The sequence below is a fragment of the Motilibacter peucedani genome (genome assembly GCF_003634695.1).
GTDB lineage: Bacteria > Actinomycetota > Actinomycetes > Motilibacterales > Motilibacteraceae > Motilibacter > Motilibacter peucedani.
On record NZ_RBWV01000010.1, the window covers coordinates 515,435 to 629,671 of the forward strand.

At 74.1% G+C, this 114,237-nt stretch carries 109 protein-coding genes, 3 rRNA genes and 1 riboswitch (2 of these 113 only partly in view); of the genes, 93 read left to right on the forward strand and 19 right to left on the reverse strand.

What is annotated here, in order from left to right; translation table 11 throughout:
- The 17 genes from CLV35_RS07230 to CLV35_RS07310 all read left to right on the forward strand — a co-directional run.
- Positions 1-210: the 3' portion of an aspartate carbamoyltransferase catalytic subunit gene (locus tag CLV35_RS07230; protein ID WP_121192766.1), read on the forward strand. 735 nt of this gene lie to the left of the window's left edge; only the last 210 of its 945 coding nucleotides appear in the window; its start codon lies off the left edge, out of view; it ends in the stop codon at positions 208-210.
- The gene (locus tag CLV35_RS07235) at positions 207-1,499 is read left to right on the forward strand and encodes a dihydroorotase (RefSeq protein WP_121192767.1); all 1,293 of its coding nucleotides are present in this window, start codon (positions 207-209) and stop codon (positions 1,497-1,499) included. Before CLV35_RS07230 ends, CLV35_RS07235 begins: the two co-directional genes overlap by 4 nt.
- Positions 1,496-2,038 carry a PH-like domain-containing protein gene (locus CLV35_RS07240; RefSeq protein WP_121192768.1) on the forward strand — a complete coding sequence of 181 codons (543 nt, stop codon included), beginning with the start codon at positions 1,496-1,498 and terminating at the stop codon, positions 2,036-2,038. The genes CLV35_RS07235 and CLV35_RS07240 overlap by 4 nt, the downstream gene beginning before the upstream one ends.
- Positions 2,038-3,165 carry a glutamine-hydrolyzing carbamoyl-phosphate synthase small subunit gene (gene carA, locus CLV35_RS07245; RefSeq protein WP_121192769.1) on the forward strand — a complete coding sequence of 376 codons (1,128 nt, stop codon included), beginning with the start codon at positions 2,038-2,040 and terminating at the stop codon, positions 3,163-3,165. The genes CLV35_RS07240 and carA overlap by 1 nt, the downstream gene beginning before the upstream one ends.
- On the forward strand, positions 3,166-6,462 hold the full coding sequence (gene carB / locus CLV35_RS07250; RefSeq protein ID WP_121192770.1) for a carbamoyl-phosphate synthase large subunit: 3,297 nt from the start codon (positions 3,166-3,168) through the stop codon (positions 6,460-6,462). It begins immediately after the preceding gene.
- A 4-nt stretch (positions 6,463-6,466) separates the two neighbouring features.
- Positions 6,467-7,336 carry a dihydroorotate dehydrogenase electron transfer subunit gene (locus CLV35_RS07255; protein WP_121192771.1) on the forward strand — a complete coding sequence of 290 codons (870 nt, stop codon included), beginning with the start codon at positions 6,467-6,469 and terminating at the stop codon, positions 7,334-7,336.
- Positions 7,336-8,283, forward strand: coding sequence for a dihydroorotate dehydrogenase (locus CLV35_RS07260; RefSeq protein ID WP_121192772.1), 948 nt, complete (start codon positions 7,336-7,338; stop codon positions 8,281-8,283). Before CLV35_RS07255 ends, CLV35_RS07260 begins: the two co-directional genes overlap by 1 nt.
- Entirely contained in the window at positions 8,280-8,969 is a 690-nt protein-coding gene (gene pyrF / locus CLV35_RS07265) for an orotidine-5'-phosphate decarboxylase (protein WP_121192773.1), read from the forward strand. The genes CLV35_RS07260 and pyrF overlap by 4 nt, the downstream gene beginning before the upstream one ends.
- 183 nt (positions 8,970-9,152) lie before the next feature.
- Positions 9,153-9,476 carry an integration host factor, actinobacterial type gene (mihF, locus tag CLV35_RS07270; RefSeq protein ID WP_121192774.1) on the forward strand — a complete coding sequence of 108 codons (324 nt, stop codon included), beginning with the start codon at positions 9,153-9,155 and terminating at the stop codon, positions 9,474-9,476.
- Positions 9,473-10,036, forward strand: a complete 564-nt coding sequence (gmk, locus tag CLV35_RS07275) for a guanylate kinase (protein WP_121192775.1) — start codon at positions 9,473-9,475, stop codon at positions 10,034-10,036. The genes mihF and gmk overlap by 4 nt, the downstream gene beginning before the upstream one ends.
- 28 nt (positions 10,037-10,064) lie before the next feature.
- Positions 10,065-10,331, forward strand: a complete 267-nt coding sequence (gene rpoZ, locus CLV35_RS07280) for a DNA-directed RNA polymerase subunit omega (RefSeq protein WP_121192776.1) — start codon at positions 10,065-10,067, stop codon at positions 10,329-10,331.
- Positions 10,332-10,366: 35 nt separating this feature from the next.
- Entirely contained in the window at positions 10,367-11,581 is a 1,215-nt protein-coding gene (gene coaBC / locus CLV35_RS07285; RefSeq protein WP_121192777.1) for a bifunctional phosphopantothenoylcysteine decarboxylase/phosphopantothenate--cysteine ligase CoaBC, read from the forward strand.
- Positions 11,582-11,666: 85 nt separating this feature from the next.
- Positions 11,667-12,866 carry a methionine adenosyltransferase gene (gene metK / locus CLV35_RS07290; protein ID WP_121192778.1) on the forward strand — a complete coding sequence of 400 codons (1,200 nt, stop codon included), beginning with the start codon at positions 11,667-11,669 and terminating at the stop codon, positions 12,864-12,866.
- 58 nt (positions 12,867-12,924) lie between these two features.
- Entirely contained in the window at positions 12,925-15,093 is a 2,169-nt protein-coding gene (locus CLV35_RS07295; protein ID WP_121192779.1) for a primosomal protein N', read from the forward strand.
- Positions 15,094-15,197: 104 nt separating this feature from the next.
- The gene (gene def / locus CLV35_RS07300; RefSeq protein ID WP_121192780.1) at positions 15,198-15,740 is read left to right on the forward strand and encodes a peptide deformylase; all 543 of its coding nucleotides are present in this window, start codon (positions 15,198-15,200) and stop codon (positions 15,738-15,740) included.
- Between the two features lie 11 nt (positions 15,741-15,751).
- A complete protein-coding gene (gene fmt / locus CLV35_RS07305) occupies positions 15,752-16,678 on the forward strand; it encodes a methionyl-tRNA formyltransferase (RefSeq protein WP_121192781.1) in 927 nt (308 codons plus the stop codon).
- Positions 16,675-18,102, forward strand: coding sequence for an RsmB/NOP family class I SAM-dependent RNA methyltransferase (locus CLV35_RS07310; protein WP_231121572.1), 1,428 nt, complete (start codon positions 16,675-16,677; stop codon positions 18,100-18,102). Before fmt ends, CLV35_RS07310 begins: the two co-directional genes overlap by 4 nt.
- On the opposite strand, the gene CLV35_RS19975 is transcribed toward CLV35_RS07310, so the two are convergent.
- Together CLV35_RS19975 and CLV35_RS07320 are read right to left on the reverse strand one after the other, a co-directional pair.
- On the reverse strand, positions 18,103-19,449 hold the full coding sequence (locus tag CLV35_RS19975) for a calcium-binding protein (protein ID WP_183061861.1): 1,347 nt from the start codon (positions 19,447-19,449) through the stop codon (positions 18,103-18,105).
- Between the two features lie 44 nt (positions 19,450-19,493).
- Positions 19,494-20,435: a hypothetical protein gene (locus tag CLV35_RS07320; RefSeq protein ID WP_121192783.1), complete on the reverse strand. Its 942-nt coding sequence runs from the start codon at positions 20,433-20,435 to the stop codon at positions 19,494-19,496.
- Between the two features lie 103 nt (positions 20,436-20,538).
- On the opposite strand from CLV35_RS07320, the gene rpe reads away from it, so the two are divergent.
- Positions 20,539-21,216 carry a ribulose-phosphate 3-epimerase gene (gene rpe, locus CLV35_RS07325; protein WP_121192784.1) on the forward strand — a complete coding sequence of 226 codons (678 nt, stop codon included), beginning with the start codon at positions 20,539-20,541 and terminating at the stop codon, positions 21,214-21,216.
- On the opposite strand, the gene CLV35_RS07330 is transcribed toward rpe, so the two are convergent.
- A complete protein-coding gene (locus tag CLV35_RS07330; RefSeq protein ID WP_231121573.1) occupies positions 21,200-22,057 on the reverse strand; it encodes an EamA family transporter in 858 nt (285 codons plus the stop codon). The genes rpe and CLV35_RS07330 overlap by 17 nt on opposite strands.
- 138 nt (positions 22,058-22,195) lie before the next feature.
- On the opposite strand from CLV35_RS07330, the gene CLV35_RS07335 reads away from it, so the two are divergent.
- Together CLV35_RS07335 and CLV35_RS07340 are read left to right on the forward strand one after the other, a co-directional pair.
- Positions 22,196-22,807 (forward strand): helix-turn-helix domain-containing protein, encoded by a 612-nt coding sequence (locus CLV35_RS07335; RefSeq protein ID WP_231121574.1) that lies wholly within the window; start codon positions 22,196-22,198, stop codon positions 22,805-22,807.
- On the forward strand, positions 22,804-23,721 hold the full coding sequence (locus CLV35_RS07340; RefSeq protein WP_121192787.1) for an ATP-grasp domain-containing protein: 918 nt from the start codon (positions 22,804-22,806) through the stop codon (positions 23,719-23,721). Before CLV35_RS07335 ends, CLV35_RS07340 begins: the two co-directional genes overlap by 4 nt.
- A gap of 29 nt (positions 23,722-23,750) precedes the next feature.
- On the opposite strand, the gene prmC is transcribed toward CLV35_RS07340, so the two are convergent.
- Positions 23,751-24,515, reverse strand: a complete 765-nt coding sequence (prmC, locus tag CLV35_RS07345; RefSeq protein ID WP_121192788.1) for a peptide chain release factor N(5)-glutamine methyltransferase — start codon at positions 24,513-24,515, stop codon at positions 23,751-23,753.
- Positions 24,516-24,709: 194 nt separating this feature from the next.
- Here prmC and CLV35_RS07350 point away from each other — a divergent pair, with 194 nt between their 5' ends.
- The 11 genes from CLV35_RS07350 (at position 24,710) to CLV35_RS07400 (ending at position 31,639) form a co-directional block, all read left to right on the forward strand.
- Positions 24,710-24,964 (forward strand): PspC domain-containing protein, encoded by a 255-nt coding sequence (locus CLV35_RS07350; protein WP_121192789.1) that lies wholly within the window; start codon positions 24,710-24,712, stop codon positions 24,962-24,964.
- A 51-nt stretch (positions 24,965-25,015) separates the two neighbouring features.
- Positions 25,016-25,146, forward strand: a riboswitch (FMN riboswitch).
- A gap of 156 nt (positions 25,147-25,302) precedes the next feature.
- Positions 25,303-26,421, forward strand: a complete 1,119-nt coding sequence (ribD, locus tag CLV35_RS07355; RefSeq protein ID WP_121192790.1) for a bifunctional diaminohydroxyphosphoribosylaminopyrimidine deaminase/5-amino-6-(5-phosphoribosylamino)uracil reductase RibD — start codon at positions 25,303-25,305, stop codon at positions 26,419-26,421.
- Positions 26,406-27,014, forward strand: a complete 609-nt coding sequence (locus CLV35_RS07360; RefSeq protein ID WP_121192791.1) for a riboflavin synthase — start codon at positions 26,406-26,408, stop codon at positions 27,012-27,014. Before ribD ends, CLV35_RS07360 begins: the two co-directional genes overlap by 16 nt.
- Positions 27,011-28,279: a bifunctional 3,4-dihydroxy-2-butanone-4-phosphate synthase/GTP cyclohydrolase II gene (locus CLV35_RS07365; protein WP_121192792.1), complete on the forward strand. Its 1,269-nt coding sequence runs from the start codon at positions 27,011-27,013 to the stop codon at positions 28,277-28,279. Before CLV35_RS07360 ends, CLV35_RS07365 begins: the two co-directional genes overlap by 4 nt.
- Positions 28,276-28,758 carry a 6,7-dimethyl-8-ribityllumazine synthase gene (gene ribH, locus CLV35_RS07370; RefSeq protein WP_121192793.1) on the forward strand — a complete coding sequence of 161 codons (483 nt, stop codon included), beginning with the start codon at positions 28,276-28,278 and terminating at the stop codon, positions 28,756-28,758. The genes CLV35_RS07365 and ribH overlap by 4 nt, the downstream gene beginning before the upstream one ends.
- Positions 28,755-29,018, forward strand: a complete 264-nt coding sequence (locus CLV35_RS07375; RefSeq protein ID WP_121192794.1) for a phosphoribosyl-ATP diphosphatase — start codon at positions 28,755-28,757, stop codon at positions 29,016-29,018. The genes ribH and CLV35_RS07375 overlap by 4 nt, the downstream gene beginning before the upstream one ends.
- A gap of 67 nt (positions 29,019-29,085) precedes the next feature.
- Positions 29,086-29,526, forward strand: coding sequence for an SRPBCC family protein (locus tag CLV35_RS07380; protein ID WP_121192795.1), 441 nt, complete (start codon positions 29,086-29,088; stop codon positions 29,524-29,526).
- Positions 29,523-29,999: a MarR family winged helix-turn-helix transcriptional regulator gene (locus CLV35_RS07385; protein WP_121192796.1), complete on the forward strand. Its 477-nt coding sequence runs from the start codon at positions 29,523-29,525 to the stop codon at positions 29,997-29,999. The genes CLV35_RS07380 and CLV35_RS07385 overlap by 4 nt, the downstream gene beginning before the upstream one ends.
- A 5-nt stretch (positions 30,000-30,004) precedes the next feature.
- A complete protein-coding gene (hisG, locus tag CLV35_RS07390) occupies positions 30,005-30,850 on the forward strand; it encodes an ATP phosphoribosyltransferase (RefSeq protein WP_121192797.1) in 846 nt (281 codons plus the stop codon).
- Between the two features lie 29 nt (positions 30,851-30,879).
- Positions 30,880-31,326 (forward strand): PH domain-containing protein, encoded by a 447-nt coding sequence (locus tag CLV35_RS07395; protein WP_121192798.1) that lies wholly within the window; start codon positions 30,880-30,882, stop codon positions 31,324-31,326.
- A 19-nt stretch (positions 31,327-31,345) separates the two neighbouring features.
- Positions 31,346-31,639 (forward strand): hypothetical protein, encoded by a 294-nt coding sequence (locus tag CLV35_RS07400; RefSeq protein WP_147431905.1) that lies wholly within the window; start codon positions 31,346-31,348, stop codon positions 31,637-31,639.
- Here CLV35_RS07400 and CLV35_RS07405 read toward each other — a convergent pair.
- Positions 31,625-32,239 carry a uridine kinase family protein gene (locus tag CLV35_RS07405; RefSeq protein WP_231121576.1) on the reverse strand — a complete coding sequence of 205 codons (615 nt, stop codon included), beginning with the start codon at positions 32,237-32,239 and terminating at the stop codon, positions 31,625-31,627. The genes CLV35_RS07400 and CLV35_RS07405 overlap by 15 nt on opposite strands.
- A gap of 37 nt (positions 32,240-32,276) precedes the next feature.
- Here CLV35_RS07405 and CLV35_RS07410 point away from each other — a divergent pair, with 37 nt between their 5' ends.
- Genes CLV35_RS07410 through CLV35_RS07425 form a run of 4 tightly spaced genes read left to right on the forward strand, consistent with a single transcriptional unit; the run spans position 32,277 to position 37,278 of the window.
- On the forward strand, positions 32,277-34,778 hold the full coding sequence (locus tag CLV35_RS07410; RefSeq protein ID WP_121192801.1) for a glycoside hydrolase family 2 protein: 2,502 nt from the start codon (positions 32,277-32,279) through the stop codon (positions 34,776-34,778).
- A gap of 5 nt (positions 34,779-34,783) precedes the next feature.
- Positions 34,784-35,758 (forward strand): glycoside hydrolase family 88 protein, encoded by a 975-nt coding sequence (locus CLV35_RS07415; protein ID WP_231121578.1) that lies wholly within the window; start codon positions 34,784-34,786, stop codon positions 35,756-35,758.
- A complete protein-coding gene (locus CLV35_RS07420; RefSeq protein WP_121192802.1) occupies positions 35,755-36,456 on the forward strand; it encodes an SseB family protein in 702 nt (233 codons plus the stop codon). Before CLV35_RS07415 ends, CLV35_RS07420 begins: the two co-directional genes overlap by 4 nt.
- 30 nt (positions 36,457-36,486) lie before the next feature.
- Entirely contained in the window at positions 36,487-37,278 is a 792-nt protein-coding gene (locus CLV35_RS07425; protein WP_121192803.1) for an MBL fold metallo-hydrolase, read from the forward strand.
- A gap of 3 nt (positions 37,279-37,281) precedes the next feature.
- On the opposite strand, the gene CLV35_RS07430 is transcribed toward CLV35_RS07425, so the two are convergent.
- Entirely contained in the window at positions 37,282-37,926 is a 645-nt protein-coding gene (locus CLV35_RS07430) for a nucleoside/nucleotide kinase family protein (protein ID WP_121192804.1), read from the reverse strand.
- A gap of 51 nt (positions 37,927-37,977) precedes the next feature.
- Between CLV35_RS07430 and CLV35_RS07435 the strand changes: the two genes are divergently transcribed.
- Positions 37,978-38,364, forward strand: a complete 387-nt coding sequence (locus CLV35_RS07435; RefSeq protein ID WP_121192805.1) for a tautomerase family protein — start codon at positions 37,978-37,980, stop codon at positions 38,362-38,364.
- Positions 38,365-38,389: 25 nt separating this feature from the next.
- Here CLV35_RS07435 and CLV35_RS07440 read toward each other — a convergent pair whose 3' ends face one another.
- On the reverse strand, positions 38,390-38,782 hold the full coding sequence (locus tag CLV35_RS07440) for a DUF1844 domain-containing protein (protein ID WP_121192806.1): 393 nt from the start codon (positions 38,780-38,782) through the stop codon (positions 38,390-38,392).
- A gap of 344 nt (positions 38,783-39,126) precedes the next feature.
- On the opposite strand from CLV35_RS07440, the gene infC reads away from it, so the two are divergent.
- The 4 genes from infC (at position 39,127) to CLV35_RS07460 (ending at position 41,478) form a co-directional block, all read left to right on the forward strand.
- Positions 39,127-39,837, forward strand: a complete 711-nt coding sequence (gene infC / locus CLV35_RS07445; RefSeq protein WP_121193006.1) for a translation initiation factor IF-3 — start codon at positions 39,127-39,129, stop codon at positions 39,835-39,837.
- 132 nt (positions 39,838-39,969) lie between these two features.
- A complete protein-coding gene (gene rpmI / locus CLV35_RS07450) occupies positions 39,970-40,164 on the forward strand; it encodes a 50S ribosomal protein L35 (protein ID WP_121192807.1) in 195 nt (64 codons plus the stop codon).
- Between the two features lie 53 nt (positions 40,165-40,217).
- Entirely contained in the window at positions 40,218-40,598 is a 381-nt protein-coding gene (gene rplT / locus CLV35_RS07455; protein ID WP_121192808.1) for a 50S ribosomal protein L20, read from the forward strand.
- A 55-nt stretch (positions 40,599-40,653) separates the two neighbouring features.
- Positions 40,654-41,478, forward strand: coding sequence for a TrmH family RNA methyltransferase (locus CLV35_RS07460; protein WP_183061862.1), 825 nt, complete (start codon positions 40,654-40,656; stop codon positions 41,476-41,478).
- 13 nt (positions 41,479-41,491) lie between these two features.
- On the opposite strand, the gene CLV35_RS07465 is transcribed toward CLV35_RS07460, so the two are convergent.
- Positions 41,492-42,097 carry a TetR/AcrR family transcriptional regulator gene (locus CLV35_RS07465; RefSeq protein WP_121192809.1) on the reverse strand — a complete coding sequence of 202 codons (606 nt, stop codon included), beginning with the start codon at positions 42,095-42,097 and terminating at the stop codon, positions 41,492-41,494.
- A 132-nt stretch (positions 42,098-42,229) separates the two neighbouring features.
- Between CLV35_RS07465 and CLV35_RS07470 the strand changes: the two genes are divergently transcribed.
- Complete coding sequence (locus tag CLV35_RS07470) at positions 42,230-43,258, forward strand: aldo/keto reductase (protein WP_121192810.1); 1,029 nt, start codon at positions 42,230-42,232, stop codon at positions 43,256-43,258.
- Positions 43,259-43,380: 122 nt separating this feature from the next.
- Here CLV35_RS07470 and CLV35_RS07475 read toward each other — a convergent pair whose 3' ends face one another.
- A complete protein-coding gene (locus CLV35_RS07475) occupies positions 43,381-44,430 on the reverse strand; it encodes a right-handed parallel beta-helix repeat-containing protein (RefSeq protein WP_183061863.1) in 1,050 nt (349 codons plus the stop codon).
- Between the two features lie 368 nt (positions 44,431-44,798).
- On the opposite strand from CLV35_RS07475, the gene CLV35_RS07480 reads away from it, so the two are divergent.
- Positions 44,799-45,440, forward strand: coding sequence for a fasciclin domain-containing protein (locus CLV35_RS07480; protein WP_121192812.1), 642 nt, complete (start codon positions 44,799-44,801; stop codon positions 45,438-45,440).
- A gap of 78 nt (positions 45,441-45,518) precedes the next feature.
- On the opposite strand, the gene CLV35_RS19980 is transcribed toward CLV35_RS07480, so the two are convergent.
- Positions 45,519-48,788 (reverse strand): NPCBM/NEW2 domain-containing protein, encoded by a 3,270-nt coding sequence (locus CLV35_RS19980; RefSeq protein ID WP_183061864.1) that lies wholly within the window; start codon positions 48,786-48,788, stop codon positions 45,519-45,521.
- A 205-nt stretch (positions 48,789-48,993) separates the two neighbouring features.
- Between CLV35_RS19980 and CLV35_RS07505 the strand changes: the two genes are divergently transcribed.
- Positions 48,994-50,862 carry an ABC transporter ATP-binding protein gene (locus CLV35_RS07505; protein ID WP_121192816.1) on the forward strand — a complete coding sequence of 623 codons (1,869 nt, stop codon included), beginning with the start codon at positions 48,994-48,996 and terminating at the stop codon, positions 50,860-50,862.
- 3 nt (positions 50,863-50,865) lie between these two features.
- Here CLV35_RS07505 and CLV35_RS07510 read toward each other — a convergent pair whose 3' ends face one another.
- Positions 50,866-51,525 carry a cyclase family protein gene (locus CLV35_RS07510; RefSeq protein ID WP_121192817.1) on the reverse strand — a complete coding sequence of 220 codons (660 nt, stop codon included), beginning with the start codon at positions 51,523-51,525 and terminating at the stop codon, positions 50,866-50,868.
- Positions 51,526-51,615: 90 nt separating this feature from the next.
- Between CLV35_RS07510 and CLV35_RS07515 the strand changes: the two genes are divergently transcribed.
- The 3 genes from CLV35_RS07515 to pheT are packed head-to-tail and all read left to right on the forward strand — an operon-like array spanning position 51,616 to position 56,310.
- Positions 51,616-52,677, forward strand: a complete 1,062-nt coding sequence (locus CLV35_RS07515) for a sensor histidine kinase (RefSeq protein ID WP_231121580.1) — start codon at positions 51,616-51,618, stop codon at positions 52,675-52,677.
- Between the two features lie 38 nt (positions 52,678-52,715).
- Complete coding sequence (pheS, locus tag CLV35_RS07520; protein ID WP_121192819.1) at positions 52,716-53,825, forward strand: phenylalanine--tRNA ligase subunit alpha; 1,110 nt, start codon at positions 52,716-52,718, stop codon at positions 53,823-53,825.
- A 1-nt stretch (position 53,826) separates the two neighbouring features.
- A complete protein-coding gene (gene pheT / locus CLV35_RS07525; protein ID WP_121192820.1) occupies positions 53,827-56,310 on the forward strand; it encodes a phenylalanine--tRNA ligase subunit beta in 2,484 nt (827 codons plus the stop codon).
- Here pheT and CLV35_RS07530 read toward each other — a convergent pair.
- Together CLV35_RS07530 and CLV35_RS07535 are read right to left on the reverse strand one after the other, a co-directional pair.
- On the reverse strand, positions 56,307-56,615 hold the full coding sequence (locus CLV35_RS07530; RefSeq protein ID WP_121192821.1) for a DUF202 domain-containing protein: 309 nt from the start codon (positions 56,613-56,615) through the stop codon (positions 56,307-56,309). The genes pheT and CLV35_RS07530 overlap by 4 nt on opposite strands.
- Complete coding sequence (locus CLV35_RS07535) at positions 56,612-56,968, reverse strand: YidH family protein (RefSeq protein ID WP_231121581.1); 357 nt, start codon at positions 56,966-56,968, stop codon at positions 56,612-56,614. The genes CLV35_RS07530 and CLV35_RS07535 overlap by 4 nt, the downstream gene beginning before the upstream one ends.
- Positions 56,969-57,077: 109 nt before the next feature.
- Here CLV35_RS07535 and CLV35_RS07540 point away from each other — a divergent pair, with 109 nt between their 5' ends.
- The 18 genes from CLV35_RS07540 (at position 57,078) to CLV35_RS07625 (ending at position 77,231) form a co-directional block, all read left to right on the forward strand.
- Positions 57,078-57,560 carry a hypothetical protein gene (locus tag CLV35_RS07540; protein ID WP_183061879.1) on the forward strand — a complete coding sequence of 161 codons (483 nt, stop codon included), beginning with the start codon at positions 57,078-57,080 and terminating at the stop codon, positions 57,558-57,560.
- A gap of 40 nt (positions 57,561-57,600) precedes the next feature.
- On the forward strand, positions 57,601-58,641 hold the full coding sequence (argC, locus tag CLV35_RS07545) for an N-acetyl-gamma-glutamyl-phosphate reductase (protein ID WP_121193008.1): 1,041 nt from the start codon (positions 57,601-57,603) through the stop codon (positions 58,639-58,641).
- Positions 58,638-59,789 carry a bifunctional glutamate N-acetyltransferase/amino-acid acetyltransferase ArgJ gene (argJ, locus tag CLV35_RS07550; protein WP_121192824.1) on the forward strand — a complete coding sequence of 384 codons (1,152 nt, stop codon included), beginning with the start codon at positions 58,638-58,640 and terminating at the stop codon, positions 59,787-59,789. The genes argC and argJ overlap by 4 nt, the downstream gene beginning before the upstream one ends.
- Positions 59,786-60,667, forward strand: a complete 882-nt coding sequence (gene argB / locus CLV35_RS07555) for an acetylglutamate kinase (protein ID WP_121192825.1) — start codon at positions 59,786-59,788, stop codon at positions 60,665-60,667. The genes argJ and argB overlap by 4 nt, the downstream gene beginning before the upstream one ends.
- A complete protein-coding gene (locus CLV35_RS07560) occupies positions 60,664-61,866 on the forward strand; it encodes an acetylornithine transaminase (protein WP_121192826.1) in 1,203 nt (400 codons plus the stop codon). Before argB ends, CLV35_RS07560 begins: the two co-directional genes overlap by 4 nt.
- Positions 61,866-62,789, forward strand: a complete 924-nt coding sequence (gene argF, locus CLV35_RS07565) for an ornithine carbamoyltransferase (protein WP_121192827.1) — start codon at positions 61,866-61,868, stop codon at positions 62,787-62,789. Before CLV35_RS07560 ends, argF begins: the two co-directional genes overlap by 1 nt.
- Positions 62,786-63,310, forward strand: a complete 525-nt coding sequence (locus tag CLV35_RS07570; protein ID WP_231121582.1) for an arginine repressor — start codon at positions 62,786-62,788, stop codon at positions 63,308-63,310. The genes argF and CLV35_RS07570 overlap by 4 nt, the downstream gene beginning before the upstream one ends.
- Positions 63,311-63,379: 69 nt before the next feature.
- A complete protein-coding gene (locus tag CLV35_RS07575; protein WP_121192828.1) occupies positions 63,380-64,591 on the forward strand; it encodes an argininosuccinate synthase in 1,212 nt (403 codons plus the stop codon).
- A complete protein-coding gene (gene argH / locus CLV35_RS07580) occupies positions 64,588-66,018 on the forward strand; it encodes an argininosuccinate lyase (RefSeq protein ID WP_121192829.1) in 1,431 nt (476 codons plus the stop codon). Before CLV35_RS07575 ends, argH begins: the two co-directional genes overlap by 4 nt.
- A complete protein-coding gene (locus CLV35_RS07585) occupies positions 66,000-66,638 on the forward strand; it encodes a DNA-3-methyladenine glycosylase (RefSeq protein ID WP_121192830.1) in 639 nt (212 codons plus the stop codon). The genes argH and CLV35_RS07585 overlap by 19 nt, the downstream gene beginning before the upstream one ends.
- Positions 66,635-67,897 (forward strand): tyrosine--tRNA ligase, encoded by a 1,263-nt coding sequence (gene tyrS, locus CLV35_RS07590; protein WP_121192831.1) that lies wholly within the window; start codon positions 66,635-66,637, stop codon positions 67,895-67,897. The genes CLV35_RS07585 and tyrS overlap by 4 nt, the downstream gene beginning before the upstream one ends.
- Positions 67,898-68,428: 531 nt before the next feature.
- Positions 68,429-69,945 (forward strand): 16S ribosomal RNA (locus CLV35_RS07595).
- Between the two features lie 409 nt (positions 69,946-70,354).
- Positions 70,355-73,461: ribosomal RNA gene (locus CLV35_RS07600) — 23S ribosomal RNA — on the forward strand.
- 160 nt (positions 73,462-73,621) lie between these two features.
- Positions 73,622-73,738: ribosomal RNA gene (gene rrf / locus CLV35_RS07605) — 5S ribosomal RNA — on the forward strand.
- The 16S, 23S and 5S rRNA genes sit together here, the layout of an rRNA operon.
- Before the next feature lie 321 nt (positions 73,739-74,059).
- On the forward strand, positions 74,060-75,067 hold the full coding sequence (locus CLV35_RS07610; protein WP_121192832.1) for a hypothetical protein: 1,008 nt from the start codon (positions 74,060-74,062) through the stop codon (positions 75,065-75,067).
- 419 nt (positions 75,068-75,486) lie between these two features.
- Positions 75,487-75,675 carry a hypothetical protein gene (locus CLV35_RS20415; protein ID WP_231121583.1) on the forward strand — a complete coding sequence of 63 codons (189 nt, stop codon included), beginning with the start codon at positions 75,487-75,489 and terminating at the stop codon, positions 75,673-75,675.
- 75 nt (positions 75,676-75,750) lie between these two features.
- Positions 75,751-76,206, forward strand: coding sequence for a tetratricopeptide repeat protein (locus CLV35_RS07620; RefSeq protein WP_121192834.1), 456 nt, complete (start codon positions 75,751-75,753; stop codon positions 76,204-76,206).
- Positions 76,203-77,231: an HAD-IIA family hydrolase gene (locus tag CLV35_RS07625; RefSeq protein WP_121192835.1), complete on the forward strand. Its 1,029-nt coding sequence runs from the start codon at positions 76,203-76,205 to the stop codon at positions 77,229-77,231. Before CLV35_RS07620 ends, CLV35_RS07625 begins: the two co-directional genes overlap by 4 nt.
- On the opposite strand, the gene CLV35_RS07630 is transcribed toward CLV35_RS07625, so the two are convergent.
- Positions 77,188-78,468 (reverse strand): MFS transporter, encoded by a 1,281-nt coding sequence (locus CLV35_RS07630; RefSeq protein WP_121192836.1) that lies wholly within the window; start codon positions 78,466-78,468, stop codon positions 77,188-77,190. The genes CLV35_RS07625 and CLV35_RS07630 overlap by 44 nt on opposite strands.
- 328 nt (positions 78,469-78,796) lie before the next feature.
- Between CLV35_RS07630 and CLV35_RS07635 the strand changes: the two genes are divergently transcribed.
- From CLV35_RS07635 to CLV35_RS07700, 14 genes are all read left to right on the forward strand, one after another.
- Positions 78,797-79,027: a hypothetical protein gene (locus CLV35_RS07635; protein ID WP_121192837.1), complete on the forward strand. Its 231-nt coding sequence runs from the start codon at positions 78,797-78,799 to the stop codon at positions 79,025-79,027.
- Complete coding sequence (locus CLV35_RS07640; RefSeq protein ID WP_269203891.1) at positions 79,024-79,851, forward strand: TlyA family RNA methyltransferase; 828 nt, start codon at positions 79,024-79,026, stop codon at positions 79,849-79,851. Before CLV35_RS07635 ends, CLV35_RS07640 begins: the two co-directional genes overlap by 4 nt.
- Positions 79,848-80,768, forward strand: coding sequence for an NAD kinase (locus tag CLV35_RS07645; protein ID WP_121192838.1), 921 nt, complete (start codon positions 79,848-79,850; stop codon positions 80,766-80,768). Before CLV35_RS07640 ends, CLV35_RS07645 begins: the two co-directional genes overlap by 4 nt.
- 9 nt (positions 80,769-80,777) lie before the next feature.
- Positions 80,778-82,523, forward strand: coding sequence for a DNA repair protein RecN (gene recN, locus CLV35_RS07650; protein WP_121192839.1), 1,746 nt, complete (start codon positions 80,778-80,780; stop codon positions 82,521-82,523).
- Between the two features lie 40 nt (positions 82,524-82,563).
- Complete coding sequence (gene steA / locus CLV35_RS07655) at positions 82,564-83,751, forward strand: putative cytokinetic ring protein SteA (protein WP_121192840.1); 1,188 nt, start codon at positions 82,564-82,566, stop codon at positions 83,749-83,751.
- Positions 83,752-84,729: a copper transporter gene (locus CLV35_RS07660; RefSeq protein ID WP_121192841.1), complete on the forward strand. Its 978-nt coding sequence runs from the start codon at positions 83,752-83,754 to the stop codon at positions 84,727-84,729. It abuts the gene before it with no gap.
- Positions 84,726-85,541, forward strand: coding sequence for a hypothetical protein (locus tag CLV35_RS07665; RefSeq protein WP_121192842.1), 816 nt, complete (start codon positions 84,726-84,728; stop codon positions 85,539-85,541). Before CLV35_RS07660 ends, CLV35_RS07665 begins: the two co-directional genes overlap by 4 nt.
- The gene (gene murJ, locus CLV35_RS07670) at positions 85,538-87,154 is read left to right on the forward strand and encodes a murein biosynthesis integral membrane protein MurJ (protein ID WP_121192843.1); all 1,617 of its coding nucleotides are present in this window, start codon (positions 85,538-85,540) and stop codon (positions 87,152-87,154) included. Before CLV35_RS07665 ends, murJ begins: the two co-directional genes overlap by 4 nt.
- Complete coding sequence (locus CLV35_RS07675) at positions 87,151-88,251, forward strand: glycosyltransferase family 4 protein (protein WP_121192844.1); 1,101 nt, start codon at positions 87,151-87,153, stop codon at positions 88,249-88,251. The genes murJ and CLV35_RS07675 overlap by 4 nt, the downstream gene beginning before the upstream one ends.
- A gap of 59 nt (positions 88,252-88,310) precedes the next feature.
- Complete coding sequence (locus CLV35_RS07680) at positions 88,311-90,011, forward strand: CTP synthase (RefSeq protein ID WP_121192845.1); 1,701 nt, start codon at positions 88,311-88,313, stop codon at positions 90,009-90,011.
- A 3-nt stretch (positions 90,012-90,014) separates the two neighbouring features.
- Positions 90,015-90,671: an NUDIX domain-containing protein gene (locus tag CLV35_RS07685; RefSeq protein ID WP_121192846.1), complete on the forward strand. Its 657-nt coding sequence runs from the start codon at positions 90,015-90,017 to the stop codon at positions 90,669-90,671.
- Positions 90,672-90,696: 25 nt separating this feature from the next.
- Positions 90,697-91,656 carry a site-specific tyrosine recombinase XerD gene (gene xerD, locus CLV35_RS07690; RefSeq protein ID WP_231121606.1) on the forward strand — a complete coding sequence of 320 codons (960 nt, stop codon included), beginning with the start codon at positions 90,697-90,699 and terminating at the stop codon, positions 91,654-91,656.
- A gap of 169 nt (positions 91,657-91,825) precedes the next feature.
- Entirely contained in the window at positions 91,826-94,006 is a 2,181-nt protein-coding gene (locus CLV35_RS07695; RefSeq protein WP_121192847.1) for an MMPL family transporter, read from the forward strand.
- Positions 94,007-94,022: 16 nt separating this feature from the next.
- Positions 94,023-94,856 (forward strand): aldo/keto reductase, encoded by an 834-nt coding sequence (locus CLV35_RS07700; RefSeq protein WP_121192848.1) that lies wholly within the window; start codon positions 94,023-94,025, stop codon positions 94,854-94,856.
- Positions 94,857-94,879: 23 nt separating this feature from the next.
- Here the strand turns inward: CLV35_RS07700 and CLV35_RS07705 are convergent, their stop codons facing one another.
- Positions 94,880-95,626 (reverse strand): SDR family NAD(P)-dependent oxidoreductase, encoded by a 747-nt coding sequence (locus tag CLV35_RS07705; protein ID WP_121192849.1) that lies wholly within the window; start codon positions 95,624-95,626, stop codon positions 94,880-94,882.
- Positions 95,627-95,695: 69 nt separating this feature from the next.
- Here CLV35_RS07705 and CLV35_RS07710 point away from each other — a divergent pair, with 69 nt between their 5' ends.
- Positions 95,696-96,589 (forward strand): LysR family transcriptional regulator, encoded by an 894-nt coding sequence (locus tag CLV35_RS07710; protein ID WP_121192850.1) that lies wholly within the window; start codon positions 95,696-95,698, stop codon positions 96,587-96,589.
- A 63-nt stretch (positions 96,590-96,652) separates the two neighbouring features.
- Here the strand turns inward: CLV35_RS07710 and CLV35_RS20420 are convergent, their stop codons facing one another.
- The gene (locus CLV35_RS20420) at positions 96,653-96,991 is read right to left on the reverse strand and encodes a hypothetical protein (protein WP_147431906.1); all 339 of its coding nucleotides are present in this window, start codon (positions 96,989-96,991) and stop codon (positions 96,653-96,655) included.
- Positions 96,992-97,622: 631 nt separating this feature from the next.
- Here CLV35_RS20420 and CLV35_RS07720 point away from each other — a divergent pair.
- Positions 97,623-98,126, forward strand: coding sequence for an AAA family ATPase (locus CLV35_RS07720; protein WP_231121584.1), 504 nt, complete (start codon positions 97,623-97,625; stop codon positions 98,124-98,126).
- Between the two features lie 147 nt (positions 98,127-98,273).
- The gene (locus CLV35_RS07725; RefSeq protein ID WP_121192852.1) at positions 98,274-99,731 is read left to right on the forward strand and encodes an outer membrane protein assembly factor BamB family protein; all 1,458 of its coding nucleotides are present in this window, start codon (positions 98,274-98,276) and stop codon (positions 99,729-99,731) included.
- A 115-nt stretch (positions 99,732-99,846) separates the two neighbouring features.
- On the opposite strand, the gene CLV35_RS07730 is transcribed toward CLV35_RS07725, so the two are convergent.
- Entirely contained in the window at positions 99,847-101,028 is a 1,182-nt protein-coding gene (locus tag CLV35_RS07730) for an epoxide hydrolase family protein (protein WP_121192853.1), read from the reverse strand.
- A gap of 117 nt (positions 101,029-101,145) precedes the next feature.
- Between CLV35_RS07730 and CLV35_RS07735 the strand changes: the two genes are divergently transcribed.
- Positions 101,146-101,712 carry a TetR/AcrR family transcriptional regulator gene (locus CLV35_RS07735; RefSeq protein WP_121193013.1) on the forward strand — a complete coding sequence of 189 codons (567 nt, stop codon included), beginning with the start codon at positions 101,146-101,148 and terminating at the stop codon, positions 101,710-101,712.
- A gap of 50 nt (positions 101,713-101,762) precedes the next feature.
- Here CLV35_RS07735 and CLV35_RS07740 read toward each other — a convergent pair whose 3' ends face one another.
- Together CLV35_RS07740 and CLV35_RS07745 are read right to left on the reverse strand one after the other, a co-directional pair.
- Positions 101,763-102,392, reverse strand: a complete 630-nt coding sequence (locus CLV35_RS07740; RefSeq protein ID WP_121192854.1) for a LysE family transporter — start codon at positions 102,390-102,392, stop codon at positions 101,763-101,765.
- A gap of 149 nt (positions 102,393-102,541) precedes the next feature.
- Positions 102,542-103,186, reverse strand: a complete 645-nt coding sequence (locus CLV35_RS07745) for a LysE family translocator (protein WP_121192855.1) — start codon at positions 103,184-103,186, stop codon at positions 102,542-102,544.
- A 143-nt stretch (positions 103,187-103,329) separates the two neighbouring features.
- Here CLV35_RS07745 and CLV35_RS07750 point away from each other — a divergent pair, with 143 nt between their 5' ends.
- From CLV35_RS07750 to der, 11 genes are all read left to right on the forward strand, one after another.
- Positions 103,330-104,226 (forward strand): aminoglycoside phosphotransferase family protein, encoded by an 897-nt coding sequence (locus tag CLV35_RS07750; RefSeq protein WP_183061865.1) that lies wholly within the window; start codon positions 103,330-103,332, stop codon positions 104,224-104,226.
- A gap of 84 nt (positions 104,227-104,310) precedes the next feature.
- Positions 104,311-105,780, forward strand: coding sequence for a glucoamylase family protein (locus CLV35_RS07755; protein WP_231121585.1), 1,470 nt, complete (start codon positions 104,311-104,313; stop codon positions 105,778-105,780).
- 42 nt (positions 105,781-105,822) lie between these two features.
- Entirely contained in the window at positions 105,823-107,442 is a 1,620-nt protein-coding gene (locus CLV35_RS07760) for an ATP-binding SpoIIE family protein phosphatase (protein WP_121192858.1), read from the forward strand.
- A 167-nt stretch (positions 107,443-107,609) separates the two neighbouring features.
- Positions 107,610-108,491 carry a ParA family protein gene (locus CLV35_RS07765; RefSeq protein WP_407938196.1) on the forward strand — a complete coding sequence of 294 codons (882 nt, stop codon included), beginning with the start codon at positions 107,610-107,612 and terminating at the stop codon, positions 108,489-108,491.
- Complete coding sequence (locus CLV35_RS07770) at positions 108,476-109,309, forward strand: segregation and condensation protein A (RefSeq protein ID WP_121192859.1); 834 nt, start codon at positions 108,476-108,478, stop codon at positions 109,307-109,309. The genes CLV35_RS07765 and CLV35_RS07770 overlap by 16 nt, the downstream gene beginning before the upstream one ends.
- Positions 109,306-109,914, forward strand: coding sequence for an SMC-Scp complex subunit ScpB (scpB, locus tag CLV35_RS07775; protein WP_121192860.1), 609 nt, complete (start codon positions 109,306-109,308; stop codon positions 109,912-109,914). The genes CLV35_RS07770 and scpB overlap by 4 nt, the downstream gene beginning before the upstream one ends.
- Positions 109,915-109,937: 23 nt before the next feature.
- Positions 109,938-110,807 (forward strand): pseudouridine synthase, encoded by an 870-nt coding sequence (locus CLV35_RS07780; RefSeq protein ID WP_231121586.1) that lies wholly within the window; start codon positions 109,938-109,940, stop codon positions 110,805-110,807.
- A 31-nt stretch (positions 110,808-110,838) separates the two neighbouring features.
- Complete coding sequence (gene aroH, locus CLV35_RS07785; RefSeq protein WP_121192861.1) at positions 110,839-111,201, forward strand: chorismate mutase; 363 nt, start codon at positions 110,839-110,841, stop codon at positions 111,199-111,201.
- Positions 111,198-112,292 (forward strand): prephenate dehydrogenase, encoded by a 1,095-nt coding sequence (locus CLV35_RS07790; protein WP_231121587.1) that lies wholly within the window; start codon positions 111,198-111,200, stop codon positions 112,290-112,292. Before aroH ends, CLV35_RS07790 begins: the two co-directional genes overlap by 4 nt.
- 143 nt (positions 112,293-112,435) lie before the next feature.
- Positions 112,436-113,155 (forward strand): (d)CMP kinase, encoded by a 720-nt coding sequence (cmk, locus tag CLV35_RS07795; protein WP_121192862.1) that lies wholly within the window; start codon positions 112,436-112,438, stop codon positions 113,153-113,155.
- Positions 113,152-114,237, forward strand: partial view of a ribosome biogenesis GTPase Der gene (der, locus tag CLV35_RS07800; RefSeq protein WP_121192863.1) — the 5' portion only. It continues 438 nt past the right edge of the window; only the first 1,086 of its 1,524 coding nucleotides appear in the window; its start codon is at positions 113,152-113,154; the stop codon falls past the right edge of the window. Before cmk ends, der begins: the two co-directional genes overlap by 4 nt.

Consider the following 114,237-nt stretch of genomic DNA (forward strand, 5'->3'; position numbering starts at 1 on the left):
GACGCGGCCCGCGCCGCCGTCCTCCAGGACGGCGCGATCGTCATGCACCCGGGGCCCATGAACCGCGGCGTCGAGATCACCGCCGAGGTCGCCGACTCGGCCCGCTCGACCATCGTCGAGCAGGTCGCCAACGGCGTGAGCGTGCGGATGGCCGTCCTCTACCTCCTGCTCGGAGGAGCCCTGCAGACCGGGAGCGACCCGCGCGCATGACCACCTACGTCCTGACCTCCGCACGCCCCTACGGCGGCGATCCCCGCGACGTCGTGCTCCGCGACGGCGTGGTCGCCGGGATCACCGCACCGGGCGCGGCCGACACCGCCGGCGCGACCGTCGTGGCCGCCGCCGGGCTGATGCTGCTGCCGGGCCTGGTCGACCTGCACACCCACCTGCGCGAGCCGGGCCGCGAGGACGCGGAGACGGTCGAGACCGGCACCCGCGCGGCCGCGCTGGGCGGCTTCACCGCGGTGCACGCGATGGCCAACACCTCGCCGGTCGCCGACACCGCCGGCGTCGTCGAGCAGGTCTGGCGCCTGGGCACCGAGGCCGGGTGGTGCGACGTCGCGCCGGTCGGCGCGGTCACGGTCGGCCTGCAAGGCGAGCGCCTCGCCGAGCTCGGGGCGATGGCGGAGTCCGCGGCACGCGTACGCGTCTTCTCCGACGACGGGCACTGCGTCTCAGACGCGGTCCTCATGCGCCGGGCGCTCGAGTACGTCAAGGCGTTCGACGGCGTGATCGCCCAGCACGCGCAGGAGCCGCGACTCACCGAGGGCGCGCAGATGAACGAAGGCGCGCTCTCCGGCGTGCTCGGCCTGAAGGGCTGGCCCTCGGTCGCCGAGGAGGCGGTCATCGCCCGCGACATCCTGCTCAACGCCCACGTCGGCAGCCGGCTGCACGTCTGCCACGTCTCGACCCGCGGCTCGGTCGAGATCCTGCGGCTGGCCAAGGAGCGCGGGCTCGACGTCACCGCTGAGGTCACTCCCCACCACCTGCTGCTCGACGAGCAGCTGGCCAGCACCTACGACCCGGTCTACAAGGTGAACCCGCCGCTGCGCAGCGCCGAGGACGTGCAGGCGCTGCGCGAGGGCGTGGCCGACGGCACGATCGACGCGATCGCCACCGACCACGCGCCGCACGCCACCGAGGACAAGGAGGGCGAGTGGGCCTACGCCTCGCCCGGCATGCTCGGCCTCGAGACCGCGCTCTCGGTCGCGCAGCTGGCCCTGGTCGACACCGGCCTGCTCGACTGGGCGGGGCTCGCCGACCGGCTCTCGACCCGCCCGGCGCAGATCGGCCGGCTCGAGGGCCACGGCCGGCCGGTCGCGGTGGGCGAGCCCGCCAACCTGGTGCTCGTCGACCCGGCGGCGCGGCGCACTGTCGACCCAGCCGCCCTCGCCAGCAAGAGCCGCAACACGCCCTACGCCGGGCGCGAGCTCCCCGGACGCGTCGTCGCGACGTTCCTGCGGGGCCGGGCCACCGTCCTCGACGGGGTCCTCGCATGACCGGGCTCGCCGCGCACTCCGCGCCGCTGACGCGGCTGGGCGACCGGCTGCTGCTCACCGGCGCGATCCTCGCCTTCCTCGCGGTCGCCTACCTGCTCATGTGGCGCGGGTGGAAGAAGCGCGGCGGACGCCAGCGCGACGTACCCGCCCTGCCGGCCGTCCCGGAGGCCGTCTCGCGCGGCACCGTACGCGCGCGGGCCGAGGGGACCTACGTCGTCACGACCACCGCGGGCGACTGGCTCGACCGCATCGTCGTCCACGGCCTCGGCGTGCGCAGCCTGGCCCACCTCGTCGTCACCGACGCCGGCGTGCTGTTCTCCCGCGTCGGCGCTCCCGACGTGTTCATCCCCACCGCAACCCTGCGCGGTGCCCGCCTCGAGCGCGGCATGGCCGGCAAGTTCGTCGAAGAAGGAGGCCTCGTCGTGGTGACCTGGCAGCACGGGCAGCGCGATCTCGACACCGGCTTCCGGCCGCGGGCCGCGGCCGACCGCGAGGCGATCGTCGACGCCGTGCGCGCGCTGGCGGGGGTGGCGAGCTGATGGCCCGCACCCCTGCGCTGCTGGTGCTCGAGGACGGCCGCGCCTTCGCCGGCGAGTCGTTCGGCGCCGAGGGCGAGACCTTCGGCGAGGCGGTGTTCTCCACCGGCATGACCGGCTACCAGGAGACCCTGACCGACCCGTCCTACCACCGCCAGGTCGTCGTCATGACGGCCCCGCACGTCGGCAACACCGGCGTCAACGACGAGGACCCCGAGTCCGACCGCATCTGGGTGGCGGGCTACGTCGTCCGCGACCCCGCACGCCGCTCGTCGAGCTGGCGGGCGCAGCGCTCGCTGCCCGACGCTCTGCGCGAGCAGGGCGTCGTCGGCATCAGCGGCATCGACACCCGCGCGCTCACCCGCCACCTGCGCGAGCGCGGCGCCATGCGGGTGGGCATCTCCAGCGTCGAGCGCGACCCGCAGGCGCTGCTCGAACGGGTGCTCGCGAGCCCGCAGATGGTGGGCGCCGACCTCGCCCACGAGGTCACGACCCGCCAGCCCTACGTCGTGCCGGCGGTGGGGGAGGCGCGCCTGCGCGTCGCCTGCCTCGACCTCGGGCTCAAGCGGGCCACGCCGCACCAGATGGCCCGCCGCGGCATCGAGACCCACGTGCTGCCTGCCACAACGACGATCGAGGACGTCCTCGCGCTCGCGCCCGACGGCCTCTTCGTGAGCAACGGCCCGGGCGACCCCGCGACCACCAACGGCCCGGTCGCGCTCGTGCAGGGCGCGCTCGAGCGCGAGCTGCCGACCTTCGGCATCTGCTTCGGCAACCAGATCCTGGGCCGCGCGCTCGGGCTCGGCACCTACAAGCTGCGCTACGGCCACCGCGGCATCAACCAGCCGGTCAAGGACTTCGCGACCGGCCGGGTCGAGGTCACGGCCCACAACCACGGGTTCGCGGTCGACGCCCCGTCCGACGGCTCGCCGGTCACCACCCCGTACGGCGTGGCGCGCGTGAGCCACGTCGACCTCAACGACGACGTCGTCGAGGGCCTGGCGTGCGACGACGTGCCGGCGTTCAGCGTGCAGTACCACCCCGAGGCCGCGGGCGGGCCGCACGACGCCGCGTACCTCTTCGACCGCTTCACGGACCTCATGACGAGCCACCAGAAGGGACGCCGCTAGATGCCGCGCCGCGAAGACATCCAGAGCGTCCTGGTCATCGGCTCGGGCCCGATCGTCATCGGGCAGGCCGCCGAGTTCGACTACTCCGGCACGCAGGCCTGCCGGGTGCTGCGCTCGGAGGGCCTGCGGGTCATCCTCGTCAACAGCAACCCCGCGACGATCATGACCGACCCCGAGATCGCCGACGCGACCTACGTCGAGCCGATCACGCCGGAGTTCGTCACCAAGGTCATCGCCAAGGAGCGCCCCGACGCGCTGCTCCCGACGCTCGGCGGACAGACCGCCCTCAACACCGCGATGTCGCTGCACTTCGCCGGCGTGCTCGAGGAGTACGGCGTCGAGCTGATCGGTGCCAACGTCGAGGCGATCCAGAAGGGCGAGGACCGCCAGCGGTTCAAGGAGGTCCTCGACGAGATCGGCGCGGGCTACGCCAAGTCGCGCATCGCGCACTCGATGGACGAGTGCCTCGAGGCGGCCGAGGAGCTCGGCTACCCGTGCGTCGTGCGCCCGTCGTTCACGATGGGCGGCGCGGGCTCTGGCATGGCCTACAGCCCCGAGGACCTGCGCCGCATCGCCGGGAGCGGGCTGCACCTCTCGCCGACCAGCGAGGTGCTCCTCGAGGAGTCGATCCTCGGCTGGAAGGAGTACGAGCTCGAGCTCATGCGCGACCGCAAGGACAACGTGGTCGTCGTCTGCTCGATCGAGAACCTCGACCCGATGGGCGTCCACACCGGCGACTCCATCACCGTCGCTCCGGCGATGACGCTGACCGACCGCGAGTACCAGGTGCTGCGCGACATCTCGCTCGCCATCATCCGCGGCGTCGGGGTCGACACGGGCGGCTGCAACATCCAGTTCGCGGTCAACCCGGCCGACGGCCGCGTCGTCGTCATCGAGATGAATCCGCGCGTCTCGCGCTCGTCGGCTCTGGCCTCCAAGGCCACCGGCTTCCCCATCGCCAAGATCGCCGCGCGCCTGGCCGTCGGCTACACCCTCGACGAGATCCCCAACGACATCACGCGGGTCACGCCGGCGAGCTTCGAGCCGACGCTCGACTACGTCGTGGTCAAGGCACCTCGCTTCGCCTTCGAGAAGTTCCCCCACGCCGACTCGACGCTGACCACCCACATGAAGTCGGTCGGCGAGGCGATGGCCATCGGCCGCAGCTTCCCCGAGGCGCTGCAGAAGGCCTTGCGCTCGCTGGAGAAGAAGGGCTCGCAGTTCTCGTGGGCCGGCGATCGCGGCGACGCCGCCGAGCTGCTCGAGCTGGCGAGCCGCCCGCACGACGGACGGCTCCAGCTGGTGCAGCGCGCGATGTGGGCCGGCGCGAGCGTCGAGGAGGCCTTCGAGGCGACGAAGATCGACCCGTGGTTCCTCGACCAGGTCGCGCTGCTCAACGAGATCGCCGCCGAGGTCGCCGAGGCGCCCGAGCTGACGCCCGAGCTGCTCACGCTCGCCAAGCGCCACGGCTTCAGCGACCTGCAGCTCGGTGAGCTGCGGCGCATGCCGGAGGCGGTCGTGCGAGGTGTGCGCCACGCGCTCGGCATCCGGCCGGTCTACAAGACCGTCGACACCTGTGCCGCCGAGTTCAAGGCAACCACTCCGTACCACTACTCGTCCTACGACGAGGAGGACGAGGTCGCGCCGCGCGAGACGCCGGCCGTGCTCATCCTCGGCAGCGGGCCCAACCGCATCGGGCAGGGCATCGAGTTCGACTACTCCTGCGTGCACGCGTCCTTTGCGCTGCGGGAGGCCGGGTTCGAGACCGTCATGGTCAACTGCAACCCCGAGACGGTCTCCACCGACTACGACACCAGCAACCGGCTCTACTTCGAGCCGCTGACGCTCGAGGACGTGCTCGAGGTCGTCGAGGCCGAGCGGCGCGCCGGGCCCATCGCCGGCGTCGTGGTGCAGCTGGGCGGCCAGACGCCGCTCGGTCTCGCCCGCGCGCTCGAGGAGGCCGGGGTGCCGATCGTCGGCACGTCGCCCAGTGCCATCCACCTCGCCGAGGACCGCGGCGCCTTCGGCCGCGTGCTGGCCGAGGCGGGGCTGCCTGCGCCGAAGCACGGCACGGCCACCGACTACGAGGGCGCCGCCGCCATCGCGGCCGACATCGCCTACCCGGTGCTGGTGCGCCCGTCCTACGTGCTCGGCGGTCGGGGCATGCAGATCGTGCACGACGCCGAGGAGCTGCGCGAGTGGTTCTCCGCCGTAGCGGGCGCCGTGACGCCTGAGCACCCGGTCCTCGTCGACCGGTTCCTCGACGACGCCGTGGAGATCGACGTCGACGCGCTCTACGACGGCACCGAGCTCTACCTCGCCGGCGTCATGGAGCACATCGAGGAGGCCGGCATCCACTCCGGCGACTCGGCCTGCGTCCTGCCGCCGGTCACCCTGGGGCGCGAGGAGATCGAGCGCGTACGCCGTTCGACCGAGGCCATCGCCCGCGGAGTGGGCGTACGTGGTCTGCTCAACGTGCAGTTCGCCCTCGCGGCAGACGTCCTCTACGTGCTCGAGGCCAACCCCCGCGCATCGCGCACCGCGCCGTTCGTGTCGAAGGCGACGGCCGTGCCGCTCGCCAAGGCCGCCGCGCGGGTCATGCTCGGGGCGACCGTCGCCGAGCTGCGCGCCGAGGGGATGCTGCCGGCCCGCGGCGACGGGGGAGACCTGCCGCTCGGTGCGCCGATCTCGGTCAAGGAGGCCGTGCTGCCGTTCAGCCGCTTCCGCACCGTCGAGGGCGTCCACGTCGACGCCGTCCTCGGGCCGGAGATGCGCTCGACCGGCGAGGTCATGGGCATCGACTCGACCTTCGGCATCGCCTTCGCCAAGTCGCAGGCGGCCGCGTTCGGGGGGCTGCCGACGAAGGGCCGCATCTTCATCAGCATCGCCAACCGCGACAAGCGGGCCATGGTCTTCCCGGCCAAGCGGCTGGCCGACCTCGGCTTCGAGCTGCTCGCCACCGAGGGCACCGCCTCGGTGCTCGCCCGCAACGGCGTCTCCGCCACGGTGGTCCGCAAGTTCTCCGCCGGGCGCGGCGACGACGGCGAGCCGACCATTGTCGACCGGATCCTCGCCGGCGAGGTCGACATGGTGGTCAACACGCCCACGGGGCGGGCCGCCCGGGCCGACGGCTACGAGATCCGCACCGCGGCCACGGCCATGGACCGCCCGATCATCACGACGGTGCAGGAGCTGGGGGCAGCCGTCCAGGGCATCGAGGCGTTCCGCTCCGGCACCATCGGCGTCGCCTCGCTGCAGGAGCACGCCGCCGTCATCACCGCGATCCGGGGGGAGTGAGCGAGTGGCTCCCAGTGGTCCGATCCAGGTGCGCGGCGAGGTGCTGTCGGTGCGCCGCGTCGGCGCCTACTTCCACGTGACGCTGCTGGCGCAGGGCGTCGCCGAGCGCGTGCGCCCGGGCCACTTCGTCGCACTGGCAGTCGGCGGCGAGAGCTCCAGCATGCTGCTGCGCCGCTCGTTCTCGATCTACCGGGCGCAGGAGCGGGGCGTCTACGGCGGCACGGTGGAGATCGTGCTGGCTGCGCACGGTCCGGGCACCTCGTGGCTGGCCGGCTGCCGGCCGCACGACCCGGTCGACGTCGTCGGGCCGCTCGGCACGCCCTTCGCGCTGCCGAAGGACCCTGCGAGCTGCACGCTGGTCGGCGGCGGCTACGGCAGCGCCCCGCTGTTCTCGCTCGCCGACGCCCTGCGGGCGCGCGGGTGCCGCGTCGACGTGGTGCTCGGCGCCGGCTCCGAGGACCGGCTCTTCGGCGTGCTCGACGCCAAGCGCATCTCCCAGTCGGTCACCGTCACGACCGACGACGGCTCGCTGGGCCACCGCGGCCGGGTCACCGACGTGCTGCCCGCCGTCTTCGCCCGCGCCGACACCGACGTCGTCTACGCGTGCGGCCCGATGGCCATGCTGCGCGCGTTGTCGGAGGTGGCGGCGGCGCACGGTGTCGCCGCGCAGGTCGCGGTCGAGGAGGCCATGGCCTGCGGCATCGGGGTCTGCATGACCTGCGTGCTGCCGGTCGTCGGCGACGACGGGGTCACCCGCATGGTGCGCTCGTGCACCGAGGGCCCGGTCTTCCGCGGCGAGTCCGTGCGTTGGGCCGACGTCGGCACCGTCCCGCCCGACTGCCTCGGCGCCCCGCTGCCTGCAGGAGGGCACTGATGGTCGACCTGCGTACCTCTCTCGGCTCAGCGGTCCTTCCGAACCCGCTGGCGACCGCCTCGGGCTGCGCCGCCAACGGCCGCGAGCTCTCGCGCTTCTTCCCGCTCTCCGAGCTCGGTGCGGTGGTCACCAAGAGCGTCATGCTCGCGCCGCGCTCGGGGCGGGCGACGCCGCGGATGGCCGAGACGCCCAGCGGCATGCTCAACTCCATCGGCCTGCAGGGCCCTGGCGTCGACGCCTTCGTCGAGCACGACCTGCCGTGGCTGCAGGCCCAGGGGGCGCGCACGATCGTCTCCATCGCCGGCGGCTCGATCGACGAGTACGCCGTGGTGGCCGACCGCGTCAACGGCGCCCCTCCCGGGTCGGTGGCCGCTGTCGAGGTCAACATCTCGTGCCCCAACGTCGAGGACCGCGGGCTGGTGTTCGCCTGCGACCCGATGGCCGCCGCGGCCGCGGTGCAGGCCGCGCGCCGGGCGCTCGACCCCGCGATCCCGGTGCTGGCCAAGCTCTCGCCCGACGTCACCGACATCGTCACCATCGCGCGAGCCTGCGTGGGCGCCGGCGCCGACGGCCTGACGATGATCAACACGGTGCTCGGCATGGTCATCGACACCGGCACGCTGCGCCCGGCGCTGGCCGGGGTGACCGGCGGGCTGTCGGGGCCGGCGATCCGGCCGGTCGCGGTGCGCTGCATCTGGCAGGTGCACGCCGCCCTCCCCGACGTCCCGATCCTGGGGGTCGGGGGAGTGCGCACCGGGCTCGACGCGCTCCAGCTCGTGCTGGCCGGCGCGTCGGCCGTCTCGGTCGGCACCGTCGTCTTCAACGACCCGTCGGCGCCCGTGCGCGTCCTGCGCGAGCTGCACGACGCCCTGGAGGAGCGCGGGTTCGAGCGCTTCGTCGACGCCGTGGGCTACGCCCACCGGTCCTTCGAGCAGGAGTACGCGTGAGCGCCCCGATCGCCGTCGCCCTCGACGCTCCCGACCTCGGGACGACCCTGCGCTGGGCCCGCGCCGTCGGGCCGCACGTGCGCTGCCTGAAGGTCGGGCTCGAGACCTACCTGCGCGACGGCGCCGCCTCGGTGTCTGCGGTCCGGGAGGCTGCGCCCGGGGTCGAGCTGTTCCTCGACCTCAAGCTCCACGACATCCCCAACACCGTCGCGGGCGCGACCCGCTCGGTGGCCGGGCTCGCGCCGGAATACCTCACCGTGCACGCCGCCGGCGGCGCGGCGATGGTGAGGGCGGCCGTCGAGGCTCTGCCCGCCGGGCGGGTCACCGCGGTGACGGTGCTGACCTCGCTCGCGGAGTCCGACCTCGCCCAGGTCGGCCTGGCCGGTCCTCCGCTCGACGCGGTGCGCCGGCTCGCGGTCCTGGCGGTCGGGGCGGGCGCCGGCGCGCTGGTGTGCTCGCCGCGCGAGGTCGCGGCCGTGCGGGCAGAGGTCGGGCCCGAGGTCGTCCTGGTCACGCCGGGCGTCCGGCCGGCCGGGTCCGCGGCCGGCGACCAGGCCCGGGTGGCCACCCCGGAGCAGGCGCTCGCCGACGGCGCCGACCTGCTCGTCGTCGGGCGGCCGGTCACCGGTGCCCCCGACCCGGGGGAGGCGGCGCGGGCGCTCGCCGCCGCGTACCCCGGCCGCTGACCCGCGAGCGTCGCACGACGTCGTGGTCCCCGGTGCGCGCCCTGGGGCGACGGGGGTCCACGACGTCGTGGGGACGCCCGCGTTGCCTGCCGCCGGGGCGACTCGCTAGGTTGCGCGGGTAGGAGTTCGGCCGGTGCCCCGCGCCCCGGTACGTCAAGCAACAGGCGACCCCGAGGTGACCGCGTGCCCCTTCCCCCACTGACACCCGAGCAGCGTTCGGCGGCTCTGGAGAAGGCCGCAGCGGCCCGCCGGGAGCGCGCGGAGGTCAAGAGCCGGCTCAAGCACTCCGGCGCCCAGCTCGGCGACGTCATCAAGCAGGGCCAGACCGACGACGTCGTCGGCAAGATGAAGGTGTCCGCGCTGCTCGAGTCGATGCCCGGCGTCGGCAAGGTGCGCGCCAAGCAGATCATGGAGCGGCTGGGCATCGCCGAGACGCGGCGCGTGCGCGGGCTCGGCGCCAACCAGGCCGCCGCGCTCGAGCGCGAGTTCCCGGCCCGAGAGGCGTGAGCGCGGACCCGGCTCCGGCCTCCCGCCGCCTGGTCGTGCTCTCCGGCCCCTCGGGCGTCGGCAAGACCACGGTCGTCAAGGCCCTGCGCGAGCAGCACCCCGAGATCTGGGTGTCGGTCTCGGCGACCACGCGCTTCCCCCGCCCGGGCGAGGTCGACGGGGTCCACTACTCCTTCGTGACCGACGCGGAGTTCGACCGGCTGGTGGCCGACGACGCCCTGCTCGAGTGGGCCGAGTTCGCCGGCAACCGCTACGGCACCCCTCGCGGCCCGGTCGAGCAGCGGCTGGCCGGCGGCGTGCCGGTCGTCCTCGAGATCGACCTGCAGGGCGCCCGCCAGGTGCGCTCGCGCGTGCCCGAGGCGCTGCTCGTCTTCGTGGCCCCGCCCAGCTGGGAGGAGCTGGTCAGCCGGCTCTCCGGCCGCGGCACCGAGTCGCCCGAGGTGGTCAAGCGCCGCCTCGACCTCGCCCGCGTGGAGCTGGCCGCGGAGGACGAGTTCGACACCACGCTGGTCAACACGAGCGTCGATGAGGTCTGCGACCGGCTGGTAGCCTTGCTGTGACTGCACCGATCTGAGAGCGAGCGTCCGCGTGCCTGGTACTTCCGCGACTCCCGAAGGCATCACCAACCCGCCCATCGACGAGCTGCTCGAGGCCACCGACAGCAAGTACAGCCTGGTCATCTACGGTGCCAAGCGCGCCCGCCAGATCAACGCCTACTACTCCCAGCTGGGCGAGGGCCTGCTCGAGTACGTCGGTCCCCTGGTCGAGACCCACGTCCACGAGAAGCCGCTCTCGATCGCGCTGCGCGAGATCAACTCCGGCCTGCTGACGGCCGAGCCGATCGACCAGCCCTAGCGCCCGCGGCCCAGCGACACCAGCTGCCCCCTCCGATGTCCCGGATCGTCCTCGGCGTCGGTGGGGGCATCGCTGCCTACAAGGCCTGCGAGCTCCTGCGCCGGCTGCGCGAGGCCGGCCACGCCGTGCGCGTGGTGCCCACCGCCGCGGCCCTGCAGTTCGTCGGCGCTCCCACCTGGGAGGCGCTCTCGGGCGAGCCCGTCGCCACCGAGGTGTGGTCCGAGGTGCCCGAGGTGCTGCACGTGCGCCTGGGGCGCGAGGCCGACCTGGTCGTCGTGGCGCCCGCCACCGCCGACCTGCTCGCCCGGGCCGCCGCCGGCAGGGCCGACGACCTGCTGACCAGCACCCTGCTGACCGCCCGCTGCCCGGTCGTCATGGCGCCCGCCATGCACACCGAGATGTGGGAGCACCCTGCGACCCGGGCCAACGTCGCCACGCTGCGCTCGCGCGGCGTCCTCGTGCTCGACCCCGGCGTCGGGCGGCTCACCGGCGCCGACTCCGGGCCGGGCCGGCTGCCCGAGCCCGAGCAGCTGGCCGAGGCGTGCCGCGTGGTGCTCGCCCGCGGCGGGCTCGCGCACGACCTCGCCGGCCGCCACGTGGTCGTCTCCGCGGGCGGCACCCGCGAGCCGCTCGACCCCGTGCGCTTCCTCGGCAACCGCTCCTCGGGCCGCCAGGGCGTCGCGCTCGCGGCCACCGCGCTCGCTCGCGGCGCCCGGGTCACCCTGGTCGGCGCCTCGCTCGCGGTGCCCGCCCCCGCCGGTGCCCGGCTCGTCCGGGTGACGACCGCCGAGCAGCTCGGCGAGGCGGTCCTCGAGGCCGCCGCCGACGCGGACGCGGTCGTCATGGCCGCCGCCGTCGCCGACTTCCGGCCGGTCTCGACCCAGGGGGCCAAGATCAAGAAGTCCGGCACCGGCGCCCCCGAGCTGGTGCTCGAGCAGACGGTCGACGTCCTGGCCCAGCTCGTGGCGGTGCGGCCGGCCGAGCAGGTGGTCGTCGGGTTCGCGGCCGAGACCGGCGACGAGACCGGCGACGCGCTCGCCCACGGCCGGGCCAAGCTCGCGCGCAAGGGCTGCGACCTGCTCGTCGTCAACGAGGTCGGGCCGGCCGGCCACCCCAGCGGCTTCGAGGGCGCCGACAACGCCGCGGTCGTGCTCGCCGCCGACGGGGCCGAGGTCGTGGTGCCGCTCGGGCCGAAGGAGGCCCTCGCCGACGTCGTGTGGGACCTCGTGGTGGCGCGGCTGCGCCGCTAGGCCCCCGCTAGACTCGTCGCGGCCGTTCACCGGCCGCGCCGACGCGCCCTGCGCCCGGTGTCCTCGTCAGCCGCAAGGAGCGCGTGTGTCCCGTCGCCTGTTCACGTCCGAGTCGGTCACCGAGGGGCATCCCGACAAGATCGCCGACCGCATCAGCGACTCGATCCTCGACGCGCTGCTCCGGGACGACCCGGGCAGCCGCGTGGCCGTCGAGACGCTGATCACCACGGGCCAGGTCCACGTCGCGGGCGAGGTCACCACGGCCACCTACGCCGACATCCCGGGCATCGTCCGCGACGCCGTCCTGGACATCGGCTACGACTCCTCGGCCAAGGGCTTCGACGGCCGGTCCTGCGGGGTCTCGGTCTCGATCGGCGCCCAGTCGCCCGACATCGCCCAGGGCGTCGACACCGCCTACGAGTCGCGGGTCGAGGGCGACGAGGACCCGCTCGACCGCCAGGGCGCGGGCGACCAGGGCCTGATGTTCGGCTACGCCAACGACGACACCCCCGAGCTGCTCCCGCTGCCGATCGCGCTGGCCCACCGCCTCGCCCAGCAGCTGACGCTGGTGCGCAAGGAGGGCCTGCTGCCCTACCTGCGCCCGGACGGCAAGACCCAGGTCACCATCGAGTACGACGGCGACCGCGCGGTCCGCCTCGACACCGTCGTCGTCTCCAGCCAGCACGCCGGCGACATCGACCTGGTCGGCCTGCTCGCCCCCGACATCGAGAAGCACGTCATCGCGCCGGTGCTCGCCACCGCGCCCGCGAGCCTCGACACCAGCGGCCACCGCACGCTGGTCAACCCGACCGGCAAGTTCGAGATCGGCGGCCCCATGGGCGACGCCGGGCTCACCGGTCGCAAGATCATCGTCGACACCTACGGCGGCTTCGCCCGCCACGGCGGCGGCGCGTTCTCGGGCAAGGACCCGTCCAAGGTCGACCGCTCGGCCGCCTACGCGATGCGCTGGGTCGCCAAGAACGTCGTGGCCGCCGGCCTCGCCACGCGCTGCGAGGTCCAGGTCGCCTACGCGATCGGCAAGGCCGAGCCGGTCGGGCTGTTCGTCGAGACGTTCGGCACCGGCGTCGTCGCCGACGAGCAGATCCAGGACGCGGTCACCTCCGTCTTCGACCTGCGCCCGGCCGCGATCATCCGCGACCTCGACCTGCTGCGCCCGATCTACGCGCAGACCTCGGCCTACGGCCACTTCGGCCGCGAGCTGCCGGACTTCACCTGGGAGCGCACCGACCGGGCCGACGCCCTGCGCTCCGCCGCCGGCGCCTGACGCCCGGCCTGTGGACGACGGCACGCCCGTCGTCGGTCGCGGCTGGTAGACCGGGGGCGTGAGCACCGCCCCCGGTCCGGCCGGCACCGCAGCGCACGAGGGCGACCCGCACCAGCAGCTCGCGCTCGTGCGCGAGGAGGTCCGGCGCGCCCGCCCTGCGCCGCCCGACCCGGTGGCGGCCGAGGCGCCGGTCGCCCGGGTCGTCGTCGACGTCTCGCTCGCCCACCTCGACCGGCCCTTCGACTACCTCGTGCCGCAGAGCCTGGCGGCCTCGGCGGTGCCCGGGGCCCGGGTGCGCGTCCGGTTCGCCGGGCGCGACCTCGACGGCTTCGTCGTGGAGCGCCTGGACTCCTCCGAGCACGGCGGGCGCATGGAGCGGCTGCGCCGGGTGGTCTCGCCGGAGCCGGTGCTGACCCCCGAGGTCCTGCGGCTGGCCCGCGCGGTCGCCGACCGCTACGCCGGCACGCTGGCCGACGTGCTGCGCCTGGCCGTGCCTCCGCGCCACGCCGGCGCGGAGGCCGAGGTCGCGGTGTCCGGGAGCGGGCCGCTCGCCGAGCCGGAGGCCTCCCGCTGGGCGCGCTACGCCGGCGGTGCCGAGCTCCACGCCGCGCTGCTCGCCGGCACGTCCCCGCCGCCGCGCGTCGTCTGGTCGGCGCTGCCCGGCCCGGCGTGGGCCGACGAGGCGGCCGAGCTGGTGCTCGCCTGCCTCTCGGGCGGGCGCGGCGCCCTGCTCGTGGCCCCGGACCAGCGCGACGTCGACCGGCTCGACGCCGCGCTCACCGCACGGCTCGGCGCCGGGCGGCACGTCGCGCTCACCGCCGGGCTCGGCCCCGCCGAGCGCTACCGGCGCTTCCTGGCCGTCTCGCGCCGCGACGTGCGCGTCGTGCTCGGCACCCGTGCCGCGGTGTTCGCGCCGGTGGCCGACCTGGGGCTGGTCCTCGTCTGGGACGACGGCGACGACAGCCTGGCCGAGCAGCGCTCGCCCTACCCGCACGCGCGCGAGGTGTGCCTGCTGCGGGCCAGCACCGCCGCGGGCCCGCACCCGCCCGCGCTGGTGCTCGGCGGCTGGGCCGTCTCGGCCGAGGGCGCGCTGCTCGTGCAGCGCGGCTGGGCGCGCCCCGTGCGGGCCGAGCGCGCCGTGGTCCGGGAGCACGCGCCGCGCGTCAGCACGCCCGCCGGCTCCCGCGACGGCGACGACCCGCTGGCGGTGGCGGCCCGCCTGCCGACCGCGGCGTGGCGGGTCGCGCGCGAGGGGCTGGAGCGGGGGCCGGTGCTGGTGCAGGTGCCCCGCGTCGGCTACGTGCCCGCGCTGGCCTGCGCGCGCTGCCGCACGCCGGCCCGGTGCACCTCCGACGAGGGCCCGCTCGCGCTGCCTGCTGCCGCACCGGCGGGTGCCGCAGGGGAGCCGGGGGGCGCCGAGCCGGCTGCGGCCCCGCGGTGCCGGTGGTGCGGCCGGGGTGCGCTGGGCTGGACCTGCCGCGCCTGCGGCGACCGGCGCCTGCGCGCGGTCACGGTCGGGGCCGAGCGCACCGCCGAGGAGCTGGGCCGCGCCTTCCCGCGGGCCCGCGTCGTGCAGAGCTCGGGCGAGCGCACCCGGCGCAGCGTGCCGGCCCGCCCGGCCCTTGTCGTCGCGACGCCCGGCGCCGAGCCGGTGGCCGAGGGCGGCTACGCGGCGGCGCTGCTGCTCGACGCCGCGCTGCTGCTCTCGCGCCCCGCGCTGCGCGCCCAGGAGGAGACCTACCGGCGCTGGACCGGTGCTGCGGCGCTGGTCCGTCCCGCCACCGAGGGCGGCGCGGTGGTCGTCGTGGCCGACCCGGCGCTGCCGGTCGTGCAGGCGCTGGTGCGCTGGGACCCCTTCGGCGCCGCCGACGCCGAGCTCGCCGACCGCGGGCCCCTGGCCCTGCCGCCGACCGCGCGCGTGGCGGTCCTGTCCGGCCCGCCGGCGGCGGTCACCGACGCGCTGGCCGAGCTGCGGCGGCTGCTCGCGGACGCGGGGGCGCTCGACGGCGTACGCACCGGTGCCGTCCTCGACGTGCCCGCACCTGCTGCGCCGGCCTCGGCGCCGTCTGCAGCGCCGGCCGAGCCGCGGGCGCAGGCGATGGTGCGCGCCGCGCGCCCGCAGGCCGCCGCGCTCTCGCGCGCGCTGGCCGCCGTGCAGGCGGTGCGCTCGGCGCGCCGCGACCTCGTGCCCGTGCGCGTCCAGGTCGACCCGGTCGACCTGGCCTAGCCCGGCGCCCGGCGCACGCGTCAGGGGGCGGCTCGTCGCGCCGCCTAGGATGGAGCGGACGCCCGGTGGGGGCGCCGCAGCCTGCAGCGAGGAGTCCCAGCCCCGTGGCCATCCAGCCCATCCGCCTGTTCGGGGACCCGGTGCTGCGCACGGCCGCCGAGCCGGTGCAGGTCTTCGACAAGGAGCTGCGCACCCTGGTCAAGGACCTCGCCGAGACCATGCTGGACGCGCCGGGAGCGGGGCTGGCGGCGCCGCAGATCGGGGTGTCGCTGCGGGTCTTCACCTACCACGTCGACGGCGTGCTGGGCCACCTCGTCAACCCGGTGCTCGACCTGTCCGACGAGCAGCAGGACGGCGACGAGGGCTGCCTGTCGCTGCCCGGGCTCACCTTCGACTGCCGTCGCGCGCTGCGCGTGGTCGCCAAGGGGCAGAACGAGTTCGGCGACCCCGTCGTCGTCGAGGGCAGCGACCTGCTGGCGCGCTGCGTGCAGCACGAGACCGACCACCTCGACGGCGTTCTGTTCGTCGACCGGCTCGACCGCGAGCAGCGCAAGCTCGCGCTGCGCGCCATCCGCGAGGCCGAGTGGGCGGGTGCGGCGCCGGTGGTCAAGGCCAGCCCGCACGCCACCTTCGGCGCGGCGCGCTAGCGGCGGGGCGCATGCGACTCGTCTTCGCCGGCACCCCCGAGGTGGCCGTGCCCTCGCTGGACGCCCTGCTGGCCAGCCGGCACGAGGTCGTCGCCGTCGTCACCCGCCCCGACGCGCCCGCCGGCCGCGGTCGCAAGCTCGCGCCGAGCCCGGTCGCGGACCGCGCCGCCGAGGCCGGCATCGAGACGCTGAAGCCGGCCAAGGTGCGTGACGAGGAGTTCCTCGACCGGCTGCGCGCGCTCGAGCCGGACGCCTGCCCGGTCGTCGCCTACGGCGCCCTCGTGCCGCCCGTGGCGCTCGGCGTCCCCCGCGTCGGCTGGGTCAACCTGCACTTCAGCCTGCTGCCGGCCTGGCGCGGCGCCGCACCGGTCCAGCACTCGCTGCTCGCCGGCGACGACGTGACCGGAGCCAGCACCTTCCTGCTCGAGGCCGGCCTCGACACCGGTCCCGTGTTCGGCACCCTCACCGAGACGGTGCGCCCGACCGACACCAGCGGCGACCTGCTCGGCCGGCTCTCGACCGCGGGCGCCGGCCTGCTCGTCGCGACGCTCGACGCCATCGAGGACGGCACCGCGGTCGCCGTGCCCCAGGCCGACGAGGGCGTCAGCCTGGCGCCGAAGCTCGAGGTCGACGACGCCCGGGTGCGCTGGCAGGAGCCGGCCTTCGCCGTCGACCGCCGCGTGCGGGCGTGCACACCTGCGCCGGGCGCGTGGAGCACGCTGCGCGGCGAACGCGTACGCCTCGGCCCGGTCCGCCCGCTGCCCGACGCCCCCGCGCTGTCCCCGGGGGAGCTGGCGGTCGACCGCTCCGGAGCCCGCGTGGGCACCGCCACGGTGCCCGTCGCGCTCGGCGAGGTGCGCCCCGCCGGCAAGCGGGCGATGGCGGCCGCCGACTGGCTGCGCGGGCTGCGGCCCGCCGCGGGCGAGCGGTTCGAGTGACCGGCGCCCCGGCCGGCCCGCGCCGGGGAGCGGCGGGCGGCCGCAGGCGTACCTCCTCGTCGGTGGACCCGGCCCGGCTGGCCGCCTACGACGTCCTGCGCGCGGTCGGCGAGCGCGACGCCTACGCCAACCTGGTGCTGCCGGGGCTGCTGCGCGAGCGGGGCATCACCGGCCGCGACGCGGCGCTGGCGACCGAGCTCGCCTACGGCAGCCTGCGCGGCACCGGCACCTACGACGCGGTGGTCGCGGCCTGCGTCGACCGCCCGCTGGGCCGGATCGACCCGCCCGTGCTCGACGCGCTGCGCCTGGGCGCCCACCAGCTGCTCGGCACCCGCGTGCCCACGCACGCCGCGGTGTCGACCAGCGTCGAGCTCGTCCGGGCCGGGGGTGCCGGCAGCGCCGCGGGCTTCGTCAACGCGGTGCTGCGCAAGGTCGGCCGCCGCGACCTGCTCGCCTGGGTCGACGCGCTCGCGCCGGCGGCGAGCGCCGACCCGCTCGACCGGCTGGCCCTGCTGCACGCCCACCCGCGCTGGGTCGTCGAGGCGTTCCGCGACGCGCTCGGCGGCGACCTCGAGGCGACGGAGCGGGCGCTCGCCGCCGACAACGTCGCGCCGCACGTGACGCTGGCGGTCCGCCCCGGCCGGGCGACCCGCGACGACCTCGACCCCGACCTCGCCGACGGGCGCTGGTCGCCGTGGGCCGCCGTGCTCGGCTCCGGCGACCCGGGCGCGGTGCCCGCGGTGCGCTCCGGCGCCGCCGGCGTGCAGGACGAGGGCAGCCAGCTGGTCGCGCTGGCGCTCGCGGGCGCGCCGCTCGACGGGCCCGACGCGCGCTGGCTCGACGGCTGCGCCGGACCGGGGGGCAAGGCGGCGCTGCTGACGGGGCTGGCCGCCGGGCGCGGCGCGCGCGTGCTGGCGGTCGAGCGCGCGCCTCACCGTGCCCGCCTGGTGGCGCAGACGGCGGGCGCGCCCTTCGGCGACCGGCCGGGTGCCGCGGTCGTCGCAGCCGACTCGACGAGCCGGCCGTGGGCCGCGGGGACGTTCGACCGGGCCCTGGTCGACGTCCCGTGCAGCGGGCTCGGCGCCCTGCGCCGCCGACCCGAGTCGCGGTGGCGCCGCACTCCCGACGACGTCGCCGGGCTCGCCGACCTGCAGCGCGCGCTGCTGGGCGCGGCGCTCGACGCCGTACGCAGTGGTGGCGTCGTCGCCTACGCCACCTGCAGCCCGCACCCCGCAGAGACCCGTGCGGTCGTCGCCGACGTCCTCACCGGCAGGGACGACGTCGAGCGGCTCGACGCCCGGGCGGTCCTCGACCAGGTCGCCGTGCGCCCGCTGCCGAGCCTCGGCGACGGCCCCGACGTGCAGCTGTGGCCGCACCTCCACGGCACCGACGCGATGTTCGTCAGCCTGCTGCGCAAGCGCTGACTACGCCACGCGCGTGAAGGTGCCGACCGGCAGCACCTCCCCGCCGCCGCGGGCGAGCACGACCGGCACCGGACCCGGGTCGCCCGGCGGCACCGTCAGCAGCGCCGTCGTGCCGTCGAACGACCACTCCGCAGCCACGCCGCCGACCAGGAGCTGGGTGTCGCTCTCGACGAAGAGCCAGTCGAAGTCGGGGGAGTGGGACACCACGACGGCGTCTCCCGCCGCCCCCTGCGCGGGCGCGAGCGAGAGCTGCGGGTCGCACGCCGTGGTGCCCGGCTCCGGCGGGAGCAGCTCGACCAGGGAGCGGTCGAACGACGGGCCGGCAGCATCGAGCACCGCGGTCATGGTCGCTGCGACCGCCTGCTCGTAGCAGCCCGCGGGCGCCCAGGTGCTGCCGAGGCCGGCTCCCCAGTCGGCCGCCGCCTGCGTCCACGCAGCGTCGTCGCCCGTCTTCAGCGCGGTGCAGACGTCGGCCGCGGCGAACCAGAACGCCTGGTGCTCAGGGCTCAGCCCCTCGTTGTCCATCCGCGGGGCGACGTCGGCCCGGGCGCTCGCGCACCCGCCCTCGAGCGTCGCGTAGGCGCCGGCGGGCTGGGTCGGGGCCGACGGGGAGGCCGGCCCGACCGGCACCCAGCGCACGCCCTTGCGCACCGCGCCGGTCGGCACCGGGTCGGGCACCGGCGGCGGGGTCTCGATGTCGGTGGGAGCCGGCGGCGCCGGCGGCGCCGGCGGAGCTGTCGGCGGCGGGGTCGGGCGCGGGGAGGGCTTCGGCGTGGGACGCACGGGCGGGTGCGGCCGCCGGACCGGGAGCACCGTGTCGCCGCGGCCGCGCAGCACCACATCGCGGCCGGGCCGCCCGTCGAGCACGTCGGAGCCGGGACCGCCGTCGAGCCGGTCGTTGCCCGACCCGCCGAGCAGCCGGTCACGTCCCGGCCCGCCCAGCAGGCGGTCGCCGCCGGAGCCGCCGCGGAGCAGGTCGTCGCCCCCGAGCCCGCGCAGCGTGTCACGGCCGGGGCCGCCGTCGAGGACGTCGCGCCGGGCGGAGCCGACCAGCACGTCGTCGCCCGCTCCGCCGTAGGCGTGGCCGCTGACGCAGACGAGGTCGTTGCCGCCCCGGGCGTCCACGACGGAGCCGGCGCCCCGCGCCACGATGACGTCGCGGTGCGGCGTCCCCGACACGTGCGCGCCTCGGTGCACGGCGACGATCGTCGCGCGGACGCCCTGGCAGCGCGCGGTCGCCGCTGCAGCAGCGAGCGGTGGGGTGGCAAGTGGCGTGCCGAGGACTGCACCGAGCAGCAGGGCGGTGGCGCGCCGCCGCGTACGTCGTGCAGCGTACGGTCCGGTCATGGCTCCCGCTCCTCTCCAGTGGTGTCAAGTGGGCTGTCGTGGACTCAGCGCGGCGGGCCGACGAACTCGAGCCGTACGCTGCTGCTCTCGGGCAGCACGACGAGGGGCCGGGTGCCGGGGTGCCAGCCGTCGGGCAGCAGGAACCACGTGCCGCCCGAGTGCTGGAGCAGGTGCGCGCCGGAGTAGCGGAACCGGTAGGCCGAGCCCTCGTCGCCGATGCGCTGCGCGTGCAGCGTCGCCCACTCGAGGTGCAGGTCGTCCTTGCTGTAGACGACGGCAGCCGGCAGCGAGCCGACGCTGCGCTCGACCTCGTCGGCGCGACCCCGCCCCACGACTCCGGCGAACTCGGTGACCTCCCAGAACAGCGCCGCCGTGACCAGCACGCCCACGACCACCCCGCGCAGGGACGCCACCCAGGCCGGTCGCGTCGCCGCGTGGCCGTCGAGCCGGTCGAGCAGCTCGAGCAGGCGCAGCGCGTACTCCGTCACGACGACGCCGGCGCCGATGCCCAGCGGCACAACGAGCCAGCGCGCGTCCGGCAGCGGCCACACGGCGAGCGCCGCGAGCAGCGGCAGGACCAGCCAGGCAGCTGCAGCCAGCCGGCGAGCCACCTGCCGCACCGCCGGGCGCCCGGCGGGGACTGCGACCCGGCGCAGCACGGCCGCGTGCACCACCAGCCCGGCCAGCACCACGGCCGAGCCGGCGAGCACGGGGACGTAGAGCGAGTCGACGCTGCGCAGCACGTAGTCGCGAGTGCTCATCGCGAACACGCTCTCGTCGAGCCCCATCGCCTCGGCCTGCTGGGCCGAGCGCGCCCAGCCGAAGTAGAAGAGCAGGCCGGTGGCGACCGTGACCGGCGGGCCGACCAGGCCGAGGGCGCGCAGCGCGGGCGCGACGCCGGGGCCCTCGGGCTCGGTCGGCGCAGGCGCAGGAGCAGCGGGCGTGCGCGACCGGGGTACGCGACCGGCGACCGGACCGGGCGACATGGCGCCTCCTCCGCGGGCCCCGACGAGACGGGCCCTGTGGTGCAGAGCAGCGAGCAGCCCGCGTGATACACCGCCCGGACAGGTGCTCCGTAGACTCCGCCGCGTGACGATCCGGATCTCGCCCAGCGTCCTGAACGCCGACCTGTCCGACCTGCGCGGCGAGGTCGCCCGCATCGCCGACGCGGCCGACTGGGTGCACGTCGACGTCATGGACGGTCACTTCGTGCCCAACCTGACGCTGGGCCTGCCGGTCGTCGAGCGGCTGGCCGCCGCCAGCGCCCTTCCCCTCGACTGCCACCTGATGGTCGAGGACCCCGACCGGTGGGCGCCGGGCTACGCGGAGGCCGGCGCCCGCTCGGTCACCTTCCACGCCGAGGCGGTGGGGGCGCCCGTACGCCTGGCGCGCGAGCTGCGGCGGCTGGGCGCCCGTGCGGGGCTGGCGCTCAACCCGGCGACGCCGGTGGAGCCCTACGCCGACCTGCTGCCGGAGTTCGACATGGTGCTGCTGATGACCGTGGAGCCCGGCTTCGGCGGCCAGCCGTTCCTCGACGGCGTCCTGCCCAAGCTGCGCCGGACGCGTGCCCTCGTCGAGGCGTCCGGGGCCGACGTCTGGCTGCAGGTGGACGGCGGCGTGCGCGCGTCGACGATCGAGCGGTGCGTCGAGGCCGGGGCCGACATGATCGTCGCGGGCTCCGCGGTCTACGGCGCCGACGACCCGGCGGAGGCGGTGCGTGCCCTGCGGCGGGCCGCCGAGCAGGTGCAGGTCACGCCAGGGCGATGAGCGCGACGGCGCCGACGGCGGCGCCGAGCCCCAGCAGCTGGGTGCCGGCCAGCCGCTCGCGCAGCACCGACTGGGCGAGCAGCACCGTGCTGACCGGGTAGAGCGAGGCGAGCACGCCCGTGATGGCGAGCAGGCCGCGCTGGGTGGCGAGCAGGTAGAGCGCGTTGGCGCCCATGTCGGCGACGCCCGCGAGCACGACCAGCGGAGTGCTCGAGCGCGGCAGGACCAGGCTGCGCCGCGCCAGCAGCGCGCCCGCCGCCACCACCACGACCGAGGTGGAGCGCGCCCCGACCAGCGGCCAGAGCCCGCTGTCGGACGAGGTCTCGTGCAGCAGCACGAAGAACACGCCGAACGCGGCGCCGGCGAGCACGGCCGGCAGCAGGTCCGACTCGCGCAGGGCGCGCACGCTGGGCACGCCGTCCTCGGCGGAGATCAGCGCGACGGCGACCAGCGCGACGACGATGCCCACGAGCGCGGCCACGGTCACCGACTCGCCCTGCACCAGTCCCACCAGCACCGGCACCGCGGCCGCGGTGACGGCCGTGACCGGCGCGACCATGCTCATGACACCGCTGGCGAGCGCCCGGTAGAACAGCAGCAGTCCGCCGGAGCCGGCGAGCCCCGCGGCCGCGCCCCAGGCCAGGTCGGTGCCCGTGGGGGAGCCGTCGAGCACCGGCAGCAGGGCGAGCAGCGCCAGCAGGCCGGCGAACTGCGAGACGACGACGACGGCGACGGTAGTGGCGCGGCGGGTGGCGAGCCCGCCGCAGAAGTCGGCTGTCCCGTAGACGAGCGCCGAGGCGAGCGCGAGGAAGACGGCCACGGGATACCTCTCGGAGTTCATCCGCGCTGCGGAGTCGCGGTGCACTACGGTGTACCAGCAGTGCAGTGCACTGGGATGTATAGCACTGCAGTGCACCGTGCGGCCAATCCATTGCACCCGACGCGACAGACGACGCGACAGACGCTCAGGAGGAGCCCCGTGCCCGACGCCGACGCGGTCGCCGCCGCCGTGGCCCGCAACGTACGCCGCCTGCGCCAGGAGCGCGGGTGGACGCTCGACGCGCTGGCCTCCCGCGCCGGGCTGAGCAAGGGGATGCTCGTGCAGGTGGAGCAGACCCGCACCAACCCCAGCCTCGGCACGCTGTGCCGGCTCGCCGACGCGATCGGCGTCAGCCTGGCCCGCCTGGTCGAGCTCGACGAGGCTCCGGTCGTGCGGGTCGTCGCCGCCGACCAGGCCGCCGTCCTGTGGAGGTCCGAGAACGGCTCGGCGCGGCTGCTGGTGGGCAGCGACCGCAGCTCGCACCTCGAGCTGTGGGACTGGGTGCTCGGCCCCGGCGAGGTGCACCGCAGCGAGGAGCACGCGCCCGGCACCCAGGAGCTCCTGCACGTCGCCGCGGGCGTGCTCACCCTCGACGTCGACGGCCACGACCACCGGGTCGAGACCGACGGCGCCGCGGTCTTCCAGGCCGACCGCCCGCACGCCTACCGCAACGACGGCACCGTCCCGCTGCGCCTGACCATGATGGTCGCCCAGCCGGAGAGCGACCTCGACCCCGCGGTGTTCGAGCCCGCCGCCCGGCTCGCGCCGTGAGCAGCCCCGCGCCGCGCCGGCTCGCGGTCGTCGCGCACCCGGTCGACGCCTACTCGCCCCGCCGTCTCGCGCAGGCGGCGCGCGAGCAGGGGCACGAGGTGGCGCTGGTCGACGCCCGCCGGGTCTCCGCCTCGGCGGCGCGCACGCTGCTGCTCGACGGCTGGCCGGTCGAGGCCGACGGGGCCGTGCACATCCTGAGCACCGACTTCCCCAACGCGCTCGACGTGCTCGAACGCTGCCGGGCGACCCTGCCCGTGCTCAACCCGCGCGACGCGTGCCTGCGCAGCGCCGACAAGCACGCCACCTACCTCGCGCTGCTCGCCGCCGGTGTGCCGACGCCGGCGACCACGCGCTGCACCACCGACGCGGAGCTGCTGGCTGCCGCCGAGCGCCACGGCTGGCCGGCGGTCGTCAAGCGGCCCGACGGCTCGGGAGGCGAGCAGGTACGCCTGGCGCGCGACCCCGCGCAGCTGCGAGCCTGCGCCGCCGAGCTGCGCCGCGGTGGCGGTCCGCTGCTCGTGCAGCGGTTCGTGGCCCGCTCGTCCGGCACCGACCTGCGCCTGGTCGTCGTGGGCGGTGCGGTCGTCGCTGCGGGACGGCGGGTGGCGCTGCCCGGCGAGTTCCGCTCGAACCTCGCCCAGGGCGGCCACGGGGAGCGCGCGGAGCCGACCGAGCGCGAGTGCGAGCTCGCCGTGCGGGCAGCCGCGGCGGTCGGGCTCGACGTCGCCGGCGTCGACGTCCTGGCCGACGACGACGGGCCGGTGGTGCTCGAGACCAACAGCTTCCCCGGCCTCTACGACATCGAGCCGCTGACCGGGGTCGACGTGGCCGGCGCCGTCGTGGCGCTGCTGGCCGACCGGCTGCGCGCCGCCGCCGGCAGCGACGACGGGCTCGGCGAGGCGCGCGAGGCCTGAGCGCGCTGCGCGCCCCGGCGAGCCCGGCGTCAGGGGCGGCGGGCGGTGACGAAGCGGTCGTCGCCGAACTGGTCGCGCCGGTCCTGCACCTCGAGCCAGCGCGGGGCGAAGACCGCGGGCGCCGAGCTGCCCTGCCGGTCCGAGTGCTCGACCACCACGAGGCCGCCGGGACGCAGCAGCCGCCAGGCGGCCTGCTCGACCTCGCGCACGGCGTCGAGGCCGTCGGGGCCGCTGACGAGCGCCTGGTGCGGGTCGTGGTCGCGCACGCCGGGATCGACGCCGGCCAGCTCGTGGTCGGCGACGTAGGGCGGGTTGCTGGTCACGACGTCGACCTGGCCGTCCAGGTCGGGGAACGAGCTGACGGCCGGCGACTCCACGAACGGCACGTCGAGGCCGAGCCGCTCGGCGTTGCGCCGGGCCCAACCGAGCGCGACCGGGTCGAGGTCGGAGGCGCGCACGTGCGCGTGCGGGCACTCGGCGGCCACCGAGAGCGCGACCGTGCCCCCGCCGGTGCACAGGTCGACCACCACGGGGTTCCCCGGCAGTGCGGCCACGTGGGCCACCACGGCGTCGACCACCGCGGAGGTCTCGGGCTGGGGCAGGAACACCCCGTCGCCCACCGCGAGCTCCAAGCCGCGGAACTGCACGCGGCCGAGGACGCGGCCCAGCGGCTCGCCCGCCTCCCGCCGCGCCTGCAGCTCGCGCAGCAGCACCTCGTGCTCGCCGGACCAGGGGCCGGGCAGCTGCCCGCTGACGGAGGCGGTCAGGGCGACGTGCTCGTCGAGGTCCTGCACTCGAGTCTCCTGCGGGGTCGTGGGGAGGGGCGGTGCCCCTGAGGCGGAGGACGGGTCCGCTCAGGGTCGCACCAGGGTCTGGTCCGGGTCCGTCCCCGATGTGCCCCACCCGGTCGGGCGAGCAGTGTGGAGTCATCGGGCGAGACACCTTCGCACGAGTGCTCCCATCCCACCTGTCGAGAGAGAGAACCCCCATGGACGGCATCCACGACTGCATGCGGCGCGAGGGCCTGGTCCGGCCGCGCTCGGGCAGGGTCCTCGGCGGCGTCTGCGCCGGCCTCGCCACCCGGCTCGGCCTCGAGCCCTGGCCCACCCGCGCGCTGTTCGTGCTCGCGCTGCTCGTGCTGCCCGGCAGCCAGCTCCTCGTCTACCCCCTGCTCTGGGTGCTGATGCCCAAGGAGGCGCCCGCCGCCCAGGCGTGGACCGGCACTCCGCACCCGGCGATCTGAGCCGACCCCTGCCGCGAGCGGCCCGTCCGTGAGAGCCTGGGACCGACAACGACGCGTGCCCCGGGGTCGGTGCAATTCCGAACCGGCGGTGACAGTCCGCGACCCGGCCGCAGCCAGCGGCCGGTTGACCCGGTGCAACTCCGGGACCGACGGTGAGAGTCCGGACGGGAGGCGGCACGCGGCGGGGTGCACCCGGAGCGCCCGGGCGCGGTCGCAGCTCTGACGTCCTCCGACGTCTCCAGCCGGCCGTCGCCGTGGGGCCTCGGCGGCCGCACCCCAGCCGCGCCGACCCTCCTGCACCTCCCGGAGCCGCCCGAGCGCGGAGGGAGCAGGGCCCGGTGGCAGGCGCGAGCGAGATCACCGCCATGCGGCGCGCCGTCGAGCTGGCGGGCCGCGGCGCAGCGACGGCCTCGCCCAACCCCGTCGTCGGGTGCGTGGTGCTCGCCCCCTCGGGCGAGACCGTCGGCGAGGGCTGGCACGAGCGGCCCGGCGGCCCCCACGCCGAGGTGGCCGCCCTGCGCAGGGCGGGGCCTGCCGCCCGTGGCGCCACGGCGGTGGTCACCCTCGAGCCCTGCCGGCACACCGGGCGCACCGGCCCGTGCACCACCGCGTTGCTGGAAGCAGGGGTCGCGCGCGTCGTCTACGCCGTGCCCGACCCGAGCGATCAGGCCGGAGGGGGAGCCGCCGTCCTCGCGGCGGCCGGCGTCGAGGTCGAGGCCGGCGTGCTCCGTGCCGAGGCCGAGCAGGTCAACGCCCGCTGGCTCGCCGCCGCCCGGCTCGGCCGCCCGCACGTCACGTGGAAGTTCGCCGGCACGCTCGACGGCCGCTCGGCGGCTGCCGACGGCAGCAGCCGCTGGATCACCGGGCCGGAGGCGCGCGCCGACGTCCACCGGCTGCGGGCCGGGATGGACGCCGTCGTCGTCGGCGTCGGCACCGTGCTCGCCGACGACCCGGCGCTGACCGTACGCGGCGTGCACCCGCCGCCCGCCCGCCCGCCGCTGCGCGTGGTGGTCGACAGCGCCGGGCGCACCCCGTCGACCGCGCGCGTCCTCGACGCGGAGGCGCCCACGTGGGTCGCCACGACCGCCGAGCTCGGCAGCGACGCTGCCGGCCGCGTACCCCTCGCCGCCGTCGTGTACGGCCTGCGCGCGCGAGGCGTGCTCGCCGCCCTGCTCGAGGGCGGTCCGACGCTGGCCGGCGCCTTCGTGCGCGCCGGGCTCGTCGACCGGGTCGTCGGCTACGTCGCGCCCGCGCTGCTCGGAGCCGGCGCGGCCGTCCTCGGCGAGGCCGGGGTCGCCTCGATCGACGGCGCCCACCGGCTCGTGCTCGACGACGTGACGCTGCTCGGCACCGACCTGCGGCTGACCGGCTCGTTCGCCCGGCGCCCCCACCAGCCTGCACACCCGTCCGGCACCGCGGGTGCCAGCGAGGAGGAGTCCACGTGTTCACCGGGATAGTCGAGGAGCTCGGCTCCGTCGTCCGCGTCGAGCAGCTCGCCGACAGCGCGCGGCTGCACGTGCGGGGACCGCGGGTGGTCTCCGACGCCGTGCCCGGCGCGAGCATCGCCGTCAACGGCGTCTGCCTGACGGTCACCGAGCTCGAGGGCGACGTCTTCGCCGCCGACGTCATGCGCGAGACGCTCGACCGGTCCTCGCTGGGCGCGCTGCAGGCCGGCGCCGCGGTCAACCTCGAGCGGCCCGTGCGCCTGCAGGACCGGCTCGGCGGCCACGTCGTGCAGGGCCACGTCGACGGCGTCGGCACCGTGCTGTCGCGCACGCCGGGGGAGCGCTGGGAGGTGGTCCGCGTCGGCGTGCCGGCCGGGCTGCTGCGCTACGTCGTCGAGAAGGGCTCGATCACGGTCGACGGCGTCTCGCTGACCGTGAGCGCTCGCGGCACGGGCGAGGGCGGCGACTGGCTGGAGGTCAGCCTCATCCCGACGACGCTCGCGCTCACGACGCTGGGCGGCGCACCGCCCGGCACGCCGGTCAACCTCGAGGTCGACGTGCTGGCGAAGTACGTCGAGTCGCTGCTCGCCGGGGCCGGCAGGTGAGCGCGCCGACGGTCGGCCTCGCGTCGGTCGAGCGCGCCGTCGAGGAGGTGCGCGCCGGCCGGCCGGTAATCGTCGTCGACGACGCCGACCGCGAGGACGAGGGCGACCTGATCTTCGCGGGCGAGCACGCCACCCCGGAGCTGGTGGCCTTCGTCGTGCGGCACACCTCGGGCTACCTGTGCGTGAGCCTGCCCGAGGAGGAGGCCGACCGGCTCGGACTGCCGCCGATGACGGTCGTCAACGAGGACCGGCGCGGCACCGCGTACTCCGTCACCGTGGACGCGCGCGCCGGCGTCACGACCGGCATCTCGGCCACCGACCGCGCCCACACGATCCGGCTGCTCTCGAGCCCGGACACCGGCGCCGGCGACCTGTCGCGGCCGGGCCACGTCGTCCCGCTGCGCGCCCGCCCCGGCGGCGTGCTGCGCCGCGCGGGCCACACCGAGGCGGCCGTCGACCTGTGCCGGCTCGCCGGCCTGCGTCCGGCCGGGGTGCTCGCCGAGGTGGTGAGCGAGGAACGGCCCGGCGACATGGCCCGGCTGCCCGAGCTGACGCGCTTCGCCGAGCGCCACGGCCTCGTGGTCGTGACGATCGCCGACCTCATCGCCCACCGGCGCCGCGTCGACCGCTACGTCGAGCGGGTCGCCGAGACGGTGCTGCCGACGCGCTGGGGCTCGTTCCGCGCCGTCGGCTACCGCGACGTCGTGGACGGCGCGGAGCAGGTGGCCCTGGTCGCCGGCGAGGTGGGCGACGGCGAGGACGTGCTCGTACGCGTGCACTCCGAGTGCCTCACCGGCGACGCCTTCGGCTCCCTGCGCTGCGACTGCGGCCCGCAGCTCGAGGCCGCGCTGCAGGCAGTGACGGCGGAGGGCCGCGGCGTCGTGCTCTACCTGCGCGGCCACGAGGGCCGGGGGATCGGGCTGGTCGACAAGCTGCGTGCCTACGCGCTGCAGGACTCCGGCGCCGACACCGTCGAGGCGAACCTCGCGCTCGGCCTGCCGGCCGACGCGCGCGACTACGGCAGCGGCGCCCAGGTGCTCGCCGACCTCGGCGTGCGCACCATGCGCCTGCTGACCAACAACCCGACCAAGCGCGCGGGGCTCGAGGGCTACGGGCTCCAGATCACCGGTACGGTTCCGCTGGCGGTCGCTGCGACCAGCGACAACCTGCGCTACCTGCAGACCAAGCGCGACCGGATGGGGCACACGCTGCCCGACCTGCCGGAGCTGCCGGACGCCATCGAGAGGGAGAGGAACGCGACGTGAGCGGCGCAGGAGCACCCACCACGCTGGCCGACGGGCACGGGCTGCGCGTCGCCGTGGTCGCGGCCAGCTGGCACCAGCAGGTGATGGACGGCCTGCTCGACGGCGCCATGCGCGCGCTCGCCGAGTGCAAGGTCGAGGAGCCGTGGCTGGTCCGCGTGCCGGGCACGTTCGAGCTGCCGGTGGCGGCGGCCCGGCTCGCGCGGTGCAAGATCGACGCCATCGTGGCGCTGGGGGTCGTGATCCGCGGCGGCACGCCGCACTTCGACTACGTCTGCTCGGCGGCCACCTCGGGGCTGACCCAGGTCTCGGTCACCACCGGCATCCCGGTCGGCTTCGGCGTGCTCACGTGCGACGACGAGGCGCAGGCACTGGCACGCAGTGGTCTGCCGGGGTCCGAAGAGGACAAGGGTTATGAGGCGGCGAGTGCCGCCGTCAGCACCGCGGTGCGGCTGCGCGACATCGAGAAGGGTTGGGCATGAAGACGTTCGAGGGCCTGTGGGCAGAGCTCAGCGAGAAGGCGGCCACCCGGCCGGCCGGCTCGGGCACCGTCGAGGAGCTCGACCGCGGCGTGCACTTCATCGGCAAGAAGGTGCTCGAGGAGGCCGCCGAGTCGTGGATGGCGGCCGAGCACGAGTCCGACGAGCGCACGGCCGAGGAGGTCAGCCAGCTGCTCTACCACGTGCAGGTGCTGCTGCTGGCACGCGGGCTGACGCTGGAGGACGTCTACGCGCACCTGTGAGGCATGTTTGACGTGTGGTTGTAAGTCCGCTTACGATAAGCGTACTTACTACCGGAGGGACGACACGATGGTCGACTACACGCACAGCCTGGACACCACTGCCGACGCTGCAGCGGTGTGGGCGCTCTACGCCGACCCCGCCTCCTGGCCCTCGTGGGACGGTGGGTGCGAGCGCCAGGAGCTCGACGGCCCGCTCGCCGCCGGCACCACGGGCCGGTTCACGCCGGCGGGCGGCGAGCCGCTGCCCTTCACGGTCACCTGGGCGCAGCCGGGTGCCGGCTTCACCGACGAGTTCGAGCTTCCCGGCGCGGTGCTGCGCGGCACCCACACGCTCACCCCGCTGGCCGACGGGGGCACGCGCATCACCCACCGCATGGAGCTCACCGGCCCGGCGGCCGACGAGCTGGCACAGCACATCTGGGCCGGCATCACCGACGACATCCCGCTCACCGTCGCGGCGCTCGCACGCGCCGCAGGAGCGGTTCACGCGGCAGTGCCCGCGGGATGAGCGGGCAGCGGCAGGGCCCCGGCGCGGGGGAGAGCCCGGGGTTCCTGCTCTGGCGCGCGACCCTGCGCTGGCAGCGCGTCATGGCGGCGACGCTCGCGCCGCTCGAGCTCACGCACGTGCAGTTCGTGCTGTTGGCGTCGGCGTTCTGGCTGGGGAGCACCGAGGGTCGTCCGCCCAGCCAGCGCGAGCTCGCCGACCACGCCGCCAGCGACGTGATGACGACCAGCTCGGTGGTGCGCGCGCTCGAGGGCAAGGGGCTCGTCGAGCGGGTGCCCGACGCGACCGACGCGCGGGTGCGGCGAGTCGTGGTGACAGCTGCCGGCGCGGAGCTCGCACAGCGGGCGATGTCGCAGGTCGAGCAGGCCGACCGCACCTTCTTCGCCGAGTCGGCCGGCGGTGCCGACGAGGCCGTGGTGCTCGAGCTCCTGCGCGGGCTCGCCGGCTGGCCGGCCGGGGGCCGTCTGACAGGATGACGCCCGTGCTCAAGGTCGCCGTGCCCAACAAGGGCTCCCTGTCCGCCGCTGCCAGCGAGATGCTCAAGGAAGCGGGCTACGCCCAGCGCAGCGACCCCCGCGAGCTCGCCCTCCACGACGCGGCCAACGACGTCGAGTTCTTCTTCCTGCGCCCGCGCGACATCGCCGTCTACGTCGGCTCCGGGCAGCTCGACGTCGGCATCACCGGCCGCGACCTGCTCCTCGACTCCGGCGCGCCCGCCGAGGAGGTGCTCCCGCTCGGCTTCGCCCGCTCGACCTTCCGCTACGCCGCGCGGGTCGGCACCGCGACGAGCCCGGCCGACTTCGAGGGCAAGCGGGTGGCGACCTCCTACGCCGGGCTCGTCTCGGCGCACCTGGGCGAGCTCGGGGTGAGCGCCGAGGTGATCCGCCTCGACGGCGCGGTGGAGACCTCCGTGCGCCTCGGGCTGGCCGACGCCATCGCCGACGTCGTCGAGACCGGCACGACGCTGCGCCAGGCAGGTCTCGAGGTGCTGGGCGAGCCGATCCTGCGCAGCGAGGCCGTCCTCGCGCGCCGCGTCGGCGCCCCGGGCAACCCGGCGGTCGACCAGCTGGTGCGCCGGATCCAGGGCGTCATCATCGCCCGGCAGTACGTCCTCATGGACTACGACGTCCGCGCCGAGCTGGTCGCCGAGGCCGTCGGCATCACCCCCGGCCTCGAGTCGCCCACCGTGTCGCCCCTGCACGACAAGGGCTGGGTCGCGGTGCGCGCGATGGTCAAGTCGGCCGAGACCAACCGCGTCATGGACGAGCTCTGGGAGCTCGGCGCCCGCGGCATCCTGGTCACCGGCATCCACGCGTGCCGCCTCTGAGCCCGCGGGCGGCACCGGGCGAGCGGCGAGTGCCACAGCTCCCGCACGTCTTCCGCCCGCGGTGGGCCCGGTGGGTGCCGCTGGGCTTCGCCGGTGCCCTGCTGGTCGGCGGGCTGCTCCTCGCGCTCGCCAGCAGCGGCTGGCCGGCGGCCGACCGCATCCTCATGGTCGCCACGACGCTGGCCACCACGTGGTTCCTCCACCGGCTCTCGGCGGTGCGGGTGCGGGCCGACGACGAGGGGCTCACCGTCGTCAACCTGCGTGGCCGTCGGCGGCTGGCCTGGGCGCAGGTCGTCGGCGTGCGGCTCGGCGACGACGACCCCTGGCTCGTCCTCGACGTGTCGGACGGCACGACCGTCTCGGCCATGGGGGTGCAGGGCTCGGAGGGCGCGTACGCTCGCGAGCAGGCCCTGCAGATCGCTCGGCTGGTGGCGCGCCGCTCGCGGGTGACGGGCGACGGCCGGCCGGGCCGCTGAGCCGGAGAGGGAGGCCGCCGTGGGGATGATGCGCTGGATGCGCGGCAACGACTCGGCCAGTGCCGGCATGATCGGCGCCGGGCTCAACGAGCTGCACGCGGCCTTCAACGGCACCAAGAAGACGCTCGTCGTCGAGCGCGAGTCGCGCGCCCTGCGCCGCGACGACGAGGCACAGGAGGGCGACGCGCCCCCGGAGCAGCAGCGGGGCGCCGCGTGGTCGGGTGCGCCGTCGGTCACGATCCGCCGCTCCGACGCGGCCGAGGCGGCGGAGCGCGCGCGGACCCTCGACGAGGGCCCCTCAGTCGCCCAGTAGCACCGCGACGTCGTCGCCGCCGGAGCCCTGCGGTGGAGCGCCGTCGACGCGCAGGTCGGCCCGCCGGCGGGTCCCCTCGGCGATGAAGTGCGCGCTCTCGAGCTCGCGCCAGCGCAGCCACTCCGCACGCAGCCCCTCGCCGTCGCGCTCGAGGCCGCGGCGCAGCCGCAGGTCCGACGGCGCCTCGACCCACACGCCCAGCACGGCGTACGCAGTCACCCGCCGGTCGCCGGACCCGCACCCCTCGACGACCAGCGCCGGTGCCGGGTCGACGCGCAGGGTGCCGCCCCAGGCGTCGTGCTCCCAGTCCCAGCGCGGGTGGTGCGCGGTGCGGCCGTCGGCGAGCGGGGCGAGCACGGTGTCCTCGAGCCGCTGGGCGACCCCGCCGAGGCCCGCCCACCCCTCGTAGAGGTCGTCGAGGTGCACCAGCGGCAGCTCCGCACCCGCTGCCGCCTCGAGCGCCGCGTGCAGGCGGCCGGCGAAGGTGGTCTTGCCCGAGCCGGCGGGGCCGTCGACGGTCACCAGGCGCACGGCCCCCAGCCGCGGTCGGCGGGCGAGCACCCTCGCGGCCAGCGCCGCGTACGCCACTGACGACGGCACGGTCCCCCCTCTCGCCCGCACGGACTCCAGGCGCGGCATGCTGCCAGACGGCAACTCCCGCGTACCCACTCCGAAGGAGCCCGACGTGCCCGGTCCGCAGAACCTTCTCCGCCGCGAGCTCCACGAGGGCTGGTCGGTGCGCGCCGTGGCGGGCGACGCGCCGGCCGAGGTCGCTGGGGCGGTGGTGCCGGCGACGGTGCCGGGGTCCGTGTTCACCGACCTGCTGGCGGCGGGGTTGATCCCGGATCCCTACCTGGACCGCAACGAGGTGCTGCTGCAGTGGGTGGGGCTGACGGACTGGCGCTTCGAGACGAGCTTCTCGTGGAGCGATCAGGGTGCCGAGCGGGTGGACCTCGTGTTCGACGGGCTGGACACGGTGGCGCACGTGGAGCTCAACGACCAGCTGGTCGCGGACACGGTGAACATGCACCGCACCTACCGGTTCGACGTCCGCGGGCTGCTGGCGGAGGGCGACAACACGCTGGCGGTGACCTTCGCGTCTCCGGTGCGGGCGGCAGACCGTCTGCAGGAGGAGCTGGGCCGGCGCCCGCACGTGAACACGCACCCCTACAACGCGATCCGGAAGATGGCGTGCGCCTTCGGCTGGGACTGGGGTCCGGACCTGCCGACCTCGGGGATCTGGCGGCCGGTGGCTCTGGAGTCGTGGAGCACGGCGCGGCTGGCGGCTGTCCGCCCGCTGGTGACCGTGGAGGAGGGCCGCGGGGTGGCCCGGGTGCACGTCGACGTGGAGCGCGCGGGCGCCGGCGACGGTGACCTGCCGGTGCGCGTACGTGTCGGTGACCACACCGTCGACGGCGTGGTCGCGGCCGCCGCCACCGCGACGGTGGCGGAGGTGGTGGTCGAGGACCCGGAGCTGTGGTGGCCGCACAGCCACGGCGGGCAGCCGCTCTACGACGTGAGCGTCGAGCTCGGTGCGCTCGACACGTGGACGGGACGCGTCGGCTTCCGCAGCGTGGAGCTGCGGACCGAGCCCGACGACGAGGGCACCGGGTTCGTGGTCGCGGTCAACGGCGAGCCGGTGTTCGTGAAGGGGATGAACTGGATCCCGGACGACCTGTTCCTGGAGCGGGTGACGCGGGAGCGCTACGCCGACCGGATCGGGCAGGCGAAGGCCGCCGGCGTCAACCTGCTGCGGGTGTGGGGCGGCGGGATCTTCGAGTCCGACGACTTCTACGAGCTCTGCGACGAGCAGGGAGTGCTGGTGTGGCAGGACTTCCTGTTCGCCTGCGCGACCTACGCAGAGGAGCAGCCGATGCGCGGCGAGGTGCTCGCCGAGGCGCGCGACAACATCACCCGGCTCGTGAGCCATCCCAGCCTGGCGCTGTGGAACGGGAACAACGAGAACATCTGGGGCTACGCCGACTGGGAGTGGGAGGAGCGCCTGGACGGGTTGTCGTGGGGCGCAGGCTACTACTACGAGTTGCTGCCGGCGTTGGTCGCGGAGCTCGACGGCACCCGGCCGTACTCGTCGGGCAGCCCGTTCTCGGTCGACCCGGACCGGCACCCGAACGACCCGGCGCACGGCTCGATGCACATCTGGGACGTGTGGAACTCGTTGGACTACACGGTCTACCGGGACTACGCGCCGCGCTTCGTCTCGGAGTTCGGCTGGCAGGGCCCGCCGAACTGGTCGACGCTGGTCCGCGCGGTCCACGACGACCCCCTGACACCGGAGTCGCCGGGGGTGCTGCTGCACCAGAAGGCGATGGAGGGCAACCGCAAGCTCGAGCGCGGCCTGTTCCCGCACCTGCCGCAGCCGCGGGGGATGGAGGACTTCCACTGGGCGATGCAGCTGAACCAGGCGCGGGCGATCGCGTTCGGGCTCGAGCACTTCCGGGCGATCTCACCGCACTGCATGGGCGCGGTGGTCTGGCAGCTCAACGACTGCTGGCCGGTGACCTCGTGGGCGGCGGTCGACGGTGACGGCAAGCGCAAGCCGCTGTGGTACGCGGTGCGCCGCGCGTTCGCAGACCGGCTGCTCACCGTGCAGCCTGCCGACGGGGGCCTCGCAGTGGTCGCGGTCAACGACACCTCCGAGACGTGGGAGGCGTCGGTCGCAGTGGCTCGGCGAGGTCTCGACGGGACCGTCCTCGAGGAAGCGGCACTGGCGCTGTCTGCAGGGCCCCGGCAGACCGTGCGGCTGCCTGTGCCGCCGGAGGTCGCCTCCTCCGAGGATCCCGCTCACGAGCTGCTGGTCGCCGAGGCAGAGGGTGCAGCACGTGCCCTGTGGCACTTCGCCGAGGACCGCGACACAGCGTTGACCACTGCAGACCTCGAGACCCGGGTCGAACAGGTGGACGGAGGCTACGACGTCACGGTGCACGCGCGTACGTTCGTCAAGGACCTCGTGCTGCTCGCCGACAAGGTCTCGCCCGATGCGAGCGTCGACGACATGCTCGTCACCCTGCTCCCAGGGGAGACCACGACGTTCCACGTCTCGTCGGAAGCCCAGCTGGACGCGGACGCGCTCGTGGCCCCACGGGTCCTCCGCAGCGCCAACCAGCTCGTGGCCGGGTGACCGCCGTGCCGCAGCTGCCCGACGACCCGCTGCTGCGCAGGGTGCTCCTGGCCCTGCTGGGCATGCAGCGGCAGTCCTGGGAGCAGGGCGTGCTCGGCCACGCCCTGCTCGACCTCGGCTGCGACGAGCTGGCCGAGGTCGTCGCCCGCGACTCGGTGCTCCGGCAGACGCCGGCGGGCAAGCTGGCCGAGATCGAGGACACCGGCGTCGTCAACTGCGGTGCGGCCGGCGAGGCGCTGCTGTGGCTGACCACTCGAGACCACGACCCCGCCCTTCGTGCGGCCCTCGACCGGCAGGTGGACTGGCTGGTCTCCCGGGCGCCGCGGGCCGAGGACGGCACGCTGTTCCACCTCGAGGGGAGCCGGCAGGTGTGGGTCGACACGGTCTACATGGTCCTGCCGCTGCTGGTGCAGACCGGCCACGTCGACGAGGCGGCCCGCCAGCTCGACGGGCACCGCCGCCGGCTCTTCGACGAGACGTCCGGGCTGTGGTCGCACCAGTGGGGCGAGACGTCGCGCAGCCTGCTGCGCGCGGCGCACTGGGGGAGCGGCAGCGGCTGGGTGGTGGCGGGCATCGCGCGGGCGCTGCGCTCCCTCGGCGAGCGCGACGGGCGGTTCCGCGCCGACGCGGCGAGCCACGCGCGTACGGTGCTCGACGCCTGCCTCGCCCACCGGCGCGCCGACACCGGCGTCTTCCTCGACGTCGTCGACGGCGAGGGCTCGTTCGCCGAGGCGAACCTCGCCCAGATGCTCGCCTACGGCGCCTTCACCGGCGTCGCCGACGGGTGGCTCCCCGACGCCTACCTCGAGCGGGCCCGCTCGCTGCTCGCGTCGGCGCGGGAGCGCGTCGACGCCCTGGGCTTCGTCGACGGGGTCTCGGGCGCGCCGCACTTCGACCGGCCCGGGCGCTCGGCGGAGGCGCAGGCCTTCCACCTGCTCGCGGCGGCCGCCGAGCAGCGCTGCGGCAGACTGGCCGGGTGAGCGACGCGCCGAGGACCATCCCCGACACCGGCTTCGCCGGTGACACCGGTGAGGGCGACCCGGCGCTGGTGGCTGCCCTCGAGCGCTACGCCGTCGAGCCGGGCCGGGCCCCCGAGGTGCTGTCGGCGCTCGCCGGCGCCCGGGTGCTCGTCGCGGTGGTGGCGGTGCTGACCGCCGAGGACGAGCCCGTCGACGGCCTGCGGCGCGAGAAGTCCACCGACATGGCGCTCGTGACCGTGCAGCGGCCGGACGGCGCCCGGGCCGTGCCCGCCTTCACCTCGCTCGCGAGCCTCGCGGCCTGGCGGGACGACGCGCGCCCGGTGCCGGTCGAGGCCTCCCGCGCGGCTCTCTCGGCCGCCGCCGAGGGCGCCGTCGCGCTGCTGCTCGACCCGGCCGGGCCGGTGCCCTGCGTCGTGAGCGGTCCGGCGCTGCGCGCCGTGGCCGAGGGCACGGTCCCGCAGCCGATGTACGCGGACGCCGGCCTCGGCGCCCACGTGCGGGCGCTCGCGTCAGCCGCTCCCGGCGTGGCCGGCGCCCGGCTGGAGCCGGCGCCCGGCGTCGACGCCCGGCTGGTCCTGACGCTCGCCCCCGGCGCCGACGTGCAGGCGGCGCTGGCCGTGCTGGGCCCGGTGCTGCAGGCCGACGAGACGCTCCGCGTCCGGACCCTCGCCGGCCTCGACGTCGCCGTCGAGGGGTAGCCCGGGCGACCACGGGGCACGGGTGCCGGCATGAGCGAGGACTCCCTGCGGTTCGTGGGAAACGCCACCACGCTGATCCGCCGCGACGGCTTCACCGTGCTGACCGACCCGCACTTCCTGCACCAGGGCCAGCGGGCGTACTTCGGCCTCGGCCTCTCGGCGCGGCGGCTGCTCGAGCCGACGATGCAGGTCGGGGACGTGCCGCCGCTCGACGCCGTCGCGCTCTCGCACCTGCACGGCGACCACTACGACCGCGTCGCCCACGCCGGGCTCGACGCCTCGGTGCCCGTGGTGACGACCGTGCAGGGCGCCCGCCGGCTGGGCCGGCGCAAGGTGCGCACGGAGGGCCTGCGCACCTGGGAGTCGTGGGAGACCGCCAAGGACGGCGCCACCCTGCGGCTGACCTCCCTGCCGGGCAGGCACGCCCCCGGCGCGCTGCAGGCGGCGATCCCGAAGGTCATGGGGACGATGCTGGAGTTCGAGCGGCAGGGGCGGCAGCCGTACCGCATCTACCAGAGCGGCGACACCCTCGTGCACGACGACCTGCGCGAGATCGCCCGGCGCTACCCCGACATCGACCTGCTCCTGCTGCACCTCGGGGGGACCCGCATCCTCGGCGTGACGCTCACCATGGACGGGCGGCGCGGGGCCGACTTCCTCGAGCTGCTCGACATCACCCGGCGCACCGCGGTGCTGCCGATCCACTACGGGGAGTACGCGCTGATGCGCTCGCCGCTCTCGGACTTCCGGGCCGAGGTCGAGCGGCGCGGGCTCGACCTCGACGTGCGCTGGGTCGAGCGCGGGGGAGTGCTGGCGCTCTGAGCGTCAGCCCGGCAGCACCATGGCGTGCGCGTCGACGACGACGTCGGGCGTCGCCGAGCGCTCCGCGACGAGCGCCGCGTTGGCCTCGTCGGAGCGCAGAACCCACTCGCGCGCTTCCTCCGGGGAGCGGCCGAAGCGCACGTGGCGGGCGATGAGGCGCTCGACGCGCACCTCCTCGTCGCCGCGCACGAGCCACGTCTCGTCGAGCAGCCCGAGCACCTGCGCCCACGGGCCGTCCTCGAGCAGCAGGTAGTTGCCCTCCGTGACGACCAGCGGCACCTCCGGGGCCACGGCGACCGCCCCCGCCACGGGCTCCTCGATCTCGCGCCGGAACGCCGGGGCGTAGACCGTCACGCCCCCCGGATCGCGCAGCCGGCGCAGGAGGGCGGCGTACCCCTCCGCGTCGAAGGTGTCGGGCGCGCCCTTGCGGTCGGCGCGACCGAGCCGCTCGAGCTGCGCCTGGGCGAGGTGGAAGCCGTCCATCGGTACGAGTGCGGCGCGGTCCCCGAGCGCGGCGACCACCGCCTCGGCCACCGTGGACTTGCCGCCGCCCGGCGGCCCGGCGATGCCGAGGACGCGCCGCGGGCCTGCGGCCAGCGCCTCGGCGCGGGCGACCAGCTCGGCGAGGGAGGAGACGGTGACGGTCATCTTCCGGTAGACAAGCACACCTGGGCTGGCTCGGCGGACAGGGGTGCGGCAGTGGCACAGGTCAAGGTCTACGGGCTGGCATCGGTGCTGGCGCCGTCACGGGCAGCGGTCTCCGACGCCGTGCACGCGGCACTGGTCGAGGGCCTGGGCATCCCGGCCGACAAGCGCTTCCACCGGTTCTTCCCGCTCGCGCCGGAGGACTTCGTCCATCCCGCCGGGCGCTCGGAGCGCTACACGATCGTCGAGGTCCTGCTGTTCGCCGGGCGCTCCGAGCAGGCGAAGAAGAAGGCCTACGCGGCGCTCTACCGCGGCTTCGCCGCGCTGGGGACCGCCGCCGAGGACCTCGAGGTCGTGCTGATCGAGACCCCGCGGGTCGACTGGGCGATCCGCGGGGTGCCCGGCGACGAGCTCGCGCTGTCGTACGCGGTGGAGACCTGACCCCGCCCCCCGCAGGCCCGCGCCCTCAGCGGTGTGCCGCGGTCGGGTAGACCGGGCCGGTCAGCGACTCGCCGGGGCCGTCCCCGGGCGCATCCGGCACGAGCGAGGCCTCGCGGAACGCCAGCTGCAGCGTGCGCAGCCCGTCGCGCAGCGGCCCGGCGTGGTGGGAGCCGAGCCGCGGCGCCGCGGCGACGACCAGGCCGGCGAGGGCGGTGATCAGGGTGCGCGCCTCGTCGAGGTCGAGGTGGTCGGCCGCGTCCTCATCCTCGGCGAGCCCGCACTTGACCGCGGCCGCGCTCATCAGGTGCAGCGCCGCGGCGCTGACGACCTCGACGGCCGGCACGTCGGCGATGTCGCGGGTGGCGTCGGCCAGCGGCGCGTCGGGGCGGGAATGCAGGTCGGGGTCCTCGGCGCTCATACCTGGTAGCCTGTCATGTCGACCCGCCTGCTCCTCACCCGCGGTGGCCGCTCCGGCGACCACCACGACCGTGGGGCAGGCGCGCAAGCGGAGGTCCGCCTCCCACCCGGTGCCAGCACCTCGCGTGCGGCTCCCGGGTCCGGTCAGTGGAGCGGGCCGTCGCCCCAGGTGGGGCCGACGGAGGTCCCCGCTCCCGCGTCGTCGTCCCGCGACGGCGCAACCGGTCGGGAAGCAGTCCTGCGCGTGCGTCGCGGACGCCCGGCCCCCCCGAGCCGCCTCGTGCACTCGGAGACCTCCCCGGACGGACGTGCAGGTTCCACCCGCCCCGACCGCTTGGAGTCAGCATCAGCACAGAGCCCCGCATCAACGACCGGATCCGCGTCCCCGAGGTCCGGCTCGTGGGTCCCAACGGTGAGCAGGTCGGCATCGTGCGCATCGAGGACGCGTTGCGCCTCGCGCAGGAGTCCGACCTCGACCTCGTCGAGGTCGCGCCGATGGCCCGCCCGCCGGTGGCCAAGCTCATGGACTTCGGGAAGTTCAAGTACGAGTCCGCGATGAAGGAGCGTGAGTCCCGGCGCAACCAGGCTCACACCATCATCAAGGAGATGAAGCTGCGGCCGAAGATCGACCCGCACGACTACGACACCAAGAAGGGCCACGTCGTCCGCTTCCTCAACGCGGGCGACAAGGTCAAGATCACGATCATGTTCCGCGGTCGCGAGCAGTCGCGCCCGGAGCTGGGCTACCGGCTGCTGCAGCGCCTCGCCGAGGACGTGCAGGAGCTGGGCTTCGTCGAGTCCTCGCCGAAGCAGGACGGCCGCAACATGATCATGGTGCTCGGTCCGCACAAGAAGAAGGTCGAGGCGATGGCCGAGGCGCGCGAGGCGAAGGCCCGTCGTGCCCAGGGCGGCGCCGACGACGCTGCTGCGGACGCGCTGGACGCCGTGGACGTCGACGACGCCCCGGTGACCCCCGAGGTCGCCGAGCGCACGACCGACCTCGTGGCCGAGCAGCGGGCGACCGTGGGCGCGGCCGCTCCGACCGAGCAGGCCTAGCCCGCACGACCCGATCGACCCTCCCGCCGCGGTGGCGACACCGCGGCGGGCGCACGACCGCACCACACCCCGTGCGGGTGCCGACCGCACCTGCACGACCAGATGCACCGACGAGCGAGGAGAACCGGCGCCATGCCGAAGAACAAGACGCACAGCGGGGCCAGCAAGCGGTTCCGCCTGACCGGCAGCGGCAAGATCAAGCGCGGGCAGGCCGGCCGCCGTCACCTGCTGGAGCACAAGCCCTCCACGCTGACCCGCCGGCTCAACGGCGAGGTCGTCGTCGACAAGGCCGACGTCAAGCGCATCCGCGCGCTGCTCGGCCGCTGACGCCCAGCTCGCTCCCCCCGCTCGTCACCACCCCGTAGGCAAGGAGATCCACCGTGGCACGCGTCAAGGCAGGTGTCGGCTCGGCGAAGAAGCGCCGCGCGACCCTCGAGAAGGCCAGCGGCTACCGCGGCCAGCGCTCGCGTCTGTACCGCAAGGCGAAGGAGCAGGTCACCCACTCCCTGGTCTACGCCTACCGCGACCGCAAGGTCCGCAAGGGCGACTTCCGCCGGCTCTGGATCCAGCGCATCAACGCCGCTGCCCGCGCCAACGGGATGACCTACAACCGCCTCATCCAGGGCCTCAAGGCCGCCGGTGTCGAGGTCGACCGCCGCATGCTCGCCGAGCTCGCGGTCAACGACGCGGCCGCCTTCACCGCCCTGGTCGAGGTCGCCCGCGCCGCGGCGCCCGCCCAGGTCCCCGCGTCCGCGGCCTGAGCCCGCACCCCTCGCAGCGAGCAGTCCGCTGAGCGCGACCTCCCGGCCGCGGTCCGTGGTCGCGGGCGGGGCGACCTCCCTGGTCACCTCCGCCCGCAGCCCACGGATCGCGGCCGCTCGCCGTCTGGGCAAGCGCGCCTTCCGCTCCCAGGACCGCCGCTTCCTCGCCGAGGGCCCGCAGGCCGTCCGCGAGGCGCTCGCCTGCACCCCGCAGCTGGTGAGCTCGGTGCTCGTCACCGACGAGCTCGCCGGCCGGCACCCCGAGCTGCTGGCCGCCACCGCCGAGGCGGGGGCCGAGCTCGTCCGCGTCGCCGGCGACGTGCTCGCCGAGCTGGCGCAGACGGTCACCCCGCAGGGGGTCGTCGCCGTCTGCGGGTTCCTCGACGTGCCGCTCGCCGACGCCGTACGCCCCGGGCACCGGCTCGTCGCCGTGCTGAGCAACGTGCGCGACCCCGGCAACGCCGGCACCGTCCTGCGCGCCGCCGACGCCGCGGGCGCCGACGCGGTCGTGCTCAGCGACGCCTCCGTCGACGTCTACAACGGCAAGGCCGTGCGCGCGAGCGCCGGCAGCCTGTTCCACCTGCCCGTCAGCGTGGGCGCGCCGCTGGCCGAGCTGGTCGCCGCCGCCCACGACGCCGGCCTGCGCGTGGTCGCGGCCGACGGCAAGGGCCGCAGCCTCGACGACGCCGACCGCGACGGCTCCCTGGCCGGACCGACCGCCTGGGTCTTCGGCAACGAGGCGTGGGGCCTGCCCGACGAGACGCTCGCGCTCGTCGACGACGTGCTGGCCGTGCCGATCCACGGCCGGGCCGAGAGCCTCAACCTGGCCACGGCCGCCGCGGTGTGCCTCTACGCCTCCGCCCGGGCCCAGCGGGCCTGAGCCCGTCCCCGGGCTACGCCCCGGGTGCGCCGAACCTGAGCCCGTCGACGAGCAGCCGCACCATGCGCCTGCTCTGCTCCTGGCCGTCGGTGCCCGGCCCGGCACCCAGGCGGCTGACGGCGACGAGCAGCTCCTCGGCGTCGACGTCGGCACGGATCTCGCCCGCCGCGGCCGCGGCGTGGAGCAGACCCGCGAGCGTGGGGCCCAGTCGCCCGGTGAAGTAGCCGGGCAGCGCGTCGTAGGCCGGGTCGCCGGAGTGCAGCGCCGCTCCCAGGCCCCGCTTGGTGGCGACGAAGTCGGTGAACCTCAGCAGCCACGCGGTGACGGCCTCGGCAGGCGGGTGCTCCTCGGCGATCGCCGCGGCGGCCTCGGCGCAGGCGTCGACCTCTCGCTTGAACACCGCCTGGATCAGGTCCGACCGCTTCGGGAAGTGCCGGTAGAGCGTCCCCACCCCGACGCCGGCTGCCGCCGCGATGTCGCGCATCGGCACGTCGACTCCGGACTCGGCGAAGCACGACGTCGCGGCCGTGACCAGTGCGTCGAGGTTGCGCGCCGCGTCGGCCCGGACCCTGCGCGGCGGGTCGGCGGCGGAGTCGGCTCGCGCGCTGGTCGTCGCCATGTCCTCGTCCTGTCCTCGGGTGCCTTGCCAAAGCGGAACAACGATCCGTATAGTTCCGGACGAACGTTCCGTTCAGCAGCGTACGTCCCCGACCGGACGCGCTGCCACCGTCTACGCACTCGAGGAGCTCTCGTGCACTACAGGACCCTGGGGCGGACCGGCATGAAGGTCAGCCCCTACGCGCTCGGCGCGATGATGTTCGGCAGCATCGGCAACCCGGACCACGCCGACTGCGAGCGCATCATCCACCGGGCGCTCGACGCCGGCATCAACTTCGTCGACACGGCCGACGTCTACTCGCACGGCGAGTCTGAGCAGATCGTCGGGAAGGCGCTGAAGGGCCGGCGCGACAGCGTCGTGCTCGCCACCAAGTCGCGGCTGCCCATGGGCGACGACCCCAACCAGCAGGGCGCGTCGCGCCGCTGGGTCCTCGCCGCCGTCGAGGACTCGCTGCGGCGCCTGGACACCGACTACATCGACCTTTACCAGATCCACCGGCCCGACCCGGAGACCGACGTCGAGGAGACGCTGTCGGCGCTCACCGACCTGGTACGCAGTGGCAAGGTCCGCGCCGTCGGCACCTCAGAGATGCCGGCCTCCGACATCGTCGAGGCGCAGTGGGTGGCAGAGCGGCGCGGGCTCGTGCGCTTCCGCAGCGAGCAGCCCAACTACTCGATCCTCGACCGTGGCATCGAGGCGGAGGTGCTGCCCGTCGCGGAGAGGTTCGGCATGGGCGTGGTCGTCTGGAGCCCGCTCGCCAAGGGCATGCTGACCGGCCGCATCCGCAAGGGCCAGCCGACCGACCTGCGTCGCGCCGGCCGCTTCTCCAGCTTCCGGGACGAGCAGCGCCTCGACGCGGTGGAGCAGCTGGTCCCGCTGGCCGAGGAGGCCGGGATCCCGATGACGCACCTGGCCATGGCGTTCGCCGTCGCGCACCCCTCGGTGACGAGTGCGCTCATCGGTCCGCGCACCATGGAGCAGCTCGACGACCTGCTCGCGAGCGTCGACGTCACGCTCTCCGACGAGCTCCTCGACCGCATCGACGGGATCGTGGCTCCGGGTACGCGCGTCGGTGCGCCGGACGAGGCCGCCTACCTCCCGCCGTCGCTGAAGCAGCCGGGCCTGCGCCGCCGGCCGGTGGACACGCGCGGCGCCGCCTGAGCCGGCACGCCGCGGGCTGCCGGAGGTCGGCGGCCCACCGGACGACGTCATCGAAGGTCATCCTCGGCAAGGTCTGAGGACGACGCCGGCTCCCGCCGTGCAGGGCGGGAGCCGGCGACCAGCTATCCGAGCGAGACCGGCACGCCGCCCGCGGTGACCGCGATGGTGTTGGCCGACAGGGTCGGCGGGTGGTCACCGCGCGACCAGACGCCGAAGAACTGGTCCGTGATGGTGTTGCGGAAGATCCTCGTGTCGTTGTTGGCCGCGCCCGGCGCCGCGAACGTGATCACTCCCGCGGTGTTCGGGGCCTCGAGGAAGCCGACGTTGTTGCCCGACACCTGGTTGTCGTAGAGGTAGACGCCCGTGGTCGAGCTGCCCGGTGCCTCGGAGTTGACGATCAGGCCGCCCTCGAAGGAGTCGCGCACCGTGTTGCCGGCGACGTCAGCGCGGGTCACCGTCGAGCCGGGCAGGTCGGCAGCGACGACGATGCCGCCGATGTCGGGTCCGGCCGCGCCGAACCCGATGCCGGTGATGCGGTTGTCCCGGATCGTGATGTGCGAGAGGGCTCCGTCCACGTTCTGCGTCGCCGCGACGACGCCGCAGCCGTTGTAGTTGCCCCACGTGTCGTTGTCGACGACCTTGACCCACGACGTCTTCACCAGCGGCGCAGCCGGGTTCTGCTTCTCCATGCGCGCGCCGGGGTCGAACGGCCCGTTGTCCATCACGCCGATGCCGCCGCGCCCGTTGTCGTAGACCTTGTTGCCCTGCACCGTCACGTGGGAGACACCGAACAGGCTGATCGCGAAGGCCTGGCCGACGAACGAGCGCACGCCGCTGCCCGGCAGGGGCGGCGCCGACGGGTCGACGGTCTTGTAGGCGTTGCCCGTCACGGTGGAGTCGGAGATGCGCAGGTGCGAGACCTTCTCGGCGAAGATGCCCTGGTATCCGGCGCCCGTGACGCGCACGCCGCGGATGGTGACGTGGTCGGCGCCTGCGCCGACGTAGATGCCGATGTCGCAGCCCGTGGCGTCGACGGTCGTGCGGCTGATGCGCTGGTGGTCGTGCGCGACCACCGAGGCGCTCAGCCCGGTGCCACCCACGTCCGGCGTGCAGCTGGCCGCGGCCTGGGCGGCCCCCGGCGCGACCAGGCCCAGCGCGGCCACGACCGGCACGGCAGACAGGGCGAGCGGAAGGCTCGTCCTCGACCTGAGATGGAGGTTCATGCGACGTCCTGCCTCTCCTCGTGCGGGCACGCGCCGGGTGACGCGCACGCCGGAGTGTCCACCCGCAGGCGAAGCGGCTCTATAGTCCGAACGGGCTATCCCCAAGCGGCGAAACCACCGCGCGCGGGGCCCGGACCCGCACCGGCCGTCAGTCCCGACGATCCACGCGGCCGCCGCTGGGAGGAGCCTCCAGGCGCTCGAGGACACGGGTCGGCCCAGCTGGCTCGTCTCGAGGTGCGGACCCCGCAGTCCGGCCCTAGGTTGCCGTGTGTCGGCCGACACCTCTGTGCACCTCACCGTCGAGCGAAGGGTCTGACATGCACCTGCGTGCACTGCGTACGTCCCTCGGACCGGTCACTGCCGCCGCCGTCGTGGCGACGGCTGCAGCCGGAGCCGGCCTCCTCACCGCGCCAGCGGCGTCAGCCGCCGAGCCCGGCACCACCTCCCTGGCCTCCGTGCTGCTGGCGGGCGGCGGGCCGACCTACGACCGCAACGGCGACGACTACGACATCCTCACCGGAGCCGTCCTCGCCGTGCTGGCCGCGAAGCCGGACAGCCCGGTCAAGGTGCTGACGGACGGCACGACGCCGCTCACCGCGTTCCTGCCCGACGACAGGGCGTTCCGCAAGCTCGTCATCACGCTGACGGGCAGCAGCGTCAAGAGCGAGCAGGCCAACCTGGCGGCGGTGGCGTCGCTGGGCATCGACACGGTGGAGCAGGTGCTGCTCTACCACGTGGTGCCGGGCGCGACGATCGACGCGTCGGCGGCCGCGGCCGCCGACGGCGCCAGCCTGACGACCGCGGCCGGAGCACCGCTCACCGTCGACGTCGGTGCCTCGATCCGGATCGTCGACACCAGCGCGGTCACCAAGGACGCGAAGGTCAAGGTCCCCGACATCAACGCCGGCAACCGGCAGATCGCCCACGGCATCGACCGGGTGCTCCTCCCGGCGATGTAGGCCCGGAGCGACGCACGACCGGTCGGCCTCCTGCGCAGGAGGCCGACCGGTCGTGCGTGCCGAGGGCCGTCGCGGGGCTCAGGAGCAGGTGAGCTTCGGCCCCGCCCAGTCGGCGTGGTCGCCGAGCGTCGAGCCGCCGCTGCTCGCCATGCTGTCGGCGAACAGCGTCAGCCAGGTGACGCCGCTGAGGTCGGCAGAGATCCGCCGCGGCGGGTCGTTGACGGTCAGGATGTTGCTGGCCGCCTTGAGCACGCCGTCGCCGAGGATGTCGAAGGTGACGGCGCCCTTCACGCCCTTCTCGTCGTCGATGCCGGCGTCGGTCGTGATCCTGGAGCACCGGCCGCCGAGGTAGTAGGTCACCATGCTGTCGGCGTGGGTGCCCAGCCCCCGCAGGTAGACGTGGCCGCCGATCTTGATCGCCCTCCCGTCACCTGCCGGCTGCTCGCCGTTGCTCCGGTCGATCTCCACCGGCCCCCACCCGTTCGAGGCCCCGACGTAGGTCAGGTCCGTGAGGTCGGTGGTGCCGGCCGCCGGCAGCTTGCGCACCGAGACGGCCAGCTCGCGGCTGACCGAGGTCGACGTGCCGTCGCCCCAGGTGTAGGTCGCGGTCAGCCGGACCGGGTAGTCGGCCTGCGTGGTCGGAGCCGGCACGTGCAGCGTCCACCGGCTGGTGAGCGGGCTGCCCGGGCGCAGGCTGCCTGCTGTCACGGGGTCCGAGGTGGTCAGCGTCCAGGTCGAGGGGGTCTGCACGCGCAGCGAGACGCCGGTGACGGCGCCCGGCCCGTTCTGGGCGACCGTCGTCGTGATGGGCGTGTCCACTCCCGGCATGACGACCAGCGGGCCGTTGCTCGCGCCCGGGACCACCGCGTCGACGAAGACGTGCGGCGGGTACGCCGTGGCTGCCCCCGGGTCGCGGTGCACCCGGTAGACGACGGTGCCGTGCGGCTCGACGTTCGCGGTGATGGTGCCGGCGGTGCTGAGCGTTCGCTTGGTCCACAGGTTGGTCATCGAGTAGGCGCTGCTGCCGCCGATGCCGAGCGCGGCGGTCGTGGTCGAGAAGCCGAGCGGCACGTCGCCCTCGTTGTAGAACGCCACGGCCACGTCGCCGTTCGCGAGCGGCTTGGCGAACGTGCGTCCGGCGCCCTCGTGCGCGATGACCTTCGCCTGCACGCCCTTCGGGTCCTGGTCGAGCGCGATGAGGTCCTTGTTCGTGAGGATCCCGAGCGTCTCGGGCGTCGCCTTGCGCAGGTCCGTGCCGATGATCAGCGGCGCGTTCATCATCGACCAGAGCGTGAAGTGCGTCTGGTACTCAGTGGTCGTCATGCCGCCGTTGCCGACCTCGAGCATGTCGGGGTCGTTCCAGCCGCCGAGGTGCGCGTACTGGTCGAGCGGCGCGTTGATCGTGACGATCCGCTTGATGCTGCCCCAGTCGTCGATGATGTCGGGAGCGTTGCGCCAGCTCTGCGCCATCTGCCCGCCCCAGACCCAGGGCTGCTGCAGGCCGGCCTCGCACAGCGCGTAGACGATCGGCCGGCCGGTGGCCCTGAGCGCGTCGCCCATCGCGCCGAAGCGGGCGATGTAGCCCTCCTGGGTGCTCGGGTAGCCGTTGCGGGTGCCGCAGTTGTCGTACTTCAGGTAGTCGATGTGCCAGTCGGCGAAGGTCCGCGCGTCGACCGTCTCGTAGCCCAGCGAGCCGGGCAGCCCGCGGCAGGTGGTGGTGCCGGCGCTCTCGTAGATGCCGAGCTTGAGACCGCGCGTGTGGACGTAGTCGGCCAGCTCGCGGATCCCGTTCGGGAACTTCTTCGGGTCGGGCAGCAGGCGCTTGGTCACCGGGTCGCGGTGGTCGGCCATCCAGCAGTCGTCGATGTTGATGTAGGTGTAGCCGGCCGCCTGGAGGCCCTCGGAGACGAACAGGTCGGCCGTCTGCCGGATGATCTGCTCGTCGACGGTGCAGCCGAACGCGTTGAACCCGTTGAACCCCATCGGCGGCAGCCCTTCGACGCCCGGCACCGGGGTGGTGGTGGGCGTGCTCGTGGGTGCGGGGGTCGGAGTCGTCGGGGGAGCCGGCGCCGTCGGGGGTGCCGGAGCCGTCGTGGGGGCGCTGCTGGGCGCCGGTGCCGGCGCCGGTGCGGGCGCCGGTGCGGGCGCCGGCGCCGCCGGGGGAGCGGCCGGCGCATCGCCGGTGGTGACGGTGCTCGGCAGCGCGCTGACGTAGCCGAGCACGCGTACGCGCAGGGTGAGGGAGCGCGCGCCGGTCAGGTCGGCCGTGACGACGCCGGCGACCGGGCGGGTGACGACGACGGCCTCGCCGCGGCGCGCGACGAGCGGCACGCTCGCGGCGCTCTGGCGCCCGTCGATCCGCACGCTGCCCGTGCCTGACGTCGAGCTCAGGCCCAGCACGACGGCCGACGCGGTCGCCGGGACGCCGTGCACGCCGCCCAGCACGAGCCGGGAGCTGCGCGAGCGGACGAGGCGGAGACCGGCCGCGGCGTACGCGGGGGCCACCGGGACGAAGCCGCCCGCGGTCGCTGCGGCGGCGGGCAGGTAGCCGAGGACGTCCGCGCCGAGGACCCGGACGCCTGCGCCCGCCTGCAGCGAGAGACGGCCGGCCGCGTCGAGCGGGACCAGCGCCAGGTCGTCACCGCGGCCGGCGGGTGCGGCGACGGGGGTCGAGGGGCGCGCGGACCCGCGGGCCCAGGCCCACACCGAGCCGGTGCCGCTTGTGTGGAGCGAGACGACAGCTGCGCGGGCGCCCGCCGGCACGCCGGTCGCGCGCAGGGTCCGTGGCGCCCGTGACATCGCAGCACCGACCGCGAGCGGCCGGGCCGCGGCGAGCGCGGTCAGCCCCGACGCTGCTCCCGCCGGCACGTAGCCGGTGGCGTAGGCGCTGACGGTCACGCCCGAGGTCGTCGTGCCCGTGAAGGACAGCGAGCCGGACGGCGACAGCCGCGTGAGCACGCTCGTGACGGAGGTCGTTCCCGGCGCGAGGGTCAGGGTCGCGCTCCTCGGAGCGGCCCCCGCGGCCCACAGGCGCACGCCCGCGCTCGCCCGTGCTGAGCGGTTGTGCGCGACGACCGAGACCAGGACGGCTGCCGCACCGCTGGCGGGCACGTGGGCGTGTCCGGCCACGGCGACCGTGCGGCGGGTGCGGGTGGCCGGCTCCGTCATCAGCCGCGAGCCGTTGAGCGGGACGACGGCCGGGACGGCGGTCGCCGCCGCGGCGGCGCCGGTGCCCTCGGCGGTCGAGGTGGCCGAGGCGGCCGAGGCGCCCGCCAGCCCGCTCAGGGTGGAGGCCGACAGCGCAACGGCGCACGCGAGCGCGGCCAGGGGAGGACGTACGAGCCTCACGCGGCGGGCTCCGGCACGGGCTCAGGTCGGAAGCTGGCGCGCATGGTGGTCCCCCAGGGTCGAAAACGGGCCTTATCCCCCTGGAATCTAGGCGTTCGTGCGCCGGCGGCGAAATCCCCTGGAGCGGTGACGGCCGACACAGCGAGGTGCCGCCGCCCCGGCGAAAGCAGTTGACCGCTCCGCGGCGGAGGGCCAGCGTGACCGCATGGACATGGAAGTCACGGCCTACATGTCGATGTGGCACGCGGCCAACGCCGAGCAGGGCCGCAGCGGCTTCTCCCGCGCCTCGGCCCGCCGGATCCTCGCCTTCGCCCGCCCGCACAAGCGCCAGCTGGTCGGCTTCCTCGCCCTCAGCGTCGTCCTCGCCGTGCTGGCGGTCGCGGTGCCGGTCCTCGCCGGGCACGTGGTCAACGCCATCGTGCGCCGCTCCTCGACGCGCACGGTCGTGGGGCTCGCCCTGCTGATCGCCGCCCTGTCACTGGTCGAGGCGGCGCTGGGCATCCTCAACCGGCTGCTCTCGGCGCGCATCGGCGAGGGCCTCATCCTCGACCTGCGCACCGCTGTCTACGACCACGTGCAGCGGATGCCCGTCGCCTTCTTCATGCGCACCCGCACGGGCGCGCTGGTCAGCCGGCTCAACAACGACGTGATCGGCGCGCAGCGTGCGTTCAGCGACACGCTGTCCGGGGTCGTCAGCAACGTCGTCGCCGTGGTCCTCACCGTCGCCGTGATGGTCACGCTGTCGTGGCAGATCACGCTGCTCGCGCTTCTGCTGCTGCCCGTCTTCGTCGTGCCCGCGCGCCGCATGGGCCGCCGGCTCGCCTCGCTCGAGCGCGAGGCGGCTGCGCACAACTCGGCGCTCTCGACCCAGGCGACCGAGCGGTTCTCCGCGCCGGGCGCCACGCTCATCAAGCTGTTCGGCCGCCCCGCGCTCGAGTCGGCGGAGTTCGCGGCGCGGGCCGCGCGCGTACGCGACATCGGTGTGCGCACCGCCATGGTGCAGACGGTGTTCGTCACCGCGCTGACCACCGTGTCGGCGCTGGCGCTCGCGCTGATCTACGGCCTCGGCGGCTGGTACGCGCTGCGCGGCACCCTCGACGCCGGCGACGTCGTCGCCCTCGCCCTGCTGCTGACCCGCCTCTACGCCCCCCTCACTGCGCTGGCGAGCGCCCGCGTCGAGGTCATGAGCGCGCTGGTGAGCTTCGAGCGGGTCTTCGAGGTCCTCGACCTGGTGCCGCTCATACAGGAGCCGGAGCACCCGCGCCCGCTGCCGGACGGCCCGCTCGGAGTGGAGCTGGAGTCGGTCTGCTTCGCCTACCCGTCGCCGGAGAAGGTCTCGCTCGCCTCGCTGGAGGAGGTGGCGGTGCTCGACGCCCGCGGCGGCGTCGAGGTGCTGCACGACATCAGCTTCCAGGTGGCGCCGGGAGCGCTCGTCGCGCTGGTCGGGTCGTCGGGTGCGGGCAAGTCGACGATCGCCTCGCTGGTGCCGCGGCTCTACGACGTGGACTCCGGAGCCGTGCGCCTCGGCGGGGTCGACGTCCGCGAGCTGTCGTCCGCCAGCCTGCGCGATGCCGTCGGCATGGTGACCCAGGACGGCCACCTCTTCCACGAGTCGGTGCGCTCCAACCTGCTGCTCGTGCGCCCGGAGGCGACCGACGACGAGCTCTGGGACGTCCTCGGTCGGGCCCGGCTGCGCCGGCTGGTCGAGCAGCTGCCCGACGGGCTCGAGACGGTGGTCGGCGAGCGCGGCTACCGGCTCTCGGGCGGGGAGCGCCAGCGGCTGACGATCGCGCGGGTGCTGCTCGCCCGCCCGCGGGTGGTGATCCTGGACGAGGCGACGGCCCACCTGGACTCCACCTCCGAGGCCGAGGTGCAGGCCGCCCTCGCGGAGGCGCTGGTCGGACGCACGGCCATCGTCATCGCCCACCGCCTCTCGACGGTGCGCGCGGCCGACGCGATCCTCGTCGTCGAGGACGGCCGTGTCGTGGAGCGCGGCACCCACGAGCAGCTGCTCGAGCGGGGAGGTCGCTACGAGGAGCTGCACCGCACCCAGTTCGACCGCGTCGGCCGCTGAGCCCTACGCGACGACGGCGACCGCGCGCACCGGGAAGGTCCCGAGCTCGGCGAACGGCGGCGGCAGCACCGTCAGCCGCGCGTCGGCGCCGACCAGCGCCTCGAGGCCGGTGAGGTGCTCGACGATCGGGATCCCGGCGCGCAGCAGGCGCGCGTGCGCCGGTCGCGCCGGGTCGTCGACCGCGTCGATGTTGAGCGCGTCGATGCCCACGAGGGCGGGGGAGCGCTCGACCAGCGCGTCGACGGCTGCGGCGCTCAGGTGCGGGCCGCCCGAGGCGTACGCGTCGGTGCCCCAGTGCCGCGACCACCCCGTGCAGACGAGGACCGCGCGACCGGCCAGGTCGCCGGCCGCCTCGACGAGCCCGGCGCCCACGGCGCCGTCGCCCTCGGCGACGAGCAGGGTCACGGGCACGTCGACCAGCCGCTCGAGCTCGAGGCCCGCGACGTCCGCCCCGTCGGCCCAGTAGTGGCGGGGCGCGTCGAGGTAGGTGCCGGTGTTGGCGACCATGTCGAGCCCGAGGATCTCGAACGACAGCCCGCCCGTCAGCCGGCGCGCGGACTGCTCGCGGCTCACGTGCGTGCGCAGCTGCGGCCCGGGCAGCCCGGGGTAGGTCTGCATGCCCGGCGTGATCGGGTGGCTGAGGTCGAGCAGGGTGCGGGTCATGGGCCGGAGGGTAGCGAGCGGAGGACCGTCCCGGCGGAGCCGTCCGCGCGAGGGGCCGGTCTCGTCGGTGGGCCGCCGTACGATGCGCGCGTGACCGCCGAGGCCGCTGCGCCCCTCCGCACGCTCGCCGACGACCTGCCCGACGGGCTCGTCGTCGCCGACGAGCGCGGGACCGTCGTCGCCTTCAACCCGGCGGCCGAGCGGCTCGTCGGCCTGCGGGCGCTCGACGTGCTGGGCGGTCCGCTCGAGCAGGCGCTCCCGCTGGCCGACCGCGAGGGCCGGCTCTGGTGGTCGTGCGCCCGGCCCTTCGACGGGCTCGCGACGCGCACCGGGCACCCCGAGCGCACGCTGCTCCTCCCCGACGGGCGCGAGGTGCTGGTGGTGTCGCGCTACGTCCGGGAGCGGCCGCTCGGCGCGGTCGTCCGCGTCGTCGTCACCCTGCGCGACGCGCGCGCCAGGGCGCGCGAGGAGCTCAGCCGCGCCGAGCTGGTGTCGACGGTCGCCCACGAGCTGCGCTCGCCGCTGACCTCGGTCAAGGGCTTCACCGCCACCCTGCTCAAGCGGTGGGACCGCTTCACCGACGAGCAGAAGCGCCTGATGCTCGAGACGGTCGAGGCCGACGCCGACCGCGTCACGCGGCTGATCACCGAGCTGCTCGACACCGCCCGCATCGACTCCGGGCGCCTCCAGCTCCAGCGCGTCCCCGTCGACCTCGGCGCCGCGGTCCAGCGCCACGTCGCCGGCATGCTCGCCGGCGAGCACGACGACGACCGCTTCACCGTCGAGGTCGACGACGAGCTGCCCGAGCTGTGGGCCGACCGCGACAAGCTCGACCAGGTGATCGGCAACCTGCTCGAGAACGCCGTGCGCCACGGCGACGGGCACGTGACCGTCACGGTCCGGGCGCTGCCCGGCGACCGGGTGCGCCTCAGCGTCGGCGACGAGGGCGAGGGCGTCGCTGCCGAGATGCGCCAGCGCGTCTTCACCAAGTTCTGGCGCAGCGGGCGGCGCGGCGGCACCGGGCTCGGCCTCTACATCGTGCGGGGCCTGGTCGAGGCCCACGGCGGGCGCATCGAGATCTCCGACGCCCCCGGCGGGGGCGCGCTCTTCGCGGTCGAGCTGCCCTCCGGCGCTCCCGACTTCGAGCTCTGACCACTTCGAGCGCCGGGTCCACTCACTAGACTCCTCGGGTGTCTGCTCCCAACTCCTCCTTCGACCCGGTGGCCGTGACGCCGCTGCACGCCGACGAGCTCGAGCGGCTGCGCGAGGCGGCGCTCGAGGCCTTCGCCGCCGCTGGCACGCTCGACGCGCTGCACGACGCGAAGGTGGCGCACCTGGGCGACCGCTCACCGATCCGGCTCGCGCGCGCCGAGATCGGCGCGCTGCCGCCGCAGGCCCGGGCCGACGCGGGCAAGCGGGTCGGCGCTGCGCTGCGCGCGGTGGAGCAGGCCCACGCCGAGCGCGAGCAGGCGCTGGAGGCCGAGCGCGACGCCCGCGTGCTGGTGGAGGAGACGGTCGACGTCACCCTGCCCTACGACCGCCGCCCGGGCGGCGCGCGCCACCCGCTCACCACGCTGGCCGAGCGCATCGTCGACGTCTTCGTGGCCATGGGCTGGGAGGTCGCGGAGGGCCCCGAGGCCGAGGCCGAGTGGCTCAACTTCGACGCGCTCAACTTCACCCCAGACCACCCTGCGCGCGCGATGCAGGACACGTTCTTCGTCGAGCCGCCCGAGGCCGGCGTCATCCTGCGCACGCACACCTCACCGGTGCAGGCGCGCACGATGCTGTCGCGCACGCCGCCCTTCTACGTCGTGGCGCCCGGGCGCACCTACCGCACCGACGAGCTCGACGCGACGCACACGCCGGTCTTCAACCAGGTCGAGGGCCTCGCCGTCGACGAGGGCCTGACGATGGCCCACCTCAAGGGCACCCTCGACCACTTCGCGACCGCGATGTTCGGCGAGGGCGTGGTCACCCGGCTGCGGCCGCACTTCTTCCCGTTCACCGAGCCGAGCGCCGAGATGGACCTGCGCTGCTGGGTGTGCCACGGCGAGTCGGTCGACAACCCCGACTGGGACTGCCGCACCTGCAAGTCCGAGGGCTGGGTCGAGTGGGGCGGCTGCGGCGTGGTCAACCCGCGGGTGCTGGTCGCCTGCGGCATCGACCCCGAGCGCTACACCGGGTTCGCCTTCGGCATGGGCATCGAGCGCACCCTGATGACCCGCCACGGCGGCGAGGACATGCGAGACATGGTGGAGGGCGACGTCCGCTTCACCCTTCCGTTCGGCGTGGAGGTCTGACGTGCGGGTGCCCCTGTCGTGGCTGCGCGAGCACGTCGACGTCCCCGCCGACCAGACCGGGCGCGAGGTCGCCGAGCGGCTGGTGCGCGCGGGCTTCGAGGTCGAGGCGGTCGAGCGCGCCGGCGACGTGACGGGCCCGGTGGTCACCGGCCGTGTCGTCGACTTCGCGGCCGAGCCGCAGAAGAACGGCAAGACCATCCGCTGGTGCCAGGTCGTCGTCGCCGAGGGCGCCGAGCCCCGGGGCGTCGTGTGCGGCGCGAGCAACTTCGCCCCCGGTGACGTCGTCGTGGTCGCCCTGCCCGGCGCGGTGCTGCCGGGCGGGTTCGCGATCAGCGCGCGCAAGACCTACGGCCACGTGTCCGACGGCATGATCTGCTCCACCCGCGAGCTCGGCGCGGGCGACGACCACGACGGCATCCTCGTGCTGCCTCCCGACACCCCGCTCGGCGTCGACGCGGTCGACCTGCTCGGCCTGCGCGACGAGGTGCTCGACGTCGTGCCGACGCCCGACCGCGGCTACGCGCTCTCGATCCGCGGTCTCGCCCGCGAGCTCGCGACGGCCTACGAGCTCGAGTTCCGCGACCCGGCCGAGGTGGCCGTCGAGAGCGCGGCGGGGGAGGCGTGGCCCGTACGCCTCGACGACCCGGCCGCCTGCCCGCGGTTCGTGGCCCGCGTCGTCACCGGCCTCGACCCGCAGGCGCCCTCGCCGCAGTGGCTCCAGCGCCGGCTCGCGCTCTCGGGGATGCGCTCGGTCAGCCTCGCCGTCGACGTCACCAACTACGTCATGCTCGAGCTCGGGCAGCCGCTGCACGCCTACGACCGCGACAAGCTCCGCGGCCCGGTCGTCGTGCGCCGGGCCGTCGCGGGCGAGACGCTCGAGACCCTCGACGGCGCCAAGCGCACGCTCGACGCCGACGACCTGGTGATCACCGACGACAGCGGAGCCATCGGCGTCGCCGGCGTTATGGGCGGCGCGTCGACCGAGATCTCCGGCACGACGACCTCCATCGTGCTGGAGGCCGCGCACTTCGCCCCTGCCGTGGTCAGCCGGGGCGCCCGCCGGCACGCCCTGCTCAGCGAGGCCTCCCGCCGGTTCGAGCGCGGGGTCGACCCCGCGCTGCCCCCGGTCGCCGCCCAGCGCGCGGTCGACCTGCTCGTCTCGCTGGGCGGCGCGACCGCCGGGCCCGGCGGCACCGACGTCGGCGAGGCGGCCGCGCCGGTCGTCCTGCGCGTTGCGGCCGACCTGCCCCGGCGGATCGCCGGCGTCGCCTACACCGACGACGAGGTCGCCGGCTGCCTGCAGGCGGTCGGCTGCGAGGTCGAGGTCGACGACGACACCCTCGTGGTCGAGGTGCCGTCGTGGCGGCTCGACCTGCGCGACCCCTACGACCTGGTCGAGGAGGTCGCCCGGCTGGTCGGCTACGACCGCATCCCGTCGGTGCTCCCGGTGCCGCCCGCGGGCGCCGGGCTGTCCGACGCCCAGCGCGCCCGGCGCCGCGTCGGCAGCGCCCTCGCGGCGGCCGGCGCGGTCGAGGCGCCGAGCTACCCGTTCGTCGGCGAGGCGGCCCTCGACGCGCTCGGCCTGCCGGCCGACGACGAGCGCCGCCGCGCTCTGCGGCTCGCCAACCCCATCAGCGACGCCGAGCCGCTGATGCGCACCACGCTGCTCCCGGGCCTGCTCTCGGCCGCGCGGCGCAACCTCGGCCGCGGCCGCACCGACGTGGCGCTCTTCGAGGCGGGCCTGGTCTTCCTCGTGCCCGAGGCCGGTCTCCCGCCGGCGCCGCGGCTGCCGGTCGACCGCCGGCCCAGCGAGGACGAGGTGGCAGCGCTCGACGCTGCGCTGCCCGCGCAGCCCCGCCACGTCGCGGCGGTGCTCGCCGGAGCCCTCGAGCCGGCCGGCTGGTGGGGCCCCGCGCGCCAGTCGTCGTGGGCCGACGCGGTCGAGCTGGCGCGGGTCGCGGCGCGGGCGGCGGGGGCCGAGCCGGAGGTCTCCGCGGCCTCGCGTGCGCCCTGGCACCCCGGCCGGTGCGCCGCCGTCTCCGTCGACGGCCGCGTGGTCGGCCACGCGGGCGAGCTCGACCCGCGGGTGGTCGCGCGGTTGGGGCTGCCACCGCGTACCTCCGCCCTCGAGCTCGACCTCGACGCGCTCGTGGCGGCCGGCACGGCAGCCGGGGTCGTCGTGGCGCCCCGGCTCTCGGGCTTCCCCGTCGCGACGCAGGACGTGGCGCTGGTGGTCGACGAGGCGACGCCCGCCGCCGAGGTGCTCGCCGCGCTCGAGGCCGGCGCCGGGCCGCTGCTCGAGCGCCTGCGCCTGTTCGACACCTACGTCGGCACCGGCGTCCCGGCGGGCAAGAAGTCGTTGGCCTTCCGGCTGTGGCTGCGCGCGAGCGACCGCACCCTCACCTCCGAGGAGGCGAGCGCCGCCCGCGACGCCGCCGTGGCCGAGGCGGCCGCCCGCACCGGCGCGTCGCTGCGCGGGGCCTAGCTCCCGGCCAGCGCCTGCAGCACCAGGGCCCCCGCGCCGGCGCCCGCCAGGCCGACGGCCAGGCACAGCACGACCGCCGGCGAGGGCGCGCCGGGTCGCGCGCGACGCAGCTCGCCGACCCGGCGCCGGGCGGCGAGGAGCACGACCGCGCCGGCGAGGGCGAGCGACCCGCCGACAGCGCGCGAGGCCAGGTCGTCAGGGGTTGCCAGCCGCAGCATCCCGAGGACGCACCCGCACACCGACAGCGCGGTGCGCGACCAGGCCAGGGTCGTACGCTCCGGCTGGAGCCCCGGGTCGCTGCTCACAGCAGCCGGCCGACGAGCACCACGACGCCCGCCACCGCGAGCGCGGCGGCCAGCACCGCCGGCAGCCGGGTCAGGGGAAGGGGCTGCGCGCGGCGCAGCGCCGACTCGACGCCCCACCAGCGCGGGTAGCTCGCCAGCGCCACGGCCACGCCGAGCACCACCAGCGCCGCGCCGGCGACCTCGTCGACCCGGTGGTCGGAGATCTGCAGCAGCCCGACACCGGCGGCCATCAGGGCCAGCGCGGTGCGCACGTAGGCCAGCAGGGTGCGCTCGTTGGCCAGCGAGAACCGGTAGTCGGGCTCCTCGCCCGTCTCGCGCAGCTCCTCGGCCGGCCGGAAGACCCGCCTACGCACGCCGACGACCGGAGCGCCGGCTGTGGACGGGGGCGAGGAGGGCCAGCACGGCTGGCCGATACTGGTGCGCGCCCACCCGCCCACGGTAGTCCGAGGAGGACCCCGCCCGATGAGCCGGATCCGCTGGCGCAAGGACGTCACGCCCGACGGCGTCGTCACCCACACCGACCCCTCCGGCCGCGTGGTCATCGAGAAGCACACCCACCACTACGGCCCCTGGCTGGTCAAGGACCTCGCGCTCGACGAGCGGGTGGGCGAGACCGAGGTGTCCGAGGCCCAGGCCAAGCGGCTGGCGGAGGACTACCTCGACCGGCCGCGCGCGGTGCCCGGGGCGCCGACGGCCGAGCCTGCGGCGACCGCATCCTCGGCATCACCGCCGGAGACGGCGGCTCCAGGGCACGCGGGCACCTCGGACCTCGCACCGGGCCTGCTCGCCGTGGCGCTCGAGCTGCGGGCCGTCGCCGCCCGCGTCGAGGCGCTGGCCAAGGCGCCGGGCGGGCACGGCGCGGGGACCGTCGCGAGCGTGGTGGCCGACGTCGCCGGAGTGCTGGCGGGCCCCGTGGCGCGGCTCGCTGCCGGACCGCGCCGGTAGTGCGTTGAATGACCATACGGTCTGCTGTATGGTCGAGCGCATGGGCATCTCCGTAGCCGTCACCGGCGCCAGCGGCTACGCAGGCGGTGAGCTGCTGCGCCTGCTGGCCGGGCACCCCGACTTCGAGGTGCGCCGCGTCACCGGCGCGAGCAGCGCCGGCACCCCGCTCGTGCAGAGCCAGCCGCACCTCGTGGGCTCGCCCGGCGCCAGCGCCCTCACCCTCGAGGCGACCGACCCGGCCCGGCTCGCCGAGGCCGACCTGGTCTTCCTCGCCCTGCCCCACGGGCAGTCGGCGGCCATCGCGGCCGAGCTCCCGGACTCGACGGTCGTCGTCGACCTCGGCGCCGACTTCCGACTCGCCGACCCGGACGCCTGGGCCTCCTACTACGGCGGCACCCACGCCGGGAGCTGGCCCTACGGCCTGCCCGAGCTGCCAGGCCAGCGGGCGGCGCTGCAGGGCGCCCGGAGGATCGCCGCCCCCGGCTGCTACCCCACCTCGGTGGCCCTGGGCCTCGCACCGCTGCTGGCGGCCGGCCTGGTCGAGCCCGACGACGTGGTGGTCGTCGCCGCGAGCGGCACGTCGGGCGCCGGCCGGGCGCCGAAGCAGAACCTCCTCGGCTCCGAGGTCATGGGCGCGGTGTCGGCCTACTCCGCCGGCGGCGTCCACCGGCACACCCCCGAGATGGAGCAGTCGCTCTCGGCGGCCGCCGGCACCCGCGTGACGCTCGGCTTCACCCCGCTGCTGGCGCCGATGGCGCGCGGCATCCTCGCCACGACGACCGCGCGGCTCCGGCCCGGCGCGACGGCCGCGCAGCTGCGGGCGGCGCTCGCCACCGCGTACGACTCCGAGCCGTTCGTGCACCTGCTGCCCGAGGGCTCGTGGCCCAGCACCGCCTCCACGCTGGGCTCGAACTCCGCGCACGTGCAGGTCGCCGCCGACGAGCACGTCGGCCGCGCGGTCGTCACCGTCGCCCTCGACAACCTGTGCAAGGGCGCTGCGGGTCAGGCCGTGCAGTGCGCCAACCTCGCCTTCGGGCTGCCGGAGACCACCGGCCTGAGCGCGCTGGGGGTCGCTCCGTGAGCGTCACCGCCGCAGCCGGCTTCCGCGCTTCCGGCGTCACCGCCGGGCTCAAGGCGAGCGGCAAGCCCGACGTCGCGCTGGTCGTCAACGACGGCCCGTCGTTCGCCGGCGCCGCCGTCTTCACGACCAACCGCTGCAAGGCCCACCCCGTGGTGTGGAGCGAGCAGGCCGCCGCCGACGGGCGCATCGACGCGGTCGTGCTGAACTCCGGCGGAGCCAACTGCTACACCGGCGCCGAGGGCTTCGCCACCGTCCACTTCACCGCCGAGCACGTCGCCGACCTGCTCGGCACCTCCGCCGGCGACGTGGTCGTCTGCTCGACCGGGCTCATCGGCGAGCACCTCGACCGGGCGAAGCTCAGCGCCGGCGTGTCCGCTGCCGTCACGGCCCTCGCGCCCGGCGGCGGCGACGCCGCAGCCACGGCGATCATGACCACCGACACCGTCTCGAAGCAGGCGGTCGCCGCGCGCGAGGGCTGGACCGTCGGCGGCATGGCCAAGGGCGCCGGCATGCTGGCGCCGGCCCTCGCCACGATGCTCGTCGTCGTGACGACCGACGCGCTGGTCGACGCCGAGGTCGCCGACCGCGCGCTGCGGCGCGCCACCAGCCGTACGTTCGACCGCATCGACTCCGACGGCTGCATGTCGACCAACGACACCGTGGTCCTGATGACCAGCGGGGCCTCCGGCGTCACGCCCGACGAGGCCGACTTCGCCGACGCCGTCGAGGAGGTCTGCCGTGGTCTCGCACGCCAGCTGCTCGCCGACGCCGAAGGCGCCAAGCACGACATCGCGATCGAGGTCGTGGGTGCGGCCAACGAGGCCGACGCCATCGAGGCGGGGCGCACGATCTCGCGCAGCAACCTGCTCAAGTGCGCCATCTTCGGCGAGGACCCCAACTGGGGGCGGGTCCTCGCCGCGCTCGGCACCACGTCCGCGGCCTTCGAGCCCGACCACGTCGACGTCTCCTTCAACGGGGTGAAGGTCTGCGCGGCGGGCGAGCCGGGGGAGTCGCGCGACCTCGTCGACCTCTCGGCCCGCGACGTGGTGATCCGGGTCGACCTGCACGCCGGCGAGGCCGAGGTGACCACGTGGACCAACGACCTGACGGTCGACTACGTCCACGAGAACAGCGCCTACTCGACATGAGCACACGCGACCGCGACCAGGCGCTGGCCAAGGCGCGCGTGCTCATCGAGGCGCTGCCGTGGCTCAAGGACTTCCGCGACAAGGTGGTCGTCATCAAGTTCGGCGGCAACGCCATGGTCGACGAGCAGCTCAAGCAGGCCTTCGCCGAGGACGTCGTCTTCCTGCGGCACGCCGGGCTCAAGCCCGTCGTCGTGCACGGCGGCGGCCCGCAGGTGACCGCGGCGCTCGACAAGCTGGGCATCGAGACGGTGTTCACCGGCGGCCTGCGGGTCACGACGCCGGAGGCCATGGACGTGGTGCGCATGGTGCTCGTCGGCCAGGTGCAGCGCGAGGTGGTCAGCCTCATCAACGGCCACGGCTCGTTCGCTGTCGGGCTCTCCGGCGAGGACGCGCGCCTGTTCACCGCCGAGCGGGTGCCGGCGGTGGTCGACGGGCAGCCGGTCGACATCGGCCAGGTCGGCGAGGTGACCGCGGTGCAGCCCGGCGTGGTCGAGAGCCTGCTGCGCGACGGGCTCATCCCCGTCGTCACCAGCGTCTCGGGCGGCGACGACGGACTGACCTACAACGTCAACGCCGACACGGCGGCTGCTGCGCTCGCGGTCGCGCTCGGCGCCGAGAAGCTCGTCGTCCTCACCGACGTCGAGGGCCTCTACGCCGACTGGCCGGCCACCGACGAGGTCGTCTCGTCGCTGCGGGCGGCCGAGCTCGAGGCCGTGCTGCCGACGCTCTCGAGCGGGATGATCCCCAAGATGACGGCGTGCCTGCGGGCAGTCCAGGGCGGCGTGCCGAAGGCCCACGTGCTCGACGGGCGGGTGCCGCACTCGGTCCTGCTCGAGATCTTCACCGACGAGGGAGTGGGCACGGAGGTGCTGCCATGACCGTTCAGACCAGCGGCGGAGCGACCAGCGGCGTCGAGCGGTGGAAGGCCGCGATGGTGCAGTCCTACTCGGCGCCCGCGCTGACGCTCGTCCGCGGCTCCGGCGCGGTCGTCACCGACGAGCACGGCCGCGACTACGTCGACCTCATCGGCGGCATCGCCACCAACGTCCTGGGCCACGCCCACCCCGCGGTCGTCGCGGCGGTCAGCGCGCAGATCAGCACGCTCGGGCACACCTCCAACCTCTACGCCAACGAGCCGTCGCTCGCCCTGGCCGAGCGGCTGCTCTCGCTGCTCGGCCGCGAGGGCCGGGTGTTCTTCTGCAACTCCGGCGCCGAGGCCAACGAGGCGGCGTTCAAGATCGCCCGCCGCACCGGGCGCACGAAGGTCGTCGCCGCCGAGAACGCCTTCCACGGACGTACGTTCGGCGCCCTCTCGCTCACCGGCCAGCCGGGCAAGCGGGAGCCGTTCGAGCCCCTGGTGCCGGGCGTGGTGCACGTCCCCTACGGCGACGAGGCGGCGCTGCACGCGGCTGTCGACGGCGACACCGCCGCCGTGGTCCTCGAGACCACGCTGGGCGAGGCCGGCGTGGTGCCTGCGCCGGAGGGCTACCTCGCGCTCGCCCGCCGCCTCTGCGACGCGACCGGCGCGCTGCTGGTGCTCGACGAGGTGCAGACCGGCATCGGGCGCACCGGCGCGTGGTTCCAGCACCAGAGCGTCGGGGTGCGCCCCGACGTCGTCACCCTGGCCAAGGGCCTCGGCGGCGGCCTGCCGCTCGGCGCCTGCATCGCCCTCGGCGAGGCGGCCTCGCTGCTGCAGCCCGGCCAGCACGGCAGCACCTTCGGCGGCAACCCGGTCAGCTGCGCGGCCGGCCTCGCCGTGCTCGACACCCTCACCTCCGACGACCTGCTCTCGCGGGCGAAGTCGCTGGGGGAGCGGATCTCCGCCGAGGTGCCGGCTCTCGGTCATCCCGGCATCGCCTCGGTGCGGGGGAGCGGGCTGCTGCTCGGCGTCGTGCTCACCTCGCCGGTGGCCGGGCGCGCGAACTCCGCGCTGCAGGAGGCCGGGTTCCTCGCCAACGCGCCGGCGCCCGACGTGCTGCGCCTCGCCCCGCCGCTCGTCATCACCGACGAGCAGGTCGACGCGGCGGTCGCCGCCCTGCCCGCGGCCCTGGACGCCGCGCTCGGAGAGGACTCCTGATGCCACGGCACTTCCTCCGCGACGACGACCTCGGCACCGCCGAGCAGCTGGAGGTGCTCGACCTCGCCGACCGGCTCAAGGCCGACCGCCTGGCCGAGCGGCCGCTCGAGGGCCCCAAGGCCGTCGCGGTCATCTTCGACAAGCCCTCGACCCGCACGCGGGTGTCGTTCTCCGTCGGCATCGCCGAGCTCGGCGGCTACCCGCTCGTCATCGACGCCGCCACCAGCCAGCTCGGTCGCGGCGAGCCGGTCGAGGACACCACCCGCGTGCTCGACCGGCAGGTGTCGGCCATCGTCTGGCGCACCTTCGGCCAGGAGCGCATCGAGGCGATGGCGGCGGTGTCGCGGGTGCCCGTGGTCAACGCGCTGACCGACGAGTTCCACCCGTGCCAGCTGCTGGCCGACCTGCAGACGGTCCGGGAGCGGCACGGTCGGCTCCAGGGCGTCACGCTGGCCTACTTCGGCGACGGGGCCAACAACATGGCCCACTCCTACCTGCTCGCCGGCGCGGTCGCGGGGATGCACGTGCGCATCGCCTCCCCCGAGGGCTACGACCCGTCGCCCGCGGTGCTCGCGAAGGCCCACGTGCTGGCGGTGCGCAGCGGCGGCTCGATCGCCCACGTACGCGACCCCCGCCACGCGGCCGACGGGGCCGACGTGCTCGCGACCGACACGTGGGTCTCGATGGGCCAGGAGGACGAGTACGCCGCGCGCTCGGCGCCGTTCGTCCCCTACGCCGTCACCGAGGAGCTGCTGCACGTCAGCGCTCTCGGCAGCATCGTGCTGCACTGCCTGCCGGCCTACCGCGACAAGGAGGTTGCGGCGAGCGTGCTCGACGGCCCCCGGAGCGCGGTCTGGGACGAGGCGGAGAACCGGCTGCACGCCCAGAAGGCGCTGCTGACCTGGCTGCTGGGGCAGCCGTGAGCGTCCCGCAGACCAAGGCGGCCCGGCACCGGCGCATCGTCGAGCTGCTCTCGCGCCACGACGTGCACTCGCAGCCCGAGCTGGCCCGGCTGCTCGCCGAGGACGGTCTGGTCGTCACGCAGGCGACGCTGTCGCGCGACCTCGACGAGCTCGGCGCGGTGAAGGTGCGCTCGGGCGGCGAGCTGGTCTACGCGGTGCCCTCCGAGGGCGGCGACCGCCGTCCCCGGCCGCCTGCCGACCGCGCCGTCCTCGACGCGCGGCTGCTGCGTACGCTCAACGACCTGCTCGTCTCGGCCGACGCGTCGGCCAACCTGGCGGTGCTGCGCACGCCGCCCGGCGGCGCCAACCTGCTGGCCTCGGCGATCGACAGCGCCGACCTGCCCGACGTGCTCGGCACGCTGGCGGGCGACGACACCGTCATCGTGGTCTCCCGCGGCGCGGCCGGCGGCGAGGCCGTCGCCGACCGGCTGCTGGCGCTGGCCGGCGAGGGCCGGCCGGACGCCGCCCGCAGCTTCGCCTGACCCGGGGCCGGCATCCCGACTACGACATCCTCATCCTGAGCACGACCCACCACGAAGGAGCTGGACCCCATGGCAGATCGCGTCGTCCTGGCCTACAGCGGAGGCCTCGACACCTCCGTGTGCATCGGCTGGATCGCCGAGCAGACCGGTGCCGAGGTGATCGCCGTGGCGGTCGACGTCGGCCAGGGTGGCGAGGACCTCGAGGTCATCCGCCAGCGCGCCCTCGACTGCGGCGCGGTCGAGGCCGAGGTCGCCGACGCCAGCGAGGAGTTCGCCGCCGACTTCTGCATGCCCGCGATCGCGGCGAACGCGCTCTACATGGACCGCTACCCGCTGGTCTCGGCGCTCTCGCGCCCGCTGATCGTCAAGCACCTCGTGGCCGCGGCGAAGAAGCACGGCGCCACCACGGTGGGCCACGGCTGCACCGGCAAGGGCAACGACCAGGTGCGCTTCGAGGTCGGCACCGCTGCCCTCGCGCCGGAGATGAAGGTCGTCGCGCCCGTCCGCGACATGGCGATGACCCGCGACAAGGCGATCGCCTTCGCCGAGGCCAAGGGCCTGCCGATCGACGTCAACAAGAAGTCGCCCTACTCGATCGACCAGAACGTCTGGGGCCGCGCCGTCGAGACGGGCTACCTCGAGGACATCTGGAACGCCCCGGGCGAGGACGTCTACAGCTACACGCAGGACCCCTCGGTGCCCCGCGAGGCCGACGAGCTCGTCATCACCTTCGAGGCCGGCGTCCCGGTGGCCTTCGACGGCCGTCGGGTCACGCCGCTGCAGGCGATCCAGGAGCTCAACACCCGCGCGGGCGCCCAGGGCGTCGGCCGGCTCGACATGGTCGAGGACCGGCTCGTGGGCATCAAGAGCCGCGAGGTCTACGAGGCGCCCGGCGCCATCGCGCTCATCACCGCCCACCAGGAGCTCGAGAACGTCACGGTCGAGCGCGACCTCGCCCGCTTCAAGCGCCAGGTCGACCAGCGCTGGGGCGAGCTGGTCTACGACGGGCTGTGGTTCTCGCCGCTGAAGAACGCGCTCGACACGTTCCTCGCCGAGGCCAACGCGCCGGTGTCCGGCGACGTCCGGCTCAAGATGCACGCCGGCCGCGCGTGGGTCACGGGCCGCCGCAGCGAGGGCTCGCTCTACTCGTTCGACCTCGCGACCTACGACGAGGGCGACACCTTCGACCAGTCGCTCGCCAAGGGCTTCGTCGAGCTCTGGGGCCTGCCCTCGCGCATCGCCTCGGCCCGCGACCAGCGGCTCGCCGGCGGCGCGCAGTGACCGAGCCGGCTCCGACCCAGCCTGCTCCCACCCGCCTGTGGGGCGGCCGCTTCTCCGGCGGCCCCTCCCAGGCACTGGCTGCGCTGTCGGTCTCGGTGCAGTTCGACTGGCGGCTCGCGCCCTACGACCTGCTGGCGTCCAAGGCGCACGCGCGGGTCCTGCACGGCGCCGGCCTCCTGACCGACGAGGAGCTCGAGCGCATGCTCGGCGCGCTCGACTCCCTCGCCGACGACGTACGCGCCGGCACCTTCCGCCCGACGCTCGAGGACGAGGACGTCCACACCGCGCTCGAGCGCGGGCTGCTCGAGCGGCTGGGTGCGCTGGGCGGCAAGCTGCGCGCCGGGCGCTCGCGCAACGACCAGGTGGCGACCGACCTGCGGCTCTACCTGCGCGACGCGGCCCGCCAGCTCGTGTCGCGCATCGCGGAGCTCGAGACCGCGCTCACCGGCCTCGCCACGACCTACTCGACCGTCCCGGCGCCGGGCATGACGCACCTCCAGCACGCGCAGCCGGTGCTCTTCGCCCACCAGCTGCTGGCGCACGTCCATCCGCTGGCTCGCGACGTCGACCGGCTCCAGGACTGGGACGAGAGGGCTGCGTGGTCTCCTCTGGGCGCCGGCGCACTGGCGGGGTCGTCCCTGCCGCTCGACCCCGAGGCGGTCGCCAAGGAGCTCGGCTTCGCCGGAGCCGTGCGCAACTCGATCGACGCGGTCAGCGACCGCGACTTCGTGGCGGAGTTCCTGTTCTGCACGGCCTTGCTGGGCGTGCACCTCTCGCGGCTGGGCGAGGAGGTCTGCCTCTGGGCGACCTCGGAGTTCGGCTGGGTGCGCCTCGACGACGCCTTCTCGACCGGCTCGTCGATCATGCCGCAGAAGAAGAACCCTGACATCGCCGAGCTCGCGCGCGGCAAGGCCGGCCGCTTCATCGGTCACCTGACCGGCGTGCTCACCATGCTCAAGGGCCTGCCGCTCGCCTACGACCGCGACATGCAGGAGGACAAGGAGCCCGTCTTCGACGCCGTCGAGCAGCTGCTCCTCCTGCTGCCGGCGCTCTCGGGGATGGTGTCGACCCTGACGGTCGACACGGAGAGGCTCGAACGGACCACGCCCACCGGGCACGCGCTGGCGACCGACGTCGCGGAGTGGCTCGTACGCCGTGGCACCGCCTTCCGCGACGCCCACGAGATCAGCGGCGCCTTCGTCGCCTGGTGCGACGCCCGCGGCCTCGAGCTGTGGGAGGTCGACGACGCGGACTTCGCCGCCATCGACCCGCGGCTGAGCCCCGAGGTGCGCGAGGTGCTCACGGTCTCGGGCGCGCTCGAGTCGCGGTCCGCGGTCGGGGGCACGTCGCCCGGCCGGGTCGCCGAGCAGCTGTCCGCGCTGGTCGCGCTGGCCCACGAGCACGCTGCGTGGGCGACGCGGCCGTGACGCCGTTCCCTCGGCGGGCGCTGAGCGCGCCCGCCGAGGAGGTGGCGCCGACGCTGCTCGGCGCCCTGCTCGTCTCCGACCTCGCCCCCGGCCGGGTCGTCGTGCGGCTCACGGAGGTCGAGGCGTACGCGGCGGAGGCCGACCCCGGTTCCCACGCCTTCCGCGGGAGCACGCCGCGCACCTCGGTGATGTTCGGGGAGGCCGGCCACCTCTACGTCTACTTCACCTACGGCATGCACTGGTGCGCCAACGTGGTGTGCGGTCCGGCGGGCACGGCGTCGGCGGTGCTGCTGCGTGCCGGTGAGGTCGTCGAGGGGGTCGAGACGGCGCGGGCGCGACGCACCACCGCGCGTACCGACGTCGAGCTGGCCCGCGGCCCGGCGCGGCTGTGCACCGCGCTCGGCATCGACGGCGCTCTCACCGGTGCGGACCTGTACGCCGCCGACGCACCCGTCCGCCTGCTGGCCGGCACTGCGGTGATCGACGTGTCGGTGGGCCCGCGCGTCGGGCTGCGCGCCGGAGCGGACACGCCCTGGCGCTTCTGGGCGACGGGGGAGCGCACCGTCAGCGCCTACAAGGCGCACGCCCCCAAGCGGCGTACGGGAGGATCGGGGGCATGAGCGCGATCCTCGACGACCTGCAGGCCCGGGGCCTGCTCGCCCTGACCACCGACCGCGAGGCGCTCGACGCCGCCTTCGACGCGGGGCCGGTGACCTTCTACGTCGGGTTCGACCCCACAGCGCCCAGCCTGCACATCGGCAACCTGGTCCAGATCCTCACCGCGCGCCGGCTCCAGGACGCCGGACACCGCCCGCTCGCGCTCGTGGGAGGGGCGACCGGGCTCATCGGCGACCCGAGCGGCAAGAGCGCCGAGCGCTCGCTGAACGAGCGCGAGGTCGTCGCGTCGTGGGTGGAGCGCATCCGCGGGCAGGTGTCGCGCTTCCTGACCTTCGAGGGGCCCGCTGCGGCGCAGATGGTCAACAACCTCGACTGGACCGCCTCGGTCTCGGCGATCGACTTCCTGCGCGACGTGGGCAAGCACTTCCCGGTCAACCGCATGCTCGACCGCGAGTCGGTCAGCGTGCGGCTGGCGGCCGGCGGTCTGTCCTACACCGAGTTCAGCTACCAGGTGCTGCAGGCCAACGACTACCTCGAGCTGCACCGGCGCCACGGCTGCACGCTGCAGTTCGGCGGCTCCGACCAGTGGGGCAACATCACCGCCGGGGTCGACCTCGTCCGGCGCGTGACGACCCACTCCGTCCACGCCCTGGCGACGCCGCTGGTGACCAAGGCCGACGGCACGAAGTTCGGCAAGACCGAGTCGGGGACGGTGTGGCTCGACCCGGAGCTCACCAGCCCGTACGCCTTCTACCAGTTCTGGCTCAACGCCGACGACGCCGACGTGGTGCGCTGGATGCCGGCCTTCTCGCTGCGTCCGCTCGAGGAGCTGGCAGCCCTGGCCGAGGTCGCCCGCGAGCGGCCCGCGGCGCGCGAGGCGCAGCGTGCGCTCGCCGAGGAGCTCACGACGCTCGTCCACGGGTCCGACGCCTGCGCGCGTGCCGTGGCCGCGAGCCGGGCGCTGTTCGGGCAGGGAGAGCTCGCCGGCCTCGACGCCGGCACGCTGTCGGCTGCGCTGGGGGAGCTGCCGCGCGCCACAGTGTCGCGACCGCTGCCCACGGTGGCGGAGGTACTGGTGGAGACGGGGCTGAGCGCCAGCCGTTCGGCGGCCCGCCGCGACATCACCGGGGGCGGGGCCTACGTCAACAACAGCAAGGTCGCCGACGCCGAGGCGACGCTGCAGGAGGCCGACGTTCTCGAAGGCGGGTGGGTGGTGCTGCGCCGCGGGAAGCGCTCCCTGGCGGCCGTGCAGGTGGTGTGAGGCCGACCGGGTGGTGTGGGTCCGGCCGGGTCGAGGTCGAGAGGACGGCCCCTCGCAGTCGGCCGCGGGGTCTGGTAGCGTTGCTCCTCGCCCCGACAGGGAGCCGGACGCTGAGCGGCCGGTCCGGGGGCTCAGGGGAGACACCGACCAGGTCGACGCGAGTTGACGGCGGCACGGAGCTCCGCTAAGGTGGAGAAGTTGCCCGCAAGCAGACATCGGACCCCGGTCCGGTGCGCTGGGCAGCGAGAGGCCGGAACGGCGGATTTGAAATCCGCTGGGAAAGCCGCTAAGTTCGAGACATCGCCGCAAGGGAAACGCCGAAAGGCGCGGAACTGGTGCGCGTTCGTTTCTTGAGAACTCAACAGCGTGTTTTTCGAGGATTTGCCATATGTTTTTTCCTCGTCATGTCTCGCGCTCTCTTCGGGGGGTGTGGGGTGGTGATGTGGTTTTTGTTGGTTGCCGCACGGTCTACGCGGGTCGTGTGGTGGCTGGCGTTTGCTCTGCTTCGAGAGTCCTAGTTTTCTAGGTTCTTTGTTGGAGAGTTTGATCCTGGCTCAGGACGAACGCTGGCGGCGTGCTTAACACATGCAAGTCGAGCGGTGAACCTGCTTCGGTGGGGGATCAGCGGCGAACGGGTGAGTAACACGTGAGCAACCTGCCTCTAGCTTCGGGATAACTCCGGGAAACCGGGGCTAATACCGGATATGACTTCTCGCCGCATGGTGGGGGGTGGAAAGATTTATCGGCTGGAGATGGGCTCGCGGCCTATCAGCTTGTTGGTGGGGTTGTGGCCTACCAAGGCGACGACGGGTAGCCGGCCTGAGAGGGTGACCGGCCACACTGGGACTGAGACACGGCCCAGACTCCTACGGGAGGCAGCAGTGGGGAATCTTGCGCAATGGGCGGAAGCCTGACGCAGCGACGCCGCGTGGGGGATGAAGGCCTTCGGGTTGTAAACCTCTTTCAGCGCCGAAGAAGCGAAAGTGACGGTAGGCGCAGAAGAAGCACCGGCTAACTACGTGCCAGCAGCCGCGGTAATACGTAGGGTGCAAGCGTTGTCCGGAATTATTGGGCGTAAAGAGCTCGTAGGTGGCGGGTCACGTCGGGTGTGAAAGCCCGGGGCTTAACCCCGGGTCTGCATTCGATACGGGCTTGCTAGGGTCCGGCAGGGGAGACTGGAATTCCTGGTGTAGCGGTGAAATGCGCAGATATCAGGAGGAACACCGGTGGCGAAGGCGGGTCTCTGGGCCGGTACCGACGCTGAGGAGCGAAAGCGTGGGGAGCGAACAGGATTAGATACCCTGGTAGTCCACGCCGTAAACGTTGGGCGCTAGGTGTGGGGAGCATTCCACGTTCTCTGTGCCGTAGCTAACGCATTAAGCGCCCCGCCTGGGGAGTACGGCCGCAAGGCTAAAACTCAAAGGAATTGACGGGGGCCCGCACAAGCGGCGGAGCATGTGGCTTAATTCGACGCAACGCGAAGAACCTTACCAAGGCTTGACATCCACGGAAAAGCCGCAGAGATGTGGTGTCCTTCGGGGTCGTGGACAGGTGGTGCATGGCTGTCGTCAGCTCGTGTCGTGAGATGTTGGGTTAAGTCCCGCAACGAGCGCAACCCTCGTCCCATGTTGCCAGCATTCAGTTGGGGACTCATGGGAGACTGCCGGGGTCAACTCGGAGGAAGGTGGGGATGACGTCAAGTCATCATGCCCCTTATGTCTTGGGCTGCACACATGCTACAATGGCCGGTACAAAGGGCTGCGATACCGTGAGGTGGAGCGAATCCCAAAAAGCCGGTCTCAGTTCGGATCGGGGTCTGCAACTCGACCCCGTGAAGTCGGAGTCGCTAGTAATCGCAGATCAGCAACGCTGCGGTGAATACGTTCCCGGGCCTTGTACACACCGCCCGTCACGTCACGAAAGTCGGTAACACCCGAAGCCGGTGGCCTAACCCGCAAGGGAGGGAGCTGTCGAAGGTGGGACTGGCGATTGGGACGAAGTCGTAACAAGGTAGCCGTACCGGAAGGTGCGGCTGGATCACCTCCTTTCTAAGGAGCACCTACCTCTTAGTCACGCTCACCGGTTGGTGAGGGTGGGGGGTCAGGAGCCACGCGCGGGCCGTACGTGTCCGTGGTGGTGCTCATGGGTGGAACGAGTCCTCGAAGTAGTCCTTCCCGGTGCCGGCTGTGTCTGGTGCGGGGGTGGGCGGCACGCTGTTGGGTCCTGAGGGAACGAGCGGCCTCTGTGGCCCTGCTTCGGCGGGGTGGTGGGGGTGCTGGTTTCTTCTGGCCGGTCCATCGGCTGCATCGCATACCGTCCTCGTCGTGGGGGTGGGTGGGTGTGTCGGGTTGGTGGGTGCCGGGTGGTGTTTGAGAACTGGATAGTGGTTGCGAGCGATTCATCTTTACTGTTTTTGTGGTGTGGTTTTCGTGGTGTGTGTCTGTGTTCGTTCGATGTGGTCAAGTTGTTAAGGGCGCACGGTGGATGCCTTGGCACCAGGAGCCGATGAAGGACGTGGGAGGCTGCGTTAAGCCTCGGGGAGCTGCCAACCGAGCGTTGATCCGAGGATGTCCGAATGGGGGAACCCGGCAGCAGTCATGTGCTGTCACCTCCGCCTGAATATATAGGGCGGTTGGAGGGAACGCGGGGAAGTGAAACATCTCAGTACCCGCAGGAAGAGAAAACAACAGTGATTCCGTGAGTAGTGGCGAGCGAAAGCGGATGAGGCTAAACCGTTCCCGTGGGATACCCGGCAGGGGTTGCGGGGGCGGGGTTGTGGGGCGTGTCTGTGTCGATGCTGCCGTGTCGGCGCGCGTTGTCCGTTGGGGTAGTCGAAGGCTCTGGGAAGGGCCGGCGTAGAAGGTGAGACCCCTGTAGGCGAAAGTCCAGCGGCGCGTGTGGGACGTGTCCCCGAGTAGCACGGGGCCCGAGAAATCTCGTGTGAATCTGCCAGGACCACCTGGTAAGCCTAAATACTTCCTGGTGACCGATAGCGGACTAGTACCGTGAGGGAAAGGTGAAAAGTACCCCGGGAGGGGAGTGAAAGAGTACCTGAAACCGTGTGCCTACAAGCCGTCGGAGCATCCTTGTTGGTGTGACGGCGTGCCTTTTGAAGAATGAGCCTGAGAGTTAGCGGCGTGTGGCGAGGTTAACCCGTGTGGGGAAGCCGGAGCGAAAGCGAGTCCGAATAGGGCGTCTGTAGTCGCACGTTCTAGACCCGAAGCGGAGTGATCTACCCATGGGCAGGGTGAAGCGCGGGTAAGACCGCGTGGAGGCCCGAACCCACCAGGGTTGAAAACCTGGGGGATGACCTGTGGGTAGGGGTGAAAGGCCAATCAAACTCCGTGATAGCTGGTTCTCCCCGAAATGCATTTAGGTGCAGCGTCGCGTGTTTCTTGCCGGAGGTAGAGCTACTGGATAGCCTAGGGGCCCTACAAGGTTACTGAAGTTAGCCAAACTCCGAATGCCGGTAAGTTCAAGCGCGGCAGTGAGACGGCGGGTGATAAGATTCGTCGTCGAGAGGGAAACAGCCCAGACCACCAGCTAAGGCCCCTAAGCGCGCGCTAAGTGGGAAAGGATGTGGAGTCGCACAGACAACCAGGAGGTTGGCTTAGAAGCAGCCACCCTTGAAAGAGTGCGTAATAGCTCACTGGTCAAGTGATTCCGCGCCGACAATGTAGCGGGGCTCAAGCGCGCCGCCGAAGCTGTGGCATTCCCGTGTTAACCCCAGCATGTATGTGTTCAGGGGCGGGGATGGGTAGGGGAGCGTCGTGCCGTGGGTGAAGCAGCGCTGGAAGGTAGCTGTGGACGCGGCACGAGTGAGAATTCAGGCATGAGTAGCGAAAGAAGGGTGAGAATCCCTTCCGCCGGATGACCAAGGGTTCCTGGGCCAGGCTGTTCCGCCCAGGGTGAGTCGGGGCCTAAGGCGAGGCCGACAGGCGTAGTCGATGGATAACGGGTTGATATTCCCGTACCCGCTGTGATGCGCCCATGCTGAATCCAGTGATGCTAAGCCCTCTCAACGTGTGGATCCTTCGGGTGATGCGCGGGCGGACGGTGACCCGATCTGGTAGTAGGCAAGCGATGGGGTGACGCAGGAAGGTAGCCCATCCCGGGCGATGGTTGTCCCGGGGTAAGGATGTAGGGCGTGCGGTAGGTAAATCCGCCGCGCACTGAGCCTGAGATCTGATGCCGAGCCGATTGTGGCGAAGTGGGTGATCCTATGCTGCCTAGAAAAGCCTCTAGTGAGTGTCACGGCGGCCCGTACCCCAAACCGACACAGGTGGTCAGGTAGAGAATACCAAGGCGATCGAGCGAACCGTGGTCAAGGAACTCGGCAAAATGCCCCCGTAACTTCGGGAGAAGGGGGGCCTCGTCTGGTGATAGGCCTTGCGTCTTGAGCTGGGTGGGGCCGCAGAGACCAGTGAGAAGCGACTGTTTACTAAAAACACAGGTCCGTGCCAAGTCGCAAGACGATGTATACGGACTGACGCCTGCCCGGTGCTGGAACGTTAAGGGGACCGGTTAGCTCTTCGGGGCGAAGCTGAGAACTTAAGCGCCAGTAAACGGCGGTGGTAACTATAACCATCCTAAGGTAGCGAAATTCCTTGTCGGGTAAGTTCCGACCTGCACGAATGGCGTAACGACTTCTCAGCTGTCTCGACCACGGACTCGGCGAAATTGCACTACGAGTAAAGATGCTCGTTACGCGCAGCAGGACGGAAAGACCCCGGGACCTTCACTACAGCTTGATATTGGTGGTCGGCTCGGCTTGTGTAGGATAGGTGGGAGCCTGTGAAGCCCGGACGCCAGTTCGGGTGGAGGCGACGTTGAAATACCACTCTGGTCGTGCTGGCTGTCTAACTTGGGCCCGTGATCCGGGTCAGGGACAGTGTCTGGTGGGTAGTTTAACTGGGGCGGTTGCCTCCCAAAAGGTAACGGAGGCGCCCAAAGGTTCCCTCAGCCTGGTCGGCAACCAGGTGTCGAGTGCAAGTGCACAAGGGGGCTTGACTGTGAGACCGACAGGTCGAGCAGGAGCGAAAGCTGGGACTAGTGATCCGGCGGTGGCTTGTGGAAGCGCCGTCGCTCAACGGATAAAAGGTACCCCGGGGATAACAGGCTGATCTTGCCCAAGAGTCCATATCGACGGCAAGGTTTGGCACCTCGATGTCGGCTCGTCGCATCCTGGGGCTGGAGTAGGTCCCAAGGGTTGGGCTGTTCGCCCATTAAAGCGGTACGCGAGCTGGGTTTAGAACGTCGTGAGACAGTTCGGTCCCTATCCGCTGCGCGCGTTGGAGACTTGTGAAGGGCTGTCCCTAGTACGAGAGGACCGGGACGGACGAACCTCTGGTGTGCCAGTTGTACCGCCAGGTGCATGGCTGGTTGGCTACGTTCGGAAGGGATAACCGCTGAAAGCATCTAAGCGGGAAGCCTGCTTCAAGATGAGGTCTCCCACCCCTTCGAGGGGGTAAGGCCCCCAGCAGACCACTGGGTTGATAGGCCGGACGTGGAAGCACTGCAAGGTGTGTAGCGGACCGGTACTAATAGGCCGAGGGCTTGACTACCTCGAACGAGCACACACGCACATCATCACGCCCTGCCACACGAGCTTGTGAAGCATGGACTGCGCCCGCAACCACTACCCGGTTCTGAGACACCACCACACAGACCCGCCCCGCCCCCGTGACAGGGGGATGTGGGGAGGGTGTGTGGGTCTCGTAGAGTTACGGCGGTCATAGCGGAGGGGAAACGCCCGGTCCCATCCCGAACCCGGAAGCTAAGCCCTCCAGCGCCGATGGTACTGCCCGCGCCAGCGGGTGGGAGAGTAGGACACCGCCGAACAACCATTCCCTTGTAGGGGTGCCACCGACCACCGGTGACACCCCTACAAGCGTTTCTACCTCCATAGCGCCTGCCGTCGTCGCACCACGCGTGCCCGACCCCCTCCAGGGAGACCCCATGAGCGAGTCCGCCGATCGTCCCCGTCGCGCAGGCGCACCAGGTTCCGGAGGCTCCTCCTACGGCCGGTCGTCGGGCGGCCGCCCGTCGGGTGGCCGGCCGTCCGGTGGGCGCTCATCTGGTGGGCGGCCGTCGAACGGTGGTTCGCCAGGGGGGCGCTCCTCGAGCGGTCGGCCGAACGACCGCGTCGAGCGCACTCCGGTCGTGTCCGGTCCGCCCATCCCCGAGGGCATCACCGGCAAGGAGCTCCCCAAGCCCGTCCTCGACGAGCTCTCCACCCTGCCTGCAGGACTGGCCACGCTGCTCGCGCAGCACCTGGTCGCCGCCGGGCAGCTGCTCGACGAGGACCCCGAGCAGGCCTTCGCGCACGCCTCGGTGGCTCGTCAGCGCGCTCCGCGGCTCGCGTCGACCCGCGAAGCGGCCGGCCTGGCCGCGTACGCCGCCGGCAAGTACGCCGAGGCGATGCCGGAGCTGCGCGCGGCCACGCGCATGACCGGCAGTCCCGCTCTCCTGCCGGTGATCGCCGATGTCGAGCGTGCACTCGGCCGTCCGGAGAAGGCGCTCGAGATCGCGGCCAGCGCCGAGGCCGGCCGCCTGGACGCCGACGGCAAGATCGAGATGCGTCTCGTCGCCGCCGGCGCGCGGCGCGACCTCGGCCAGCTCGACGCCGCCGTCCTAACGCTGCAGGTGCCAGAGGTACGCCGGTCGGCCCGCCTGGCGTACGCGTTCGCCGACGCGCTGCTGGCTGCCGGCCGCCGCGACGAGGCGCTCGCCGAGTTCACCCGGGCAGCCGCGCTCGACAAGGAGGGCGAGACCGACGCTGACGAGCGGGTGGCTGAGCTCGAGGGCGTCGTCTTCGTCGACGCCTACGACGCGGACGACAGCGACGCGGACGACAGCGACGCGGACGACAGCGACGCGGACGACAGCGACGCGGACGACAGCGACGCGGACGACCAGCCCGTCAGCGCTCCCGTTGTGGAGCCGAGCTCGGTCGAGGAGCAGGTGGCCGAGGAGCAGGCGGTCGAGGAGCAGGTGGCCGATGAGCAGGCGACTGAGCAGCCCGTGGCCGCGGAGGCGGTGCTGAGCGGCGTCGACGCTGACCACCCGTTCGCGGAGCCGGCTGACGCCGCCGAGCCGGACCGTGCGCCGAGCGGGACCGAGCGCAGGACGGGCGTCGTGGCTCCGCTGTTCGTCCCCCCTGTGGACTAGCGCGGCGTACACAGCCGACTCCCGCGCCGTCCACAGCAGCGGCTCTCTCTTCCGGTCTGCGTCCACAGCCGGTCGCCCGCTGGTCGCCCACTGCCGCCCGCTGCCGTCACCGTGAGGTGTCGGACCACACAGCGGCAGGGGAGACGAGATGGGTGCAGCGGCGAAGCGGGAGCCGGTGACGTCGGGCGGGGTCGAGCGAGCGCAGCTGGGGGACGGTGCCGCCAACTCCGTGGTGCTCGTGGGGAGGGTGTCCGCCGCCCCCGAGCAGCGCGAGCTGCCCAGCGGCGACGTGCTGGTCACCTTCCGGGTCGTCGTCCCCAGGGGGCCCCAGCGCTCGACGGGAGGTCGCCGGGAGGACCGGCGCCAAGGCAGTTGCCCAGCAAGGCGCGACGAGGGGCGCCGCGACCACGGGTGCCGGGGTGCGCAGCCCGTCGGTCGACACCCTCGACTGCGTGGTGTGGAAGCCGGTCCTGCAGCGGCGCGTCCTCCGGTGGGAGGGCGGCGAGACGGTGGTGCTGACGGGCGCACTGCGCCGGCGCTTCTGGCGCGGCCCGACGGGGGCGAGCAGCCGCACCGAGGTCGAGGTCGACTCGGCCAGGCTGCGCTGAGGTGCGCCGCACCGGCCGTGCGGGTCCGGGGCCGCGTGCGAGGATGGTCCGGAGCCGACGACGGAGGGAGCGGCAGTGCCACAGGACGCCCCGGGCGGTGCTCCGGACCCCCGAGCCGCGGACGACGCCGCAGCGGACGACGCGGCTGCGGCTGAGGTCTACGACTGGTACAAGCGGGGGCTGGAGCTGCTCTCGGGCGGCAGCGCCGACGCGGCGGCCCAGCTGCTCGAGCGGGCCGTCGAGCGCGAGCCCGGCTCAGCCTCGCTGCGGGAGGCCTACGCACGGGCACTGTCCGACGCCCGCCGCTACTCCCTGGCCGCCGAGCAGTGGGCCCTGCTGGTCAACAGCGAGCCGCACGACGACTACGCACGCTTCGGACTGGGCTACACCCGCTACCGCCTGGGCGACGTAGAGGGTGCCGCCGAGCACCTGGCCATGGCCGTCACCATGCGGCCCGACCGCGACGACTACCGGCGCGCGCTCCAGCAGGCGCGCGCCACCCTGCGAGCGAGAGAAGAGCGCGACACGTGAGCTCCCCGGACGCTGCTCCTGCCACCAGCGAGGGGCTGCGGAGCTCGCCCGTGCTCTGCGAGGCCTACGACGTCGCTCTGCTCGACCTCGACGGTGTCGTCTACGTCGGCCCCGACGCGGTGCCCAGCGCGCCGGCGGCCCTGGAGCAGGCGGCCGCGCGCGGCATGTCGCTGGCGTTCGTGACGAACAACGCCGCGCGCACCCCCGACACCGTGGCGGCGCACCTGAGCGAGCTCGGCGTGCCGGCGCGCCCCGACCAGGTCGTCACCTCGGCCCAGGCGGCGGCGACGCTCGTCAGCGGCATGGTCGCTCCCGGGGCGCGAGTGCTCGTGGTCGGAGGCGAGGGGCTCGAGGTCGCGCTGCGCGAGCGCGGCCTCGTGCCGGTGCGCTCCGCCGACGACGAGCCGGCCGCCGTCGTCCAGGGGTTCTCGCCCGACGTGGGCTGGCGCGACCTGGCCGAGGGCGCGCTGGCCCTGGCTGCGGGAGTGCCGTGGATCGCGTCCAACACCGACCTGACCATCCCCACCCCTCGCGGGCGAGCGCCGGGCAACGGCGCGCTCGTGGGGGTGCTGCGCGCGGCCACCGGCCGGGAGCCGGTCGTCGCCGGCAAGCCTGAGCTGCCGCTGCACGCGGAGGCGCTGCGGCGCAGCGGTGCGCGCCTCCCGCTCGTGGTGGGCGACCGGCTCGACACCGACATCGAGGGGGCCGTGCGCGCGTCGACGCCCAGCCTGCTCGTGCTCACCGGCGTCACCACGCCGCGCGACCTCGTCGCCGCGCCGCCCGGGCTCCGGCCGAGCTTCGTGTCGGCCGACCTCACCGGCCTGCTCCAGGCGCACTCGGCGCCCGAGCGCGTCGGCGGCTCCTGGCGCCTCGGGGGCTGGAAAGCGACCGTCGACCGCGACGTGCTGCTCGTCGAGGGCTCCGGGGACCCCGTCGACGCGCTGCGCGCGGCGTGCGCCGCCGCCTGGGCGGAGGAGGCCTTCACGGCGCTGCGCGTCGAGGCGCCTGCCGGGGCCGGGTTCTGAGCACCGCTCCCGGCCAGACGACCAGCGCGGTCACCGCGACAGCCGCGCTCGAGACGCCCAGCGCCCACCGGCCGCCCCCCGAGTCTGCTGCGGCGCCGGCCAGCGCCGCACCCGCCGAGAGGCCCACCGCGCTGCCTGTCGCCAGCCAGGCGAACGCGGGGGCCACGGCCTCCTGCGGGAACGCGCTCACCACCCGGGCGCTGACCAGGACGACGGCGGGTGAGACGAAGGTGCCGACGAGCGCGACCGCGACGACGAGGGCGGGCACCGAGCGCGAGGTCGGCAGCGCCAGGGAGGCGAGCGCCAGGAGCGCCAGGTCGGCGCGCAGCAGCCGCTCGGCGGACCGCCGCCACCGTCGAGCACCGAACCACAGCGCCGCCAGCATGCTCGTGCCACCCATGGCCGCGTAGACGTACCCCGCGGCGGCCGCCATGCCGTGCTCGGTCGTGACCGCGACGACGCCCACCTGCGTCGAGCCGAAGAAGCACCCGATGCCCGTGGTGACGAGGACGGGCACGAGGAGCGCAGCAGGCCGCAGCCGCGTCCTGGGTCCGCGCCCCGCTGCCGGGTCGCCGCCTCGGTCGGGACGGCTGTCGCCCGCGGACATGGCCAGCGACCCGCCGACGACGAGAGCGAGCGCCGTGGTGCTCGCCGCTGCCGGGTCCCACTGCGCCGCGAGCACGCTCCCGAGCACCGGGCCGACGAGGAACGAGGCCTCGTTGCTCGTCGACTCCAGGGCGAAGGCGCGCCGGAGCGACCCCGCCTCCCCGGCCAGCAGCCCCGACCACCGGGCGGCGCTCAGCGCCGCGACAGGCGGCAGGCTCGCCCCGACTGCGGCACCCACGAGCGCGAGGACCGGCCGCGCCGTACCCGGCTGCGCAGCCTCGAGGACCAGCGCCACCGCTGCTGCGTGCGCAGCGGCCAACAGCCTCAGGACCACGCGCGAGCCGCGCCGGGCGGCCCAGCCGGCGACGAGGGGACCGGCGGCCGCGCCGCCGACCGCGAAGGCGGCGCAGGTGAGGCCGGCCGCGGCGTACGACCCGGTGCGCGCGTGGACGAGCCACAGCAGCCCGAGCCCCGTCATCGCCCCGCCCAGGCGCCCGGCACCGGCGGACAGGACCAGTGCGCGGGCACCCGGCGTGCGCAGCAGGGCGCGGTAGCCGGTGGTGGAGCTGGAGGAGGGCCCGCGGGCGGGACGGCGGAGCAGGGGACGCGGACCTGGGAGACGGTGGAGCACGCGACGGCCTTCTGGCGCCGGGTGGGGCGGGCGGTGGGCCGGGGCGCTCCGCCCTGCTCGGCCGACCGTTCCCGCCGGGGACCGTCCAGAGGTGGCGAGGGCGCGGAAGCGCACCCGTCGCCGGCTCCGTCACCAGGCACTGCGTGGAACGAACGATGTCGCGACGAGCGTACGCCGGCGCAGGGCCGGCGCGCCGTCCACAGCTCCCGGTGCAGCGGCGCGCCGCCGTCAGCCGTCGCGGGTACGGTGTGCCCGCGGCCCGACGACGGCCGGACGCCGCGAGGACCAGCGCCGCCCGAGGGCGGCACGAGCAGAGGACGGGCACCACGTGGAGCAGGAGACCGGCGACGCGGTCCGGCAGGCTGCCGACCCCAGCGAGCTGGCGGTCGACCGGATCCTGCGCCGCCTCGACGCCCTCGACGAGGCACCGGTCGACGAGCACGCCCCTGTCTACGACGCCGTGCACCGCGAGCTGGCCGAGGTCCTCGCGGGCGGCCCGGCCGACCCGGCGACCGGTCCACGCCCCGGCGCGCCGTCCCCGGCCCGCCGGGACTCGTGAGCGCCGCGGTGGCCGCTCGCCCGCGGCTCGCCCGCCTCGACGTCGAGCTCGTGCGGCGCGGGCTGGCCCGCTCCCGCGAGCACGCCGCCTCGCTCGTGGCCGAGGGCCGCGTCGCCGTGGCGGGGCGCACTGCCGAGAAGCCTGCGACCCAGGTCGGCGCCGACGCGCCGATCGTCGTCGCCGAGTCCGACTCCGGGCCCGACTACGCGAGCCGGGGCGGCCACAAGCTGGCCGGCGCTCTCGAGGCGTTCGTCCCGCGCGGCCTGCTCGTCGAGGGCCGGCGCTGCCTCGACGCCGGTGCGTCGACGGGCGGGTTCACCGACGTGCTGCTCCGCGCCGGCGCAGCGACCGTGCTGGCCGTCGACGTCGGCTACGGCCAGCTGGCGTGGGCGCTGCGCACCGACGAGCGCGTCGTCGTCCACGACCGCACCAACGTCCGCGAGCTCACGACCGAGCTGCTCGGCGGCCCGGTCGAGCTCGTCGTGGGCGACCTGTCCTTCATCTCGCTCACGGTCGTGCTCCCGGCCCTGGCCGCGGTGACCACACCGGACGCCGACCTGGTGCTCATGGTCAAGCCGCAGTTCGAGGTCGGCCGCGAGCGGCTGGGCGCCGGCGGGGTCGTGCGCGAGCCGGCGCTGCGCCAGGACGCGGTGGACACGGTCGCCGCCCGCGCGCTCGAGCTGGGCCTCGGCGCCGCGGGCGTCGTCGCCAGCCCGCTGCCCGGGCCGTCGGGCAACGTCGAGTACTTCTTGTGGCTGCGCCGCGGCGCTCCCGCGCTCGACCCGGCGGTGCTGGCGGCGGCCGTGGCGGAGGGGCCGCAGTGACGCCGCCGCGCCAGGTGCTCCTGCTCGTGCACACCGGTCGCGCCGAGGCCGTCCCGCTCGCCGAGCGCATGGCGGCCAGGCTGGCCCGCGCCGGCGTCACCGTGCTCGCGCTGGCCGAGGAGGCCGCCGGCCTGCGGCTCGAGGACGCCCGCACTGTCCAGGCGGCCGACGCGGCGCACCACGGCGCCCAGCTGGTCATCGTCCTCGGCGGGGACGGCACGATCCTGCGCGCCGCCGAGCTGGCGCGCGAGCCGCGCATCCCGGTGCTGGGCGTCAACCTCGGCCGCGTGGGCTTCCTGGCCGAGGCCGAGCGCGAGGACATCGACCACGTCGCCGACCGTGTGCTCGAGGGCAGCTACGACGTCGAGGAGCGCATGACGCTCGACGTCGAGGTGAGCCGCGACGGGCGGGTGCTGGCGCGGGAGTGGGCGCTCAACGACATCAGCGTCGAGAAGGCCGACCGGGCCCTGCTCGTCGAGCTGGCGGTCGAGGTCGACGGCCGCCCGCTCTCGGTATGGGGCTGCGACGGCGTCGTCGCCGCCACGCCCACCGGCTCGACCGCCTACAGCTTCTCGGCGGGGGGTCCGGTCGTCTGGCCGGAGGTCGAGGCGCTGCTGCTGACGCCCATCTCGGCCCACGCGCTGTTCGACCGGCCGCTCGTCACCGCGCCCACCTCGACGCTGGCCGTCGAGCTGCTCGCCGTCTCGGGCGGCAGCTCGCCGCACGGCGCCGTGCTCTGGGCCGACGGCCGCCGCTCCCACGACCTCGAGCCCGGCACCCGGGTCGAGGTGCGCCGCGGCGAGTGCCCGGTGCTGCTCGCCCGGCTGCGCGCGGCTCCCTTCACCGACCGGCTCGTCGCCAAGTTCCGCCTGCCCGTCCAGGGGTGGCGCGGGGCGCAGGCCGGCGACGGGTCCTAGGTTCGACGAGTGCTCGAAGAAGTCCGCATCCGCGACCTCGGGGTCATCGGCGACGCCGTGCTCGAGCTCGGCCCCGGGTTCACCGTCCTCACCGGCGAGACCGGCGCCGGCAAGACCATGGTCGTCACCGGGCTCGGCCTGCTGCTGGGCGGCAAGGCCGACGCCGGCGCGGTCCGCACCGGCGCCGCCTCCGCCCTGGTCGAGGGACGCATCGTGCTGCCGCCCGGCTCGGCCCCGCTGGCGCGCGCGGCGGAGGCCGGTGCCGAGCTCGACGACGGCGCGCTGCTGGTGTCGCGCACGGTGTCGGGCTCCCGCTCGCGCGCGTTCCTCGGCGGTCGCTCGGTGCCCGCGGCCGTGCTGGCCGAGCTCGCCGACGACCTGGTGGCGGTGCACGGCCAGTCCGACCAGCACCGGCTGCTGAGGCCCGCCCGGCAGCGCGAGGCCCTCGACCGCTACGCCGGTGACGCGGTGGCCGCTCCGCTGGCCGACTACGCCTCGCGGTGGGCGCGGCTGCGCCAGGTCGAGGCGACGCTCGAGGAGCTGGTCACCCGTCGGCGCGAGCGGGAGCAGGAGGCAGAGCTGCTGCGGCTGGGGCTCGAGCGCATCGAGCAGGTCGACCCGAAGCCGGGCGAGGACCTCGCGCTGCGCGAGGAGGACGAGCGGCTCGGCAACGCCGACGAGCTCCGCATCTCGGCGGCCACCGCCCACGCGGCGCTGCTGGGCGACCCCGACGCCCAGGGCGGTCCCGACGCAGTGGCGCTCGTCGACGCCGCCCGCCGCGCGCTCGAGGCGGCTCGCGCGCACGACCCGGCCCTCGGCGCCCTCGCCGACCGGCTGGCCGAGAGCACCTACCTGCTCAGCGACCTCGCCGCCGACCTCGCCGCCTACCAGTCCGGCGTCGACGCCGACCCCCGCCGGCTCGCCGCCGTGCAGGAGCGCCGGGCGGTCCTCTCCGGGCTCACCCGCGTCTACGGCGCCACGGTCGACGAGGTCCTCGAGTGGTCGCGGCGCGCCGCCGCGCGGCTCGACCGGCTCGAGGGCGCCGACGACGAGGTCCAGGCGCTGCAGTCGGAGCGCACGCGGCTGCGGCACGAGCTCGGCGCGCTCGCGGGACGGTTGTCGCGGGCCCGCACCGAGGCCGCCGACCGCCTGGCCACGGCCATCACCGAAGAGCTCGGGGCCCTGGCGATGCCGCGCGCGCAGGTGCAGGTCGCGGTCCGCCAGCACGACGATGCCGAGGGGCTCGAGGTCGAGGGCCGCACCCTGGCAGCGAGCGCGAGCGGCGTCGACGAGGTGGAGCTGCTGCTCGAGGCGAACCCCGGCGCGGCGGCGCGCCCGCTCGGCAAGGGCGCCTCCGGCGGCGAGCTCTCCCGCGTCATGCTGGCGCTGGAGGTGGCGCTGGCAGGCGCCGACCCCGTACCCACGTTCGTCTTCGACGAGGTCGACGCGGGTGTCGGCGGCAAGGCGGCCGTCGAGATCGGGCGCCGGCTCGCCGCGCTGTCGCGCACCGCGCAGGTGCTCGTCGTCACCCACCTGCCGCAGGTCGCCGCCCACGCCGACCGCCACTTGGTGGTCGTCAAGGACGACGACGGCAGCGTCACGCGCTCGGGGGTGACCACTCTCGACGAGGAGGGCCGGGTGGGCGAGCTGGCGCGCATGCTCGCCGGCCAGGAGGAGTCGGAGACCGCGCGGGCCCACGCCGTCGAGCTGCTCGGTTCGGCGCGCTCGCCCGCCCCGGCCCGGCGCCGGCGCTGAACGGCGGTCGCGGGGCGTTCCTCTGGCACGATGGGGCGCGATGAGGATCGCCCACCCCCGTGCCCGCAGGTCGGTCCGTGAGCCCGTCGAGCCCGGGCTCACGGCGCCGTGCCGCGTCGACCGCCGGACCAAGAACCTCACCAAGCGCATCAAGCCCGGCGAGATCGCCGTCATCGACCACCTCGACCTCGACCGGGTGAGCGCGGAAGCCCTGGTCGCCAAGCGCGTGGGTGCGGTCGTCAACGCCTCGCCCAGCAGCAGCGGGCGCTACCCGAACCTCGGTCCCGACATCGTGCTGGCCGCCGGCATCCCGCTGGTCGACGCGTGCGGGCCCGACGTCATGGCGATCCCTGACGGCAGCACCGTGCGCCTCGACGAGGGCGCGCTGGTCGTCGACGGCCGCGTGGTGGCCAAGGGCAGCGTGCAGACCCCGCAGACGGTCGCGGCGACGATGGAGCAGGCGCGCGCCGGGCTGGCCGAGCAGCTCGAGGCCTTCGCCGGCAACACCATGGACTACCTCCGGCGCGAGCGCGAGCTGCTGCTCGACGGCGTCGGCGTGCCCGAGGTCCGCACGGTCCTCGAAGGGCGCCACGTACTGCTCGTCGTGCGCGGCTACCACTACAAGGACGACCTGAAGGCGCTGCGGCCCTACATCCGCGAGTACCGCCCGGTGCTCATCGGCGTCGACGGCGGCGCCGACGCGCTGCTCGAGTCGGGCTACCTGCCCGACATGGTCGTCGGCGACATGGACAGCGTCTCGGACCGCGCGCTCGCGAGCGGCGCCGAGCTGGTCGTCCACGCCTACCGCGACGGCCGTGCCCCCGGGCTCGAGCGGCTCGAGGCGCTCGGCCTGCCTGCGGTGGTCTTCCCCGCCACCGGCACCAGCGAGGACGTCGCCATGCTGCTGGCCGACGACAAGGGCGCTTCGCTGATCGTGGCGGTAGGCACCCACGCGACCCTGGTCGAGTTCCTCGACAAGGGCCGCTCGGGCATGGCGAGCACGTTCCTGACCCGGCTGCGCGTCGGCGGCAAGCTGGTCGACGCCAAGGGCGTGAGCCGCCTCTACCGCAGTCGCATCTCGACCCTGCAGGTCGCGCTGCTCGTTGCCGCCGGCCTGCTGGCCCTGGCCGTGGCCATGTCGGCGACCGCCGCCGGCCAGGTCTTCTTCATCTACCTGCAGGACCGGTGGGCCGACCTGTGGTTCCGGCTCGGAGGGCTGTTCTCCTAGATGATCGACTTCCGCTACCACCTGGTGTCGATCATCTCGATCTTCATCGCCCTTGCCGTCGGCATCGTGCTCGGCGCCGGGCCGCTCGACAAGCCGATCGACCGCACCGTGCGCCAGCAGGCCATCGACGCCTCCAACGCGAGCAAGGCGCTGCGCAGCCAGAACGACGAGCTCACCAGCCGCCTCGACGACGCCGACGCGGTCCTCACCTCCGTGGTGCCCGCGGTGGTGGGCGGCCGGCTCGACGGCCGTGACATCAGCATCGTCGCGCTGCCGGGCACGCCGGGCTCCGAGCTCAAGCAGGCGCGCGACGCGATCCTCGCGGCCGGCGCGGTCTTCTCCGGCTCGGTGTCGCTCACCAGCGACTGGGTGTCCACCGACCGCGCCGCCGACCTCGACGCCGTGCTGGCCGCCCACCCGCAGCCCGGGGTGACCGTGCCGCAGGGCTCCGACGCGCTGCCGGAGCGGGCCGCGACCGAGCTCGCGCACGCCCTCGTCACGACGCTCTCGGCGTCGGTCGGCAGCCCCGACGCCGAGAGCGAGACGCTGCTGAAGGCGCTGCGCGACAAGAGCTTCCTGCGCATCGACGAGCAGCCGTGGGCCCGCAGCGCGCTCGTCGTCGTGCTGGCACCGACCCCTGACAAGCCGGTCAGCGACGCCGACCCGGCCACCGTCTCGGAGGCGACGCGGCAGCGCACCGCGCTGGTCGAGGTGCCCCGCCGCATCTCGCAGCTGAGCTCGGGCACGGTCGTCGCCGGTCAGACCGGCAGTGCCGGCACCAACGGCATGGTCGCTGAGGTACGCAGTGGTGGCCTCCGCACGTCGGTGTCGACCGTCGACGACCTCGACACGCCCGCCGGCCGGCTCGCGCTGCCGCTCGCCGTGCTCGCCGAGAGCACCGACGAGACGGGCCACTACGGCACCGGCCAGGGCGCCGACTCGCAGCTGCCGGACATCGCCGGCATCACCGCCTCGTGAGCCCGCGGGCCGGTGCGGCGGTCGGCGCCGCGGTCGGCGCGCTCGTGGCGGCGGGTGCACTGCGTACGCTGCTCGACCGCCCGCCGGGCGGGCCGGCGCCGTGGACCCGCACCAACGCCCGCAGCCGCGAGGTCTCGCTGGTGGCGGGACCCGCCTACGCCGTCGGTGCCGTGGCGGGACTGCTCAGCACCCGGGGAGTGCCGCTGCGTACGAGGCTCGTGGCCGCCGCCAGCGTGGGCGCGGCCGGTGCGCTCGGCTGCTACGACGACCTGGCCGGCTCGGGCGCCGACCGCGGCCTGCGCGGGCACCTGCGCGCCCTGCGTGCCGGCAGGGTCACCACGGGCGCGGTCAAGGTCGTCGGGCTGGGCCTCACCGGCGTCGCCGTGGGGGCCGCGCTGCGCGACGACCCGCTCGACGCGGCCCTGGCGGCGGTCGTGGTCGCCGGGGGAGCGAACCTCGCGAACCTGCTCGACCTGCGACCGGGCCGCGCGCTCAAGGTCGCGCTGCTCGCGGGAGCTCCGGCCCTGCGCCGGCCGGGCGCCGCAGCCCTGGTCGCCGCGCCCCTCGGCGCCGCACTCGCCGTGCTGCCGGCCGACCTCCACGAGCGGGTCATGCTCGGCGACGGGGGAGCGAACGCCCTGGGAGCGGCGCTGGGCGTCGCGGCGGCGGGGGAGGCGTCGACGCGTGGCCTGCTCGTCCTCGCGGCGACCGTCTCGGCGCTCACCCTGGCCAGCGAGAAGGTGAGCTTCACCGCCGTGATCGCGCGCACGCCGGTGCTGCGCGAGCTCGACGCGCTCGGTCGACTGCCGTGACGGCCACGCGGTCGCGCGTGGGCGACGGCGTGGCTGGAGCGGCCCTGCTGGTCGCCGCGGTGACCGTGCTCAGCCGGGCGGCCGGTTTCGGCAGGACGCTCGGCTTCTCCTACGGCGTCGGCAAGACCTGCCTCGGCAGCGCCTACACGACAGCCAACACCGTGCCGAACGTGCTGTTCGAAGTCGTGGCGGGAGGCGCGCTCGCCGGCGTCGTCGTGCCCCTGCTCGCGCGCGCGTTCCGCGACGGCGACCGGGCGCACGTCGACGACGTGTGCTCCGCGCTGGTCACCTGGACGCTCGCCGTGCTCGTCCCGCTCGCCGCGGTCGCGGCACTCGCCGGGCCCGTCGTCGCGAAGGCGCTGGCGGGCTCCGGAGGAGGGTCCGCGGGGTGCACCGCCGGCGTCCTCTCCGACGCGGTCGCCCGCATGGTCCTGGTCTTCGCGCCGCAGATCCCGCTCTACGGCCTGGCCGTGGTCAGCGCGGGGATCCTCCAGTCGCAGCAGCGGTTCTTCGCCGCCGCCTTCGCCCCGCTGGTGTCGAGCGTCGTGGTGGTGAGCGCCTACGTGTGGTTCGGCGCGCTGTTCGACGCGCGGTCGTGGCCGCGCGCCGACCTGCCCGGCAAGACCGAGGCCGTGCTCACCGTCGGCACCACCGCCGGCGTGCTGGCCCTGGCGCTGACGACCCTGGTCCCGATGCTGGCCTCCGGCGTCCGCCTGCGGCCCACCTTCCGGTTCCCGCCCGGGGTGGCCGTGCGTGCCCGGTCGCTGGCGCTCGCCGGCCTGGCCGCCCTGCTCGCCCAGCAGCTGCTGACCGTCGTGGTCGTGGTCGTGGCCAACGCCCGCCTGCGCGACGGCGGCCTGGTCGTCTACACCTTCGCGTGGACGCTCTACCTGCTGCCCTACGCCGTGCTCGCGGTGCCGTTGGCCACGAGTGCGTTCCCCGCCCTGGCCCGGCACGCCGAGCACGACGAGCGCGACGCCTACGCAGCGGTGGCCGCGCGCACGACCCGCGCGGTCGTGCTGGCCGCGGCCCTGGGCGCAGGGCTGCTCGCCGGCACCGCCCGGCCGCTGTCCCAGCTGCTCGACGCGCCCGGTGACGCCCCCGCCGTGCTCGTCTCGCGGGCGCTGGTGACCTTCGCGCCGGGGCTGCTGGGCTACGCGCTGGTCGCCCACCTGGGCCGCGCGCTCTACGCGCTGCACGCCGGCCGGGCGGCGGCGACCGCGACCGTCGCCGGCTGGCTGACCGCCGCGGTGCTCGACGTCGTGCTCGGCACGACGCTGCCGAGCGGCTGGGTCGTCGCGGGCTTCGGCGCCGCCAACAGCGTCGGGATGACGGTCGCGGGCGTGCTGCTCCTGCGCGCCCTGCGCGCGCGGGCCGGCAGCGCGAGCACCAGCTCGCTGGGGCCGACGCTGACCACCGGGCTGGCCGCGGCGCTGACGTGCGCCTGCGCGGCGGGGGCGCTGAGCGCGCTGCTGGCCCCGCAGGGCCGCCTCACCGGCCTGCTCGCCGGGCTGGTCGCAGCGGGCGGGGGAGCAGCCGCGTACGGTGCCTGCGCCGCCCTGCTCGACCGCGCAGGGCTCCGCGAGCTGGCAAGGGGGTTGCGAGCGAGGTGAGCGAGGACCGCGCGCTCGACGTGCGCCTCGTGCTGGGGACCAGCGCAGGGGGCGTGGGCAGCCACGTCCGGTCGCTGGTGCGCGGCCTGGCGGGCGAGGGCGACACCGTGCGGGTGCTGGGGCCCGAGAGCACCGAGCGCCGCTTCGCGTTCTCGCTCGAGGGCGCCGCGTTCGACCCGGTCGAGATCGGCCCGTCGCCGCGCCCGCTGGAGGACGCCCGCACCGTCCGCCGTCTGCGCCGCCTGCTCGAGGGCGCTGACGTGGTGCACGCCCACGGCCTGCGGGCCGGGATGCTCGCCGGCCTGGCGCTGCGCGACTCGACCCCGCTGGTGGTCACCTGGCACAACGCGGTGCTGGCCCGGGGGCCGCGCGGCGCGCTCATCGGGCGGATGGAGCGCTACGTCGCCGGCCGCGCCGCCGTGACCCTGGCGGTCTCGCCCGACCTGGTCGAGCGGGTGCGCGAGCTCGGCGGGGGCGACGTGCGGCTCGCCGAGGTGGTCGCTGCGCCCATGCCCAGCGCGCTGCGCACGCGCGCCGAGGTGCGGGCCGAGCTGGGCGCCGGAGCCGCCCCGCTGATCCTGGCGGTCGGGCGGCTGGCCCCGCAGAAGGCGTACCCCGTCCTGCTCGCCGCGGCGCGGCTCTGGCGCGACCGCCCCGGCCGGCCGCTGACGGTCGTCGCGGGCGACGGGCCGCTGCGGGCGCAGCTCCAGCGCCGCATCAGCCAGGACGGGCTCGCCGTGCGGCTGCTGGGCCAGCGCGACGACGTGCCCGACCTGCTGGCCGCCGCGGACGTCGTGGTGCTGAGCTCGCAGTGGGAGGGCCGCCCGCTGGTCGTGGAGGAGGCCCTGCGGGCCGGCACGCCGCTGGTGGCGACCTCGGTCGGAGGAGTGCCCGCGATGGTGGGCGACGCGGCGCTGCTCGTGCCGCCGGACGACCCGTCGGCGCTGGCGGCCGCCGTCACGCGCGTGCTCGACGACCCGGAGCTGGCCGACCGGCTGCGCCGGGACGGTGCTCTGCGGGCTGCCGGGTTCCCCACCGAGCACGACTCGGCGCTCGCCGCCCGACGCGTCTACGCACAGCTCGTCGGAGTCCGCTAGATTAGAAGCCCGTGGACAGGTGGGTGTTCCCGCCGCACACGGAGACCCGGGAGACTTCCTTGGCCGCGACGCTCAGTTCGAAGAGCACGACGCCGAAGCACATCTTCGTCACCGGGGGAGTCGCCTCCTCGCTCGGCAAGGGCCTCACCGCCTCGAGCCTCGGCAACCTGCTCACCGCGCGCGGCCTGCGCGTGACCATGCAGAAGCTGGACCCCTACCTCAACGTCGACCCCGGGACGATGAACCCGTTCCAGCACGGCGAGGTGTTCGTCACCGACGACGGGTCCGAGACCGACCTCGACGTCGGGCACTACGAGCGCTTTCTCGACCGCTCGCTGCACGGCTCGGCCAACGTGACGACCGGACAGGTCTACTCGACCGTCATCGCCAAGGAGCGCCGCGGCGAGTACCTCGGGGACACCGTCCAGGTGATCCCGCACATCACCAACGAGATCAAGGACCGCATCATCGGCCTCGGCCACAGCGCCGACGTCGACGTGGTCATCACCGAGGTGGGCGGCACCGTCGGCGACATCGAGTCGCTGCCCTTCCTCGAGGCGGCGCGCCAGGTGCGCCACGACGTCGGCCGCGACAACGTGTTCTTCCTGCACGTCTCGCTGGTGCCCTACATCGGCCCGTCGGGCGAGCTGAAGACCAAGCCGACCCAGCACTCGGTGGCAGCCCTGCGCAGCATCGGCATCACGCCCGACGCCATCGTCTGCCGCTCCGACCGCCCGATCCCGCAGGGCGTCAAGCGCAAGATCTCGCTGATGTGCGACGTCGAGGAGGAGGCCGTCGTGGCCGCCATCGACGCGCCCTCCATCTACGACATCCCCAAGGTGCTGCACGCCGAGGGGCTCGACGCCTACGTCGTGCGCCGGCTGGGGCTCTCGTTCCGCGACGTCGACTGGCGCTCCTGGGACGAGCTGCTCCACCGGGTCCACGAGCCGAGCCGCTCGGTGACGATCGCGCTGGTCGGCAAGTACGTCGACCTGCCCGACGCCTACCTCTCGGTCACCGAGGCCCTGCGCGCCGGCGGGTTCGCCCACGACTGCAGGGTCGAGCTGCGCTGGGTCCCGGCCGACCTGTGCGAGACGCCCGAGGGCGCGGCCCGAGAGCTGCACGGCGTCGACGCCGTCTGCGTGCCCGGCGGCTTCGGTGTACGCGGCATCGAGGGCAAGCTCGGCGCCATCCGCCACGCGCGCGAGCACCGCGTGCCGCTGCTCGGACTGTGCCTCGGGCTGCAGTGCATGGTGATCGAGTACGCCCGCGACGTCGCCGGGCTCGAGGGCGCCAACTCCCTCGAGTTCGACGAGGAGACGCCCTACCCGGTGGTCTCGACGATGGCCGACCAGCTCGACGTCGTCGCCGGCGAGCGCGACATGGGCGGCACCATGCGGCTCGGGCTCTACACCGCCGCGCTCGCCGAGGGCAGCGTCGTCCGCGAGACCTACGGCGCGGGCACCATCGACGAGCGCCACCGCCACCGCTACGAGGTCGCCAACGCCTTCCGCGAGCAGCTCGAGGCGGCCGGGCTGCGCTTCTCGGGCACCTCGCCCGACGGTCGGCTGGTGGAGTTCGTCGAGCTGCCGAGCGAGGTGCACCCCTACTTCGTCGGCACGCAGGCGCACCCGGAGTTCCGCTCGCGCCCGACCCGGCCGCACCCGCTGTTCGCGGGGCTGGTCGGTGCCGCGCTCGACAACCGCCAGGAGCAGCTCTCGGTGGAGCTGCTCGAGACCGTCGCCGCCTCGGAGGCCTGAGCGGTGGGCTTCTGGACCGGGCCGGTGTCCGACGAGAAGGCCGCCAAGCCCGTCGTCGAGTCCGAGCGCCGCTTCGAGGGGCGCATCTGGAACGTGCGCACCGACACGGTCGACCTCGGCGGCGCCGAGCCGGTCGAGCGCGACCTGGTCGAGCACACCGGTGCCGTGGGCGTGGTGGCGCTCGACGGCGACGACCAGGTGCTCCTGCTGCGGCAGTACCGCCACGCCGTGCAGGCCTACCTCTGGGAGCCGCCCGCCGGGCTGCTCGACGTCGAGGGCGAGGACCCGCTCGAGGCGGCGGAGCGCGAGCTCTGGGAGGAGACGGGCTACCGCGCCCGTACCTGGCACGTGCTCGTCGACTACTACAACTCGCCCGGCGGCAGCAGCGAGTCGTTCCGCTGCTACCTCGCCCGCGACCTCGAGCGCGTCCCCGAGGGCGAGCGCCACGAGGGCGAGGACGAGGAGGTCGACATGCCGCTCGCGTGGGTGCCGCTCGACCAGGCCGTCGAGGCGGTGCTCGCGGGCCGCATCCACAACCCCACCGGCGTCAGCGGGGTGCTGGCCGCGTCGGTCGCTCGTGCGGGCGGATGGGCCGCGCTGCGTCCCGCCGACGCGCCGTGGGAGTGGCGCATCCCGCTCGGCGCGCCCGGGTCCGCCTAGCATCTGCGCCGTGTCGTCCGCTGCGGTGTTCGAGCCGGGCCTCGAGCCCGAGGCGAGCCCGTCGCCCGAGCTGCAGGCGCTGCTGCGCGCCTACCTCGACCACCTCGCCGTCGAGCGCGGCGTCGCGGCCAACACCCTGTCGTCCTACCGGCGCGACCTGCGCCGCTACCTCGCGCACCTGGCGGCGACCGGCCGCACCAGCCTGGACGGCGTGGGGGAGTCCGACGTCACCGGCTTCCTCGGGGCGCTGCGGGCGGGCTCCGCGCGGCACCCGGCGCTCGGCGCGAGCTCCGCGGCCCGCGCAGTCGTGGCGGTGCGCGGCTTCCACCGCTTCGCGCTGCGCGAGGGTGCTGTTGCCGACGACGTGGCCCGCGGCGTACGCCCGCCCTCCGCGCCCAAGCGGCTGCCCAAGGCGGTCGGCGTGGCCGAGGTCGAGGCGCTGCTCGAGGCCGCCGGCGCCGACGGCTCGCCGCGCGCGCTGCGCGACCGGGCGCTGCTGGAGGTCCTGTACGGCTGCGGCGCCCGGATCTCGGAGGCGGTCGGGCTCGACGTCGACGACGTCGACCTCGACGCCGGCGCCGCGCGCCTGCTCGGCAAGGGCGGCAAGGAGCGGCTCGTCCCGGTCGGCCGCTTCGCCCGCGAGGCGCTGGCCGCCTACCTCGTGCGCGGCCGGCCGGCGCTGGTCGCCCACGGGTCGGGCGGTCCGGCGATGTTCGTCAACGCCCGCGGCGGGCGGCTCTCGCGGCAGAGCGCCTGGGTGGTGCTGCGTGCCGCGGCCGAGCGGGCCGGGCTCGACGTCGAGCTCTCGCCCCACACGCTGCGCCACTCCTTCGCGACCCACCTGCTCGACGGCGGTGCCGACGTGCGCGTGGTGCAGGAGCTGCTCGGCCACGCCTCGGTGGCCACGACGCAGATCTACACGCTCGTGACGGTCGAGCGGCTCCGAGAGGTCTACGCGGCGGCGCACCCGCGCGCGCTCGGCTAGCCCCCGCACCGTGCCCCTGAGGTGGCGCTGACAGTGGGATGCCAGCGCCCTGTCAGCGGCGACCGGCACACTCGTCCCCGTCGCTCGGTGCTCCTCGACGGAGCGCTGGGCGCGCACACGGCTGCACCGGCGCAGCGTCCGCTCCTCCGAACCTGCCGAAAGGTCCTCCGTGGCTCCCCTGGCCCTCTGGTGCTACCGCCACCGCCTCGTCGTCGTGCTCGCCTGGGTCGTCGTGCTCGTCGGGCTCGGCGCGACGACCGCTGCAGTCGGCACCGCCTACAACGACGAGTTCACGCTCCCAGGCACCGAGTCGACGAAGGCTCTCGACCTGCTGACCGCCAACCTGCCGGCCCAGGCCGGCGAGGCCGACACGATCGTGCTGCACGTGCGCAGCGGCACGGTGACCGACGCCTCGGTGCGCGAGCGCGCCACCTCGATGCTGCGGGAGGTCGCGGCCTCGCCGCACGTCGCGGCAGTCACGAGCCCCTTCGACGACGCCGGCACGGCGCAGGTGAGCAAGGACGGCACGACGGCGTACGCGTCGGTGGCGTTCGACCAGCAGGTGCCCGACCTCTCCCTCGACGACGTGCGCAGGGTCGTCGACCTGGCGCAGGGCGCGCGCGGCGAGGGCCTGGAGGTCGAGGTCGGCGGCAACGCCGTCCAGCAGCTCAACCAGCAGCCGACCTCGAGCACTGAGCTCTTCGGCGTGCTCGCCGCCGCCGTCGTGCTGTTCTTCGCGTTCGGGTCGCTGTTCGCGATGGTGCTGCCGCTGCTCACGGCGATCGTGGCGCTGGGCGTCGGCATCCAGGTGGTCGGGCTCTCGACGCACCTGTTCACCATCGGCACGATCGCCCCGACGCTGGCGGCGCTGATCGGGCTCGGCGTGGGCATCGACTACGCGCTGTTCATCGTGACCCGCCACCGCAGCGGGCTCAAGGAGGGCATGGCGGTCGAGGACTCGGTGGTGCGCGCGCTCAACACCTCCGGACGGGCCGTGCTCTTCGCCGGCGCCACCGTCTGCATCGCGCTGCTCGGCCTGCTGGTGCTCGGCGTCAGCTTCCTCAACGGCATGGGCGTCGGTGCCGCCGTGGCCGTGCTGTTCACGGTGCTCGCCACCGTCACCCTGCTGCCCGCGCTGCTCGGCTTCTTCGGCACGAAGGTGCTCTCGCGGCGGGAGCGGCGCCGCCTCGCGGCCGAGGGCCCGCACCCCGAGGGCTCGACCGGCTTCTGGCGCCGCTGGGCCGAGCGCGTCCAGGCCCACCCGCTGCCGCTCGTCGCGGCCGCCCTCGTCGTGATCGCGCTGCTCGTCGCGCCGTTCTTCTCGCTGCGCCTGGGCAGCTCCGACGCGGGCAACGACCCCGCGAGCACCACCACCCGCAAGGCCTACGACCTGCTCGCCGACGGCTTCGGCCCCGGCTTCAACGGGCCGTTCCAGCTGGTGGCGACGGTGCAGGACGATGCGGACCGGACCGCGGTGGAGGAGCTCGCGACCCGGCTGACGAGCGAGCCCGGTGTGGCCGCCGCGACGCTGCTGCCCTCGGCGCCCACGGCGGAGGTGGAGGTCATCTCGCTGGTGCCCACCACCTCGCCGCAGGACGAGGCGACCAGCACGCTCATCAGCCACCTGCGTCACGACGTGGTGCCCGAGGCGGTGCAGGGCACGACCGCGCACGTCTACGTCGGTGGCCTGACCGCCATCTTCGACGACTTCGCCGACGTGCTCACCGGCAAGCTCCCCGCTTTCATCGGGCTCATCGTCGGGCTCGGGTTCCTGCTGCTGCTCGTGGCCTTCCGCAGCCTGCTCGTGCCGGCCACCGCGGCGGTGATGAACCTGCTCGGCGCAGCGGCCTCCTTCGGCGTGGTGGTCGCGGTCTTCCAGTGGGGGTGGGCGGCCGACACGCTGGGCCTGGGCGGCAAGGGCCCGGTCGAGGCCTTCCTGCCGGTGATCATGCTGTCGCTGCTGTTCGGCCTGTCGATGGACTACCAGGTCTTCCTCGTCAGCCGGATGCACGAGGAGTGGGTGCACACGCGCGACAACGCGCGTGCGGTGACCGTCGGGCAGGCGACCACCGGCCGGGTCATCACGGCCGCGGCGACGATCATGATCTGCGTGTTCGTCTCGTTCGTCTTCGGCGGCCAGCGGGTCATCGCCGAGTTCGGCATCGGGCTGGCGTCCGCGGTGCTCATCGACGCGTTCGTCATCCGCACCGTGCTCGTGCCGGCGGTGATGCACCTGTTCGGCAGGAGCAACTGGTACCTCCCCTCGTGGCTCGACACGCGCCTGCCCCACCTGTCGGTGGAGCCGGTCGACGAGTCGTTCGAGGGCGAGCGCGAGCCCGTCGGCGTGTGACGGCAGAGTGGGCCCCATGACAGAGCCCACCACCGTCCAGCTCCGCAACGGCGCAGCGATGCCGCGCCTCGGCCTCGGCACCTGGCCCCTGAAGGGTGCCGGGGCCGAGCGGGCCGTCGCCACCGCGCTGCAGCTCGGCTACCGCTCGATCGACACCGCCGAGGCCTACGGCAACGAGGACGGTGTCGGCGCGGGGCTCCGCGCCTCCGGCGTGGCGCGCGAGGACGTGTTCGTCACCACCAAGTTCGACAAGCACTTCCACGGCGTCGACCTCGTGCGCGAGGCCTTCGAGCAGAGCGCCGAGCGCCTCGGCGTCGACTACGTCGACCTGATGCTCATCCATTGGCCCAACCCCTCGCACGACAAGTACGTCGAGGCCTTCGAGGGTCTGCTCGGCCTGCTGCGCGACGGTCTCGTGCGCGCGGTGGGCACCTCGAACTTCAAGCCGGCTCACCTCGAGCGGCTGCGCGAGGCGACGGGCGAGGCGCCCGACGTCAACCAGATCCAGCTCAGCCCGCTGCTCACCCGGGACCCGTCACGGGCATACCACTCGGCCCACGGCATCGTCACCGAGTCGTGGTCGCCGCTGGGCGGGTCGGGCACCGAGGTCCTGCACGAGCAGCTCGTGCGCAGCCTGGCAGAGAAGTACGGTCGCACTCCGGCCCAGGTCGTGCTCCGGTGGCACCTCGAGCTCGGGCTCGTGACGGTGCCCAAGTCGGGCAACGAGCAGCGCATGCGCGAGAACCTCGAGGTGCTCGGCTTCTCGCTCGAGCCCGACGACGTCGCTGCGCTGTCGGCGCTCGACAAGGGCGAGGGTGCCGCTGTCGACTCGGACGCCTTCGGCCACTGACGGGTCCGCCACCCGCCGCGGTGCTACCAGGGCACCTTGCCGCCGTCGTCGAAGAAGCCGCCCGTCGGGCACTCCCGCCCCTGGGTGGCCAGCCGCACGACGATCTCGGCGCCGTCGTCGGCGGTCCGGGTCAGCTGGAACGGAAGCCCCTTGGCGAAGTCCGTGTCGCACGCGCCAGGCGCCACCGCGTTCACCAGGATCCCGTCGCGTGACAGGGCCTTCGCGTACTGCACGGTGAGCATGTTCAGCGCCGCCTTCGACACCGGGTAGCCGAGCGACGACGGCATCCGGCTGAGGTAGTGGGTGGCATCGGTCGTCCACGTCATGGACGAGGTGCCGCTGGAGACGTTGACGATCCGCGCCGCTGAGGAACGGCGCAGCAGCGGCAGCATCGCCTCGGTCACCGTGATGACACCGAACAGGTTCGTCTCGAACACCGCCCGCACCCCGTCGAGCCGCGTCGAGCCCGGCGCCTGGGCGCCGAGGTCGCCGGCGATCCCGGCGTTGTTGACCAGGACGTCCAGGCGGCCGAACCGGTCACCGACCTCCTCGGCCGCCGTGGTCACGCCGCTCGGGTCGGTCACGTCGAGGCCGATGGGGTACGCCGTGCCCCCCGCCGCACGGATCTCGGCCGCCGCCTCGGCGCCCTTGTCGACATCTCGGGCGCCGACCAGCACCGTCATGCCGAGTGCGGCGAGCCGTCGTGCGACGGCCCTCCCGATCCCCTTGTTCGCCCCGGTCACCAGTGCGGTCGTCGATCCGTCGCTCATGCGTCCAGAGGACCACTGCCGGGCTGTCCGGGCCAGGATCGGCCCGGTCCCGACCGATACCCTGGTGGTATGGATGTCGAGACCCGGGAGCTGCGCTACTTCGTCGCGGTCGCCGAGGAGCTCCACTTCGGGCGGGCCGCCCGCAGGCTCGGCATCGCCCAGCCGCCGCTGTCCAGGGCGATCCGCCTGCTCGAACGCCGGATGGGCGTCACCCTGCTGAACCGCACCAGCCGCGAGGTCCGCCTCACCGCGGCCGGCGAGATGCTCCTGGCGGAGGGGCGCAGTGCGCTGGCCGCCGTGGCTGGAGCGGTACGCCGTTCGCAGAAGGCGGCCGCAACCAGCCCGCGCCTGGTCCTGGCGCTCAAGCCCGGCGGTGACGCCGACCTGCTGCCGACCATCCTCGACCACTACGCCGCCACCGTTCCCGACGCCGTCCCGGTCGAGCTCGCCTTCAGCGTCGGCGAACGCGCCGCGATGGTCCGCGACGGCCGCGCCGACCTCGCACTGCTGCACCGGCCGCAGAACGACCTGACCGGCCTCGACAGCGAGGACCTGCACACCCAGGGACAGGTCGTCGTGCTGCCGGACGACCATCCCCTGGCCACCCGCACCACGGTGTCGATGGCCGACCTCCGGGGCGAGACGCAGCCCCGCTGGCCGGAGGCCCGGCCCGGCGTGACCGGTCACCCGGTCTCGGACACCGACCAGCTGCTGCAGCTCATCAGGCTCGGTCGCATGGTCGCGGTGCTCCCGGAATCGGTCCGCGATCGTCTGCCAGCAGGGACGGTCAGCCGTCCGGTCGTGGACGCCGACCCTGCCACCCTCGTGATCGCCTGGGCTCGGTCGTCCACCTCCCTGCGGGTCGCCGCGTTCGTCCGCGCCGCGATCTCGGCCGTCGGTGCGCCACTCCACCCGGCTGCGCGTGCCGTTCCCCTGCGGCGAGACGTCACTGTCCACATCTGACCACGGCACCAGAAGAGGCTCGCGGGTACGTCGAGCCTCGCGAGGGATGGCACGCACGCCAGCTCAGTCTTCGGCAGCGGGAACGTCCGGCCACGCGGCGCACAGCCCTGACACACGTACGCGGGTGGGCGGGTAGATGCTCTCCCGCGGGCCGCCCGTGACCGGGCGCACCGCCGCTCCCACCACCATGAGCGGCCAGGTCCCGATGACGGCCTGCGGAGCCTCGAGCACCTCGTAGCCGGGGTGACTCTGCTTCCACGTCGTCATCCAGGTCGCGTCGGGCGAGAAGGCCGCGCGCCTGGCCCAGGCCTCCGGCTCGAGGGGTTCACCTGCTGGTCCGCACCCGACCGGGACAGTGGCGACCAGATCGGAGCCGCCGAGAGGGTCGCGGACCCAGGTCACGTCGCCCACGTAGCTGACTGCCCGCAGAGGGCTCGTTGCATCCTTGCCGGCCGGACCCTGCGGCCCGGCCGCACCCGCTGGGCCCGGAGCCCCTGCGGGCCCCGCCTCACCGCGAGGCCCCGGCACGCCAGCCAGCCCCGCTGCGCCGGTCGCTCCCGGTGGCCCTTGCGGTCCTGGCTCACCGGCGACGACGCTGCTCGGCGCCCCGACCGCGGTCAAGGTGGCTCCCCTGGGGCACGTAGCCCGTACCGGAGCGGTGAGGACGTGCGACTTCACCTGCACGCAGACACTGGACAGCCGTGGCGTCCTCGTGGCGGCCGACGCGGTGAGGCCCACCGCTGTGCTGCCCACGACGAGGCCGGCCACGAGGAGGGGGCCCCTGAGGATTCGGCGCATGCGGTGAGTGGAACACGGCAGCAGTGGCGATCCGTGCGGTTCCACCGGACGTGGTGAGTGATGTGCCTGACACATCTCCGGCCGCAGTTCCGTCGGCCGGACGTTCCTCGGCTCGTGACCAGCGCTGCGCGCAGGAGGCGCTGCTGTACCGGGCAGACACCGGTCAGCCAGGCCTTGGTCCTGAGCACGCTCGGTCTGGCCGCGACATCGCGCCCGGGCGGCGGAAGGTGGAGCTGTGACTCCGACCGCCCGCACCCCCGTCGTGCTCATGTGCGGCATCGCTGGCTCCGGCAAGTCGACCTGTGCCCGACGCCTGGAGTCCCGTGGCTACGTGCGTCTCTCGATCGACGAGGAGGTGTGGCAGCGCTTCGGTCGCTACGGGCTCGACTACGAACCCGACGCGTACGAGGAGCTCAGTGAGGCAGCGCGACGCACCCTGGACCAACGCCTCTCCTCGCTGGTGGCCGAGGGTCGGCCCGTCGTCGTGGACTCCAGCCTCTGGCAGCGCGCGCGCAGGGACGAGGTCAAGCGCATCGTCGAGACGGCGGGCGGTACCTGGCGGCTGATCTACCTCCAGGCGGACGAGGAGCTGCTGCGAGAGCGGCTGCGCCGGCGAGCCGAGCGGTTCGACGCCGATGCCGCGTTCCCCATCACCGACGAGCTGCTCGCTCGGTTCCTCGCTGTGTTCGAGGTGCCCTCCGACGAAGGCGAGGAAGTGGTCGTCGTGCGTGACGACTGATGCATGGACCTGCAACCGCCGCCGTCAGCGGCACGATCGCGCGCCCGACCGCTCGGCGGCGACGTGCGACTCTCGCACGGGGTCGGCGCTCTGCCAGGTCGCTGCTCCGGCAGGCAGCAGTCAGGCTTCTGGGGTGACACTGGCGGCATGAGACGTGGCAGTGCTCGACCAGCCCTCGTCGCCGTGGCGCTGGCAGCCGCCCTGGCTGCCTGCTCCTCCTCCGGCGGCGCGGGCGACGACGGGGCAGCGGCGCCGGTACCCAGCGCGCCGGCCTCAGCGACGTCGGTGGCGCGGAGCGCAGCACCTGCTCCGTCGAGCCCGCGGGCCACCGCCGCCGCAGGACGCACCGCCGTCGCGGACTGGCCGACCTACCACGGCGATCCGCAGCGCACGGGCGTCGGGCCTGCCACGCCGCGCGCCGGCGCCCACCCGCGGGCGGTCCACGCCGTACGCCTCGACGGGCAGGTCTACGCCTCACCGATCGCTTTCGGAGCGACGATCGTCGTCGCCACGGAGGCGAACAGGGTCTACGCGCTCGACAGCGACGGACGGCAGCAGTGGCGCGCGAGGCTGGGACGTCCCGCGTCGCGCGGCGAGCTCCCCTGCGGCAACATCGACCCGCTCGGGATCACGGGCACGCCGGTCTACGACGCCGCGACCTCCGCGGTGCTCGTGGCGGTCGAGCTGGGCTCGCCCGTCCGCCACGAGCTCGTGTCGCTCGACGCGGCGACCGGTCGCGTGCGCTGGCGGCACACCCTCGACCTGCCCGGCGTCGAGACGCGCGCCATGCAGCAGCGCGGCGCGCTGACCTTGTCCGGCGGGCGGGTGTGGGTGCCGTTCGGCGGCCTCGCCGGGGACTGCGGCGGCTACAAGGGCCGGGTCGTCGGCATCCGGCTCGACGGCACGGGCGCCCCGGTCTCCTACACGGTGCCCACCGGGCGCGAGGGCGGCATCTGGACCCCGCCCGGACCGAGCGTGGACGCGGCCGGGCACCTCTACGTCGCGGTCGGCAACGGGGAGTCCGGCCGCGGTGACGCCTACGACTTCAGCGACTCGGTGCTCGAGCTGGACACCTCGGCCCGACTGCTGGACTCCTACTCGCCCAGCACGTGGGCGAGCGACAATGCGGCCGACCTCGACCTGGGGTCGCAGGGACCGGCCCTGGTCGGCACGCGGTGGGTCTTCAGCGCAGGCAAGTCGGGCACCGCGTACGTGCTGCGGCAGGGCCGGCTCGGCGGCATCGGTGGCGAGGTGAGCCACGCCTCTGTCTGCCGGTCGTTCGGCGGTACGGCCGTGGTCGGCTCCGTCGTCTACGTGCCGTGCACGGACGGCGTGCGCGCGGTGGCGATCTCCCCGACCGGGCGGATGGCCGTGCGCTGGCACGCCGAGGAGTCCGTCAGTGGATCTCCTGTCGTCGCGTACGGACGGGTCTGGTCGCTGGACACGGACGCCGGGCTGCTGCACGCCTTGGACCCCGCGACCGGGCGCACCACCGCGTCAGTACGCGTCGGTGACGTCACTCGCTTCGCGACACCCGCGGTGCACGCCGGGCTGCTGCTCGTGCCGACGACGACCGGTCTGACGGTCGTGAGCGCAACCGGCTGAAGGCCCTCGCGTACGCCCCGTTCCCGGTCCAGCGGCTACCGGACTCGTCGATCGTGGTCCGCTCGGTAGTGGCGCCCGGAGGCCCGAGCGCGTGAGTGCAGCCCGAGAGCCTTGCTCAGCGGGGTCCGAGGAAGCTGGGGCGCAGGGTCCTGAGGCCCGTGCGGATCTCGTCGGTCATGATCTGCGGCTGCTCGAGGGCGGCGAAGTGCCCACCTCTGGCTGCTTCGCCGTAGTGGATGAGGTCGGTGCAGGTGTCCTCGATCCAGGTCCGCGGGAGGCGGGGGACGTCTCGTGGGAACACCGTGACGGCGACGGGCAGGGTGAGGACGGGGCCCGTGAAGCTGCTGGACTTGTTCTCCCAGTAGATCCGCGCGGAGGACGCGGCCGTGTTGGTGAACCAGTAGAGCGAGATCATGTCCAGGATGGTGTCGGTGCTCACGACGTCCTCGGCAAGGCCCTGGTTGTCGGTCTTGGACTGGAGCTTGTCGTAGATCCAGGCCGCCTGTCCCACGGGGGAGTCGGCGAGTGCGAACCCCACGGTCTGCGGCTTGGTCGCCTGCAGGTGGTTGGCCCCGCCCATGTCCCCGGTGTAGACGGCGAGACTGTCCACGGCGTAGCGCTCCTCGTCCGACAGCGAGGTGGGGGTCGTGGCGGGGAAGGCGAACTGGCTGTTCAGGTGGACGCCGAGCAGCCCGTCGGGGCGCAGGGCTGCCAGCGCGGTGGTGACCGCCCCGCCCCAGTCACCGCCCTGCGCGGTCCACCGCTCGTAGCCGAGCCGGCGCATCAGCTCGACCCATGCGGACGCGATGCGAGCGACGCTCCACCCCGGCTCGTGAGGCTTGCCGGAGAAGCCGAAGCCGGGCAGCGAGGGGATGACGACGTCGAAGGAGTCCGCGGCGTCCCCGCCGTGGGCCTCCGGGTCGGTCAGCGGGCCGACCAGCTGGAGGAACTCGATGATCGACCCGGGCCACCCGTGAGTCAGGATGAGGGGCAGCGCTCCAGGGTTCTTCGACTTCACGTGGATGACGTGGATGTCGAGCCCGTCGATGGTGGTGAGGAACTGGGGCAGCCTGTTGAGCTCGGACTCGAACCGGCGCCAGTCGTAGTCGTTCGCCCATCGCTCGACCAGCGAGCGCAGGTGGCTCGAGCGGACGCCCTGCGACCAGTCGTCGACCGTCTCGTCGGACGGCCAGCGCGTGAGGGCCAGCCGCGTCGTGAGGTCGGCGAGGGCATCGTCCGGGACGGCGACGGCGAAGGGGCGGAGCTCTGTCGAGGGAGTGGCGGCGGGTCCGGTCACGGTGTGCCTCCTGAGATGTGCCGGCGAAGTTGCACAGCAGTGTGCAACCTACGCTCTTTGCACACTGGTGTGCAACACTGGCGGAATGAGCGCTACCAGCCCCTCCCGCAGGCCGGTATGAGCGGCAACCGGGAGCGCATCCTCGAGGTCGCGCTCGTCGTCCTGGGCCACGATCCCGATGCAGGCATGGGCGAGGTCGCCGCCGCCGCCGGGGTGGTCCGCCGCACGGTCTACGGGCACTTCCCCTCCCGGGCAGAGCTCGTGCAGGCCCTCACCAGGCGGGCGGTGACCGAGATCGCCGTCGTCCTCGACGAGGTCGATGCCCCTGATCGGCCGGCAGACGCCGTCTGGGCGCAGTTCATCGCTCGCCTGTGGCCGCTGGTCCACCGGTACCGCGTCCTGGTGGCGCTCCGGCGCGGCGAGCACGCCAAGGAGATCCACGCCCTGCTCGGACCCGTTGAAGACCTGCTGACAGCGTTGGTGGCCCGCGGCCAGTCCGACGGGAGGTTCGGCCGGCACCTGAGCGCGCCCATCCTCGCGCGGCTGGCCTGGGGAGCCGTGTTCGCGATGGCGGACGACCTCGCGGAGGACACCTCCGCCGTCGGTCCGGTGTCGATGGCCAGCCTGCTCCTCCTCGGTGTCCCCCACGACCGAGCCGAGGCCCTCGCCGAGAGCACGCGCTGAGGAGGGACGACGACGTGCGGATCGGCGGCGGAACGTGTCGTCTTCGGCTGCTACCCCAGCACCAGTCGAGCGGCGAGGACCAGCATCACGGCGGCGGACACCACCGCGGTCGCCACACGCGCCCGCACGCCGGTCACCGCCGCTCCCGCCGCGCAGCCGGCGCCGGCGAGGACCGCCTGCCAGCTCGCGGATGCCAGGCCGGTCGCGAGCACGAACGCCGCTGCGTCCGCGACACCGGCTCCGTCGCGGGTGCGCAGTCCCACTGCCACGGCCGCGAACGACACCATGGTGAGGGGGTTCGCCAGCGTGGCTGCGAGCAGCAGGACGTACGCCGTGCCCGCTGCCTCGACGCGCTCCGGTCGATGGTCGGTCGATGCCGCGGACCGCACCGCCGAGCGCAGGGCACCGAGCGCGAGCAGCAGCAGGACCGACACCGAGAGCCAGGTGAGCGGTGCAGCCACGGCAGCGAGCACCGTCGCGAGCGACGTGCCGCCGAGGACGGCCACCGCGGCGTACGCCGTGTCCGCCGTCGCCACGCCGAGCCCGGCGGCCAGTCCGACTCGCCAGGACGTGCGCGCGGACAGAGCGACGACGTACGCGCCGACCGGTCCGAGCGGCACGGCCACCGCGTAGCCGGCGAGGAGGCCGGCCAGTGCGGCGTCGGCGACACCGGCGCTCATGACCGGAGCGGATGGCACCTCCGGCGGGCGCCCGCCTGCTGCGTCGACGTGGACGCGTCGACGTGCAGCGGGGACGGCGTGCGGGTGGTCATGCGGTCCAGGGTGCTGGGACGGACCCGGCTGGACAAGTGGATTCCACCGGCGGAGCCCTAGGCGGGAGCCGGGCGTGAGGTGTCGGCGGCCAGTCGCACAGCGATCGCTCCGAGCAGGGTGCCGGTGACCCAGCGCTGCAGCCGGAGCCAGGCGGGCCGGCGGGCGAGGAACAGCGCGATGGTGCCGGCAGCGACGACGAGCACCGAGTTGACGGCCAGGCTGACGCAGATCTGCACTCCGCCGAGCACGAATCCCTGCAGCACCAGGTGTCCGGCGTCGACGTCGACGAACTGGGGGATCAGCGAGGCGTACATCAGCGCCGCCTTGGGGTTGAGCAGGTTCGTGGTGAGCCCCATGACGAACAGCCGGCGGGGGGAGTCGGGCGTCAGCTCGAGCGGGGCGAAGACCGAGACGCCGCCGGGCCGCACTGCCTTCCACGCCAGCCACGCGAGGTACGCGGCGCCCGCCAGCTTCACCGACACGTACAGCTCCGGCACGGCGGAGAACACGGCCGACAGGCCGAAGGACGCTGCCGCCAGGTAGGCGAGGAAGCCGACGGCGACGCCGCCGAGCGAGACGAACCCGGCCCGGCGGCCTTGGCTCACGCTGCGCGAGACGAGGTACATCATGTTCGGCCCCGGCGTCAGGACCATGCCCAGTGCCACCGCTGCGACTCCGAGGACGCTTCCCCGACCGACCATGCCCGCTCTCCCGCCGCTGCGTGTGAGTGCCCATCGCAGCGGAGCGCCTCGAGGTCCGCAACCGCATATCGCAGCGGGCGCCCCGGCCACGGCGACGGGAACCCAGTTGCGCGCACACCGGCGGTTCTGCGTCCATGGTCTGGATGGACGAGCTGAGGGGCGACGGGCGCGCCGGCATCACTTCGGCTCTGGTCCGGGAGCTCGTCGCCGAGCAGGCGCCGCAGTGGGCGGACCTCCCGGTCCGTCCCGTCGCAGCGGACGGATGGGACAACAGGACCTACCGGCTGGGCGACGAGCTGAGCGTCCGCCTACCCACGGCGCCTGGCTACGTCCCGGCGATCGCCAAGGAGGACCGCTGGCTGCCGGTGCTCGGGCCGCACCTCCCGGTGCCGGTGCCGCAACCGGTGTTCACGGGCGCGCCCGGCGCCGGGTTCCCCCATCCGTGGTCGGTGCGGCGCTGGCTGAGCGGAGAGCCCGCCTCCACCGCGGGGATCGCCGACCCGGTGCGCCTCGCGACGGAGGTCGGTGAGTTCCTGCTCGCGCTGCAGGACGTCGACGCGACCGGCGGCCCGGTCGCGGGGGAGCACAGCTTCTACCGCGGTGCTCCACCCTCCGCCTACGACGAGCAGACCAGGCAACACCTCCACGTCCTCGACAACCGCCGGGAGCGGGACCTCGCGCGGGCGGTGTGGGACGAGGCGGTCGCGGCGGCGCCGTCTGCTCCACCGGTGTGGTTCCACGGTGACGTCGCTGTCGGCAACCTGCTCGTGCGCGACGGCTCGCTCGTCGCCGTCATCGACTTCGGCACCTCGGGCGTCGGCGACCCTGCCTGCGACCTGGTGCTGGCGTGGACCTCGCTGGGAGGGCCCGGTCGCAGACGGTTCGCGGAGGTGGTCGGCGGCGACGAGCAGCTGTGGGCCCGCGCCCGCGGCTGGGCGCTGTGGAAGGAGCTCATCACCATCCCGGGCAGCCGGACACCGGAGGTGCACCGGCGCATCGTCCGGGACGTGCTCGCCGATCCCGTGGTGGGCCGTTCCTGAGCTACGTCTGCGGTGCCGTCGAGCGCCGCGCCCTTGACCCGAGCGCCACCCCAGGGCCAGGCTCGGCCCCGGAGAGGGGCAACGATGCGTCGGATCCGTAGGTGTGCCGTCCTGGCCGTGGTCTCGGTGCTGCTGGCGACGCTGACGGCGGCCGGCCCAGCCAGCCCGGGGGACGAGGGCGACGCCCAGCTGCGGCAGTACGCCGTCGACACCTGGGCGTCCTTCGTCGCGATGACCGACCCCGCGAGCGGCCTTCCCGCCGACAGCCTGTCACCGGACGGCTCGACCAGCGTCCAGACCTCGACGACCAACATCGGCGCCTACCTGTGGAGCGCCGTGGTCGCCCGGCGGCTGCGGATCATCAGCGAGCGCGAGCTCGAGACGCGCGTGGCCCGGACCCTCACCACGCTCGAGCACATGGAGCGCCACACGCCCAGCGGGCAGTTCTACAACTGGTACGACCAGCGCAGCGGCGCGAAGCTCACCGTCTGGCCGCCGACGGGGGAACCGCTGACCCCGATCCTGTCCTCCGTCGACAACGGCTGGCTGGCGGCCGGGCTGCGGGTCGTCAAGGGCTACGTGCGCCCGCTCGCCGCCCGGGCCGACGCGCTCTACCGCAGCATGGACTTCGGCTTCTACTACCAGCCCGACGTCAACCGGATCCTGTTCAACTACGCCCCGAGCGAGGGCACCGGACCCTGCTGCTACGACACGGTGGTCAGCGAGAGCCGGATCGCGAGCTACATCGGCATCGCCAACGGCCAGCTCCCGCAGAAGGAGTACTTCGGCACCTGGCGCACGTTCCCGGCGGGCTGCGACTACTCCTTCCAGGAGCAGCGGCCGGTCGGCGTCACGCGGACCTACCTCGGCGTACCGGTCTTCGAAGGCGCCTACACCTACGCCGGCCGAGGGATCGTCCCCAGCTGGGGCGGCAGCGCCTTCGAGGCGCTGATGCCCTCGCTGTTCGTGCCCGAGGAGAAGTGGGGCCGCCAGAGCTGGGCGCAGAACCTGCCCAACACCGTCGCCGCGCAGGAGCACCACGGCCTGGTCGAGGCCGGCTACGGCTACTGGGGCTTCTCGCCCTCGGACGACCCGGCCGGCGGCTACCAGGCCTACGGCGTCGACGGCGCCGGCATGCAGCCCGACGGCTACCCCTCGAACGACGACCACACGCTCGTCGACGGCGGGTACGCCGGCTGCCCCGGCCGCCCCGCACTGCCGGCACCAGCGCCCTCCGCCTACACCCACGGCGTCGTCACGCCGCACGCGTCGTTCCTCGGGCTGCGCTTCGACCGGGCCGGCGTGCTCGACAACCTGGCGAAGCTGCGCCGCGACTTCCCGGTCTACTCGCGCTGGGGGTTCGCGGACTCGGTCGACGTGCAGACGGGCACGGTGGCGGCCGGCTGGCTCTCCCTCGACCAGGGCATCGTGATGGCCGCCATCGGCAACGAGCTCGGCAACGACGTGCTCCGCCGCGCGTTCGGCGGGCCCGACATGACCTCGCGCGTGAAGCCGGTGCTCGCGATGGAGCAGTTCGGCATCCCGCGGCGGTGACGGTTGTGGTTGCACAGAGTGTGCTTGGGGTAACACAGCGGGGTGACCACGACCGACGAGGCCGCTCGGCTGAAGGCGCTCGCCGACTACGTCGACCTCGAGGCGCCCGCGGCCCCGGAGCTGGAGGCGGTGGTGCGCCTCGCGGCCGCGGTGTCCGGTGCCCCGATGGCGACCGTCAACCTCATCGACGAGCACCTCCAGCGCCAGCTGGTCACCCACGGCTTCCCCCGCGAGGACTGCTCCCGCGAGGACTCGATGTGCTTCACGACCCTGCGCATCGGCCGCTTCGTCAACACCGCCGACGCCTCGCAGGACGCGCGCTTCGCCAGCGGCCCGTTCGTCGACGGCCGCCTCGGGCAGGTGCGTGGCTACGCGGCGGCGCCGCTCGAGACCCCCGAGGGCCACCTGCTCGGGACCTTGTGCGCGTTCGGCCCCGAACCGCGTGAGCTGGACCAGGCGCAGGCCGCCGCGCTGCAGGACCTCGCCCAGGTCGTCGTCGCGCTGTTCGACCGCGAGCGCCAGGCGCGGGCAGCGGCCCAGCTCACCGCACGGGTCGAGCAGGCGCGCTACACCGCTGAGGCGTCGCGCGCGCTGCAGGAGACGTTGCTGCCCCAGCAGGTCAGCGGCACCGACCGGGTCGTCGTCGCGACCCGCTACATGCCGGGCACCGACGGCGCGGAGGTCGGCGGCGACTGGTACGACGTGGTGCGTACCCCCGACTCCGTCGTCCTGGTCATCGGCGACGTCCAGGGGCACAGCTCGCGCGCCGCGGCGCTCATGGGCCAGGTGCGCACCGCGGTGCGCGCCTACGTCAGCGAGGGCCACTCGCCCGACGCCGCGCTCGAGCGCACGAACGCGCTGATGGTCGCCCTCGGCACCGAGCTGTTCGCGACCTGCGCACTCGTCGCGCTCGACGAGGCGACCGGCTGGGTGACGGCCGCGAGCGCGGGCCACCCCGAGCCCCTGGCGCTGCGCAGCGACGGCCGCGTCGGCGCGCTGGAGGTCGAGCCGGGGCCGCCGCTCGGCGTCGCGCCCGACGCCGCGTTCCCGGCCAGTCGGCACCGCTTCACCACGCGTACGCGCCTGGTCCTCTACACCGACGGCGTCGTGGAGTCGCGCCGCTCCGACGCCGACGGGGCGGCGCTGCTCGAGGCGCGGCTGCGCCGCTCGGGGGCGGCGGGCCCTGAGGAGGTCGCCGACGCGCTCGTCGGACCCGTCGCCGCAGGGCTCAGCGACGACGCGGCGCTGCTGGTCGTCGACTACGCGGGCGTCCCCTCGCAGGTCAAGGAGGCGCACCTCGAGCTGGCGCCCGACATGCGCTCGGTGGGTGAGGCGCGCGACTACCTCCGCACCACCCTCGACGCGTGGGAGATCCCGCAGGACGTGGAGGACTCCGCTGAGCTCATCGTCAGCGAGCTGGTGACCAACGCGCTGCTCCATACAGGAGCGCCGGCGGTGCTGGTGCTGCGCTACGACACCGGCGGAGAGCTGCTCGCCCTCGGGGTGGAGGACACCTCCACCCGGCACCCGCAGCCGCGCGAGCTCAGCGACGACTCGCTGACCGGGCGCGGGATGTTCATCGTCGAAGCCCTCGCCGAGCGCTGGTGGGTCGCGCCCGCCGGCGACGGCAAGACCGTCTGGGCCGACCTCGCGGTCGTGTGACCGCCAGGTGACGGGCGGGTGGCGGGCGGCGTTGCCGGGCGTCGGACCGACCGCGTAGGGTCCGCAGGACACTCGGTGGCGACACTGCGTCTTGCGCAGGGAGGTGGGGCGTCGTGGCACGGCTCCGGCACGAGCAGCCCTCGCTGCTGCCCGGCGGCGACGAGGCCCTGCTCGACCTGCGCACCGCGCGCCCCGGCTCGACCGGCCCGCGACCCCGCAAGGAGCGGGCGGCGATCCCGACGTTCCCGGACCCGCCGCCGCTGGCCTCCCACGGCCCGGCGAAGGTGATCTCGATGTGCAACCAGAAGGGCGGGGTCGGCAAGACGACCTCGACCATCAACCTGGGCGCCGCACTGGCCGAGCTCGGGCGCAAGGTGCTGCTCGTCGACTTCGACCCGCAGGGCGCGCTGACCGTCGGGCTCGGCGTCGACGCCTACGACCTCGACCGCTCGGTCAACGACGTGCTGCTCGACCGCTCGGTGACCATCGAGGACGTCCTGGTCAAGACCAACGTGCCGCTGCTGCACCTCGTGCCGGCCAACATCGACCTGTCCGGTGCCGAGGTGGCCCTGGTGACCGAGGTCGGCCGCGAGCAGGTCCTCGCCAACGCGATCGACGAGGTCGTCGACGACTACGACGTCGTGCTCATCGACTGCCAGCCCTCGCTCGGCCTGCTCACCGTCAACGCGCTGACCGCCAGCGACAGCGTGATGATCCCGCTCGAGTGCGAGTACTTCGCGCTGCGCGGCGTGGCGCTGCTCGTCGAGACCGTGACCAAGGTGCGCGACCGGCTCAACCCCGACCTCGAGATCGAGGGCATCCTCGCGACGATGTACGACGCGCGCACCACCCACAGCCGCGAGGTGCTGGCGCGGCTGGTCGAGGCGTTCGGCGAGAAGGTGTTCCAGACGGTCATCACCCGCACCGTCCGCTTCCCCGAGACCACCGTCGCGGGCGAGCCCATCACCTCCTACGCGTCGACCTCGGCCGGCGCCGAGGCCTACCGCCAGCTCGCCCGCGAGATGATCAGCCGGTGGCCGACCGGGTGACGGCCGAGGCACCTGCGCCCCCCGGCCCGTTCTCCGTCCGCCTGGAGAACTTCGAGGGGCCCTTCGACCTGCTGCTGCAGCTGATCAGCAAGCACCAGCTCGACGTCACCGAGGTCGCGATCTCGAAGGTCACCGACGACTTCATCGCCCACATCCGCGCGCTCGGTCCCGGCTGGGACCTCGACCAGGCCTCGGAGTTCCTCCTCGTCGCAGCGACGCTGCTCGACCTCAAGGCCGCCCGGCTGCTGCCCAGCGCAGAGGTCGAGGACGAGGAGGACCTCGCGCTGCTCGAGGCGCGCGACCTGCTCTTCGCCCGGCTGCTGCAGTACCGCGCCTACAAGGAGGTCGCCGGCGAGCTCGCACGGCGCATGGCGGCCGAGTCGCTGATGCACCCCCGCAGCGTCTCGCTCGAGCCGGCGTTCGCCGGGCTGCTGCCCGAGGTGGTGCTCGGGCTCGGGCCCGAGGCGTTCGCCGCGCTGGCCGCCCGCGCCCTCGCGCCCAAGCCGGTGCCGACGGTCGGCGTCGCCCACGTGCACGCGCCGATGGTCAGCGTGCGCGAGCAGGCCGAGATCATCGTCGAGCGCGTGCGCGCCGCCGGGTCGCTGACCTTCCGCGCGCTGGTCGGCGACACCGACGAGACCCTGGTCGTCGTCGGCCGCTTCCTCGCCCTGCTCGAGCTCTTCCGCGACGGCAGCGTCGCCTTCGAGCAGGTCAGCGCGCTCGGCGAGCTGCACGTGCGCTGGACCGGGGGAGCGGCGCCCGTCGCGGTCGCCGGGTCCGACTTCGACGAACCGCCCGCACCGGAGGACCCCGCATGACCGAGACGCACACCGAGCCTGCGGCCGAGGCTCAGGCTGGACTCGAGGTCGAGACCCAGCTGGCCGCGCTGCCCGCCGTGCCGCTGCGCCCGGCGCTCGAGGCGGTGCTCCTCGTCGCCGACGAGCCGGTGGCGGCGACCGTGCTGGCCCAGCTGGTCGAGGCGCCCACCGCCGAGGTCGAGGCGGCGCTCCACGAGCTCGCAGCCGACTACGTCGAGCAGGGCCGCGGCTTCGAGCTGCGCGACGTCGCCGGCGGCTGGCGGTTCTACACCTCGCCGGCCTGCGCCGCCGTGGTCGAGCGCTACGTGCTCGACGGCCAGCAGGCCCGCCTCACGCAGGCAGCGATGGAGACGCTCTCGGTCGTCGCCTACCGCCAGCCGGTCACCCGCGGGCGGGTGTCCGCGGTCCGCGGCGTGAACTGCGACGGCGTGATGCGTACCCTCGTAGCGCGCGGGCTGGTCGAGGAGGCCGGCTCGGAGGACTCCGGAGCGACGCTCTACCGGACCACAACGTACTTCCTCGAGCGGCTGGGCCTCCAGTCGCTCGACGACCTGCCGCCGCTCGCGCCCTACTTGCCTGAGCTCGACGCGTTCGACGAAGGCTGACCCTGAAGCAGAGGTTGAGACACGTGGTGGACAGACGACGCACGAGCCCGGCGAGCGCCGAGGGCGAGCGCCTGCAGAAGGTCCTGGCAGCCGCCGGGCTGGGCTCGCGGCGTGCCTGCGAGGTGCTGATCGAGCAGGGCCGCGTCGAGGTCGACGGCGCGCGGGTGCGCGAGCAGGGGATGCGGGTCGACCCGGAGACCGCGGTCATCCTCGTCGACGGCCGGCGCATCAACGCCGCCCCCGGCAAGGAGTACCTCGCGCTGCACAAGCCCGAGGGCTTCGTCAGCGCCATGTCCGACCCTGAGGGCCGCCCCACGCTGCTCGACCTCGTCGGCGAGCAGAAGCGGCTCTTCCACGTCGGCCGGCTCGACATCGGCACCGAGGGCCTGCTGATCATGACCAACGACGGCGACCTCGCCCACATGCTCGCCCACCCGTCGTTCGGCGTGCAGAAGACCTACCTCGCCGAGGTCCCCGGCCCGGTGCCGCGCGGCATCGGAAAGCGGCTCAAGGAGGGTGTGCAGCTCGACGACGGCGTCGTCAAGGTCGACAGCTTCCGCCTGGTGACCGCGAGCACGAACCGCGCGATGGTGGAGGTCGTCGTGCACGAGGGCCGCAAGCACGTCGTGCGACGCCTGCTCGAGGCCGTCGACCTGCCCGTGCAGCGGCTGATCCGCACGAAGTTCGGGCCGATCTCGCTCGGCGACCAGCGACCCGGCAAGGTGCGCCCGCTCAACCAGAAGGAGATCGGCGAGCTGTTCGCCGCCGTCGGTGCCGAGCGGAAGCCCGACCCGGACCAAGCGCAGCAGTGGACTGACGAGCCGGCGCTGACCACGACCGTGACGGCTGCCGACCTCGGCTACTCGGACTCGCCCGACGACTCCGAGGACTGAGCTCGCACGACCGCTCGGTAGGGTCGTCGTCGTGGCAGTCCGTGCGATCCGTGGTGCCGTGCAGCTCGACGCCGACGAGAGCGAGCACCTGCTCACGTCGGTCGAGGAGCTGCTCGCCGCGATCCTCGAGCAGAACGAGCTCTCCCTCGACGACCTGATCAGCGTCATCTTCACCAGCACCCCCGACCTGGTCAGCGAGTTCCCGGCCGTCGCTGCCCGGCGGCTCGGCATGGGCGACGTGCCGCTGATGTGCGCGCAGGAGCTCGACATCGCCGGCTCCCTGCCTCGGGTCGTGCGGGTCATGGCGCACGTCGAGACGCCGCTGACGCGTCAGCAGGTGCGCCACGTCTACCTGAGGGGTGCGGTCGCGCTGCGCCGCGACATCGCGCAGTGAGCGACCCGCACCTGTCCACGGTCCACGTCGCCGGTGCCGGGCTGATCGGCGCCTCCGTCGGCCTGGCCCTGCGCCGGGCCGGCGTGCACGTCACGCTGAGCGACCGCGACCCGGAGGTCGCGCGGCGGGCCGGGGAGCTCGGAGCGGGGGAGCCGCGTACGCCTGCCGCCCCCGTCGACGTCTTCGTCGCCGCAGCCCCTCCGCACGCCGTCGCCGACGTGCTCGACGCCGCCGTCCGCGACGGCCTGGCGACCAGCTACACCGACGTGGCGGGCGTCAAGGCCGGTCCGCTCGGTGAGCTCGCGCGCCGCCACCCGGGCCTCGACGCGCTGGTCGGCGGGCACCCGATGGCCGGTCGCGAGCGCAGCGGCCCGGGTGCCGCCCGGATCGACCTGTTCGAGGGCCGGCCGTGGATCCTCACCCCGCTGCCCGCCACGGCGCCCGAGCACCTGGCCCGCGTCGAGGCGCTCGCGCGGCTGTGCGGCGCCACACCCGTGCGCATGGCGCCCGACGAGCACGACCGCGCGGTGGCGCTGGTGTCCCACGCCCCCCACGTGGTGGCCGCGCTGGTCGCCGGGCGGCTCGCGGCGGCGGAGCCGGCGGCGGTCGAGGTCGCAGGCACCGGCGTCCGCGACATCACCCGCGTCGCGGAGTCCGACCCCGCGCCGTGGGTCAGCCTGCTGCGCGAGAACTCCCGCTCGGTCGCCGAGGTGCTGCGCGCGCTTCGCGCCGACCTCGACGCGGCGCTCGACGCCCTCGCCGCACTGGCCGCCGACCCCGACGACGTGCACGCGGCCGACGACGTGCGCCGCCTGCTCGCCGCCGGCAACGCCGGGCGCGCCCGCCTGCCCGGCCGCCACGGCGGGCGCCCGGAGCACCTGGCCGTCGTCCCGGTCGTCGTGCCGGACCGCCCCGGCGAGCTCGCGCGGCTGCTCGCCGCGATCGACACCGCGGGCGTCAACGTCGAGGACCTCGCGATCGAGCACTCGCTGGGCCAGCCCGCCGGTCTCGCCGAGCTGCTCGTGCGCCCGGAGTCGGCCGACCTGCTGGCCGCGGCGCTGACGGCCGACGGGTGGTCCGTGCACCGCTGAGCGCTCGGCCGCGGACGCCGGTGCCCGCCAGCGGCTAGTCTTGTGCAGGCGGGGACCGCTCCAGCGCGCACGCGTCGAGCCCTCCCGCCGCCGGCCCGGCGCACTCGCGCCTGCCGGCCCGCGCTACCCCGCCGAGGAGAGCTGTGACTCCCGAACCCGTACGCCTCGCGTCGCTGGTCGTCGCCATCGACGGGTCCTCCGGCTCCGGCAAGTCCTCGGTCTCGCGCCGCGTCGCCGGCGTGCTCGGGCTGGCCTGCCTCGACACCGGGGCGATGTACCGCGCCGTCGCCGCCGCCGCGCTCGACCGCGGCATCGACCCGGGCGACGGCGCGGCGGTCGCCGCCCTGGCCCGGGCGGCGCACCTCGAGCAGTCCACCGACCCGGCCCACGAGTCGGTCGTCATCGACGGGCTCGACGTCACCGCCGCCATCCGCGAGCCGCGCGTCTCGGCGGTCGTGAGCGAGGTCGCGCGCAACCCCGAGGTGCGGGCCGAGCTGGTCGCCCGCCAGCGCGCCGTCGCCGAGGCCGGTGCCGTCGTCATCGAGGGCCGCGACATCACGACGGTGGTCGCGCCCGACGCGCCGGTGCGCCTGCTGCTCACGGCCGACGCCGAGGCGCGCGTCGCCCGGCGGGCGCAGGAGCTGCACGGCGCGTCCGACGCCGCGGCGCTGGCCGCGACCCGCGACTCCATCGTCGAGCGCGACGCGCGCGACGCGCAGGTCAACGACTTCTTCACCGCCGCCGACGGTGTCGTCGAGATCGACACCTCTCGCCTCGGCTTCGACGAGGTCGTCGACGCGGTGCTGCAGGTCGTCGTCGCCCGCGTGCCCGAGGCCGCGGCGGCGCTGGAGGCGGTCCGATGACCAGCGGTCCGATGGGCCCCACGGGCACCGACCCGGCAGCGCTCGACGCGTCGGACACGACCTCGCTCGACGAGCACCCGCTGGCCGACAGCGACGACGACTACGACGACGAGTTCGCCGACGACGAGAACTTCGTCATCGACGACGACGACCTCGAAGAGCCCTCCGACGACGAGTTCGAGCTCGGCGACGACCCGCTCGACGGGCTCATCCTGCCGGTGCTCGCCGTGGTCGGCCGGCCCAACGTCGGCAAGTCGACGCTGGTCAACCGCATCCTCGGCCGTCGTGAGGCGGTCGTCGAGGACGTGCCGGGCGTGACGCGCGACCGCGTCGCCTACGACGCGTCGTGGTCGGGCCGGCAGTTCACCCTGGTCGACACCGGCGGGTGGGAGCGCGACGTCACCGGGCTCGCCGCCCGCGTGGCCGAGCAGGCCGAGCTCGCCGTGGCCGCGGCCGACGCCGTGCTGCTCGTCGTCGACGCGACCGTCGGCGCCACCGACACCGAGGACGCGGTGGTGCGCGTGCTGCGCCGGGCCGGCAAGCCGGTCGTCCTCGCCGCCAACAAGGTCGACGACCAGAAGGCCGAGTCCGACGCCCTGGCGCTGTGGAACCTCGGGCTGGGCGAGCCCTACCCCGTCTCGGCCCTGCACGGCCGGGGGAGCGGTGACCTGCTCGACGCGATCATCGCCGTGCTGCCCCAGCCGCGTCCGGCGGAGGCCGTGCCCCAGGGCCCGCGGCGGGTGGCGCTCGTGGGGCGTCCCAACGTCGGCAAGTCGAGCCTGCTCAACGCGCTCGCGGGCGAGGACCGCGTGGTCGTCGACCCGACCGCGGGAACGACCCGCGACCCGGTCGACGAGCTCGTCGAGCTCGGCGGCCGCGACTGGCGCTTCGTCGACACCGCCGGCATCCGGCGCCGCGTGCACCTGCAGCAGGGCGCCGACTACTACGCCTCGCTGCGCACCAAGACCGCCGTCGACAAGGCCGAGGTGGCCGTGCTGCTGCTCGACGCCAGCGAGCCGCTGGCCGAGCAGGACATCCGCATCGCCTCGATGGTCTCGGAGTCCGGTCGGGCGCTGGTCCTC

Bases quoted from the DNA above. Each gene is read 5' to 3' on its own strand.
- CLV35_RS07700 (WP_121192848.1), top strand. From the start codon at position 94,023: ATGACAGAGCCCACCACCGTCCAGCTCCGCAACGGCGCAGCGATGCCG.
- CLV35_RS07740 (WP_121192854.1), bottom strand. From the start codon at position 102,392: ATGAGCGCCGGTGTCGCCGACGCCGCACTGGCCGGCCTCCTCGCCGGC.
- CLV35_RS07425 (WP_121192803.1), top strand. From the start codon at position 36,487: ATGAGCGAGGACTCCCTGCGGTTCGTGGGAAACGCCACCACGCTGATC.
- CLV35_RS07710 (WP_121192850.1), top strand. From the start codon at position 95,696: ATGGATGTCGAGACCCGGGAGCTGCGCTACTTCGTCGCGGTCGCCGAG.
- CLV35_RS07755 (WP_231121585.1), top strand. From the start codon at position 104,311: ATGCGTCGGATCCGTAGGTGTGCCGTCCTGGCCGTGGTCTCGGTGCTG.
- fmt (WP_121192781.1), top strand. From the start codon at position 15,752: ATGCGACTCGTCTTCGCCGGCACCCCCGAGGTGGCCGTGCCCTCGCTG.
- CLV35_RS07660 (WP_121192841.1), top strand. From the start codon at position 83,752: ATGATCGACTTCCGCTACCACCTGGTGTCGATCATCTCGATCTTCATC.
- CLV35_RS07235 (WP_121192767.1), top strand. From the start codon at position 207: ATGACCACCTACGTCCTGACCTCCGCACGCCCCTACGGCGGCGATCCC.
- CLV35_RS07465 (WP_121192809.1), bottom strand. From the start codon at position 42,097: ATGGCGACGACCAGCGCGCGAGCCGACTCCGCCGCCGACCCGCCGCGC.
- CLV35_RS07260 (WP_121192772.1), top strand. From the start codon at position 7,336: ATGGTCGACCTGCGTACCTCTCTCGGCTCAGCGGTCCTTCCGAACCCG.
- CLV35_RS07540 (WP_183061879.1), top strand. From the start codon at position 57,078: ATGAGCCGGATCCGCTGGCGCAAGGACGTCACGCCCGACGGCGTCGTC.
- CLV35_RS07560 (WP_121192826.1), top strand. From the start codon at position 60,664: ATGACCGTTCAGACCAGCGGCGGAGCGACCAGCGGCGTCGAGCGGTGG.
- CLV35_RS07240 (WP_121192768.1), top strand. From the start codon at position 1,496: ATGACCGGGCTCGCCGCGCACTCCGCGCCGCTGACGCGGCTGGGCGAC.
- CLV35_RS07380 (WP_121192795.1), top strand. From the start codon at position 29,086: ATGGTCGACTACACGCACAGCCTGGACACCACTGCCGACGCTGCAGCG.
- argC (WP_121193008.1), top strand. From the start codon at position 57,601: ATGGGCATCTCCGTAGCCGTCACCGGCGCCAGCGGCTACGCAGGCGGT.
- CLV35_RS07375 (WP_121192794.1), top strand. From the start codon at position 28,755: ATGAAGACGTTCGAGGGCCTGTGGGCAGAGCTCAGCGAGAAGGCGGCC.
- CLV35_RS07410 (WP_121192801.1), top strand. From the start codon at position 32,277: ATGCTGCCAGACGGCAACTCCCGCGTACCCACTCCGAAGGAGCCCGAC.
- argF (WP_121192827.1), top strand. From the start codon at position 61,866: ATGCCACGGCACTTCCTCCGCGACGACGACCTCGGCACCGCCGAGCAG.
- CLV35_RS07320 (WP_121192783.1), bottom strand. From the start codon at position 20,435: ATGTCGCCCGGTCCGGTCGCCGGTCGCGTACCCCGGTCGCGCACGCCC.
- CLV35_RS07350 (WP_121192789.1), top strand. From the start codon at position 24,710: ATGGACGGCATCCACGACTGCATGCGGCGCGAGGGCCTGGTCCGGCCG.
- argB (WP_121192825.1), top strand. From the start codon at position 59,786: ATGAGCACACGCGACCGCGACCAGGCGCTGGCCAAGGCGCGCGTGCTC.
- CLV35_RS07330 (WP_231121573.1), bottom strand. From the start codon at position 22,057: ATGAACTCCGAGAGGTATCCCGTGGCCGTCTTCCTCGCGCTCGCCTCG.
- CLV35_RS07705 (WP_121192849.1), bottom strand. From the start codon at position 95,626: ATGAGCGACGGATCGACGACCGCACTGGTGACCGGGGCGAACAAGGGG.
- coaBC (WP_121192777.1), top strand. From the start codon at position 10,367: ATGTCCCGGATCGTCCTCGGCGTCGGTGGGGGCATCGCTGCCTACAAG.
- CLV35_RS07430 (WP_121192804.1), bottom strand. From the start codon at position 37,926: ATGACCGTCACCGTCTCCTCCCTCGCCGAGCTGGTCGCCCGCGCCGAG.
- CLV35_RS07750 (WP_183061865.1), top strand. From the start codon at position 103,330: ATGGACGAGCTGAGGGGCGACGGGCGCGCCGGCATCACTTCGGCTCTG.
- CLV35_RS07385 (WP_121192796.1), top strand. From the start codon at position 29,523: ATGAGCGGGCAGCGGCAGGGCCCCGGCGCGGGGGAGAGCCCGGGGTTC.
- steA (WP_121192840.1), top strand. From the start codon at position 82,564: ATGAGGATCGCCCACCCCCGTGCCCGCAGGTCGGTCCGTGAGCCCGTC.
- carA (WP_121192769.1), top strand. From the start codon at position 2,038: ATGGCCCGCACCCCTGCGCTGCTGGTGCTCGAGGACGGCCGCGCCTTC.
- CLV35_RS07745 (WP_121192855.1), bottom strand. From the start codon at position 103,186: ATGGTCGGTCGGGGAAGCGTCCTCGGAGTCGCAGCGGTGGCACTGGGC.
- CLV35_RS07735 (WP_121193013.1), top strand. From the start codon at position 101,146: ATGAGCGGCAACCGGGAGCGCATCCTCGAGGTCGCGCTCGTCGTCCTG.
- tyrS (WP_121192831.1), top strand. From the start codon at position 66,635: ATGAGCGCGATCCTCGACGACCTGCAGGCCCGGGGCCTGCTCGCCCTG.
- CLV35_RS07725 (WP_121192852.1), top strand. From the start codon at position 98,274: ATGAGACGTGGCAGTGCTCGACCAGCCCTCGTCGCCGTGGCGCTGGCA.
- CLV35_RS07510 (WP_121192817.1), bottom strand. From the start codon at position 51,525: ATGACCCGCACCCTGCTCGACCTCAGCCACCCGATCACGCCGGGCATG.
- CLV35_RS07440 (WP_121192806.1), bottom strand. From the start codon at position 38,782: ATGAGCGCCGAGGACCCCGACCTGCATTCCCGCCCCGACGCGCCGCTG.
- carB (WP_121192770.1), top strand. From the start codon at position 3,166: ATGCCGCGCCGCGAAGACATCCAGAGCGTCCTGGTCATCGGCTCGGGC.
- CLV35_RS07575 (WP_121192828.1), top strand. From the start codon at position 63,380: ATGGCAGATCGCGTCGTCCTGGCCTACAGCGGAGGCCTCGACACCTCC.
- rpmI (WP_121192807.1), top strand. From the start codon at position 39,970: ATGCCGAAGAACAAGACGCACAGCGGGGCCAGCAAGCGGTTCCGCCTG.
- CLV35_RS19975 (WP_183061861.1), bottom strand. From the start codon at position 19,449: ATGACCGGACCGTACGCTGCACGACGTACGCGGCGGCGCGCCACCGCC.
- CLV35_RS07480 (WP_121192812.1), top strand. From the start codon at position 44,799: ATGCACCTGCGTGCACTGCGTACGTCCCTCGGACCGGTCACTGCCGCC.
- CLV35_RS07505 (WP_121192816.1), top strand. From the start codon at position 48,994: ATGGACATGGAAGTCACGGCCTACATGTCGATGTGGCACGCGGCCAAC.
- scpB (WP_121192860.1), top strand. From the start codon at position 109,306: ATGACCGAGACGCACACCGAGCCTGCGGCCGAGGCTCAGGCTGGACTC.